Origin of the sequence: Riemerella anatipestifer (assembly GCF_035666175.1) — a bacterium.
Classification (GTDB): Bacteria; Bacteroidota; Bacteroidia; order Flavobacteriales; family Weeksellaceae; genus Riemerella; species Riemerella anatipestifer_D.
Genome location: NZ_CP142016.1, coordinates 2,178,476 through 2,293,818 on the forward strand (window position 1 = coordinate 2,178,476; position 115,343 = coordinate 2,293,818).

Annotated in this window: 110 protein-coding genes, 9 tRNA genes and 3 rRNA genes (2 of these 122 running past the window's edge); 66 read left to right on the forward strand and 56 right to left on the reverse strand. The window is 35.7% G+C overall.

Going from position 1 to position 115,343, the window contains the following annotated elements; all coding sequences use genetic code 11:
* The 5 genes from VIX88_RS10925 to rrf all read left to right on the forward strand — a co-directional run.
* Nucleotides 1-838 (forward strand): 16S ribosomal RNA (locus VIX88_RS10925) (it extends 679 nt beyond the left edge of the window).
* A 197-nt stretch (nt 839-1,035) separates the two neighbouring features.
* Nucleotides 1,036-1,109, forward strand: a tRNA-Ile gene (locus VIX88_RS10930).
* A gap of 16 nt (nt 1,110-1,125) precedes the next feature.
* Nucleotides 1,126-1,199: transfer RNA gene (locus VIX88_RS10935), tRNA-Ala, on the forward strand.
* A 161-nt stretch (nt 1,200-1,360) separates the two neighbouring features.
* Nucleotides 1,361-4,110 (forward strand): 23S ribosomal RNA (locus VIX88_RS10940).
* A 109-nt stretch (nt 4,111-4,219) separates the two neighbouring features.
* Nucleotides 4,220-4,327, forward strand: a 5S ribosomal RNA gene (gene rrf, locus VIX88_RS10945).
* The 16S, 23S and 5S rRNA genes sit together here with 2 tRNA genes alongside, the layout of an rRNA operon.
* 279 nt (nt 4,328-4,606) lie before the next feature.
* On the opposite strand, the gene VIX88_RS10950 is transcribed toward rrf, so the two are convergent.
* From VIX88_RS10950 to VIX88_RS10970, 5 genes are all read right to left on the reverse strand, one after another.
* A complete protein-coding gene (locus VIX88_RS10950) occupies nt 4,607-6,724 on the reverse strand; it encodes a TonB-dependent receptor (RefSeq protein ID WP_214193874.1) in 2,118 nt (705 codons plus the stop codon).
* Nucleotides 6,725-6,973: 249 nt separating this feature from the next.
* Nucleotides 6,974-8,443, reverse strand: coding sequence for an RNA polymerase factor sigma-54 (gene rpoN / locus VIX88_RS10955; RefSeq protein ID WP_064971138.1), 1,470 nt, complete (start codon nt 8,441-8,443; stop codon nt 6,974-6,976).
* Between the two features lie 2 nt (nt 8,444-8,445).
* Nucleotides 8,446-9,894, reverse strand: a complete 1,449-nt coding sequence (gene asnS / locus VIX88_RS10960) for an asparagine--tRNA ligase (protein WP_052910182.1) — start codon at nt 9,892-9,894, stop codon at nt 8,446-8,448.
* A 163-nt stretch (nt 9,895-10,057) separates the two neighbouring features.
* Nucleotides 10,058-11,338: an acetyl-CoA hydrolase/transferase family protein gene (locus VIX88_RS10965; protein ID WP_064971140.1), complete on the reverse strand. Its 1,281-nt coding sequence runs from the start codon at nt 11,336-11,338 to the stop codon at nt 10,058-10,060.
* A gap of 28 nt (nt 11,339-11,366) precedes the next feature.
* The gene (locus VIX88_RS10970) at nt 11,367-12,530 is read right to left on the reverse strand and encodes a homogentisate 1,2-dioxygenase (protein ID WP_109475480.1); all 1,164 of its coding nucleotides are present in this window, start codon (nt 12,528-12,530) and stop codon (nt 11,367-11,369) included.
* 611 nt (nt 12,531-13,141) lie between these two features.
* On the opposite strand from VIX88_RS10970, the gene VIX88_RS10975 reads away from it, so the two are divergent.
* The gene (locus VIX88_RS10975) at nt 13,142-14,020 is read left to right on the forward strand and encodes an IS982-like element ISRa1 family transposase (RefSeq protein ID WP_214193991.1); all 879 of its coding nucleotides are present in this window, start codon (nt 13,142-13,144) and stop codon (nt 14,018-14,020) included.
* 155 nt (nt 14,021-14,175) lie between these two features.
* Here the strand turns inward: VIX88_RS10975 and VIX88_RS10980 are convergent, their stop codons facing one another.
* The 7 genes from VIX88_RS10980 to VIX88_RS11010 form a co-directional block, all read right to left on the reverse strand.
* The gene (locus VIX88_RS10980; RefSeq protein ID WP_127919839.1) at nt 14,176-14,403 is read right to left on the reverse strand and encodes a hypothetical protein; all 228 of its coding nucleotides are present in this window, start codon (nt 14,401-14,403) and stop codon (nt 14,176-14,178) included.
* On the reverse strand, nt 14,334-14,924 hold the full coding sequence (locus tag VIX88_RS10985; RefSeq protein ID WP_127919840.1) for a DUF3575 domain-containing protein: 591 nt from the start codon (nt 14,922-14,924) through the stop codon (nt 14,334-14,336). The genes VIX88_RS10980 and VIX88_RS10985 overlap by 70 nt, the downstream gene beginning before the upstream one ends.
* Nucleotides 14,925-15,026: 102 nt before the next feature.
* Nucleotides 15,027-15,572 carry a hypothetical protein gene (locus VIX88_RS10990; RefSeq protein WP_064971279.1) on the reverse strand — a complete coding sequence of 182 codons (546 nt, stop codon included), beginning with the start codon at nt 15,570-15,572 and terminating at the stop codon, nt 15,027-15,029.
* A 10-nt stretch (nt 15,573-15,582) separates the two neighbouring features.
* A complete protein-coding gene (locus VIX88_RS10995; RefSeq protein WP_154212631.1) occupies nt 15,583-16,593 on the reverse strand; it encodes an NAD-dependent epimerase/dehydratase family protein in 1,011 nt (336 codons plus the stop codon).
* Nucleotides 16,594-16,604: 11 nt separating this feature from the next.
* Entirely contained in the window at nt 16,605-17,390 is a 786-nt protein-coding gene (locus VIX88_RS11000; protein ID WP_064971277.1) for an alpha/beta fold hydrolase, read from the reverse strand.
* Nucleotides 17,384-18,103: a pyridoxine 5'-phosphate synthase gene (locus tag VIX88_RS11005; RefSeq protein ID WP_064971276.1), complete on the reverse strand. Its 720-nt coding sequence runs from the start codon at nt 18,101-18,103 to the stop codon at nt 17,384-17,386. The genes VIX88_RS11000 and VIX88_RS11005 overlap by 7 nt, the downstream gene beginning before the upstream one ends.
* Before the next feature lie 25 nt (nt 18,104-18,128).
* The gene (locus VIX88_RS11010; RefSeq protein WP_064971275.1) at nt 18,129-19,391 is read right to left on the reverse strand and encodes a mechanosensitive ion channel family protein; all 1,263 of its coding nucleotides are present in this window, start codon (nt 19,389-19,391) and stop codon (nt 18,129-18,131) included.
* 133 nt (nt 19,392-19,524) lie between these two features.
* Here VIX88_RS11010 and VIX88_RS11015 point away from each other — a divergent pair, with 133 nt between their 5' ends.
* Together VIX88_RS11015 and VIX88_RS11020 are read left to right on the forward strand one after the other, a co-directional pair.
* Nucleotides 19,525-20,403: an IS982-like element ISRa1 family transposase gene (locus VIX88_RS11015; protein WP_127919822.1), complete on the forward strand. Its 879-nt coding sequence runs from the start codon at nt 19,525-19,527 to the stop codon at nt 20,401-20,403.
* Nucleotides 20,404-20,478: 75 nt separating this feature from the next.
* Nucleotides 20,479-21,222 carry a hypothetical protein gene (locus VIX88_RS11020; RefSeq protein WP_127919837.1) on the forward strand — a complete coding sequence of 248 codons (744 nt, stop codon included), beginning with the start codon at nt 20,479-20,481 and terminating at the stop codon, nt 21,220-21,222.
* Here VIX88_RS11020 and VIX88_RS11025 read toward each other — a convergent pair whose 3' ends face one another.
* The 6 genes from VIX88_RS11025 to VIX88_RS11050 form a co-directional block, all read right to left on the reverse strand.
* A complete protein-coding gene (locus VIX88_RS11025; RefSeq protein ID WP_064971309.1) occupies nt 21,223-21,819 on the reverse strand; it encodes a WYL domain-containing protein in 597 nt (198 codons plus the stop codon).
* A gap of 80 nt (nt 21,820-21,899) precedes the next feature.
* Nucleotides 21,900-22,778, reverse strand: coding sequence for an IS982-like element ISRa1 family transposase (locus VIX88_RS11030; protein ID WP_004918508.1), 879 nt, complete (start codon nt 22,776-22,778; stop codon nt 21,900-21,902).
* A gap of 64 nt (nt 22,779-22,842) precedes the next feature.
* The gene (locus VIX88_RS11035) at nt 22,843-23,094 is read right to left on the reverse strand and encodes a hypothetical protein (RefSeq protein WP_127919836.1); all 252 of its coding nucleotides are present in this window, start codon (nt 23,092-23,094) and stop codon (nt 22,843-22,845) included.
* 260 nt (nt 23,095-23,354) lie between these two features.
* Nucleotides 23,355-23,428: transfer RNA gene (locus tag VIX88_RS11040), tRNA-Arg, on the reverse strand.
* Nucleotides 23,429-23,465: 37 nt separating this feature from the next.
* Nucleotides 23,466-23,540 (reverse strand) — tRNA-Pro (locus tag VIX88_RS11045).
* 19 nt (nt 23,541-23,559) lie between these two features.
* Nucleotides 23,560-23,644, reverse strand: a tRNA-Ser gene (locus tag VIX88_RS11050).
* A gap of 146 nt (nt 23,645-23,790) precedes the next feature.
* Between VIX88_RS11050 and VIX88_RS11055 the strand changes: the two genes are divergently transcribed.
* Nucleotides 23,791-24,789: an N-acetylmuramoyl-L-alanine amidase gene (locus VIX88_RS11055; RefSeq protein ID WP_064971196.1), complete on the forward strand. Its 999-nt coding sequence runs from the start codon at nt 23,791-23,793 to the stop codon at nt 24,787-24,789.
* A 25-nt stretch (nt 24,790-24,814) separates the two neighbouring features.
* On the opposite strand, the gene VIX88_RS11060 is transcribed toward VIX88_RS11055, so the two are convergent.
* Complete coding sequence (locus VIX88_RS11060; RefSeq protein ID WP_064971197.1) at nt 24,815-25,630, reverse strand: aminotransferase class IV; 816 nt, start codon at nt 25,628-25,630, stop codon at nt 24,815-24,817.
* Nucleotides 25,631-25,700: 70 nt separating this feature from the next.
* Nucleotides 25,701-26,087: an START-like domain-containing protein gene (locus tag VIX88_RS11065; RefSeq protein ID WP_064971198.1), complete on the reverse strand. Its 387-nt coding sequence runs from the start codon at nt 26,085-26,087 to the stop codon at nt 25,701-25,703.
* 175 nt (nt 26,088-26,262) lie between these two features.
* Between VIX88_RS11065 and VIX88_RS11070 the strand changes: the two genes are divergently transcribed.
* Both VIX88_RS11070 and VIX88_RS11075 read left to right on the forward strand, forming a co-directional pair.
* Nucleotides 26,263-28,194: an LTA synthase family protein gene (locus tag VIX88_RS11070; RefSeq protein WP_064971199.1), complete on the forward strand. Its 1,932-nt coding sequence runs from the start codon at nt 26,263-26,265 to the stop codon at nt 28,192-28,194.
* Between the two features lie 120 nt (nt 28,195-28,314).
* On the forward strand, nt 28,315-28,734 hold the full coding sequence (locus VIX88_RS11075) for a DUF2147 domain-containing protein (RefSeq protein WP_038693982.1): 420 nt from the start codon (nt 28,315-28,317) through the stop codon (nt 28,732-28,734).
* A 91-nt stretch (nt 28,735-28,825) separates the two neighbouring features.
* Here the strand turns inward: VIX88_RS11075 and VIX88_RS11080 are convergent, their stop codons facing one another.
* Nucleotides 28,826-29,704, reverse strand: a complete 879-nt coding sequence (locus VIX88_RS11080) for an IS982-like element ISRa1 family transposase (RefSeq protein WP_004918508.1) — start codon at nt 29,702-29,704, stop codon at nt 28,826-28,828.
* A 229-nt stretch (nt 29,705-29,933) separates the two neighbouring features.
* Complete coding sequence (gene nadE / locus VIX88_RS11085; RefSeq protein WP_222535090.1) at nt 29,934-30,725, reverse strand: NAD(+) synthase; 792 nt, start codon at nt 30,723-30,725, stop codon at nt 29,934-29,936.
* 115 nt (nt 30,726-30,840) lie between these two features.
* On the opposite strand from nadE, the gene VIX88_RS11090 reads away from it, so the two are divergent.
* The 5 genes from VIX88_RS11090 (at nt 30,841) to cysK (ending at nt 35,190) form a co-directional block, all read left to right on the forward strand.
* Nucleotides 30,841-31,809, forward strand: coding sequence for a gliding motility protein GldB (locus VIX88_RS11090; protein ID WP_161399249.1), 969 nt, complete (start codon nt 30,841-30,843; stop codon nt 31,807-31,809).
* 30 nt (nt 31,810-31,839) lie between these two features.
* On the forward strand, nt 31,840-32,166 hold the full coding sequence (gene gldC, locus VIX88_RS11095; RefSeq protein WP_004919606.1) for a gliding motility protein GldC: 327 nt from the start codon (nt 31,840-31,842) through the stop codon (nt 32,164-32,166).
* A 20-nt stretch (nt 32,167-32,186) separates the two neighbouring features.
* Nucleotides 32,187-32,735, forward strand: a complete 549-nt coding sequence (locus tag VIX88_RS11100) for an L-threonylcarbamoyladenylate synthase (protein WP_154469429.1) — start codon at nt 32,187-32,189, stop codon at nt 32,733-32,735.
* 670 nt (nt 32,736-33,405) lie between these two features.
* Nucleotides 33,406-34,245, forward strand: a complete 840-nt coding sequence (locus VIX88_RS11105) for a serine O-acetyltransferase (RefSeq protein ID WP_004919602.1) — start codon at nt 33,406-33,408, stop codon at nt 34,243-34,245.
* A 33-nt stretch (nt 34,246-34,278) separates the two neighbouring features.
* A complete protein-coding gene (cysK, locus tag VIX88_RS11110; protein WP_214193878.1) occupies nt 34,279-35,190 on the forward strand; it encodes a cysteine synthase A in 912 nt (303 codons plus the stop codon).
* A gap of 150 nt (nt 35,191-35,340) precedes the next feature.
* Here cysK and VIX88_RS11115 read toward each other — a convergent pair whose 3' ends face one another.
* Genes VIX88_RS11115 through VIX88_RS11125 form a run of 3 tightly spaced genes read right to left on the reverse strand, consistent with a single transcriptional unit; the run spans nt 35,341 to nt 37,183 of the window.
* Complete coding sequence (locus VIX88_RS11115; RefSeq protein WP_214193879.1) at nt 35,341-36,162, reverse strand: flavin reductase family protein; 822 nt, start codon at nt 36,160-36,162, stop codon at nt 35,341-35,343.
* 32 nt (nt 36,163-36,194) lie between these two features.
* Nucleotides 36,195-36,692 (reverse strand): Smr/MutS family protein, encoded by a 498-nt coding sequence (locus VIX88_RS11120; protein WP_109475519.1) that lies wholly within the window; start codon nt 36,690-36,692, stop codon nt 36,195-36,197.
* Nucleotides 36,689-37,183, reverse strand: a complete 495-nt coding sequence (locus VIX88_RS11125) for a metallophosphoesterase family protein (protein WP_064970104.1) — start codon at nt 37,181-37,183, stop codon at nt 36,689-36,691. The genes VIX88_RS11120 and VIX88_RS11125 overlap by 4 nt, the downstream gene beginning before the upstream one ends.
* 86 nt (nt 37,184-37,269) lie before the next feature.
* On the opposite strand from VIX88_RS11125, the gene truA reads away from it, so the two are divergent.
* The gene (truA, locus tag VIX88_RS11130; RefSeq protein ID WP_064970105.1) at nt 37,270-38,010 is read left to right on the forward strand and encodes a tRNA pseudouridine(38-40) synthase TruA; all 741 of its coding nucleotides are present in this window, start codon (nt 37,270-37,272) and stop codon (nt 38,008-38,010) included.
* Nucleotides 38,011-38,031: 21 nt separating this feature from the next.
* Nucleotides 38,032-39,783, forward strand: a complete 1,752-nt coding sequence (locus VIX88_RS11135) for an ABC transporter ATP-binding protein (RefSeq protein ID WP_004919590.1) — start codon at nt 38,032-38,034, stop codon at nt 39,781-39,783.
* A 40-nt stretch (nt 39,784-39,823) separates the two neighbouring features.
* Here VIX88_RS11135 and VIX88_RS11140 read toward each other — a convergent pair whose 3' ends face one another.
* Entirely contained in the window at nt 39,824-40,702 is an 879-nt protein-coding gene (locus VIX88_RS11140; RefSeq protein WP_214193766.1) for an IS982-like element ISRa1 family transposase, read from the reverse strand.
* 105 nt (nt 40,703-40,807) lie between these two features.
* Here VIX88_RS11140 and VIX88_RS11145 point away from each other — a divergent pair, with 105 nt between their 5' ends.
* The gene (locus VIX88_RS11145; protein WP_004919589.1) at nt 40,808-41,503 is read left to right on the forward strand and encodes an ABC transporter ATP-binding protein; all 696 of its coding nucleotides are present in this window, start codon (nt 40,808-40,810) and stop codon (nt 41,501-41,503) included.
* A 45-nt stretch (nt 41,504-41,548) separates the two neighbouring features.
* Here the strand turns inward: VIX88_RS11145 and pheS are convergent, their stop codons facing one another.
* Nucleotides 41,549-42,559, reverse strand: a complete 1,011-nt coding sequence (gene pheS, locus VIX88_RS11150; protein ID WP_064970106.1) for a phenylalanine--tRNA ligase subunit alpha — start codon at nt 42,557-42,559, stop codon at nt 41,549-41,551.
* A gap of 254 nt (nt 42,560-42,813) precedes the next feature.
* On the opposite strand from pheS, the gene VIX88_RS11155 reads away from it, so the two are divergent.
* From VIX88_RS11155 to VIX88_RS11190, 8 genes are all read left to right on the forward strand, one after another.
* A complete protein-coding gene (locus tag VIX88_RS11155) occupies nt 42,814-43,356 on the forward strand; it encodes an IS1096 element passenger TnpR family protein (RefSeq protein ID WP_064970107.1) in 543 nt (180 codons plus the stop codon).
* Nucleotides 43,357-43,435: 79 nt separating this feature from the next.
* Nucleotides 43,436-43,714: a DUF2752 domain-containing protein gene (locus tag VIX88_RS11160; protein ID WP_064970108.1), complete on the forward strand. Its 279-nt coding sequence runs from the start codon at nt 43,436-43,438 to the stop codon at nt 43,712-43,714.
* Between the two features lie 20 nt (nt 43,715-43,734).
* Nucleotides 43,735-44,064, forward strand: coding sequence for a CCC motif membrane protein (locus VIX88_RS11165; RefSeq protein WP_064970109.1), 330 nt, complete (start codon nt 43,735-43,737; stop codon nt 44,062-44,064).
* 40 nt (nt 44,065-44,104) lie between these two features.
* A complete protein-coding gene (locus VIX88_RS11170; protein ID WP_064970110.1) occupies nt 44,105-44,680 on the forward strand; it encodes a hypothetical protein in 576 nt (191 codons plus the stop codon).
* A gap of 198 nt (nt 44,681-44,878) precedes the next feature.
* Nucleotides 44,879-46,945, forward strand: a complete 2,067-nt coding sequence (gene ppk1, locus VIX88_RS11175; protein WP_064970111.1) for a polyphosphate kinase 1 — start codon at nt 44,879-44,881, stop codon at nt 46,943-46,945.
* 6 nt (nt 46,946-46,951) lie between these two features.
* Nucleotides 46,952-47,836, forward strand: a complete 885-nt coding sequence (locus VIX88_RS11180) for an exopolyphosphatase (protein ID WP_038693990.1) — start codon at nt 46,952-46,954, stop codon at nt 47,834-47,836.
* A 301-nt stretch (nt 47,837-48,137) separates the two neighbouring features.
* Nucleotides 48,138-48,287 carry a hypothetical protein gene (locus tag VIX88_RS11185; RefSeq protein ID WP_260311076.1) on the forward strand — a complete coding sequence of 50 codons (150 nt, stop codon included), beginning with the start codon at nt 48,138-48,140 and terminating at the stop codon, nt 48,285-48,287.
* 34 nt (nt 48,288-48,321) lie between these two features.
* A complete protein-coding gene (locus tag VIX88_RS11190; RefSeq protein WP_014938344.1) occupies nt 48,322-48,975 on the forward strand; it encodes a hypothetical protein in 654 nt (217 codons plus the stop codon).
* Between the two features lie 303 nt (nt 48,976-49,278).
* Here VIX88_RS11190 and VIX88_RS11195 read toward each other — a convergent pair whose 3' ends face one another.
* The 6 genes from VIX88_RS11195 to VIX88_RS11220 form a co-directional block, all read right to left on the reverse strand.
* Complete coding sequence (locus VIX88_RS11195; RefSeq protein WP_004920337.1) at nt 49,279-49,722, reverse strand: universal stress protein; 444 nt, start codon at nt 49,720-49,722, stop codon at nt 49,279-49,281.
* A 62-nt stretch (nt 49,723-49,784) separates the two neighbouring features.
* Nucleotides 49,785-50,390 carry a fumarylacetoacetate hydrolase family protein gene (locus VIX88_RS11200; RefSeq protein ID WP_064970112.1) on the reverse strand — a complete coding sequence of 202 codons (606 nt, stop codon included), beginning with the start codon at nt 50,388-50,390 and terminating at the stop codon, nt 49,785-49,787.
* 25 nt (nt 50,391-50,415) lie between these two features.
* Nucleotides 50,416-51,180: a 3'-5' exonuclease gene (locus VIX88_RS11205; RefSeq protein WP_004920332.1), complete on the reverse strand. Its 765-nt coding sequence runs from the start codon at nt 51,178-51,180 to the stop codon at nt 50,416-50,418.
* A 9-nt stretch (nt 51,181-51,189) separates the two neighbouring features.
* Nucleotides 51,190-51,909 carry a CDP-alcohol phosphatidyltransferase family protein gene (locus VIX88_RS11210; RefSeq protein ID WP_013446836.1) on the reverse strand — a complete coding sequence of 240 codons (720 nt, stop codon included), beginning with the start codon at nt 51,907-51,909 and terminating at the stop codon, nt 51,190-51,192.
* 98 nt (nt 51,910-52,007) lie between these two features.
* The gene (locus VIX88_RS11215; RefSeq protein WP_064970113.1) at nt 52,008-54,080 is read right to left on the reverse strand and encodes a M13 family metallopeptidase; all 2,073 of its coding nucleotides are present in this window, start codon (nt 54,078-54,080) and stop codon (nt 52,008-52,010) included.
* A gap of 95 nt (nt 54,081-54,175) precedes the next feature.
* The gene (locus tag VIX88_RS11220; RefSeq protein ID WP_064970114.1) at nt 54,176-55,444 is read right to left on the reverse strand and encodes a CinA family nicotinamide mononucleotide deamidase-related protein; all 1,269 of its coding nucleotides are present in this window, start codon (nt 55,442-55,444) and stop codon (nt 54,176-54,178) included.
* Between the two features lie 145 nt (nt 55,445-55,589).
* On the opposite strand from VIX88_RS11220, the gene VIX88_RS11225 reads away from it, so the two are divergent.
* Nucleotides 55,590-57,002: an alkaline phosphatase gene (locus tag VIX88_RS11225; protein WP_064970115.1), complete on the forward strand. Its 1,413-nt coding sequence runs from the start codon at nt 55,590-55,592 to the stop codon at nt 57,000-57,002.
* Between the two features lie 207 nt (nt 57,003-57,209).
* Here VIX88_RS11225 and VIX88_RS11230 read toward each other — a convergent pair whose 3' ends face one another.
* The 4 genes from VIX88_RS11230 to VIX88_RS11245 all read right to left on the reverse strand — a co-directional run bounded on the left by VIX88_RS11230 (nt 57,210) and on the right by VIX88_RS11245 (nt 61,445).
* Nucleotides 57,210-57,929, reverse strand: a complete 720-nt coding sequence (locus VIX88_RS11230; protein ID WP_222535091.1) for a DNA-binding domain-containing protein — start codon at nt 57,927-57,929, stop codon at nt 57,210-57,212.
* Between the two features lie 28 nt (nt 57,930-57,957).
* On the reverse strand, nt 57,958-59,133 hold the full coding sequence (locus VIX88_RS11235) for a hypothetical protein (RefSeq protein WP_064970117.1): 1,176 nt from the start codon (nt 59,131-59,133) through the stop codon (nt 57,958-57,960).
* 16 nt (nt 59,134-59,149) lie between these two features.
* Entirely contained in the window at nt 59,150-59,800 is a 651-nt protein-coding gene (locus VIX88_RS11240; RefSeq protein WP_064970118.1) for a hypothetical protein, read from the reverse strand.
* A gap of 700 nt (nt 59,801-60,500) precedes the next feature.
* Nucleotides 60,501-61,445, reverse strand: coding sequence for a sulfate/molybdate ABC transporter ATP-binding protein (locus VIX88_RS11245; RefSeq protein WP_064970119.1), 945 nt, complete (start codon nt 61,443-61,445; stop codon nt 60,501-60,503).
* A 117-nt stretch (nt 61,446-61,562) separates the two neighbouring features.
* On the opposite strand from VIX88_RS11245, the gene recG reads away from it, so the two are divergent.
* Nucleotides 61,563-63,653: an ATP-dependent DNA helicase RecG gene (gene recG, locus VIX88_RS11250; RefSeq protein WP_064970120.1), complete on the forward strand. Its 2,091-nt coding sequence runs from the start codon at nt 61,563-61,565 to the stop codon at nt 63,651-63,653.
* Nucleotides 63,654-63,690: 37 nt separating this feature from the next.
* Here recG and VIX88_RS11255 read toward each other — a convergent pair whose 3' ends face one another.
* A complete protein-coding gene (locus VIX88_RS11255) occupies nt 63,691-64,410 on the reverse strand; it encodes a hypothetical protein (RefSeq protein WP_064970124.1) in 720 nt (239 codons plus the stop codon).
* An 80-nt stretch (nt 64,411-64,490) separates the two neighbouring features.
* Here VIX88_RS11255 and VIX88_RS11260 point away from each other — a divergent pair, with 80 nt between their 5' ends.
* Complete coding sequence (locus VIX88_RS11260) at nt 64,491-64,925, forward strand: RNA-binding S4 domain-containing protein (protein WP_064970121.1); 435 nt, start codon at nt 64,491-64,493, stop codon at nt 64,923-64,925.
* Here the strand turns inward: VIX88_RS11260 and VIX88_RS11265 are convergent.
* Nucleotides 64,897-65,424 carry a shikimate kinase gene (locus VIX88_RS11265; protein WP_064970122.1) on the reverse strand — a complete coding sequence of 176 codons (528 nt, stop codon included), beginning with the start codon at nt 65,422-65,424 and terminating at the stop codon, nt 64,897-64,899. The genes VIX88_RS11260 and VIX88_RS11265 overlap by 29 nt on opposite strands.
* Before the next feature lie 97 nt (nt 65,425-65,521).
* Here VIX88_RS11265 and VIX88_RS11270 point away from each other — a divergent pair.
* The 3 genes from VIX88_RS11270 (at nt 65,522) to VIX88_RS11280 (ending at nt 65,794) form a co-directional block, all read left to right on the forward strand.
* Nucleotides 65,522-65,594: transfer RNA gene (locus tag VIX88_RS11270), tRNA-Lys, on the forward strand.
* A gap of 29 nt (nt 65,595-65,623) precedes the next feature.
* A tRNA-Leu gene (locus VIX88_RS11275) sits at nt 65,624-65,707 on the forward strand.
* A gap of 14 nt (nt 65,708-65,721) precedes the next feature.
* Nucleotides 65,722-65,794, forward strand: a tRNA-Lys gene (locus VIX88_RS11280).
* A 270-nt stretch (nt 65,795-66,064) separates the two neighbouring features.
* On the opposite strand, the gene VIX88_RS11285 is transcribed toward VIX88_RS11280, so the two are convergent.
* Nucleotides 66,065-66,138: transfer RNA gene (locus VIX88_RS11285), tRNA-Ile, on the reverse strand.
* A gap of 267 nt (nt 66,139-66,405) precedes the next feature.
* Between VIX88_RS11285 and rbfA the strand changes: the two genes are divergently transcribed.
* The 8 genes from rbfA (at nt 66,406) to VIX88_RS11325 (ending at nt 76,195) form a co-directional block, all read left to right on the forward strand.
* A complete protein-coding gene (rbfA, locus tag VIX88_RS11290; RefSeq protein WP_004920310.1) occupies nt 66,406-66,765 on the forward strand; it encodes a 30S ribosome-binding factor RbfA in 360 nt (119 codons plus the stop codon).
* 12 nt (nt 66,766-66,777) lie between these two features.
* Entirely contained in the window at nt 66,778-67,998 is a 1,221-nt protein-coding gene (locus tag VIX88_RS11295; protein WP_214193880.1) for an ABC transporter permease, read from the forward strand.
* Between the two features lie 64 nt (nt 67,999-68,062).
* Entirely contained in the window at nt 68,063-68,941 is an 879-nt protein-coding gene (locus VIX88_RS11300; RefSeq protein WP_324711474.1) for an IS982-like element ISRa1 family transposase, read from the forward strand.
* A 70-nt stretch (nt 68,942-69,011) separates the two neighbouring features.
* The gene (locus VIX88_RS11305) at nt 69,012-70,061 is read left to right on the forward strand and encodes an endonuclease (RefSeq protein ID WP_064970656.1); all 1,050 of its coding nucleotides are present in this window, start codon (nt 69,012-69,014) and stop codon (nt 70,059-70,061) included.
* A gap of 140 nt (nt 70,062-70,201) precedes the next feature.
* Complete coding sequence (locus VIX88_RS11310) at nt 70,202-71,509, forward strand: TolC family protein (RefSeq protein WP_064970658.1); 1,308 nt, start codon at nt 70,202-70,204, stop codon at nt 71,507-71,509.
* A 2-nt stretch (nt 71,510-71,511) separates the two neighbouring features.
* The gene (locus tag VIX88_RS11315) at nt 71,512-72,597 is read left to right on the forward strand and encodes an efflux RND transporter periplasmic adaptor subunit (protein WP_064970660.1); all 1,086 of its coding nucleotides are present in this window, start codon (nt 71,512-71,514) and stop codon (nt 72,595-72,597) included.
* Between the two features lie 57 nt (nt 72,598-72,654).
* Nucleotides 72,655-75,879, forward strand: a complete 3,225-nt coding sequence (locus tag VIX88_RS11320; RefSeq protein ID WP_064970663.1) for an efflux RND transporter permease subunit — start codon at nt 72,655-72,657, stop codon at nt 75,877-75,879.
* A gap of 109 nt (nt 75,880-75,988) precedes the next feature.
* The gene (locus tag VIX88_RS11325; RefSeq protein ID WP_064970665.1) at nt 75,989-76,195 is read left to right on the forward strand and encodes a YgaP family membrane protein; all 207 of its coding nucleotides are present in this window, start codon (nt 75,989-75,991) and stop codon (nt 76,193-76,195) included.
* Nucleotides 76,196-76,262: 67 nt separating this feature from the next.
* Here VIX88_RS11325 and VIX88_RS11330 read toward each other — a convergent pair whose 3' ends face one another.
* Nucleotides 76,263-77,072 (reverse strand): hypothetical protein, encoded by an 810-nt coding sequence (locus tag VIX88_RS11330; RefSeq protein ID WP_154212755.1) that lies wholly within the window; start codon nt 77,070-77,072, stop codon nt 76,263-76,265.
* 52 nt (nt 77,073-77,124) lie between these two features.
* Complete coding sequence (locus VIX88_RS11335; protein WP_324711475.1) at nt 77,125-78,003, reverse strand: IS982-like element ISRa1 family transposase; 879 nt, start codon at nt 78,001-78,003, stop codon at nt 77,125-77,127.
* Nucleotides 78,004-78,710: 707 nt separating this feature from the next.
* Here VIX88_RS11335 and VIX88_RS11340 point away from each other — a divergent pair.
* The 3 genes from VIX88_RS11340 to VIX88_RS11350 all read left to right on the forward strand — a co-directional run bounded on the left by VIX88_RS11340 (nt 78,711) and on the right by VIX88_RS11350 (nt 81,382).
* The gene (locus VIX88_RS11340; protein ID WP_064970669.1) at nt 78,711-79,388 is read left to right on the forward strand and encodes a hypothetical protein; all 678 of its coding nucleotides are present in this window, start codon (nt 78,711-78,713) and stop codon (nt 79,386-79,388) included.
* Nucleotides 79,388-80,563, forward strand: coding sequence for a hypothetical protein (locus VIX88_RS11345; protein WP_064970671.1), 1,176 nt, complete (start codon nt 79,388-79,390; stop codon nt 80,561-80,563). Before VIX88_RS11340 ends, VIX88_RS11345 begins: the two co-directional genes overlap by 1 nt.
* 99 nt (nt 80,564-80,662) lie before the next feature.
* Nucleotides 80,663-81,382 carry a DNA-binding domain-containing protein gene (locus VIX88_RS11350; RefSeq protein WP_064970673.1) on the forward strand — a complete coding sequence of 240 codons (720 nt, stop codon included), beginning with the start codon at nt 80,663-80,665 and terminating at the stop codon, nt 81,380-81,382.
* Between the two features lie 197 nt (nt 81,383-81,579).
* On the opposite strand, the gene VIX88_RS11355 is transcribed toward VIX88_RS11350, so the two are convergent.
* From VIX88_RS11355 to VIX88_RS11385, 7 genes are all read right to left on the reverse strand, one after another.
* The gene (locus tag VIX88_RS11355) at nt 81,580-81,903 is read right to left on the reverse strand and encodes a YkvA family protein (RefSeq protein WP_064970675.1); all 324 of its coding nucleotides are present in this window, start codon (nt 81,901-81,903) and stop codon (nt 81,580-81,582) included.
* 55 nt (nt 81,904-81,958) lie between these two features.
* A complete protein-coding gene (locus VIX88_RS11360; protein ID WP_064970677.1) occupies nt 81,959-82,516 on the reverse strand; it encodes a TlpA family protein disulfide reductase in 558 nt (185 codons plus the stop codon).
* A gap of 20 nt (nt 82,517-82,536) precedes the next feature.
* Nucleotides 82,537-83,100, reverse strand: a complete 564-nt coding sequence (locus VIX88_RS11365) for a thioredoxin family protein (protein ID WP_064970680.1) — start codon at nt 83,098-83,100, stop codon at nt 82,537-82,539.
* Between the two features lie 2 nt (nt 83,101-83,102).
* Nucleotides 83,103-84,167 (reverse strand): chorismate synthase, encoded by a 1,065-nt coding sequence (gene aroC / locus VIX88_RS11370; protein ID WP_153937681.1) that lies wholly within the window; start codon nt 84,165-84,167, stop codon nt 83,103-83,105.
* Nucleotides 84,168-84,208: 41 nt separating this feature from the next.
* Nucleotides 84,209-85,135, reverse strand: coding sequence for an endonuclease/exonuclease/phosphatase family protein (locus VIX88_RS11375; protein ID WP_038694022.1), 927 nt, complete (start codon nt 85,133-85,135; stop codon nt 84,209-84,211).
* 81 nt (nt 85,136-85,216) lie between these two features.
* Complete coding sequence (locus VIX88_RS11380) at nt 85,217-86,659, reverse strand: aminoacyl-histidine dipeptidase (protein WP_064970684.1); 1,443 nt, start codon at nt 86,657-86,659, stop codon at nt 85,217-85,219.
* A 90-nt stretch (nt 86,660-86,749) separates the two neighbouring features.
* Nucleotides 86,750-87,298, reverse strand: a complete 549-nt coding sequence (locus VIX88_RS11385) for a YqgE/AlgH family protein (RefSeq protein ID WP_064970686.1) — start codon at nt 87,296-87,298, stop codon at nt 86,750-86,752.
* Between the two features lie 22 nt (nt 87,299-87,320).
* Between VIX88_RS11385 and pdxH the strand changes: the two genes are divergently transcribed.
* Together pdxH and VIX88_RS11395 are read left to right on the forward strand one after the other, a co-directional pair.
* A complete protein-coding gene (pdxH, locus tag VIX88_RS11390) occupies nt 87,321-87,965 on the forward strand; it encodes a pyridoxamine 5'-phosphate oxidase (protein WP_004920279.1) in 645 nt (214 codons plus the stop codon).
* 67 nt (nt 87,966-88,032) lie between these two features.
* Complete coding sequence (locus tag VIX88_RS11395; RefSeq protein ID WP_064970688.1) at nt 88,033-89,109, forward strand: DUF2891 domain-containing protein; 1,077 nt, start codon at nt 88,033-88,035, stop codon at nt 89,107-89,109.
* A gap of 136 nt (nt 89,110-89,245) precedes the next feature.
* Here the strand turns inward: VIX88_RS11395 and VIX88_RS11400 are convergent, their stop codons facing one another.
* Together VIX88_RS11400 and VIX88_RS11405 are read right to left on the reverse strand one after the other, a co-directional pair.
* A complete protein-coding gene (locus tag VIX88_RS11400) occupies nt 89,246-89,536 on the reverse strand; it encodes an HU family DNA-binding protein (RefSeq protein WP_013446831.1) in 291 nt (96 codons plus the stop codon).
* Nucleotides 89,537-89,644: 108 nt separating this feature from the next.
* Nucleotides 89,645-90,523: an IS982-like element ISRa1 family transposase gene (locus tag VIX88_RS11405; RefSeq protein WP_127919811.1), complete on the reverse strand. Its 879-nt coding sequence runs from the start codon at nt 90,521-90,523 to the stop codon at nt 89,645-89,647.
* Between the two features lie 297 nt (nt 90,524-90,820).
* On the opposite strand from VIX88_RS11405, the gene panD reads away from it, so the two are divergent.
* From panD to cmk, 4 genes are read left to right on the forward strand one after another with little or no spacing between them, the layout of a single operon-like run.
* Complete coding sequence (panD, locus tag VIX88_RS11410) at nt 90,821-91,171, forward strand: aspartate 1-decarboxylase (RefSeq protein ID WP_038694027.1); 351 nt, start codon at nt 90,821-90,823, stop codon at nt 91,169-91,171.
* Complete coding sequence (locus VIX88_RS11415) at nt 91,172-92,212, forward strand: lysylphosphatidylglycerol synthase transmembrane domain-containing protein (RefSeq protein WP_064970847.1); 1,041 nt, start codon at nt 91,172-91,174, stop codon at nt 92,210-92,212.
* Nucleotides 92,213-92,224: 12 nt separating this feature from the next.
* On the forward strand, nt 92,225-93,220 hold the full coding sequence (gene porQ, locus VIX88_RS11420) for a type IX secretion system protein PorQ (protein WP_214193883.1): 996 nt from the start codon (nt 92,225-92,227) through the stop codon (nt 93,218-93,220).
* A 21-nt stretch (nt 93,221-93,241) separates the two neighbouring features.
* Nucleotides 93,242-93,913: a (d)CMP kinase gene (gene cmk, locus VIX88_RS11425; protein WP_154212664.1), complete on the forward strand. Its 672-nt coding sequence runs from the start codon at nt 93,242-93,244 to the stop codon at nt 93,911-93,913.
* 29 nt (nt 93,914-93,942) lie between these two features.
* Here cmk and folP read toward each other — a convergent pair whose 3' ends face one another.
* The 3 genes from folP to VIX88_RS11440 are packed head-to-tail and all read right to left on the reverse strand — an operon-like array spanning nt 93,943 to nt 95,825.
* Entirely contained in the window at nt 93,943-94,767 is an 825-nt protein-coding gene (gene folP, locus VIX88_RS11430; RefSeq protein WP_154212662.1) for a dihydropteroate synthase, read from the reverse strand.
* Between the two features lie 15 nt (nt 94,768-94,782).
* Nucleotides 94,783-95,475, reverse strand: coding sequence for an LrgB family protein (locus VIX88_RS11435; RefSeq protein ID WP_154212661.1), 693 nt, complete (start codon nt 95,473-95,475; stop codon nt 94,783-94,785).
* Nucleotides 95,476-95,477: 2 nt separating this feature from the next.
* The gene (locus VIX88_RS11440; RefSeq protein WP_064970853.1) at nt 95,478-95,825 is read right to left on the reverse strand and encodes a CidA/LrgA family protein; all 348 of its coding nucleotides are present in this window, start codon (nt 95,823-95,825) and stop codon (nt 95,478-95,480) included.
* Nucleotides 95,826-95,938: 113 nt separating this feature from the next.
* Here VIX88_RS11440 and VIX88_RS11445 point away from each other — a divergent pair, with 113 nt between their 5' ends.
* The 9 genes from VIX88_RS11445 (at nt 95,939) to VIX88_RS11485 (ending at nt 102,905) form a co-directional block, all read left to right on the forward strand.
* Entirely contained in the window at nt 95,939-96,604 is a 666-nt protein-coding gene (locus VIX88_RS11445) for an ABC transporter ATP-binding protein (protein WP_064970855.1), read from the forward strand.
* A 6-nt stretch (nt 96,605-96,610) separates the two neighbouring features.
* A complete protein-coding gene (locus VIX88_RS11450; protein WP_222535092.1) occupies nt 96,611-97,222 on the forward strand; it encodes a murein L,D-transpeptidase catalytic domain-containing protein in 612 nt (203 codons plus the stop codon).
* An 18-nt stretch (nt 97,223-97,240) separates the two neighbouring features.
* Nucleotides 97,241-97,918, forward strand: coding sequence for a RadC family protein (radC, locus tag VIX88_RS11455; protein ID WP_064970859.1), 678 nt, complete (start codon nt 97,241-97,243; stop codon nt 97,916-97,918).
* A complete protein-coding gene (locus tag VIX88_RS11460; RefSeq protein ID WP_064970861.1) occupies nt 97,902-98,804 on the forward strand; it encodes a hypothetical protein in 903 nt (300 codons plus the stop codon). The genes radC and VIX88_RS11460 overlap by 17 nt, the downstream gene beginning before the upstream one ends.
* Nucleotides 98,805-98,862: 58 nt before the next feature.
* A complete protein-coding gene (locus tag VIX88_RS11465) occupies nt 98,863-99,369 on the forward strand; it encodes a hypothetical protein (protein WP_109475099.1) in 507 nt (168 codons plus the stop codon).
* A 16-nt stretch (nt 99,370-99,385) separates the two neighbouring features.
* Nucleotides 99,386-99,997: an inorganic pyrophosphatase gene (locus VIX88_RS11470; protein WP_064970865.1), complete on the forward strand. Its 612-nt coding sequence runs from the start codon at nt 99,386-99,388 to the stop codon at nt 99,995-99,997.
* A gap of 135 nt (nt 99,998-100,132) precedes the next feature.
* Complete coding sequence (gene dnaX / locus VIX88_RS11475) at nt 100,133-101,218, forward strand: DNA polymerase III subunit gamma/tau (RefSeq protein ID WP_064970867.1); 1,086 nt, start codon at nt 100,133-100,135, stop codon at nt 101,216-101,218.
* A 131-nt stretch (nt 101,219-101,349) separates the two neighbouring features.
* Nucleotides 101,350-101,811: a hypothetical protein gene (locus VIX88_RS11480; RefSeq protein ID WP_237190314.1), complete on the forward strand. Its 462-nt coding sequence runs from the start codon at nt 101,350-101,352 to the stop codon at nt 101,809-101,811.
* 11 nt (nt 101,812-101,822) lie between these two features.
* A complete protein-coding gene (locus VIX88_RS11485; RefSeq protein WP_222535093.1) occupies nt 101,823-102,905 on the forward strand; it encodes a chorismate mutase in 1,083 nt (360 codons plus the stop codon).
* Nucleotides 102,906-102,980: 75 nt separating this feature from the next.
* On the opposite strand, the gene VIX88_RS11490 is transcribed toward VIX88_RS11485, so the two are convergent.
* Nucleotides 102,981-105,560: a BamA/TamA family outer membrane protein gene (locus VIX88_RS11490; RefSeq protein WP_064970869.1), complete on the reverse strand. Its 2,580-nt coding sequence runs from the start codon at nt 105,558-105,560 to the stop codon at nt 102,981-102,983.
* On the opposite strand from VIX88_RS11490, the gene VIX88_RS11495 reads away from it, so the two are divergent.
* The 4 genes from VIX88_RS11495 to metE all read left to right on the forward strand — a co-directional run bounded on the left by VIX88_RS11495 (nt 105,546) and on the right by metE (nt 112,287).
* Nucleotides 105,546-106,274, forward strand: coding sequence for a TrmH family RNA methyltransferase (locus VIX88_RS11495; protein WP_064970871.1), 729 nt, complete (start codon nt 105,546-105,548; stop codon nt 106,272-106,274). The two genes, VIX88_RS11490 and VIX88_RS11495, sit on opposite strands and share 15 nt — an antisense overlap.
* Before the next feature lie 657 nt (nt 106,275-106,931).
* Nucleotides 106,932-108,815 carry a hypothetical protein gene (locus VIX88_RS11500; protein WP_310492836.1) on the forward strand — a complete coding sequence of 628 codons (1,884 nt, stop codon included), beginning with the start codon at nt 106,932-106,934 and terminating at the stop codon, nt 108,813-108,815.
* 98 nt (nt 108,816-108,913) lie between these two features.
* The gene (locus tag VIX88_RS11505) at nt 108,914-109,633 is read left to right on the forward strand and encodes a DNA-binding domain-containing protein (protein ID WP_079206451.1); all 720 of its coding nucleotides are present in this window, start codon (nt 108,914-108,916) and stop codon (nt 109,631-109,633) included.
* 341 nt (nt 109,634-109,974) lie between these two features.
* On the forward strand, nt 109,975-112,287 hold the full coding sequence (gene metE / locus VIX88_RS11510; RefSeq protein WP_064969998.1) for a 5-methyltetrahydropteroyltriglutamate--homocysteine S-methyltransferase: 2,313 nt from the start codon (nt 109,975-109,977) through the stop codon (nt 112,285-112,287).
* A gap of 101 nt (nt 112,288-112,388) precedes the next feature.
* Here the strand turns inward: metE and VIX88_RS11515 are convergent, their stop codons facing one another.
* Nucleotides 112,389-112,949, reverse strand: coding sequence for a hypothetical protein (locus VIX88_RS11515; protein WP_064969937.1), 561 nt, complete (start codon nt 112,947-112,949; stop codon nt 112,389-112,391).
* 290 nt (nt 112,950-113,239) lie between these two features.
* Between VIX88_RS11515 and VIX88_RS11520 the strand changes: the two genes are divergently transcribed.
* The 3 genes in view from VIX88_RS11520 to VIX88_RS11530 are tightly spaced (at most 34 nt apart) and all read left to right on the forward strand, a layout consistent with a single transcriptional unit that may run on beyond the window.
* A complete protein-coding gene (locus VIX88_RS11520) occupies nt 113,240-113,878 on the forward strand; it encodes a DUF47 domain-containing protein (protein ID WP_064969939.1) in 639 nt (212 codons plus the stop codon).
* Between the two features lie 34 nt (nt 113,879-113,912).
* Nucleotides 113,913-115,055, forward strand: a complete 1,143-nt coding sequence (locus VIX88_RS11525) for an inorganic phosphate transporter (RefSeq protein ID WP_064969941.1) — start codon at nt 113,913-113,915, stop codon at nt 115,053-115,055.
* 17 nt (nt 115,056-115,072) lie between these two features.
* Nucleotides 115,073-115,343, forward strand: the 5' end (the start) of a protein-coding gene (locus VIX88_RS11530) for a 4'-phosphopantetheinyl transferase family protein (protein WP_064969943.1). It continues 341 nt past the right edge of the window; 271 of the gene's 612 nt are visible here — the first part of the coding sequence; it begins with the start codon at nt 115,073-115,075; the stop codon falls past the right edge of the window.

A 115,343-nucleotide genomic window follows, 5' to 3' on the forward strand; every position in this document is an offset into this window, starting at 1 on the left:
GTGAAATGCATAGATATTACTCAGAACACCGATTGCGAAGGCAGGTTACCAAGTTATAACTGACGCTGAGGGACGAAAGCGTGGGGAGCGAACAGGATTAGATACCCTGGTAGTCCACGCCGTAAACGATGCTAACTCGTTTTTGGGCTTTAGGGTTCAGAGACTAAGCGAAAGTGATAAGTTAGCCACCTGGGGAGTACGACCGCAAGGTTGAAACTCAAAGGAATTGACGGGGGCCCGCACAAGCGGTGGATCATGTGGTTTAATTCGATGATACGCGAGGAACCTTACCAAGGCTTAAATGGGAATTGACAACTGTAGAAATACGGTTTTCTTCGGACAATTTTCAAGGTGCTGCATGGTTGTCGTCAGCTCGTGCCGTGAGGTGTTAGGTTAAGTCCTGCAACGAGCGCAACCCCTGTCACTAGTTGCCATCATTAAGTTGGGGACTCTAGTGAGACTGCCTACGCAAGTAGCGAGGAAGGTGGGGATGACGTCAAATCATCACGGCCCTTACGCCTTGGGCCACACACGTGATACAATGGCCGGTACAGAGGGCAGCTACACTGCGAAGTGATGCAAATCTCGAAAGCCGGTCTCAGTTCGGATTGGAGTCTGCAACTCGACTCTATGAAGCTGGAATCGCTAGTAATCGCGCATCAGCCATGGCGCGGTGAATACGTTCCCGGGCCTTGTACACACCGCCCGTCAAGCCATGGAAGCTGGGGGTACCTGAAGTCGGTGACCGTAACAGGAGCTGCCTAGGGTAAAACTAGTAACTAGGGCTAAGTCGTAACAAGGTAGCCGTACCGGAAGGTGCGGCTGGAACATCTCATTTTAGAGACTCATTTGGAGTATAAACAAAAATAAGAGAGCTTACTTAAAGTAGCTTTGGTTTTTTTACTGGTTGGTATATAAAGAAATAACCCCTAAGATTAGTATCAGGGATAAGAAAGAGATTAGAAACTAGAAGTTGGAAGTTAGAAAAAGGATGCAAGTCTAAATTCTAACAATCTAAACTCTGACATCTAAGACAGTCTCGTAGCTCAGCTGGTTAGAGCGCTACACTGATAATGTAGAGGTCGGCAGTTCGAGCCTGCCCGAGACTACTAATTATAAAAAGAGGGGGAATTAGCTCAGCTGGCTAGAGCGCCTGCCTTGCACGCAGGAGGTCAAGGGTTCGACTCCCTTATTCTCCACAAGGGTTAGATATTTAATTTAAAAGTGACGGATGGGGCCAAATACAACATCAGTTCATTAAATATTTAGCGAGCGTAAAGCACATTGACATTAACGGTAAAAGACATCACAAAGAGAAAACCGAGCACTTATAAGTGCTTGAGTAACCAAAAATATTAGGAAAGAAATCGTTAAGGGCGTATGGCGGATGCCTAGGCTTTCAGAGGCGACGAAGGACGTGGTAAGCTGCGAAAAGCTACGGGGATTGGCACACACGAATAGATCCGTAGATATCCGAATGGGGCAACCCAATACATTGAAGATGTATTACTGCGTAAGCAGAGCAAACCCGGAGAACTGAAACATCTAAGTACCCGGAGGAAAAGAAATCGAAGAGATTCCGTAAGTAGTGGCGAGCGAAAGCGGATTAGCCCAAAAGCTTTTATATGTTTAATAGAACACTTTGGAAAGAGTGGCCATAGAGGGTGATAGCCCCGTACATGAAAGGCATACATAAGTGATACAAGAGTAGGGCGGGACACGTGAAATCCTGTCTGAATATGGGGGGACCATCCTCCAAGGCTAAATACTCCTGAAAGACCGATAGTGAACAAGTACTGTGAAGGAAAGGTGAAAAGCACTTCGAATAGAAGGGTGAAAGAGAACCTGAAACCGTACGCCTACAAGCGGTCGGAGCAGCTTATTGCTGTGACGGCGTGCCTTTTGCATAATGAGCCTACGAGTTAATTTTACTAGCGAGGTTAAGTAATTAAGTTACGGAGCCGAAGCGAAAGCGAGTCTGAATAGGGCGAATAGTTAGTAGGATTAGACGCGAAACCTTGTGATCTACCCATGGGCAGGTTGAAGCTTTGGTAACACAAAGTGGAGGACCGAACCGGTTGACGTTGAAAAGTCTTCGGATGACCTGTGGGTAGGGGTGAAAGGCCAATCAAACTGGGAGATAGCTCGTACTCTCCGAAATGCATTTAGGTGCAGCGTTGATGTTAAGTTTATTAGAGGTAGAGCTACTGATTGGATGCGGGGGTTTCACCGCCTACCAATTCCTGACAAACTCCGAATGCTAATAAATGTTCATCAGCAGTGAGGGCATGGGTGCTAAGGTCCATGTCCGAGAGGGAAAGAACCCGGACCAACAGCTAAGGTCCCTAAATATATGCTAAGTTGAAATAACGCGGTTGGACTGCATTGACAGCTAGGATGTTGGCTTGGAAGCAGCCATTCATTTAAAGAGTGCGTAACAGCTCACTAGTCGAGCGGTCCGGCATGGATAATAATCGGGCATAAGCATATTACCGAAGCTATGGGATGTATTAATACATCGGTAGGAGAGCATTCTATCGGCGCAGAAGCAGTATCGCGAGGTATTGTGGAGCTTATAGAAAAGAAAATGTAGGCATAAGTAACGATAAAGGGGGCGAGAACCCCCCTCACCGAAAGACTAAGGTTTCCTCAGCCATGCTAATCAGCTGAGGGTTAGTCGGGACCTAACGCGTACCCGAAAGGGGAAGTGGATGGACAATGGGTTAATATTCCCATACTTGCTCACACTAAAAAGGGGACGGATTGCCGTACTTACTGAAGACTGACGGAATAGTTGAGACCTAGCCTACGGGCGAAGTTGTTGTAGGGAAAGCAGTTCCAAGAAAAGCCGAAGTGAAGCAACCCGTACCAAAACCGACACAGGTAGTCGAGGAGAGAATCCTAAGGTGCTCGAGTGAGTCGTGGCTAAGGAACTAGGCAAAATAGTCTCGTAACTTCGGAAGAAGAGACGCCAACAGAAATGTTGGCCGCAGTGAAGAGGCCCAGGCGACTGTTTATCAAAAACACAGGACTCTGCTAAATCGAAAGATGCTGTATAGGGTCTGACACCTGCCCGGTGCTGGAAGGTTAAGGAAGGTGCTTAGCGTAAGCGAAGGCATTAACTGAAGCCCCAGTAAACGGCGGCCGTAACTATAACGGTCCTAAGGTAGCGAAATTCCTTGTCGGGTAAGTTCCGACCTGCACGAATGGTGTAACGATCTGGGCACTGTCTCAGCCACGAGCTCGGTGAAATTGTAGTATCGGTGAAGATGCCGATTACCCGCAATGGGACGAAAAGACCCTGTGAACCTTTACTATAACTTCGTATTGACTTTGAGTAAACAATGTGTAGGATAGGTGGGAGGCTGTGAATCTGGCACGCTAGTGTTGGTGGAGCCGTTGTTGAAATACCACCCTTTGTTTACTTAGAGCCTAACTCGGAAACGAGGACATTGCGTGGTGGGTAGTTTGACTGGGGTGGTCGCCTCCAAAAGAGTAACGGAGGCTTTCAAAGGTACCCTCAGCACGCTTGGTAACCGTGCGTAGAGTGTAATGGCATAAGGGTGCTTGACTGTGAGACCTACAAGTCGATCAGGTGCGAAAGCAGGACATAGTGATCCGGTGGTTCCGTATGGAAGGGCCATCGCTCATAGGATAAAAGGTACTCCGGGGATAACAGGCTAGTCTCCCCCAAGAGCTCACATCGACGGGGAGGTTCGGCACCTCGATGTCGGCTCGTCACATCCTGGGGCTGGAGAAGGTCCCAAGGGTTGGGCTGTTCGCCCATTAAAGTGGCACGCGAGCTGGGTTCAGAACGTCGTGAGACAGTTCGGTCTCTATCTATTGCGGGCGTTAGATGTTTGAGAGGGCTTGAATCTAGTACGAGAGGACCGATTTGAACAAACCTCTGGTGTATCTGTTGTGCCGCCAGGCGCACCGCAGAGTAGCTAAGTTTGGTAAGGATAAGCACTGAAGGCATATAAGTGCGAAACCTGCCTCAAGATGAGACATCTTTTAAGGGTCGTGGGAGATGACCACGTTGATAGGCTACAGGTGTAAAGTTGGTAACAGCATAGCCGAGTAGTACTAATTACCCGTAGATTTATAGCCTAATGGGTTATGTTAAAAAAGCCTTATAAGTGCGAGCAAGGTTTTGTCTTTGTGATGAAAATTACCGATAAAAAGAATTAGGACACACTAATTTTTATATAAAGAACTTTAGGGTGGTTTTAGCGGTGGGGCTCACCTGTTCCCATTCCGAACACAGAAGTTAAGCCCACCAGCGCCGATGGTACTACGAAAGTGGGAGAGTAGGTCGCCGCCAGTTTTTATTTTTGAAAAGCCTCTAGCAACACTGCTAGAGGCTTTTTTTGTTTTAGGGTATTGATGATTATGTGTAGGATTTAGTTGCGTAAGGGCGAAGGGCATTGTTGAAGCTCATCTTACAAAAGAGTAAGGGATAGGCGTGGGCTTTTTAAGATAGCGACTGCCCGTAGACCGACCCTTGCTAGGGCTTTAGAATTGCTAAGGGATACGCCCAAAAAAAAACTCACTCCACATATAGAATGATAGAGTGAGTCGTTAGTTGTTAGCTGATTATGGAATCTTACTGAAATTTAATGCTCATTCCGAACATAAAGTTAGTGCCTGCTTGAGGGAAGAAGTAAGCATCTGGTGCCCAAACATAACCATTGTTAGCGTATTTTCTATTAAATAAGTTATTTACGAGTAAGCTAAAATCTATATTGGTTCTGTTGAGTTTTAAGTTATATTTAGCGTTTATATCAGCTAAGTAATAATCAGATAAACTATAATTTTTGTTTTGAGTATTATCTAGGTACTGTTTCCCTATATATTGCTGAGTAAGTCCTATTAAAAACTGTGGACTAAGTTGGTAATTTAAGCTGATATTTCCCATAATATTAGGAGAGAATGAAATATCTGTGTCTTTTAAAACTACTTTTTCTCCTTTTTCGTTTTGTGAGTCTAGTTCTTTAATTTTATTTCTACTTATAGTTGCATTAGCGGTTAAGTGGAGCTGTTCTGTAATTCGAGTGGAAGTGCCTATTTCTAAACCTAAACGATAGCTATCTTTTACATTCTGTGGAATAAATGCACCTACATCATTGATGAGCCCCGAAAGTACCAACTGGTTTTTATAAAGCATATAGTAGGCATTGGTGGTGAGGGAAAAACTACCCCATTGCTTCTCAATACCAAATTCCCAGTCATTGAGGCGTTCTGATACGGTTTGAGGATTATTTACAAGTGCCGCTCTGTTAGGCTCTCTATTGGCAACGGCATAGGAAAGAAATACTTTTCCTTTCGGAATACGATAGTTGATTCCTGCTTTTGGATTGAAGAACAACCAGTTTTTATTAAAGTTTAATCCTTCTTCTTCCCCTGTGAGGATTTTGGTATCATACTCAATATTTCTTAGTTGTAAATCTCCAAATATCTCCCACTGATTGAGTTTTAAAATGGCTTTAGCAAATCCTGAAACTTCGTTTTTCAAGGAACGATTGCGGTAATATTCGTGTTCGTGTATATTGGTAAATTGTATGCCTGTAACATTACCAAAGTGCCAACCGTAGTATTGATTTCCTACCAACCCGAAGTTTAAGTCTAGGTTATCTAATGAACCGTAAAGATTAGATACAATACCATAAAAATCGTTATCTAGCCATTTTTTTCTGATGAAATCGGTTCGGCTGATTTCATTGCCGTTGATGGAAATGTTAGGAAGGTTATACCTAGAGAATTTATTGTCTTGTCTATAATTTTCGTAATAGCCTGCTCCTTTAGTGTAGTGGAGTGTGGTTTCTAAATTCCAATTAGAATTAAGTTTCTGTTGCCAAAGTAATTGGTAGTGGTTTTGTTGGTAGTTGTCGGTTTCATTATCATAGTATCCTATTATTTGACTCCAATCTTTATTATATATGGCTCCAGAGGGATTATACTTTCGGTTTTCTTGCATCGTCTTCGCATTGATGCCATTCCATGCATGATAAGTTTGTTCTTTTCCACCAAACATCTTAAGCCTTAATCTAGTTTTTCCTTCTTCAAAAAGAGCTGTGAAATTATAAGAACTTAAGTCTGAAAATGCTCGGTCTATGTAACCGTCCGAATGTATCGTGGTATATCTCCCCATAACGGAAAGCCTGTTATTCCAAAATTTGCCAGAGCCTATTTCTGCTGAATATTTGTAGGTGTTAAATGAGCCATAGCTGTTGTCTGAACGAAGATAAAAATGCTCTTCTGGCTCTCTTGAAATAATATTAACACTAGCTCCAAATGCCGCCGCACCGTTCGAAGAAGTACCAACACCTCTTTGTATCACAATTTGTGAGGCTGAGCTGGTAAGGTCTGGAACATTAACGAAAAAAGTTCCTTGAGATTCAGAATCGTTGTATGGGACGCCGTTCATCATCACATTTACAGAAGTGCCTGCTGTACCTCTAATTCTAAAACCTGTATAGCCTACACCATTACCTGCATCGGAGGTAGAAACTACAGACATTTGATTCTTTAATAAAATAGGTAAATCTTGTCCCAAGTTTTTAGCACCTAGTTCTTTTTCTACATTGATGATGTCTTTGGAAATAGGAAGCCTTTTGGTAAAAGTTACTTCTGCCACTTCTGTGGTCTTTGTAGAGTCTTTTGGGGTTTGTTGTGCCCCAACTACGGAACTTGCTAAAAGTCCATAAAAAACAAATCCTTTCATTCTTAATTAAATTTTTTGAGTTTAAAATTTAGTTGGAATAAAAGAGGTTATAATAATTATACGATACTCCCAAATCGTGGGAGAAATTTCCCTAAACAGCATTACCTGTTCTAGGTTCATTGGGTATAATCTCAGCCTATTACAGCACCCCTTTATTTTCGGTTGCGAATATAAGCAAAAAAATATAAACTATTGGATACATAATAAAAATCCTCTTAGTGGTATGCTAAGAGGATGATTGTATGTGGTTTATAGTTCTTTTCTTAATCTTGCTACAGGGATATTTAGCTGGTCTCTGTATTTGGCTATGGTTCTTCTAGCAATGTTGTAGCCTTTGTCTTTAAGAATTTTAACTAAAGCATCATCAGTATAGGGTTTTCTTTTGTTCTCGTTATCTACTACTTCTTGTAAGAACGTTTTAATTTCTTTGGTAGAAACTTCCTCACCATCTTCGTTGGTTAGGCTGTCAGAGAACAAATCTTTAAGTAGTACAATGCCGTTTGGCGTATCTGCATATTTACTCTTGACTACTCTAGAAATGGTAGAAATGTCAAACCCTGTAATGTCTGCAACATCTTTTAAAATCATTGGTTTTAAGGATTTGTCATCACCCGTTAAGAAATACTCGTGTTGTAGTTTTACAATAGCAGAAATGGTTTGCATTAAAGTATTTTGTCTTTGGTTGATGGCATCTATGTACCACTTAGCTGCATCTAATTTTTGTTTGATGAATAGTGCCGCTTGTTTATGGTCTTTAGACTCTTTATCGTGAGAATAAGTATCTAAAATATCACGATACTCACTAGAAACCCTTAGTTGTGGTGCATTTTTGCTATTGAGCAGAGGCGTTACCTTATTATCTTTAACCTGAATGGTAAAATCAGGGATAATCTCTTGGTTGATGGTAATGGTTTGCGTATCAAAGTTACCACCCAAACGAGGCGAAAGATTACTTATTTCGTCTAAAGCCTCTTTTAACTCTTCCTCTGAGCAGTCTAGCCTCTGCATTATTTTTTTGTAATGCTTATTCGTAAGTGCTTCAAACTGAGTTTTAAGAATTTCCTCTGCGAGTTCTGTGTTTTTGTTAGGTGCTGTTTGCAGTTTAGAACGGATTTGTAATAGCAAACATTCTTGTAAATCTCTAGCACCTACCCCTGGAGGGTCAAGTTTTTGTACTCTGTTAAGGAGGATTTCTTCTACTCTTTCTTCCGTGGTATAGATTCCTTGCGAGAAGGCTAAATCATCTACGATAGCTTTAAGCTCTCTACGAATATATCCATCATTATCTAAGTTCCCAATAAGATATTCGGCTATTACCAACTCTTCTCCAGAGATATGTCTTAGCCTGATTTGTTCTATCAGATAGTCATAGATGGTTTGTCCTTCGGTGAGTACACTTTGTTGGTCAAACTCTTCATCGTCAGGAGAGTAGTTGCTAGACGCTGTTTTGTAAGACGGTTCATCATCAAACAAGTATTCATTTACATCAAAATCTGTTTCTATGCTATCAGAATCTTCATCGTTCAGTTTGTCTAACTCTGAGTATTCTTCACCATAATCGGCTTCTTCTTCTACCTTTTCCAAGGCAGGGTTTTCCTCTAGTTCTCTTTCTAACTCTTCTTCAAAATCAAGAGTGTGCAGCTGTATCAGTTTCATCAGCTGTATTTGTTGAGGCGCTAGTTTCTGCCCTAGTTTGAGTTGTAAATTTTGCTTTAGCATGATTAAAATTCAGCGTTTTTAGGTGTTCTAGGGAATGGGATTACATCACGAATGTTCGTCATTCCAGTTACAAATAGCACCAATCTTTCTAGTCCTAAACCAAACCCAGCGTGAGGTACAGAACCGAATTTTCTGGTATCTAGATACCACCATAATTCGTGTTCATCTACATTCATATCTGCCATTTTTTGCTTTAGAACTTCTAGACGCTCTTCTCTCTGTGACCCTCCAATGATTTCTCCAATACCAGGGAAAAGCACGTCCATTGCCGCCACTGTTTTTTGGTCTTCGTTAAGACGCATATAAAAGGCTTTGATTTCTTTAGGATAATCAAATAAGACTACAGGACATTCAAAATGTTTCTCTACGAGATAACGCTCGTGCTCCGACTGGAGGTCTGCTCCCCATTTTTCCACAGGGAACTGGAACTTCCCTTTTTTATTTTCTTTAGAGTTGAGTAGTATTTCTATTGCTTCTGTATAGCTTACACGCTTAAAGCGTTTTTTCACTACATTTTCTAGTTTTTCTATTAGACCTTCTTTCGCTCTATCCTTTTCAGGTTTTTGTTTTTGCTCTTCAGCAAAGCGTTTGTCTAGTAGCTCTAAATCATCTTTACAATGGTCTAGTACATACTGGATAACATACTTTAAGAAAGATTCTGCTAAATCTATGTTGTCTTCTAAATTATTGAAAGCCACTTCAGGCTCTACCATCCAGAATTCGGCTAAGTGTCTTGTAGTATTAGAGTTTTCTGCACGGAATGTAGGTCCAAAAGTATAGACTCTCCCAAGCCCCATTGCTGCAGTCTCGGCTTCTAGCTGTCCAGATACGGTAAGATTCGTTTTCTTACCAAAGAAATCTTGTGTATAATCTACCTCTCCGTCTTCGTTTTTAGGAACCTTATTAAGGTCAAAGTTGCTCACTCCAAACATTTCTCCAGCACCTTCGGCATCAGCCCCTGTAATGATAGGCGTATTGATGTAGAAAAACTGGTTTTGGTTAAAGAATTGGTGAATGGCAAAACTCACGGCACTTCTCACACGGAACACCGCACCAAACAGATTAGTTCTGAAACGAAGGTGTGCTTGTTCTCTTAGCTTTTCTAGAGTGTGTCTTTTAGGCTGAAGTATGGTAGATTGTAATTCTTCGGATAGGTTTTCTCCTAGTAATTCTATTTTTTTAGCAATAATCTCTACTGACTGCCCAGCCCCTTGGCTTTCCACCACTTCGCCTGTTACTTTAAGCGATGAAGCGGTGTGGATATTTTTAATAATCTCATCATCAAATTTCTCAAAATCTACTACGATTTGGAGGTTGTTAAGCGTAGAACCGTCATTAAGTGCAATAAACCTGTTTGAACGGAATGCTCTTACCCAACCTTCTATGGTAATGTCGTGATGAAGAATCGTTTTATAGTTTGATAAAATATCTTTTATAGTTTGTTTTTCCATTGTATAATATGCTGTTTAGGTGCAAAGATAAAAAAAAGGTTTCATTCTAGGAGGGTTTAAAAATGACAAATCTCCATTTAGAAAATTGGGGTAATGCTTTCATAACAAAAAGCCTTCCTTTGTCTTGTGAGGAAGGCTTTGGTATCGTTTTTAACGGAGTTTATTACAACTCTACTTTGAATCTTTCAAATGCCGCTTTATCTAGCATTTCTCTATCATCAGGGTGAGCTATTTCTATAAGCGCTTTAGCTCTTTCTCTAAGGCTCTTTCCGTAAAGGTACGCTGTGCCGTATTCTGTAATCACATAGTGGATATGCCCTCTTGTAGTTACCACACCAGCCCCTGGTTTTAGTAGAGGAACAATTCTCGGAACACCTTTTTTAGTACGAGAAGAAATGGCGATGATAGGCTTGCCACCCTCACTTAGAGCGGCTCCTCTCATAAAGTCCATCTGTCCACCAATACCACTGAACTGGTAAGTCCCGATAGAGTCAGCACAAACTTGTCCTGTTAAATCAACCTCTATGGCAGAGTTAATCGCCGTCATTTTTTGGTTCTTCATAATTTCGATAGGGTGGTTTACCTTTAATACATCTAAGAACGCAATAGACGGGTTGTCATTGATGAAGTCATACAATCTTTTAGTACCGAAACAGAAACTTGTAATGGTGCGGTTCTCGTGAGCTCCTTTGTATTTGTTATTGATGACATCATTCTTAATTAAATCTATCACCCCATCACTTAACATTTCTGTATGTATCCCTAAATCTTTATGGTTGGTAAGGCACTGTAATACCGCATCTGGGATAGTACCTATCCCCATTTGTAGGGTAGATCTGTCGTCTATAAGCTCGGCAACATTCTTTCCTATTTGGCGTTCTACATCGGTTACTTTAGAGCCATAGTCTATGGTTAAAAGCTCCTCTTCGTGCCAAATCATTTTGTCTATTCTTTGTACATGTATCATACCATCTCCGTGGGTTCTTGGCATTTTAGGGTTTACTACCGCAATAATGCTTTTCGCACTATCTACGGCACTTCTAGCCACATCTATAGAAGTTCCTAAAGTACAGTAGCCATGTACATCAGGAGGCGATACCGTAACGATAGCCACATCTAGCGGAAGCACTTTATTTTTGAATAACAATGGAATTTCACTCAAGAACACAGGAACGAAATCTCCTCTCCCGCAGTTTACTGCTTCTCTTACTGGCGTAGATACAAATAAAGACTTAATGTAGAAGCTGTCTTTGTACTGTGGCTTTGCAATCTCCATATTCCCTTGTTGGGTGATGGAAACCACCTCTACATTTCTAAGCCTATCGGCTTGTCTTGCCATTTCATCTATAAGTACATTAGGTGTACAGGCACTACCGTGCAAAAATACACGGTCGCCACTTTTAACGATAGATATTGCCTCTTCGGCTGATACATAATGATGCATTGTATATTATATTTTTTTAGTTTAAACTTTAGTTATTTTCATCTTCTAGCCAACTGGTTTTGTAGCTGGTGTCTTCTACTTTAATAGCTTCCTCTGTAATCTTTAGCGGACGGAATGGGTCTACCATCACAGCGTACTCTTCAGTGGATTTTTTACCGATGCTTCGCTCCATAGCTCCAGGGTGAGGCCCATGTACTATACCGCCTGGGTGTAGGGTGAAATCCATTAAATCAATATGGTTTCTACTCATAAAATCGCCTTCGGTGTAGAAGAGTACCTCATCGCTATCGATGTTAGAGTGGTTGTAAGGAGCAGGTATAGCGTCAGGGTGGTAGTCGTAAAGCCTTGCCACAAAAGAGCAAACCACAAAATTATGTCCCTCAAAATTCTGATGTACTGGTGGCGGTTGGTGGATACGCCCTGTGATAGGTTCAAAGTTTTTGATGTTGAACTTATACGGATAAAAATAGCCGTCCCAACCTACCACATCAAATGGGTGTGTGGCATAGATAAAATCGGTAATGTGATTTTCTTTCTTTACTTTAATAAGGAAGTCTCCCTTCTCATCTATAGGTGGCACAAAAGTAGGGGCAATGATGTCCCTCTCGCAGAACGGCGAATGCTCTAGCAACTGCCCAAATTCATTGCGGTAGCGTTTAGGCGTATAGATAGGGGAGTGGCTTTCTAAAAAGAAAAGTACCGTGTCTTCTGTTTCAAAAGAGATTTGGTAAATCGTCCCTCTAGGAATAATAAGGTAGTCGCCTACGGAAAAATCTAAATTCCCTACAAAGGTTTTAAGAACCCCTTTACCTTGATGCACAAACAACAGCTCATCGCACTCTGCATTTTTGTAGAAATAGTCCATAGACTGCAGGGGCTTGGCAAGTCCCATTTTAAGGTCGTTATTAAGGAGTAATACCTTTCTACTGTCTAGGAAATCTTTTTCGGGAGTTACATTCATACCCTTAAACATTCTAGGGGTAATGTTTTTCTCTACCGCTATTTTGGGCGATACATCTTTAGGAGCTCCTATAGATTTAATTTGAGTGGGTCTGTGGATATGGTATAATAAAGAAGCAATCCCATGAAATCCTTCTGTACCAAAAAGCTGTTCGTAATAGAACTGCCCTTCTTTAGATTTAAAGACGGTGTGTCTTTTTTGTGGAATGTCTCCTAGTTGGATGTATCTCATTTCTACTGTTTTCAGAATTTACTCCAAAAATACGCAAAAATACCGAAACCTAGTGGGTTTTTAAGTGGCAAAATAAGGGAAGGGGTTTAGGCTAAGACCAAAAACTTTTGTAAAAACTTGCACACTTCTGCAAAAGGTTATAAGTTTGCCCTAGTTTTATGACACGCAATATCAGTAACATACAGACAAGTGTAAAAAAGTACTCCAATTATTTGGTAGTTTCAGATAATTGTATAAACACACACACACACACACACACACACACACACACACACACACACACACACACACACACACACACACAGATAGTTTCGTGGGTATGCGTCCGACTATTTAACAAATTCTTTAGATTTTTATTACTGTCTAATAAATGTTATTCCACCAACTTTCGTTGGGGGCTTTTTGCGTTTAGTTTAGCACACTTTAAGTTTTGTTTTCATAAGCTCCTATTATCTCATAAGTTTAATTTGTTATTGGGAGCTTTTAATAATATAAACAGAGTAGTACGATAATTTAGTAATTAAACCCGTTGTGCATTATGAAATGAAAAAAACAAGAGTTGTTTATTAGACTGAAAATCAGTATATTGTTTTTGCTATAAAACGATATAAATGAACAACATAGAGCAAATATATGAAAGAATTTTGGAAGTTTTAGGACTTTTTTCAGAAAATCAACTGATTAGTTATCAGAGAAGAACACCTAAAATGAGCGATTTAGAAGTCATAAGTCTTAATATTACTGCTGAATACTTGAGTATTGATAGCGAATTACAGTTCTTTAGAAAATTGCCAAACTCTCTGATAAACAAAATTGAAAGAAGTGTTTACAATAAGCGAAAACGAAGACTATCCCTACAAACAGAGCAAATTAGACAGCGTATTTCGATGGAGTTCAATGAGTTTGAAGATATTTTTATCGTTGATAGCATGCCAATGAAAGTTTGTGAAAACGCTCGTTCTACTCGTTCAAAAATTTGTAAAGAGCAATCCTATTCTTCACCAACATATGGTTATTGTGCTTCACAGAAATTATATTTCTATGGCTATAAACTACACGCAGTATGTTCTTTAAATGGTGTGATTAAGAATTTTGATATAAGCCCTGCATCCGTTCACGACATCCACTATTTAAAAGATAGTGGTGAGCAAATGCGAAACTGTACTTTAATTGGAGATAGAGGCTATTTATCAGCAAAAGTTCAAATAGATTTATTTAACTATGCTAATATTAAATTAGATACACCAATGAGAAGTAATCAGAAAGATTATATTCCTCAATTTTCATTGTACAAGAAAAAGCGAAAACGAATTGAGACATTTTTCTCTCAACTTTGCGACCAATTTATGATTAAAAGAAACTATGCTAAAACTTTTGAAGGCTTTAAAACAAGGATAATCAGTAAAATAACCGCCGCAACGGTTATTCAATATATCAATAAATTTATCTTCCAAAGAAAATTAAATCATCTAAAAATCAGTATTATTTAAAATGCACAACGAGTTTACTAATGCAAAAGTAAACTTATAGACCGCCAAAAACAGGCAGCTTTAAAATAAATCTTAATAAAATTTTCTCCAGTATTTAACAATAAATGGTGCTGAATAGCACCATTTATAAATCTACAACTAAAAAATTCCAAACCTTAAAATCTATACCCTATTGATATTCCTCCTCTAACACCTGCCCATGGTCCATTTACTTTAACATTAGCCCCATTAGCATTGGTAGTTACACTATAATCAACTAAAGGTACATCTAAGCCACTCAACTCTTTCTTTAATTCTGCTTGCTCTTGCTCATTTAGCGTTCTATTAGTAAACCCTTGTAAATCTCCTCTAGAAGCTCCATAGTGTGAGCTCCAATAATCCACCAATCTAACACCCAATCTTTCTTTTTACCTAAGAACCACTGAGTTCCTATCATCAATCCAGCAGAATGAGCATTCATCTTCCCCTGAACATTTACAGGTATGTTTTGATTATTTTGATCTTCAATATTTACTGTAATATTACTTACATTAACATTAGTGTATCTATAATATGGTGCTAAGTAAACCCCTTTACCATAACCTTTACCTAGATAAAATCTCCCCTCTAAAGTAAACGCCGTAGTAGACATTTTAGCATCATTTATAGACTCATCTAGATTAAATTGTCTAGCGTAGGGCACACTTCCTTTTGGCACAAGATTAAGTCCTCCAGCAACCGAAAACCACTTGTTTATAGAACGCTCATAAGTAATATTAAAATTCCTAAACAATAAGCCCGTAACATTGGTTTTCAAAATATTCATTTTTTCTGTGGTAGGAGCTTCCTCCGTTTTAACCACATTTTCTTGTGAAAACATAACCGAACCCGCCACCAAAGTGGATAACATAAATAGTTTTTTCATAGTTATATAATAATTAAGTTATTGACTATCAAGTTAACCAAACTTGCAGAAACGAAAAATAAGAATCATCATAAAGTCTCCAATATGTTTAATTGTAACTTTTTATTCTACGTTTTGCTTATATAAAATTCTTCCTATTTTATTTTGAAAAATTACAAATACAAAACCAAGTAAAGTTTTGATAGACTCAACTATTATTTCAGAATTCATTCCTATTGTTGTTAAATCATCATTTATATTTCTATCCATATTTTTAAGTTTTAGAAAAATAAATAATTTATTTATCAATTCTGGAAGTGAGTTAAACAAAACCAGTATCCCAATTGAAAGAATTGCTATTTGTAAAAGATTTTCGGAGTTAAGATTGCCAAAATCTATTTTTTCATCAAGAAATTTTGAAGGCTTAAATCTTTTTATAATTAAATCTGGGTTGATAATTAAAAAATAGAATACTAAAACAGTAAAAACTAAAGTGATAAACAAATAAATCCAAGTTTGTATAATTCCATTTTCTACATCAAAAGGAAAGAAAATATCAGCATTTATCAGATAATTGATTGACTGAGGAAAGAAATTAAACGATAAGTTCACAACAGAGTACAATCCAAATACTCTAAAAATAACTCTTAATAAATTTCTGATTTCCATAGTGATATTATTATTTCCTACTCTTAATCCAATTTTTTAAATGAAAATTTATACTATCCTCAACAGAAATAAATTCATATTGAAGAAGATTTTTTATCTTTTCGTTAGAAATAAGCGTTTTTGAGTTTAAGGCATCAGTATTAGCTTTATTAAACAATTTCAATACTGGCAAAGCCCATCCTATAATTTTAGATAGAAAGCACCCTAAACGCCACAAATAAGATGGGAATATTTTAGCCGAAGACAAACCTAACCTTTTACGAACTAAATTAGCAACTTCAATGTAAGTTTTATTTTCGGAAATAAGTATAAATCTCTGCCCTAATGCTTTAGTTTCTTCCGCAAGAAGTTTTATGGCAACATCGGCAACATCTCTTACATCTACATAGCCAGTATTCCCCTTAAAGCTAAAGGGTAATTTTTTAATATTATCAAACAAAACGCCACTACTCTGCTCCCAATTTCCAGAACCTATGATAACTCCTGGATTTATAACCACCACATTCATACCTTCTGCAGAAACACGCCAAACTTCCATCTCCGAAAAATGCTTAGAAATAGCATAGCTAGAATGAGCCAATTTAGGATTAAAATTAGACTCTTCATCAATGGCTTCAAACTCATTGGCAGCGTCTAGAACAGCGATGGAACTCACATATAAAAATTGCTCTACTGTTTTTTCTTCAGCAATGTAAAGAAGATTTTTAGTCCCCTGTATATTAGTCTTATACATAAACTTTTTATCTCTAGGATGAAAACTTACCTTTGCAGCGGCATGATAGACTTGCTTAACACCTTCTAAAGCCACTCTTAAAGAATCTAAATCCTCAAAATCTACCTCTACCCACTCTATTTTTTGATAATAATAATCTGCTTTATCCGTATAAAAAGAAAAAATATCTTTCAGTTTTTCTATTTGAGAACCACAACGTTTAGTAGCACGAACCTCTTGCCCTTGCTGAAGAAGTTTTAGAACAATAAGACTTCCCAAAATCCCCGTCGCTCCTGTAACTAATACCATAATTTCCTATATTAAACTAAAAATTCCTTAACCACAGCGGCAAAGTCTTTAGGATTTTCGGCTTGTACCCAATGTCCTGCATTAGAAATTTTAATAATCTTAGCCTTTGGAAATTGTTGTTTTATCAAGAATTCATCTTGAGGCAAAATATAATTAGACAAAGCCCCTCCAATGAAAAGCGTTTCTCCCTCAAATACACCAAATTTAATAGCATTCCCCACAAAATCACCATATTTTTCTGCTAAAGTAGCCAAATTAAACCTCCAATTAAGTTTTTTAGCCTCCGTCCAATAGAGGTTTTTAGCTAAGAACTGTATTACTGGTTTTTCTTTGATGTATTGAGCCAAATGTTCCTCCACCTCTTGGCGTGTACTCACGGTATCAAAATCTACTGTTTGTAATGCCTTAATAATTCCTTGATGATGTGGCGGATAAGATTTAGGAGCTATATCTACCACAATAAGTCGCTCCACTTTTTCGGGATATTTTACGGCAAACTGCATCACCGCTTTCCCTCCGAGAGAATGCCCTAAGAGATTTACTTTCTGTAAATTATGAGCAGACATATAATTAAGGATATCCTCTGCCAAATCATCATGAGACATATTTTCGGAATGAAAACTCTTGCCATGATTTCTTAAATCTATCAAATGGGTTGGCATTACCTCCCCAAAATCTCTCCCAAAGCCACCCCAATTATCTAACATTCCAAATAAACCATGAAATACTAAAAGAGGTGTTGCTGATAACTCTCCGCCATATATTTTAGAATGTAATATTTCTGTTTGATTTACCATTTTGCTAATCTTTTAAGGTAACTTTGAATTGTATTTTCTAGTCCCAAATAAAGAGCTTCCGAGATGAGTGCATGCCCAATAGAAACCTCTAACAAGTTAGGTATTTTATCTGAAAAATATTTTAAGTTTTCTAAACTCAAATCGTGCCCCGCATTGATTCCCAAACCGTTATTTATCGCTTCTTCTGCTGTTTTGATATAAGGTAATATGGCTTGTTCTCTATTTTTAGTATAACCTTTGGCATAAGCCTCTGTGTAGAGTTCTATCCTATCCGCACCTGTCTCCGCTGCATATTTTACCATCTCTGGATTAGGGTCTAAAAAGATAGAAGTTCTTATCCCTTCTGCTTTAAATTCGGCTATAATATTTTTTAGAAAATCTAAATGCATTTTACAATCCCACCCCGCATTAGAAGTAATGGCATCATCTGCATCTGGTACCAATGTTACCTGCTCTGGCCTTACCTCTAATACCATATCTATAAACGGACGATGAGGATTCCCTTCAATATTAAACTCAGTGGTTACCAGTGGTTTTAAATCGTACACATCTTTTCTAGTAATATGTCTTTCATCTGGTCTTGGGTGTATAGTAATCCCTTGTGCCCCAAATTTTTGAGCATCTATCGCCACCTGAGTTACACTCGGCACATCGCCACCTCTAGCATTTCTAAGAGTGGCTATTTTATTTATATTTACGCTTAGTTTTGTCATTATTTTATATTATTGATATTTAACATTATACCTTGATACTGACTTGCATTACCTCCAAATCAAACACCTGTGCCGCCACGAGAAGATGGTCAAAAATATCTGCTTGTATCTGCTCGTAATTTTCCCACTTAGAATTATTGGTAAAACAATAAATTTCCAAAGGAAGTCCTTGGGCTGTAATTTCTAACTGTCTTACCATCAGCGGACTTTCTTGTTCTATATTATCATTATTTTTTAAATAATTAAGAGCGTACACTCTAAATGTACCAATATTGGTAAGTTGTGGCCCATTGATAATCTCAGAAGAGTTAGCAATTCTCTTTTTTGCTTCTGAAATTTTAGCATTTTTTTCTTCTAAATAGTCTTTAACTAGGTTAATTTTAGACAACTTCGCCATCATTTCATCATCTATAAACTTAAATGATTTAATATTGAAAATAATAGCTTTTTTTATTCTCCTAGTATTGGTTTCTGACATTATCTGAAGATTCTTAATCTCTGTAGAAAGCAAATCGTAAGTAGGTATGGTAGATACTGTTTTGTCAAAATTCTGAATCTTTGTCGTCAATAGGTTAATGTCTTCTATTGTACCTTCAATGTTATACTTCGGAATTCCTATCCAATCACCTACTTTTAGATTTCTAGAGGTAGACACATGAATACCTGTAACAAAACCCAAAATAGTATCTCTAAAGACAAGAAGTATCACCGCCGTCATTGCCCCTAAACTACCTAAAATAGTAGACGCTTTGATATGAAATAGCACCGAAACTCCTACAAAAATAAATATAATATAACCTAATATTTTGAGGGATTGTGTAACGGCTCTAATACCTGTAATTCGATAAAAGTCACCTTTAAAAACATAATATTTTTCGGTGGTTTTAAGCAACCTAAAATACAGTATAGCAAACGCTAGTACAAACATTAACGAAAAGAATGTTTCTAAAATACTATGACTTTTAGGGTGTCTATAGAAAATAGAATAAATCATTTCCTGAGTAATTCTAATAGCAAAAAAATGAGCTACCGAATTTAAAATTTTACTCTCATAAAAAGCTCTAAGAATTGGTTTTTGTGTGTACTTTCTAAAAACTAAAAATAAGGCGTTAAATGAAATTTTAAATAAAAAATCCAAGGCAACCAAAATCACTAAAAGTAAGAATAGTTTTGCCGCTATTTGACACAACAAAATAATTCCATCAGGCATCTCTGCCTTTATCCAAAAATGAATTTGATCACTTATTTTTTGTAAAAAATCTTTGGTGTCTTTTATTTCCTCATTCATATTGGCAAAAATAAGAAAATAGGTTTGTTTAGATGGTACTAAATATACCCGTTGTGCATTATGAAATGAAAAAAACAAGAGTTGTTTATTAGACTGAAAATCAGTATATTGTTTTTGCTATAAAACGATATAAATGAACAACATAGAGCAAATATATGAAAGAATTTTGGAAGTTTTAGGACTTTTTTCAGAAAATCAACTGATTAGTTATCAGAGAAGAACACCTAAAATGAGCGATTTAGAAGTCATAAGTCTTAATATTACTGCTGAATACTTGAGTATTGATAGCGAATTACAGTTATTTAGAAAATTGCCAAACTCTCTGATAAACAAAATTGAAAGAAGTGTTTACAATAAGCGAAAACGAAGACTATCCCTACAAACAGAGCAAATTAGACAACGTATTTCGATGGAGTTCAATGAGTTTGAAGATATTTTTATCGTTGATAGCATGCCAATGAAAGTTTGTGAAAACGCTCGTTCTACTCGTTCAAAAATTTGTAAAGAGCAATCCTATTCTTCACCAACATATGGTTATTGTGCTTCACAGAAATTATATTTCTATGGCTATAAACTACACGCAGTATGTTCTTTAAATGGTGTGATTAAGAATTTTGATATAAGCCCTGCATCCGTTCACGACATCCACTATTTAAAAGATATTGGTGAGCAAATGCGAAACTGTACTTTAATTGGAGATAGAGGCTATTTATCAGCAAAAGTTCAAATAGATTTATTTAACTATGCTAATATTAAATTAGATACACCAATGAGAAGTAATCAGAAAGATTATATTCCTCAATTTTCATTGTACAAGAAAAAGCGAAAACGAATTGAGACATTTTTCTCTCAACTTTGCGACCAATTTATGATTAAAAGAAACTATGCTAAAACTTTTGAAGGCTTTAAAACAAGGATAATCAGTAAAATAACCGCCGCAACGGTTATTCAATATATCAATAAATTTATCTTCCAAAGAAAATTAAATCATCTAAAAATCAGTATTATTTAAAATGCACAACGAGTTAGAGAAAATTATTTATTTGTATTTTTAAATAGGAAAATGTAAACTTGAAAAAAAATGCTTATGGCTACTTACGAAGGAACAATAGAAGATTTTAAAAAATTTATTGATGGCTACACAAGAAATTTGGTTCAAAAATTAACTAGGAAAGTTAAAAAGAATAGAACTTGTTCTTCACCTAAGTGTAAAAATCGTTCAAGATTACAAGCAGCTCATATAAAAGGAAGTGAAAGACCAGTAATTATAAAAAGTATTTTAGATGATATGAGTTGTAGTCTAGGTGATAACTATATAAAGGTTGATTTAAACGATTTTGAAAAAAGATTTATTGAAGCACATACACCATATGATAAAGTTATAAAAATTTTATGTTTTGATTGCCATAGAAAATATGACAATAATGAGTTTCAAGAAATAGTTCCATTAATTGATGAAGAAATAGAAATTGATGCAGATGTAATCACTGAAGAGGATATTCTAAAACCGTTTGAGGAAATTAAACCAGGAAAACTCGCTCAAAAAATTTTTTCTAATAAGATAAATACAATCTCTGACGAGGTGTTGTTAAAATTATTAGATGAGACCTATTGTAAATTATGCTTTGGAATTGGTTACAGTGTACTTAAGGAATTTCGTACAGAAAAGGATATTTATGATGATAAAGGGAAGCAGAGATATTATTCTCCTGAGAATTTACTTTTAGAAAGAATAGGCAAACAAGATGAAATTAGTAAAAAATTTATACTTTCCAATCATTGGTTTAAGAATCAAATTCCATTTTTAACTAAATGGAATACTGAAAACTAGCTAACTTAAATTCCGATTCAAAGCATCTTTCCATAGAGAAATCATTTTACATTTTAAGGAAGTTGGTTCAATAATCTTTACGGACCAACTTCTTTTCATTAGCTCCATTAGTAAATCTTCGTTAGGTTTAACAAAAAATTCAAAAGTAATGGTTTTATCATCTTCTGAAACTACTTTTTGAGAATTATGTAATGGGTTAGCTTTTAGGTAATGCCCATCTCTGTGGTCATATTGAAGAATAATTCTTTCCGCTTCGCCATTGGTAAACATTCCTAGTGCATCTCTGTAGGGTGTTTGAAAATCTATCACCTGAGATTTGAACTTTTTCCCTGTAGTTATTTCTCCTATTCGTTCTAATGCATAACTTTTAAATTGAATTTCGGGGGTTGAGTTATCTACAGCTAGTACATACCATTTAAAATCTTTCTGTTTTAATAAATAAGGCTGAATGGTTTTTATTTTTATTTTCTCTGTACTATAGTCAAAATAGGAAATATTGACTTCTAAATGTTTCTCTATTGCTTGTGAAATAGAATGAAAATGCTCTAATCCTGTGTTTTTCCGAGTTTCTGGTAATACAAATCTGGGCAAAAGCATATCGGTATTAAGAGAGGATAAGAAAATAGCAGAATTGAGCAAATCATTTTGAAAAACACTTTCTAAACTCGTTGTGCATTTTAAATAATACTGATTTTTAGATGATTTAATTTTCTTTGGAAGATAAATTTATTGATATATTGAATAACCGTTGCGGCGGTTATTTTACTGATTATCCTTGTTTTAAAGCCTTCAAAAGTTTTAGCATAGTTTCTTTTAATCATAAATTGGTCGCAAAGTTGAGAGAAAAATGTCTCAATTCGTTTTCGCTTTTTCTTGTACAATGAAAATTGAGGAATATAATCTTTCTGATTACTTCTCATTGGTGTATCTAATTTAATATTAGCATAGTTAAATAAATCTATTTGAACTTTTGCTGATAAATAGCCTCTATCTCCAATTAAAGTACAGTTTCGCATTTGCTCACCAATATCTTTTAAATAGTGGATGTCGTGAACGGATGCAGGGCTTATATCAAAATTCTTAATCACACCATTTAAAGAACATACTGCGTGTAGTTTATAGCCATAGAAATATAATTTCTGTGAAGCACAATAACCATATGTTGGTGAAGAATAGGATTGCTCTTTACAAATTTTTGAACGAGTAGAACGAGCATTTTCACAAACTTTCATTGGCATGCTATCAACGATAAAAATATCTTCAAACTCATTGAACTCCATCGAAATACGCTGTCTAATTTGCTCTGTTTGTAGGGATAGTCTTCGTTTTCGCTTATTGTAAACACTTCTTTCAATTTTGTTTATCAGAGAGTTTGGCAATTTTCTAAATAACTGTAATTCGCTATCAATACTCAAGTATTCAGCAGTAATATTAAGACTTATGACTTCTAAATCGCTCATTTTAGGTGTTCTTCTCTGATAACTAATCAGTTGATTTTCTGAAAAAAGTCCTAAAACTTCCAAAATTCTTTCATATATTTGCTCTAAGTTGTTCATTTATATCGTTTTATAGCAAAAACAATATACTGATTTTCAGTCTAATAAACAACTCTTGTTTTTTTCATTTCATAATGCACAACGGGTTTTCTAAATCAATATCTATAGTGTATTTCCTTTTGTTACAAACTAAATCTATCTTCCACGCATCTCTAATAGCTCTTTTATCTTTTTCAAAAGTATCAATAGGATAAGTATCTAGATACAAATGTTCACAATCTTTATAAGCTTTAAAAGAATTTTCTATCTTTTTACGAATTTCAGAGGAAGTAAGTTTTCCATTTTCTCGGAGTACCGTTCTTACTAAAAAAATCATTCTTAAAAATTTTCTATCCATAATTAAATTTCAAAAAGATAAATATGATAAGTTTCTATTAACAAAAATACATTTTTTACAAAAGTAATTTTCCTATTATAAAGTTCTTGTTATATGATTCTACTTTCTTACACCTAAAAAAATAGCAATTTCGTCATAAACAGATAACAATAAATAAGATTCTAATCAAAAAAACAAATTTATGAGTTTGTTTAATGAATAAAAAACAAAAAACCTCACTTGAAAAAGTGAGGTTTCTGTGAGCGCGCCAGGATTCGAACCTGGGACCGTCTGCTTAGAAGGCAGATGCTCTATCCAGCTGAGCTACGCACCCATTTAGAATTTTTAGTGTAAAATTCCGAAAAACATTGTCGGGGCGGCAGGATTCGAACCTACGACCTCCTGGTCCCAAACCAGGCGCGATGACCGGACTACGCTACGCCCCGAATATTATTCTCTGAGTTGCGGAGGGTATGGGATTCGAACCCATGCGACCCTTGCGAGTCGACAGTTTAGCAAACTGCTCCGTTAACCACTCCGGCAACCCTCCTTTTCGTTGTTATTTTAAGTGCTTCTGTTCTGTAATTGCGAGTGCAAATATAGAGCGTTTTTTTGAAACCTCCAAATAAAATGCAAAAAAAATCTAAAATTTTTATCACTATCTTTGGCAGTCAATTTTAAAAATAAAAGTGAATAATGCGTAATATTTTGTTTATTATAAGTTTAGGTGCTGTGGTGACTTCTTGTAGCACTCAGCAAAAAATAGTTGCACCTCAACCAAAATTAGATTCAAAAGTAGTAAGTACACCTCAAAAACCTAAAGTGGAGCAATCTACTAAGGGAGATTTTTATTATAAAACTAATATTAGTGATATTACAAAAAACGATAATACTATTAGTTATGGTTCTGTAGTTACGGCTAAACCTAAAGGCTATAAGGTGAATTATGAGAATTTCCCATCTGTAGCTCAGAATTTTAGGCAGCGTTTTCTTATTCTTCATTATACAGCTCTTGATAACGAAACATCAGTACGAGTGCTTACCCAAAGAGGTGTGAGTGCTCACTATCTTGTAAGTGATTTGCCTGACGATGACATTTGGCAACTTGTTGATGAGAATAAAAGAGCCTACCATGCAGGTATTAGCTTTTGGAGAAATATCACCGAGATGAATGATAATTCCATAGGGATAGAAATTGTTAATAAAGGTTATACTGTTGGTACAGCAGGGGAAAAAGTATTTTATCCATTTCCTGAACATCAGTTTAAGAAAGTAGCCGCTTTGGCAAAAGATATTGTAGAGCGTTATAATATTCCTCCAACCCAAATTTTAGCTCACTCTGATATTGCTCCAACTAGAAAGCAAGACCCAGGTCCATTTTTCCCTTGGAAACGCCTCTATGATGAGTATAATCTAGGAATGTGGTATGATGCAACTACCAAGCAAAATTTTTATGAAACTGCTTTAAGCGATTTAGATTTTAATTATAACAACTCTACTTTTATTTCAAAAGTGCAAAATACTTTAAGAAGTTTTGGGTATGACATTACTCCTACTGGAACTTGGGATAAACCTTCTCAAAAGGTTATAGAAGCTTTCCAGTACCACTTTCGTCCAGAGAAATGCGATGGTGTTTTAGATGCAGAAACTTGGGCTATATTACAAGCTCTTATAGTGAAGTACTCTGGTAAGTAAGACTATAATGGAATTTGACTTTGATTTAAACCAAAGTCAAATTCCATTTTTCTATCATTTCTGAAAAACGAGAGTTAGGAAATTCTTTATTTCTGATTTTATTTACTGAGAAAATACCCTTTTCGTCAGAAATCATTAAAATTTCATCAGCTTTTTGACTTTCAAAAGCAATCATTTCCACTTGCTCTATTTCCGCTAAACGATTTTTATGAACATAGGTAATAAAGCTTTCCATCAATGGGGAAATATATGCCCCTTCCGTTTGCTTAGGAACTTTAATAGTATTGCCTTCTAAAAACAAAAGATTGCCATAAATACTTCTAGCAATACGCTTACTAGGATTGAGCAGAATAACATCGTCCAAATCATTCTCTTGGGCGTAAATTTCAGCATAAATATTTTCTGGACAATGGGTGTGTATATTGCTTAAAATATGTGTATTAACACTTATTTCCTTAATAATGTCCAGCTCTATATTTTTATTTATTTGAAATAAGCTGTCCTCTCTAACCATTTCGTAAACAAAATGAACTGGAGTTTTAGCGGAAAAAGTATCTTCTATTTTTCTAAATGCTAACACTTTAATATAACCATTATCGAATGGAAGATTTTGGATAGCTTGAGAAAAAATGTCTGTGAAAAATTCTAAAGTAAAACTTAATGGAATGTTCATTCTCATTTTTCTCATAGAAGACATCAGAAAGAAATAAACATCTTCTGCTAAAATCACTTTTTTATTTTTGAAAAAAAAGTAAACTTTTACAGCGTCTCCGTTCATAAAAGCTCTATTAGCGTAGGCTAATGATTGTTCCTGAGAAAGTAAGTTGCCATCTAAATACATGTTGTTCTATTTTAATAAAGAAAAAATGAACGATAAAAATCACTCATTGTAATTTGTTAAGTATCAAAAACTAAGCTGCACCTAGTTTTATTTTTAGGTTTTCTACAAGGTTTTCCCAATAAAGACGGTTTTCTTCCTCATCTCCTTTTTCGCAAAAGTCTGTAATGTTAAGAGATAGGTCTTCCGTTATTTCATCTATCACAATAGACATTTCGAAGAAACTCTTAGTACCTTCATCTTCTTCCCATCTAAAACGAACAAAACTTTCAGGCTTATATCTTATAAGCGTCGCCTTTTCAGCAGGACCACCGCCCCAACTGAAATAAAAATCATCTCCTCTCTCTTCTACCTCATCAGCAAACCACTCCGCTAAACCTTCCGCAGTCGCTAGATATTCATACAAAATCTCTGATAAGCAATGCATTGCAAACTCGTAAGTTACCTTATGTTTCGCCATAATATATCGTCTTATTATAAAGTCTCGCAATATAGAAATTATTTTTGGACAAAAACGATTTTTAGGGACGGAATTTTTGGATTTATGATTTTTTTTAGGTTATTACTGAGGACTATATGATGCAGTACTTTCGTTTTTCATAAATTTGCAAACATTATTCAATTCGTAAATAAACATGAAACATCTCCGCATAAGAGAAATATTGGTTTTATTATATAGAGTTTTACTGGTATTTATTTTCTTTCAAATTGCTAGATTTCTATTCTGGATTTTCAATAAAGATTTAATAAAAATCGATAGCTTGTCCCAATACTTTAAATTGGCATATTACGGTACCGCGTTTGATACTACGGCAATATTGTATGTTAATTCGTTATTTATACTATTAAGTCTTATTCCACTCACTATCAATACTAGAAGAGGATATCAAAAATTACTCTTTTGGGTATATTTTGTTACCAATGGTATTGCTTATTCTATGAATTTTGGCGACTTTATCTATTACCGGTTTAGTCAATCTAGACTAACCTCTGCTGTGCTAGATGTGGTAGAACACGAGTCTAATATTTTAAAAGTATTTGGTGTTTCATTAATAGAAAATCCTTTAATTCCTTTATTGTTTGTTACTCTATTAACGGAGTGGGTTTGGCTTTACAAAAAGGTAAGTATATCTTACCAAAAACCTCGAAAGTTACTACCTTATTTTATAGGCTCTGTGGTAATTTTGTGTATAGTGGCTACACTTACGGTAGGTGGTATAAGAGGCGATTTTAAACATAGTACCCGACCTATCAACTTGGTAGATGCTAATAGACATACAGAGAATCCAATTCATGCTAATGTTGTGCTTAATAGTACCTTTTCGTTTTTGAGAACTTTAGGTTCTAACAATTTTAAAGAGGTTCATTTCGTGGAGGAAAAATTTATTAAAGAGCACATAAAACCTTATAAATTATACCAAAGAGATGTGCCTAAAGAAAGACCAAATATTGTGATTTTTATTGTAGAAAGTTTTGGTAAAGAATATTCTGGTGCATTTAATAGTTCTAGTAAAATCAAAGACTATGTTTCGTACACTCCTTTTATAGATAGCTTAGCTAAAGGAAGTCTTATTTTTACTAATGCTTTCGCTAACGGAAGGCAATCTATACACGGTATGAGTAGTATTTTGGCAGGTATCCCAAGTTTGAAAGATGCTTTTACAAGCTCTCCATATTCTAATCAAAAAATACAATCTATTGTATCTGTGTGTAATGAATTGGGATATGATACTTCCTTCTATCATGGAGCTCCTAATGGTTCCATGGGCTTTTTGGGATTTGGGAATATTCTTGGGTTTCAAAAATATTATGGCAAAACCGAATATAATAATGATGATGACTTTGATGGTATGTGGGCAATTTGGGACGAACCTTTTTTACAGTATTTCGCTAAAAATGTGTGTCAAAAAAGTCTAGAAAAACCTTTTATGGCAACCGTATTCACGGCATCGTCTCATCACCCTTTTAAAATCCCTGAAAAATACAACGGAAAATTTAAAAAAGGGCATATCCCAATGCACGAACCTATACAATACACCGATTATGCTATAAAAAAATACTTTGAAACGTCTAAAAAACAGCCTTGGTTTCAAAATACCATTTTTGTAATTACGGGAGACCATACCAATCAGCCTTTTTATCCAGAGTACGAAAAGGCAATGAACCGCTTTGCACTTCCTCTCATTTTCTATTCTCCTAACCCTAAATATAATCTCAGAGGAATAGATGAAAGGTTGGCACAACAGTCTGATATCTACCCTACATTAGCCGATATAATAGCTTATAACAAGCCTATAAGAAGTTGGGGAAGGAGTTTAGTTTCTCCTAAAAATGAAGAAGCTATTATTATAAATTCGGACGGAATACAAGAACAATTTATCATTGGTAATTATATTTACCTTTTTAATGGTAAAGACATTATAGGTGTTTATAATAAAACTGATTTAGGTTTAGGGAATAACCTTATAAAAAGCATCAATAAACCCGAGGTGGATTATGGCAAAAAACTCTGTATGGCGTGGTATCAAGACTATATGTATAGGGTTATCAACAGAAAGTTAAATTAAACAGCGTTTAATTTTTTTTAATAATCTAAAACATTGTTTTATAAATGTAAAAATGGTGTGGTATATTGTTTGTTTAATTAAATTTTATATCTTTAACCCATATTTAAATTTAATAAAGCTATGAAAAAATTAATGTTTGCCACTATGGCTCTAATGTTTAGTGTGATGTCTTATGCTCAAATAGAAGGAAAATGGAAAACTATTGATGATGAAACAGGGCAAGCTAAATCTATTGTAGAAATTTTCAAGAAGTCTGACGGAAAATACTATGGCAAAGTAGTACAGCTACTTATTAAGCCTGCTGACCCTAACTGCTCTTTGTGTAAAGACGATAGAAAAGGAAAACCTATTTTGGGAATGGAAGTGATTAGAGGCATCAAAAAAGATGGTAATACCTTTGATGGAGGAACTATTACTAACCCTAAAAACGGTAAGGTTTACAAATGTTCTATCGAAAGGGAAGGTAATAAGTTAAATGTAAGAGGTTATATAGGTATCTCTATAGCTGGACGTACCCAAGTTTGGCATAAAGTAGATTAAAAAAGATAAATAGATGTAAAATAAAAACAGAGAGGATTCCTCTCTGTTTTATTTTTTATATGATTGTAATTTGAAAAACTCGTTGTGCATTTTAAATAATACTGATTTTTAGATGATTTAATTTTCTTTGGAAGATAAATTTATTGATATATTGAATAACCGTTGCGGCGGTTATTTTACTGATTATCCTTGTTTTAAAGCCTTCAAAAGTTTTAGCATAGTTTCTTTTAATCATAAATTGGTCGCAAAGTTGAGAGAAAAATGTCTCAATTCGTTTTCGCTTTTTCTTGTACAATGAAAATTGAGGAATATAATCTTTCTGATTACTTCTCATTGGTGTATCTAATTTAATATTAGCATAGTTAAATAAATCTATTTGAACTTTTGCTGATAAATAGCCTCTATCTCCAATTAAAGTACAGTTTCGCATTTGCTCACCAATATCTTTTAAATAGTGGATGTCGTGAACGGATGCAGGGCTTATATCAAAATTCTTAATCACACCATTTAAAGAACATACTGCGTGTAGTTTATAGCCATAGAAATATAATTTCTGTGAAGCACAATAACCATATGTTGGTGAAGAATAGGATTGCTCTTTACAAATTTTTGAACGAGTAGAACGAGCATTTTCACAAACTTTCATTGGCATGCTATCAACGATAAAAATATCTTCAAACTCATTGAACTCCATCGAAATACGCTGTCTAATTTGCTCTGTTTGTAGGGATAGTCTTCGTTTTCGCTTATTGTAAACACTTCTTTCAATTTTGTTTATCAGAGAGTTTGGCAATTTTCTAAATAACTGTAATTCGCTATCAATACTCAAGTATTCAGCAGTAATATTAAGACTTATGACTTCTAAATCGCTCATTTTAGGTGTTCTTCTCTGATAACTAATCAGTTGATTTTCTGAAAAAAGTCCTAAAACTTCCAAAATTCTTTCATATATTTGCTCTAAGTTGTTCATTTATATCGTTTTATAGCAAAAACAATATACTTATTTTCAGTCTAATAAACAACTCTTGTTTTTTTCATTTCATAATGCACAACGGGTAAATAATAATACTTACATAAACGGAAGTGGTGATGTTACATCATTATTTCTGATAGGTAAAGGATATAATAAAATCGGAATCAAAAACTCTAAGTTTTTGATTCCGATTTGTTTTAATTGGTTATCTTTAGTTATTACTTTATTACCTCCACTCTTCAGGAATATCACATATAGGGATTGGGTTCATTTTGTGTTGAGCTGCTTTGTGCATTCGGTCAAATATGGTATAGACTTCTCGGTCTCTTCCTGTGTAATCTTCTAGGGTTTTGGTAGGGTATTCTTTCTGTATTTTTTCAAGTTCTGGGTAGGTAGCTCCTATTTGTTGCTCATCGGTTCTGTCTGTATCCCAAAGCCCATCGGTAGGAATTGCCTCTTGGATACTTTTCACGAGATTCAAGGCTTTAGAAAGGTGGTAAACCTCCGTTTTGTAAAGGTCAGCGATTGGAGAAACATCTACGCCACCATCGCCATATTTGGTGTAGAAACCAATCCCAAAATCTTCCACCTTGTTGCCTGTACCACACACGAGGAGTCCGTTAATTTGTCCGTAATAGTAGAGCGTAAGCATTCTTAATCTACTTCTGGTATTAGCAAAAGCCAATTTTTCGTTAGGGTAGAGGTCATCTTGGACATTAAAGGTCTTATAAAGCTCCTCAAAAGCAGGAGTGAGGTTTACGCTCATTGTTTCCACATTATCAGGAAAGCGTTTTTTGAGGTCTTCTATATGTTCCCACGCACGGCTCACTTGGTCTTGCTGTTGTCTAATGGGCATTTCTAGTAGTAGGGTTTTAAGTCCCGTCATCGCACATAGTGTAGAAACTACTCCAGAATCTACACCGCCAGAAACTCCCACCACATAGCCTTTTGCATTAGCTTTTTGGGCGTAATCTTTTAACCAATTTACAATGTGCTGAATTACTTTATCTGTTTGCATAGCTTTTTGTGGTATTTAAAATTAGAAGCGTAAAAATACAGAAGTTTTTGGATTATGGACTAAAATAAGCGTTTAAAAATGATTACTTTTGCGACTTAGAAAAATCTTTAGAACAATGATGAAACACATTAGTTGGTTAATCCTATTACTTGGAGTGTTAGTTTCTTGCCAAAAGGAAGACAAAGGCTGGAATATAGACCTCAAGGCACCTTTACCTAAGGTAAAAACCGTAGATATTTCTCATCAGTTTTACGATGAAAATTACTCTTTGGAAGATTTTAAGAAGGAATACCCTTGGTTTCAAGGGACGGTTTCCGATGAAGATTTTATGCTAAGAAGAAAAGACACCTTGGAGATAAACATCTACAAAGAAGCCCTCAAAAAAGTGAATGTGCCAGAGTTAGAAAAAGGTTTGAGCGAACTCTTTGCACGCGTGCAGCACTATTTTCCTCAATTCAAAACGCCTGTGGTTTACCTTTATTCTTCTGCTGTGCAAGACGTGGAAGTTCCCGTCTTTTATCACGCCGAAAAAAATTGGCTCTTTATAGATATTGCCGCCTTTATGGGGGAGGGCAACCGCTATTATATAGGGGTTAATCAGTATTTACAAGTTTCTATGAACCCTCAAAACTTATTACCTAAAGCTGCTTTAGCGTTGTCGGAACACATCGTGCCGATGGATAGGAGCGAACAAAAATTCATAGACAAAATGATGTACGAAGGAAAACTAATGCTTTTACAAGACGCTCTGTTACCCAACACAGCCGATTATTTAAAGATAGGCTACACACCTAAACAATACGAGTGGGCGACTCAAAACAAAAGTAACATTTGGAACTTTTTTGTAGAAAACGATTTGTTGTTTAGCGACGATATGCAGCTTTCGGGGAGATTTTTAGCACCCGCACCATTCTCTAAGTTTTATACAGAAGTAGATAACGAGTCTTCGCCTAGAGTGGGCGTTTATACAGGGTGGGAGATTGGCAGAAAGTTCTTTAAAGAAAAGCCAGAAACACCACTTCCTCAATTCTTGAATATGAAGGGCGAGGAGATTTTTAACCAATCCAAATATCAAGGTAAGTAGCATACAATTAAAAAAAATTAAAGATAGATTATGAGAAAAACACAGATAACAGTAAATGTAGAGCTAGACGAAAACCATATTCCAGAGAAAATGACTTGGCACGCCCAAGATGGCGGGATAGAAGCTCAAGAAACCAAAGCCACAATGATTTCTGTTTGGGACGACAAAACGATGGAAGCACTTAGAATAGACCTCTGGACTAAAGATATGCCCGTGGATCATATGAAACGTTTTTTCCACCAGATATTAGTTTCTTTGGGGCACACTTACCAGAGAGCTACAGGGGAAGACGATGTTGCCCAATGGCTAGAAGAGAAAGCGGAAGAATTTGCCGTAAAATCAGCCATTAAAATGTAGCGTTTTAAAAAATTAACCCAATGCAAGAGATAGTAGAAGTTTTAAAGTCTGGGGGAACAGTGCTTTACCCTACGGACACCATTTGGGGGCTAGGTTGCGACGCCACAAACCCAGAAGCCATACAAAAGATTTACAAAATCAAAAAAAGAGAGCCACATAAATCCCTCATTATTTTGGTGGATACCGAAAAAAGACTGCAAGATTTGGTAGAAGTACCAGAAATGGCGTGGGAAATTATAGACCTTAGCGAAAAACCCGTTACGATAATCTACGATGCTCCCAAAGGCTTACCCAAAGAACTCTTGGCAGAGGACGGCAGCATAGGAATTAGGCTCGTAAAAGACGCTTTTTGTCAAAAACTCATTGGTAAGCTCAACGCCCCTTTGGTTTCCACATCGGCGAACTTTAGTGGAGATAAAAGTCCGATGCAATTTTCGGATATTAGCCCCGAACTCATAAACGCCGTAGATATTGTGGTAGAAGAACAAAAGGATAAAGTGTCTCAATGGGCGGGGTCTTCGGTCATTAGAATATGGAAAGACAACAGAATAAAAGTCTTGAGAGAGTAAGCCATTTACACAATAATTAAAAAAATCCCGTCGCTTCTAAAAAAGCATAAAAAAACTTATAAGAGCCCTTTTTCAATCCCAAAACGCCAACCTTTAGGGGTTAATAAAAAATAATGCTTCAGTTTTTAACCTAAAAGTACCTTAGGCGTTAGAAAAAAGTCGTGTAGGAACACAAAAATGGACTGTAAGAATATAAAAACGACGGTGAGGAATAGAAGAATGGCAGTGAGGAACACAAAAACGGCTTTGAGGAATAGAAGAATGAACAGTTTTTGTCTATAAAATTGATAATAATTCAAAAAAATAATTTGTAGGAAGATAAAAACCACTCATATAAGTAGAAAAAACAGAAAATAAAAAGGGCTATCGTCGTTCCAAAAAAGTTTTAAAACATAAGATTCTATATCAATTTTAGCTTTTTCTCACTATAATATTCAAAAAAATACACTCCAAAATTTTTTTTACGAAATTAAAATTCTATATTTGTCCCATCATTAGAGAAAGTATGATTTTAACAAACCAAATAGCGAAAAGTATGTGCTACACTGCAAGTTTAGATAGGCAGTGTGTGCGTTTCGTTGTATAGTTGAGTAAGATATAACATAGAATTATTAGAAAGTCACTGCCAAAATAGGTAGTGGCTTTTTTTTTTAATGGAAAAATAAAAATTATGGATACTAGCAATAGTCGGTTGGTGGAGATACTCTACTCACAAAGTAGGCAGATAAAACATTACGTAAACAAACAGCGTATCGAAGATTTTGCCGAGCGTATATTTCGCTTTTTATTTCTTACGGAAGAAGATATATGCTTCTCAAGGCTTAGCCTTGAAGCCCATTATGGGCAATTAAAAAACGAATTTGAAGCCATTATTACAGCCTTTTGTGGAGAAAAAGAAAGGAATATAGAGGTAGAACATTTTTTTGAAGAAATATTACCAGAGGTTTACCAAAAATTGATGAAAGATGCCCATTATTTTGCTTCTAACGACCCTGCAGCGACTTCCGTTAGAGAAGTACAGGTTACCTATCCTGGTTTTTTTGCCATAGCAATATACCGTTTGGCTCGTGAGCTGTGGCTGCAAGGAGTCCCATTACTACCTCGTATCTTAACCGAATATGCGCACAGCCGTACGGGGATAGACATTCACCCTGGAGCCCAAATAGGAGAGAATTTTATGATTGACCACGGCACAGGAATCGTAATAGGAGAAACCACCATCATAGGGAACAGGGTTAAGATATACCAAGGCGTAACATTGGGGGCGCTTTCCGTTTCCCTTGATAAGGCGAACACCAAAAGGCACCCCACGATTGAAGATGAAGTAGTCATCTATTCGGGAGCTACCATACTCGGTGGCGATACTGTTGTGGGGCATCATAGTATCGTGGGAGGCAACGTATGGCTTACCCACAGTATTGAACCCTACACCAAAGTCTTTCATAAAAGCCAAATTATCGTAAAAGGCATTGAGGTAGTAGAAACCCCTATCATTAACTATGTAATATAAATACTAATAAATCACCTTAAAATAAATACAATTATGGCGTACACAAACATTCTTCAGACGATTGGGAATACACCCGAAGTCAAAATCAACCGTTTATTCGGGGAACACTCAAGTGTCTACATCAAACTGGAGCGAAATAACCCTGGAGGAAGCATCAAAGACCGTATCGCTCTAGCGATGATTGAAGATGCAGAGAGTAAAGGTATCATTACCAAAGACACCATTATCGTAGAACCAACCTCTGGGAATACAGGGGTAGGGCTGGCGTTGGTAGCTGCAGTAAAAGGCTATAAACTGATATTAGTAATGCCTGAATCTATGAGTATTGAGCGTCGTCGTCTAATGGCGGCATACGGGGCAGAGCTAGTGCTAACCCCTAAAGAAAAAGGAATGTCTGGAGCTATTGCAAAGGCGAAAGAATTGGCAGACGAGAATCCCAATTATTGGATACCACAGCAATTCCAAAACCCAGCAAATCCATTAGTTCATACCAAAACAACAGCTCAAGAGATACTAAAATCTTTTCCAGAGGGACTAGATTTCTTGGTTACGGGAGTGGGGACTGGAGGGCATATATCAGGTGTGTCAAAGATATTAAAAGAGCATTTTCCTAACCTAAAAGTATATGCAGTAGAACCTGAAGCATCTCCTGTACTTAGTGGAGGTGAGCCAGGACCGCACCCTATACAAGGTATCGGGGCAGGATTTGTGCCAGATACTTATCAAGGGCAATATGTAGATGGGGTTCTAAAGGTTTCTAAAGAAGAAGCATTTCATTATGCCCAGCAGTTAGCAAAATTAGAAGGAATATTAGGAGGTATATCTACAGGAGCGTCTTTGGCAGCTGTTGCACAACTACTTAAGTCAGTTCCTAAAGAAAGTAGAATATTAACCTTTAATTATGATACAGGAGAGCGTTATTGGTCTGTTGAAGGCTTATTTTAGCTGATGTTGTAATACGAAGTTAAAAAAATAAACAGAACAATTAGGATTGAGTAATCAGTTTAATTGTATTAAAAAGCCACTTTAATAGATAAGTGGCTTTTTATTTTCTCAAAATACAATGATTTTATTAAGTATTATAGCTTTTTTACCTTAATAGACTAAACACTGCCACGCTTCTTCTATTTTTGCTTCGGTAAGTAGGCGTTGAGCCTTTAGATGAGTGGCTTCATCATCGGTATAGCTGCCTTTGGGCAGTCGTTCCACATTAGCGAGCATTCCCAAATCATTCCCTGTAAATACTTTACTGTTTTTTATTTCACAAGGCAGTTGGTCTATGCCAATCCCTTTAGTTACTAGGGGTTTTGGCACTTCAAACAGGTTGTCCGTATTGTTTCTAGAATACCAGTTGCCTCCTAATCTCGCCACTAGGTCTAGTTTGGCTTGGTCTAGTGTGCCGTTTTCGTTTAGATATTCCTCTCGGATATGTATTTTAACCACTTCCGAAATCACCAAATTTCCTGCACCACCTTCTGTGCCTAGAGGTTTTACTTCTAAGACCTTACATTCTAGGTTTACGGGGCATTCTTCTATGAGTTTGGGGGCAATTAGGTCGGCATCTTTCATTGTAAACCCCGCTTTCACAAATTCATTGATGCTTTTATCGTATTCCGTAGAAGAAAGAGACATTTGTTGCACGATGGGGTAGTTTACGATACCGATATTAACTTCAGGAACTTGTAATACATTCTCTAAAGTATCTTTAGTGCTGTTATCCCTTACTCTTCTAGAGGGAGAAAAAATCACAATAGGCGGATTAGAACTAAAAAGATTAAAGAAACTGAAAGGCGAAAGATTGATGTTGCCGTTTTGGTCTATGGTAGAAGCCAAAGCAATGGGTCTAGGAGCAATGGCGTATTGCAGTAGCATCTGAACCTCGAACGGAGGAAGTTCTTTTGGATTGATGGATTTCATTTACTTTGATTTAAAGCGTAAAAATACAAACTCTAAATGAAATTAACCATAACCGAGCCCGATTGATGATAGAAAAAATCACTTTCTTCAAATTCAATATTAGTTTTACCTTTGAGGGTATCAAAGACTAACTTTTGCAAAACGCCATCTCCAATGCCGTGAACTATTTCCAATTTTTTTATCTTATTGAGTTTACAAAAGTCTAGGGTTTCCTCTAGTTTTTGTTTTTGGATAAATAGTCGTTCAAAACTATCGTAATGGTCAGGGTTGTTTACCAATTGGTCAAAATGAAGGTCTAATATCAAATGCTGATTTTTCTTTCTAGGAGGTCTAGAGGTTTGATTGGCTTCTTGTTTTCGTACAATAGGCGTTTGTTCATACAGAGAGGCATCTCTTAAAGTGAGCAAATGTTTAGGATAGCGATGGGTAAAATGGTATTCGTCTCGGAAAACTACCTCGTTGCCGTGTATAGAAGTAACGATGCCCCACAAGTCATCATCAATTACAGAAACATTATCTCCTATTTTCATCTTTTACCGAGTTCTATCACTTCCAAATCTTTGATTTCTGCTCCATCAATCTTAAAACGTATCATAGTTCGCACTTGGTGCCACCCTTGAGTACCTGCGGCTCCAGGGTTGAGGTGTAGGAGCTGGTGTTTTTGGTCGTACATCGCTTTTAGAATATGCGAATGCCCACTAATGAATAGTTGAGGTGTTTTTTCTAGAATTTCTTTTCTCGCTAGAGGGCTATATCTGTTAGGGTAACCACCAATGTGAATCATCAGAACTTCTACTTCTTCACATTTAAACCTTAATACTTCAGGGAAAATCTTTCTTATTTCGGTACCATCTATGTTGCCATAAACTCCCTTTAGAGGTTTTGTTTTTTCTAGAGTTTCCACCACCTCCATATTTCCAAAATCGCCACAATGCCAAATTTCGTCTGCATTTTTAGCATAGTCTAAAATACGCTGGTCAAGGTAAGAATGTGTATCCGAAAGAAGTAATATCTGTTTCACGGGGCTAATTTATAAGATTTCTTTTAATTATAGGGATTATAAGTCAATATATTTTCCGATTTTTGTGGTCTAAAAATAAGATACAAGTGTCAAGATATTGCATAGAATTTTCTTACAACGGCGAAAAATATTTTGGTTATCAGATACAACCTAAGCAGATTTCTGTGCAAGAAACCTTGGAGCAGGCACTTTCTACCATTTTAAGAGAAGAAATAAAAACCACAGGAGCAGGGCGTACCGATACGGGCGTACACGCAAAGAAAATGTTTGCTCATTTTGATACAGATTTAATTTTAGAAGAAGAGCTATTGCCTAAAAGGCTCAATAGTTTTTTGCCACTAGATATTTCGGTGAAACGATTGTTTAGAGTATCTGATGATTTTCACGCAAGGTTTGATGCTACTTACAGAACTTACGAATATTATATTTCGTTAGAGAAAAATCCGTTTACGCAAAATTCGGCGTGGGGCTATTGGAGGCGTCCGCTAAACTTAGAAGCGATGAACGAGGCTTGCAAAATTCTTTTTGAATATACCGATTTTACAAGTTTCTCTAAACTAAATACTGATACTAAAACCAACCTCTGCGAAATTTATAAAGCTTTTTGGGTGCAAGAGGGTACGGAGCTTAAGTTTACCATTTCTGCCAATAGATTTTTGCGAAATATGGTGAGGGCTATCGTAGGGACGATGGTGGATATAGGGAGTGGCAAAATAGCACCACAAGATTTAAGAAAGGTAATCGAAACCAAAGAGAGAAATGCTGCAGGGACTTCGGCTCCTGCACAAGGTTTATTTTTGGTAGATGTAGGGTATAATTGGGAGTAGATTTTTAGAAATTAAAACGGTATGAAGAAACAAACTACAGGAATGCTTATTAAACGCTTATTTTTCATCGGAATGAATTTTAGGCGATGGTTTCTGTTGGCGTTATTGGTATCTATTATCTTGGCGGTGGTTTCTACCTATCGTCCTATTCTCACCAAAAACATTGTTGACCACGATATTATGCAGCTGAAAAGCACTACGCTTTTGATGCAGAGTATCTATTGGTTAGTTGGTTTGGTGATTGCGGAGACTATTCTTAATTTTTTGTTGGTGTTTTTATCCAATTATATTTCTCAAAATGTGATGAGAGATATAAGAGAAAAACTCTACCATAAACTGATTTATTTCAAGACTTCATTTTTTGATAAAACGGCTATTGGGCAATTAGTTACTCGTGCAGTGGGAGATGTAGAAACCATAGCAACGGTCTATACAGATGGCTTTCTAATGGTCTTTGGAGATGTGTTAAGAATAGTGATGGTGCTGGTAGCGATGTTTAATGTGAATGTTCAGTTGAGTTTTGTGGCGTTAGCGATATTGCCAATTATGGTACTCATCACTCGCTTTTTTCAAAAGAAACTCAAACAATCGTTTGGTGATGAAAGACAATGGACGGCTACGCAAAATTCATTTGTACAAGAAAGGCTTTCGGGTATGTCTATTATTCAAGTATTTAATAGGCAAGATGCCGAGTTTGAAAAGTTTGAATCCATCAATGCAAGTCTTAAAAAAGCATTACTAAAGACAGTATTTTATTTTTCCTTGTTCTTCCCTGTGGTAGAACTTATTACTTCATTGTTCATTGGGCTTATTTTGTTCTATGCGGGTTATAATGCTTTGTATAATCAAAATGCTACGCCTGGGGAAGTGATAGCGTTTATACAGTTTGTAAATATGCTGATAAGACCGCTACGCCAAATTGCCGACCGTTTTAACAATATCCAAAGAGGGTTGGTAGGAGCAGAGAGGGTTTTGGGTATTATGGATCAAGACGAAGCAATGCCTAATGAAGGGAAAGAAATCATTACAGATATTAAAGGAGAGATAGACTTTAAGGCGGTGCGTTTCTCTTATGATGATAAACAGGAAGTGCTTAAAGGGATTGATTTTAAAGTAAATCAAGGAGAAACTGTGGCGATTGTAGGAGCTACAGGGGCAGGGAAATCTACTATCATCAATCTTATTACTCGTTTTTATGATGTAAGTTCTGGGCAAATTTTACTAGATGGCAAAGACCTTAGAGATTATGATTTGTATAGTTTAAGACAACATATAGGAGTAGTATTGCAAGATGTTTTCTTGTTTCACGGAAGCATTTACGAAAATTTAACCTTCGGAGACGAAACCATTACTCTGGAGCAGATTAAAACCATAGCAAAAGAAATAGAGGTGGACGATTTTATAGAAAGTTTGCCTAATGGCTATCATTATGTGGTAAATGAGCGAGGAGCGTCTATTTCTTTGGGGCAACGCCAACTACTTTCTTTTTTAAGGGCGTATCTTTCTAATCCTAAAATTCTTATTCTTGATGAAGCCACTTCTTCCATAGACCACGAAAGTGAAAAATTGATTCAAAAAGCTACGGAGAAAATTACTAAAAATAGAACTTCTATTATCATTGCTCACAGGCTTTCTACCATAGAGAAGGCGGACAAAATTCTAGTAATGGATAAAGGTAAAATAGTAGAAGAAGGGACACATCAGGAATTGTTGGCTCTCAATGGTTATTATGCTTTGTTGTACCAATCTCAACTTGGGACGAAGAAAGAATAGTTATTTTTGTACATTTGTTACTGATAACTCGTTGTGCATTTTAAATAATACTGATTTTTAGATGATTTAATTTTCTTTGGAAGATAAATTTATTGATATATTGAATAACCGTTGCGGCGGTTATTTTACTGATTATCCTTGTTTTAAAGCCTTCAAAAGTTTTAGCATAGTTTCTTTTAATCATAAATTGGTCGCAAAGTTGAGAGAAAAATATCTCAATTCGTTTTCGCTTTTTCTTGTACAATGAAAATTGAGGAATATAATCTTTCTGATTACTTCTCATTGGTGTATCTAATTTAATATTAGCATAGTTAAATAAATCTATTTGAACTTTTGCTGATAAATAGCCTCTATCTCCAATTAAAGTACAGTTTCGCATTTGCTCACCAATATCTTTTAAATAGTGGATGTCGTGAACGGATGCAGGGCTTATATCAAAATTCTTAATCACACCATTTAAAGAACATACTGCGTGTAGTTTATAGCCATAGAAATATAATTTCTGTGAAGCACAATAACCATATGTTGGTGAAGAATAGGATTGCTCTTTACAAATTTTTGAACGAGTAGAACGAGCGTTTTCACAAACTTTCATTGGCATGCTATCAACGATAAAAATATCTTCAAACTCATTGAACTCCATCGAAATACGCTGTCTAATTTGCTCTGTTTGTAGGGATAGTCTTCGTTTTCGCTTATTGTAAACACTTCTTTCAATTTTGTTTATCAGAGAGTTTGGCAATTTTCTAAATAACTGTAATTCGCTATCAATACTCAAGTATTCAGCAGTAATATTAAGACTTATGACTTCTAAATCGCTCATTTTAGGTGTTCTTCTCTGATAACTAATCAGTTGATTTTCTGAAAAAAGTCCTAAAACTTCCAAAATTCTTTCATATATTTGCTCTATGTTGTTCATTTATATCGTTTTATAGCAAAAACAATATACTGATTTTCAGTCTAATAAACAACTCTTGTTTTTTTCATTTCATAATGCACAACGGGTTACTGATATTGTTTATATATGATTTTGGATATTGTAAATCTTACTAAAAAGTTTGGGGAGCAGGTCGCATTAAACCAAATTAACCTTACCATACAAAAAAATGAAATTATAGGTTTGTTAGGACCTAATGGGGCAGGCAAATCTACTTTAATGAAAACCATTTCTGGTGTTTTGGATATAGAGGAAGGGGAAATTTCTTTCAATGGAACTTCTTTGTCAGTAGGAACATTAGATGCTAAGAAAAAGATAGGCTTTTTACCAGAAAATAACCCGCTTTATACGGAAATGTATGTACGAGAATATTTGGAATTGGTGGCAGATATTCATCACATATCTAAACAAAGGATAGATGAAGTGATAGATTTAGTAGGAATAACACCAGAAAAGTCTAAGAAAATAGGGCAATTATCCAAAGGATATAAGCAGAGGGTAGGTTTAGCTCAAGCTATTATCCACCAGCCAGATTTGCTAATTTTAGACGAGCCAACAAACGGACTAGACCCTAACCAAATTTTAGAGATACGAGAAGTGATTAAAGAAATAGGGCGTAAAAAAACGGTTATTCTATCTACACATATTATGCAGGAGGTGGAGGCGTTGTGCAGTAGAGTGATACTGATACACAAGGGCAACATTATGCAAGATTCTCCAATAGAAGAGTTCAAAGGCAAGTATGCTTCCTTAGAAGAAGCCTTTGCAGCATATACCCATTAAAAATAAAAAAGGAAACTTAAAATTTTAAGTTTCCTTTTTTGCTACTTATAGCGTTTTAAACTGTTCTAGCATTCTTACATCGTTCTCAAAGAACATACGAATGTCGCTCATTTGGTAGAGAAGCATTACAATTCGCTCTATTCCCATACCAAAAGCATAGCCACTGTATTTGTCAGGGTCTATATTTACATTTTTAAGTACGGCAGGGTCTACCATACCACAGCCCATAATTTCTAACCAACCTGTACCTTTAGTAATTCGGTAGTCTGTTTCGGAGTTAAGCCCCCAATAAACATCAACCTCCGCACTTGGCTCGGTGAATGGGAAATAAGACGGTCTCATTCTAATTTTAGACTTTCCAAAAAGCTCCGTAGTGAAAAACTGTATGGTTTGCTTTAAATCCGCAAAACTCACCTTTTCATCAATATAAAGACCTTCTATCTGGTGGAAAATACAATGCGAACGAGAAGAAATAGCTTCATTTCTAAATACTCTACCTGGTGATAGAATACGCATAGGAGGTTCATTTTGCTCCATATGTCTTATCTGCACAGATGAGGTATGTGTTCTAAGGAGAATATCAGGATTTTGCTCTATGAAAAAGGTGTCCTGCATATCTCTAGCAGGGTGGTACTCAGGCAGATTAAGGGCAGTAAAGTTGTGCCAGTCGTCCTCTATTTCAGGACCGTCTGATACCGCAAACCCGATGGACTTAAATATCTCAATAATCCTATTTTTTACTAAATTGATAGGGTGTCTGCTCCCCAGTTCCAAAGGATACCCAGGGCGAGTTAAATCTTTTTTTTCTACTACAATATTAGAGGCAGTTGTATTTTTAAGCTCTTCTAGTTTTTCGGCAACAGCTTGTTTTAGAACATTTATTTTTTGTCCAAAAGCTTTTTTTTGTTCGTTCGGAACTTGTTTAAACTCATCAAAGATGGCGTTTAAAATTCCTTTTTTACCGTTAAATTTTATCCTGAACTGTTCTATTTCATCTTTATTTGAAGACTGAAATTGTTTTACCTCTTGTAGATATGTTTCGATGTGTTCTAACATTCTTTGTTTTCTATTTGGGTGCAAAAATAAGGTTTTCCTACTAAACTTAAAAGATTAGCTGTTAGATAATCTCTAGCCCATAAAATGGACGGATAATTTAAAAATATGAAATTTTTAACTTGCTGTAAAATAGTTGTTTATGGTGTTTTTCTTATTAAGAAAAAAAAACTAATAAAAAAATTTACTTCGAATATCATTTGTTTTATATTTGCGGCAAATTTCTAAAGAAACGAATTTAAGCAGAATTTAAGGTTATGGTTTATAAAATCAGAGTTATTTTAGACACGAAGGATAATGTTTTTAGAGACATTGAGGTGAGAGGAAAGCAAACCTTGTGGAATTTGCATAATGGTATCAAAAGTGCGTTCAGTCTTCAGGGAGACGAGTTGTCTTCATTTTACTTTTCTGATGACGAATGGACGGAGCTCAATGCGATACCACTAGAGGATATGTCTGATGATGGAGATGGAGAAATCATGTCCGATGTATACATCACAGAGGCTTTTCCAGAGAAGGGTAGCAAAATGCTATTCAAATACGGTTTTATAGACCTGTGGGAATTCTATTGTGAACTTTTAGAAGTGATAAAAGAAAAACCTGCAGTAAACTACCCTATAACTGTATTTAGATACGGTAATATGCCACTAAAGGCTCCTAGCAAAAATACTTCATCAAAACCATCACCTACTATGATGAGTGATGATTTTGACGACTTCGATAGTTTTGAAAACGATTTTGATGATGATGAAGGCTTTGCTGATGATTTTAGTGATGAGTATTATGACGATGAAGATTAAATAATAATATGACTAAGAATAGACTACTTTTTTGTAGTCTATTTTTTTATTTTTGCAGTTATAAATAACTGATGATTAAATGGCTATAGAAGATTATATGCTTTCTTGTCCTAACAAGAAAATATTTGGTATGGAATGTTTTGGTTGTGGTTCACAGAGGGCTTTGCTGCTTATTTCCGAAGGTAAATTTGTGGAGGCGTTTTATATGTTTCCTGCCATTTATCCTTTGATATTATTTGTGTTAGTGAGTGCTATTAACTTTATAGATAAAAAGAGACATTATGGTAAAGTAATGATTTTTTTGGCTCTTGTTAGTGTAATCACTATGATTATTTCTTATTTTTGTAAAAATTTCTAAACTTAAAAATTCAAATTACTATGAAACAAAATTTACCAAACGCTACACTAGTGCTTGTACTTGGGATTTTATCTATTCTAGGTTGTTGTTGTTATGGAGTTCCTGGAATTATCTTAGGTGTAGTTGCTTTAGTGATGTACAAAAAAGATAACCAGCTTTATTGGGCTAACCCAGAATTGTATGCTAATTATAGCAATCTAACTACAGGGCGTATATTGGCTATTATCGGTATTGTATTGAGTGCCTTAAATGTTTTAGCTTATGTAGTATTGATAGTATTGTTTGGCTTTGAAGCTTTAACAGACCAAGAACTTTTACAAGAAAGAATTCAAGAGATGATACAACACTAAACTGTTATCTACTATTTTGTAAAACAATGATTAGTAAGATATGAAAAATTTGATTTTAACATTATTAGTATTTACGACATTGCTTTCTTGTGCAACAATACCTTCCAAAAGTCTAAGTGCAGAAAATTTTAGAATTAATGAGGATGAAGGAGCAATTGCTGGAGTTATAGGAATTTTGAAAAGAACTTACTCTTCGGGATCGAATATTTATTACACAAACAAAGATATTGAGCAATTAATTTCGCAAGACAAGAATAATAAACAGAAGTTTACCCTCTATATTGGAACTGGTGCTATCGATCCAAAAACGATTGCTGATTTTCAAAAAGATAAGGAAGATAAATATGTATATTTCTTTTTCGTTCTAAAAGAAAAGCCTGGTAATTATAGATTTAATGAATACACCTATTTTTTTAATTCAGGTTATATTCAAGAATTGTTGACGTATCCAATCGAAAAAAATCTTGAATTCAATATTGAAAAAGGGAAAATCAAATATTTTGGAACAATATTTTTGGATTCAAAAAATCGTAAATTACTTTATACAAGTGAGTTTGAGGAGTCGGATTTGCAAAAGTTTAAGGAGAAATTACCACATATAAATATTACCAACTAATAAAACGGCAGATAACATAGTATTTTCAAAAGGAGGGGGTTGGGTAATGATAGAAAAATTAGTAATATTTCATCGCAAAAGGCTTTTTCCGATATAACTATAACTTAGTTTTTAATAATTTAAACTCTTTGGGAAAGTCCAAAGAGTTTTTTTTGTGCTTTGTTTTTCTTACTTTTGGAATTACTAAAATGTTTCGCTATGCCACAATTTAATCCTAGAGATATTACTTGGCTTGCCTTTAACGAAAGGGTAATGCAAGAGGCTATGGATAAGACTGTTCCGCTCCATTTACGAATTAAATTTTTAGGAATTTTCTCTAATAATTTAGATGAGTTTTTCCGCGTTCGTGTGGCGGGACTGAAAAGAGCAATGAGTTTTAAACCTAAATATAGAGAAAACTCTTTTTTTGATGAACCACAAAAGATTTTAGATAAAATCAATAAAGTGGTGATTAAGCAACAAAATGATTTTAATACCACTTGGGAAGAAATCCAAAAAGAAATGGCTTCCGAAAAGGTTTTTATCAGAACTTCGAAGGATTTATCCGAAGCTCAAAAGCAGTTTGTAAAAGATTATTTTGATGAAGAGGTGGAAGCTAACGTAATTCCAATCCTTCTTCGGGAGGAAATACCGATGCCCTATCTAAGGGACAAAAGTCTTTATTTAGGAGTGGCGATGCGTAAAAAAGAATGGCAATATGAGAGTAATTATGCCATTATAGAAGTGCCTTCTAGAGTAACGGGGCGTTTTGTTATTTTGCCATCTGAAGGAGAGGAAACTAGCGTGATGTTGCTAGAAGACGTGATTAGTTTTAATCTTCCTCATATTTTTTCTTATTTCGGATATGATGTTTTTGAAGCTCATTCCTTTAAAGTAACTAAAGATGCCGAGTTTGACCTTGATAATGACATTAACACCACTTTAGCGGAGAAAATTAAAAAAGGCGTTAAAAGTAGAAGAAAGGGCAAACCTACTCGTTTTGTGTTTGATAAGGATATGGATAAAGCCTTGCTAGAACTTTTAATCCGAAAGCTAGGACTTACGAAGAAAGATAGCATTATACCAGGGCATAAAATTCATAATTTCAAACATTTTATGGATTTTCCTAATGTCTTTAAAACGTATAAAACCCCAGAGGAAAGAACCTCGTTTAATCACCCTTATTTTGAATGGCAGCAGAGGGTTACCGATGTGATTACCCAAAGAGAGGTCTTGCTTACTTTTCCTTATCATAGCTATATGCCTGTGATAGATTTGCTTAGAGAGGCAGCTATGGACCCAGATGTTAAATCTATTCAAATCACGGCTTATCGTTTGGCGTCCAATTCTAAAATAGCCAATGCCCTCATCAATGCCGCTAGAAACGGAAAAGAGGTTACGGTAATGATAGAGCTTAGAGCAAGGTTTGATGAAGAAGCTAACCTCAAATGGAAAGAACGCCTAGAGGTGGAAGGTATCAAAATTTTGGTGGGTATTCCAGATAAAAAAGTCCACGCAAAACTCTGCGTGATTAAAAAAAGGGTAGGAGGTAAGACTATTCAATATGGTTTTGTGAGTACAGGCAACTTTAACGAAAAAACAGCCAAAGTCTATGGAGACCATCTTTTAATGACTAGCAATAGAGCGATAATGGCGGACATCAATAAAGTGTTTAATTACTTTAGGAAACCAACGGAAGACCCTATTCTAGCCCTTAAAAATTGCAAAACTCTGCTGGTGTGTCCTCACTATATGAGAGCAAAGATAGAAGAACTAATAGATAGGGAAATAGCAGAAGCTAAGGCGGGAAGAAAAGCCAAAATTATACTTAAAGTCAATTCGTTAAGTGATAAAGGGTTGATAAAAAAACTCTACCAAGCTGCCGAAGCTGGAGTGAAAATACAAGCCATAGTAAGAGGGATTTTCTGTGTGGTGCAACAGAAAAAATTTAAAACTAAAATAGAAGCCATCAGTATTGTAGATGAGTATCTAGAACACGCTAGGGTAATGTATTTTTACAATAAAGGCAACGAGGATATTTACATATCTTCTGCGGATTGGATGACGCGTAATTTGGATTATAGAGTGGAAGCCGCCGTTAAAATTAACCAACCAGAACTAAAAGAAGAACTGAAAGATTTACTCCAAATTCAGTTAAGTGATAATGTTAAAGCACGAGTTTTAGATAATGCTCTCAATAACGATTATGTGAAAAAAGGAGCTAAGAAGAACAAAATTCGTTCACAGATAGAGATTTATCATTATCTTAAAAACAAAAAATATTAAAATCGTATGAAATTAGCAGCTATAGATATAGGCAGTAATGCCGCCAGACTTCTCATCAACGAAGTGGTTTTGAACGCCAATCATCAACCTGAATTTACCAAACTCAATTTGTTGAGAATTCCGTTGAGGTTGGGTATGGATGTCTTTGTTAAAGGAGAAATAGGAGAGGAGCGGTCTAAAATGGTGGTAGATACGATGAAAGTTTTTAGCGATTTAATGAAAATCTACAAGGTAGAACATTACCGTGCTTGTGCCACAAGTGCAATGCGTGATGCTAAAAACGGACAAGAAATAATAGGACAAGTGGCAAAAACTTCTGGGATTGAGATAGAAATTATTTCAGGAACTGAAGAAGCTAATTTGGTTTACGAAAATCACATTGCCGAAGGCTTAGACGAAGATTACGACTATCTTTATATAGATGTGGGTGGAGGTTCTACGGAGGTTACTTTTTATGAAAACGGAAAGGCTAAATTCTCTCATTCGTTTAATATAGGGACAATTAGGCTTCTAAATCATTTGGTAACCGATGCCCATTGGGCGGAGATGAAGGATTTAATCAAGAGTCATATTACGGGCAAGAAACCGATTGTAGCGATAGGTTCTGGAGGGAATATCAATAAGGTATTTTCTATGAATAAAACCAAAGATGGGAAGGCTTTGGCGGCTTCTAAACTGAAGAAATATTACAAAGAATTTTCTCAACTAAGCGTAGAGGAAAGAATGGTAAAGTACAAAATCCGTGAAGACCGAGCTGATGTAATAGTACCCGCACTTAAAATTTTCAATAATATTTTAAACTGGGCAGATATTTCTAAAATATTTGTCCCTAAAATATCTGTTGCTGATGGGCTTATACACCACATCTATGAAACGGTAAAGAAAGAATAAGTTTTTCAATCACATTTTATTTTGCTCGTTTTCTTATCACTTAAGAAAGCGAGTTTTTATTTTGTGTCTTGTCTTCTTTTTTATCTTGGTCTAAAGCTAATACATCGGTGTAACGAGAAAAAATAGCAAAGCTGTAAGGAAAAATCCCATAGTAACAGAGACACGTATAATTGTAAAGGGTAGAAATTTAATTGTAACGGTGTAAAACTGAATTGTAATGAGTATAAATAGAAATGTAAAGGGTAAAAACTGAATTGTAACAAGGGAAAATAAAATTGTAATAAGTAAAAATAGAATTGCAGTGGGGGAAAACCAAATTGTAACGGGGGAAAATAGAAATGTAATAAGAGAAAATACAACTGTAAAGGATAAAAACAAAAATATGGCAGGGGGAAACAAAAAAGCAACGATAAAACGTTGGGAAGTTGAGCAGATATATGACAAAAATTAGTATATTTACACATCAATCCTAAAAAATAAATTCTATGAAAAAGTATTTTTCTAACCAGCAAACCCTGCAAGACTACGGTATTTTATTTGAAAATATCAAGACCCAAACCGAACTAAAATCTCAACTTGCCGAGTATGGCTACGATGATGCCGAAGTGCAAAAAGGCAAAGCTCTTTACGATAAAGCACAGGAAGTGTATCAGAAAAACATCAAAGAAGGGCAAGAAGAAACTACTGCTTATGCACAATTCACCACCGAGTTTGAACAACTGCTCAAAACCTATAAAACTGACCGAAAAAAAGCCAAAATCATCTACAAAGACCAGCCCGAAACGCTCAAAAACCTTCGTCTAAAGGGGCAAAGTTCTCGCCAGATGGCAAATTTGCTAGATGAAGTAAATATTTTTTACCATAGTTTAAAAGAAGACAGTGCCCTGCTAAGCCCTCTTAACCGACTGAAGATTACGGAAGAAAGCGTAGAGGCGCAACTCACCCAATTGCAAAAGACTCAAAAAGCCTATGCGACTTATACCCAAGAAAAAGGGGAAAGCCAAGACGCTACTAAGCAAAAAAATGCTGCTTTTTCCGATTTAGAAAAATGGGTGAAAGAGTTTTATAGTATTGCTAAAATTGCTTTGGAAGACCGTCCGCAGTTGTTGGAGAGTATTGCCAAATTTGTAAGGAGTTAGTAAGAACTTAAAAAAATCATTCCCCCAAATTATTATTAAAATAGTTTTGGGGAATTTTATTTTTGGGAATATCACACAAGGATATTGCATTTGCGTGAGGGCGGAGGGCATTGTTGGAGCTCCTTTTTTTGGCAAGGGGAGAAGGCTTTGGCAAAAAAGAGCGACTGCCCGAAGACCGACCCAGCAGCCTAGGGAATAGCGGTGGCTTGGGGCACGCCCTAATAAACAAATATGCTTTAAAGAGAAATAAAAAAAAGGAGTTTTTAAATTTCTAAAAACTCCTTTTGTGGTATTATGTAATAGCTATTTATGCTGGTGGCAAGGAATTACCAAAACAGGCACTGGGGCACTTTTGGTAAGTTCTTTAGTCAGGCTGCCTACAAAAACATCATAGATGCCGCTTCTACCGTGAGAGCCCATCACAATATAATCTGCCTTTTTCTCTTGCACATAGTCCAAAATAACCTCTTTGGCGATGCCTTGCTTTAGGATATGCTCGCAGTCTACATCTTGGGCAATGATTCTCTGTTGTAGCTCGTTGAGTTGTAGAGCTTCTTGCTGTATTTCGTTTTTCTCAATTTCAGGGAAATACTGGAAGCCCATATCGCCAATCGCAAAGCCTATATCCGAAGGTGCTACATGAATGAGGAATATTTTACCATTGGTCTTTTTTGCAAACTTTACAGTCTCATCAAGAAGGAAATCTGTGCTTTCGCCGAAATCAACGGGAAGAATAATATTAGTCATAACTACTGATTTTTAGTTCTCTAAAGTTACAAAAAAATGTTGAATTATTAAAGCCTAAAAGCCTACAATATCCTAATATCTAAAACTTTTTGGTCTTCTAGATAGCCTTCCAAAAGGTCGTTTTCTTGCACCTTGCCTACACCTTCGGGCGTTCCTGTAAATATTAAGTCGCCCACTCTTAGAGTAAAATATTTTGACACAAAGGCAATAATATCCTCAAAGCCGAACATCATATGTTGAGTGGCTCCGTTTTGCTTCTGGATTTTATTTTGAAAAAGAGAAAAGTTAATGTTGTTTAAATCAAAGTTTTCCTTTTTATGAAATGAGCTTACCACCGCCGAGCCATCAAACCCTTTGGAAAGCTCCCAAGGGAGTCCTTTGGACTTAAGATTAGATTGTAAATCTCTCGCTGTAAAATCTATCCCTAAACCTATTTCCTCAAAATGTTTGTGGGCGTTTTCCTTTTGGATATACTTTCCACCTTTAGATATTTTTAGGACGACTTCCAGCTCGTAGTGTATTTCGTTAGAAAATTCGGGGATATAAAAATCGTTTCCTTTAAGCAGTGCTGTGTCGGGTTTTATAAAAATGACAGGCTCTTCGGGTATCGCATTGCCGAGTTCTTTGGCGTGTTCGGTATAGTTTCTTCCGATGCAAAGGATTTTCATAAATCAATTATTTTAGATTGAACGATTAAAATTTTCGTCTTAGCTGTATGCTGGTAAGCACCTTCTTGGTGTAGAGCGGGAAGTCAGCATTTTGTACCCAACCGAAATAACCTGCGTCTTTGGCTAAAACCTCTTCTACCAGTTGTCCTTTATATTTACCAAAGGTGAAAATCTCTTGTCCTTTGTCATCAAAAGCAATAAAACCTGCTAAGTCTGCAAATTTTTGATGGTAAGAAAACTCGCTTAGACCATTGATGTCTTTAGGTAGCTCCTCATATTTGCCTACTTGGGCATCTAGTACTTCAAAAGTAGCGAGGGTGTCTGCCTCTGCGGAATGGGCGTCTTCTAGGGTTTTGTTGCAATAGAACTGATAAGCGGCACTTAAATTTCTAGGTTCCATTTTATGGAAAATCACTTGGGCATCCACCAGTTTCATTTTACTAAGGTCAAAATCTACGCCTGCTCTTAGCATTTCTTCGGCAAGAAGTGGGACATCAAATCGGTTAGAGTTAAATCCGCCTAAGTCTGCTCCTGAAATCATTTCCATAATTTTTGGAGCAATTTCTTTAAGGGTAGGGGCGTCCTTTACATCTTCATCGGAAATACCGTGTACCGCAGTTGCAAACGCCGGAATGTGCATTTCTGGGTTTACAAGCCAAGTTTTGGTTTCTCTAGAAGCGTCTGGATTTACTTTTAAAATACAAATCTCTACGATTCGGTCTTTAGAAATATTAGTACCTGTGGTTTCCAAATCAAATATGCACAGGGGTTTATGTAGTTTTAAATTCATTATTGAAAATTAGTTGAGTTGTTTTTGAAATATTAAAGAAACTAAAATATAATACACCACGATTAAAGGAATGGCGTATATTTTAAAGAATGCTAGAATGAGTAACCCGCCTACTAATAAGGCTATTTTAGGGTAATTATCACTTAGTTTTTTAGATTTAAACTTCATTGCTATCATTTTGATAGGGCTAACTAGTAGCCACGAGCTAAGTGCAGTTAAAGCTAAAAGTCCCCAACCGTAGTGAGGTGGCTCTAATATTTTTAACGAAAATACATTAGCTACGATATAGTAAATACCGAAAATTAAAACGGTATTACTAGGTGTATTTAGTCCTTTGAAATAGTATTTCTGTTCTTCATCAATGTTGAAAATAGCCAGTCTTAGACAAGAGAATAGGGTAATGAAAAGCCCCAAGTATTTTATTTCAAATGGAAAGGCAAAACTGCCAATGTTTACGCCATAAGGTTCTAGGAGTTTATACATTGCCAACCCTGGTATTAGCCCAAAACTTACCATATCTGCCAAAGAATCTAGCTGAACCCCCAAAGGCGAGTTGGCGTGTAAGGCACGGGCTATAAATCCGTCAAAAAAATCTAATACTAAAGAAATAATAATGCATATAGCGGTAATTTCGTAAGCTCCGTTAACTAAATGGATAGCTCCTACACACCCCGAAAACAGATTGCCTAAAGTAAAGGCATTAGCGAGATTATTTTTAATAAAATTCATAGAGCAAAGATAAGGATTTCTTTTGAAGGTGTCTTTGAAGAAATAAAAGTGAGGCTATCCTATTAAAGATAGCCTCACTCATCGTTTTGTAAACTTTATTACCAGATTTTAATTCTATCCTCTGGTTTTTTGTAGTGTTTGTCTTTTGCTTCTACTTTAAAGGCATCATACCAAGCATCTACATTTACCAACGGTCCAAAACTACGGAAGTAGCCTGGAGAGTGTGGGTCAGTTTTTACTTGGTTAATCATATATTGCTCGGTAGATTTAGTTCTCCATACGGTTGCCCAGCTCAAAAAGAATCTTTGGTCTTGGTTATAACCGCTGATTTCTCCTGGGTTACCTTTATCTTTAAGATACATTTTTAACGCGTCGTAAGCAATGGCTACACCACCTAAGTCTGCAATGTTTTCGCCACTAGTGAAGACTCCATTTACGAAACTTCCTTTTACAGGCTCGTACTTGCTGTATTGGTCTGCCAGCTGTTTTACTTTGATATCAAAGTTTTTACGGTCTGCATCTGTCCACCAATTGCTAAGGTTTCCATCACCGTCAAAACGAGAACCACCATCATCAAATCCGTGAGAAATTTCGTGACCGATTACTGCACCAATACCTCCAAAATTAACCGCAGGGTCTGCTTTAAAGTTGAAGAATGGCGGCTGTAATATCGCTGCTGGGAATACAATCTCGTTGTTGGTTGGGTTGTAATAAGCGTTTACGGTTTGTGGTGTCATTCCCCATTTAGATTTGTCCACAGGTTTATTCACTTTTTCGGCTAAAGTTTTTTCGTAAGCCCAAAGAGAAACCTGCTTTAAGTTGTCATAAAGAGAAGAGCCGTTATTGAAGTTAAGTTTAGAATAATCTTCCCATTTGTCAGGATAAGCTACTTTTACAGTAAATTTGTTTAGTTTGTCTAATGCTTTAACTTTAGTTTCAGCAGACATCCAATCTAAGTTTTCTATATGATGTTTGTAAGACTTTTTAAGGTAGCTGATAAGCGTTTCCATTTCTGTTTTAGCTTCGGCAGGGAAATACTTGTCTACATATAGTTTACCGAAGGCTTCGCCAAGAACTCCATTGATGAGGCTAAGTCCTCTCTTTTCCATAGCTCTTTGCTCTTTTTGCCCTTGAAGGTATTTGCTATAAAAATTGAAGCTGATGTCGTCTAATCTCTTATCTAAATTATCTGCATTGCCAGAAATTAATCTCAATTTAAGATAATCTTTAATTAGAGGCAGATTAGCACTGTTGATAAATTTATCTAAGTTTTGATAATAGCCTAGCTCCCCTAAAATGACTCTATCTGTGTTTACACCAGCCTCTTTAAGATAAGTAGAAAGGTTTATATTTTTCACTAAACTTGGCAATTCAGAAGTGTTTTTAGGATTGTAGCGTTTGTTGGCATCTCTACCTTCCTCGTTGGTAAGTAGCGTTTTTGCCATTGTTTTCTCTAGGTCTACTATTTTTTTAGCGGTATCGTTAGAGTTCTTATATCCTAAAACATCTAATAGAGAAGCCACATACTTTTGGTATTCGTTGAGTGTTTTTGTGTTCTCTGCGTTCTCTTTTTGATAGTAATCTCTTCCTAAACCTAGACGAGGTCCACCTAGATAGATGGTATTCATCTTAGAGTTTTTAAGGTCGGTGTAGGCGTACCAACTGTAAAGAGGGTTGTCCCCTGTACGAACTGCTGCAGTAAGATAAGTTTGTAGGTCTGCTAAGTTTTTGATAGCCTCAATTTTAGCTAAATCATTTTTGATAGGGTTGATGCCTTCTGCATTTCTTTTATCCATGTTCATAAAAGAAGCGTAGAGGGTTTGTATTTTTTTACCTTCAGTACCTTCAGCATAGGTTTCAGAAAGGATATTTTTAAGAATGGTAAGAGACGCTTCGTCTGTTTTTTCACGCAACTCGTTGAAACTTCCCCAAGAAGCTTTATCTGAAGGAATAACAGCGGTACGCATCCAACCACCGTTTACGAAATTGTAAAAATCGTCTTGAGGGCGAACATTGGTATCCATATATTCTAGGCTAATCCCGTGTTCTTCGTGGTGGTGATGTCCAGCGTGAGAGGTATGCTCTGTGTGAGCAACTTTCTTATTTACAGAACAAGACTGAAAAGCTAATGCTCCAGAAAGTGCCAATAGGCTTAATGTAATTTTCTTCATTTGAATAGATATTTTTGTCGTTTATTTTTAACTTTAGTATAGTAACAGTTTTTAAGCTGACTCTACAAAGCTACAATTTTTTTTGTTAAAAGTGTTTAAGGCTCATTGGGATTAAAAATAAGAACTTCCACAACAGACTGTAAAACTCTTTGAGAAACGAAGTTCATAAAGTCCTCTCTATCCAAATGAGGTAGGTGCAAATGATAGTTGTAGCTTTTGTTTTTTACTCTTACGGAATAATAGACAGAGCCTATTTCGTTTTGATATTGGTCGGTTTGTGGACCTGCAACGCCTGTGGTAGAGACAGAAATGTCCGTTTTAAATAATTCTTGACAACCTATCGCCATCGCTTCGGCTACTTGCTCCGAAACTACCGTGTGTTGGTTTATCAGTTGTTCAGGAACTTTTAAAATATTGATTTTTTGATTGACCGCATAGGCAGTAATGCCTCCTTGAAAATAGGCGGAACTTCCCGATATAGAGGTGATTAGCCTTGAAATGCCGCCGCCAGTACAGCTTTCGGCAGTGGAAATACTAAGTCCTCTTTGGGTAAGAATGAATTTAAGGATAGACGCTATATCATCATTATCCCAAGAAATGACTTTGTCTTGGATTAAAGGTTTTAGCGGTTCTATAATTTGGTTGAGTTGGTCTTCTAAATCTGTTTTGTTATTCTCAATAGCGGTAAGTTTTAGTTTTACTCTGTTTCCTATGGGGAGGTAGGCTAGTTTTATGTTTTCGGGCAGATGATTTTCCCAATCTTCTATGGTTTGGGCTAAAAGGCTTTCGGGAAAATCAACTACAGAGATGATTTTTACCACTATATGTGATAAAGAAAACCTTTCAGCTAGTAGCGGAATGATTTGGTCTTTAATCAAGGGCTTTACTTCATAAGGTACACCAGGGAGAACAAAGGCAATTTTTTCGTTTTCTTCCATCATTAGGCAAGGAGCGGTACCATTATGATTTTGTATGACTTTGGCTTTTGAAGGGATTTCTGCCTGTGGGCGGTTAATATCAAAGAGGTGAGCTCTGTTTCGTTTGATTAAAATTTGCTCCAGATGAGCCAAAGTTTCAGGGTCTATGATGAGATTGTCATCAAAAAAGTGAGCAATGGCTTTTTTAGTTTTGTCGTCTTTGGTAGGTCCTAGACCGCCTGTAGTTATCACGAGGTTGGTGATTTTGAAGGCGTCGTTTAAAGCCTGTTTAATGCAGTCGGTATCATCTGAAATGGTGAAGATTTCGGCGACTTTAATCCCTATATTATGAAGTTCTTTGGCTATAAAGTTAGAATTGGTATCAATGGTGTTTCCAGCTAAAACTTCATCACCTATTATAATGATTGCAGCGTTTGTTATGCTCATGATTTAACATTTTAATAATAGAAACAAATTTAGCAAAATATGAAACCAAAAATTAAAAATATAAGCTATGCTATTTTTTTAACTTTAAGTTTACAATGGTATTAAGATATAAATCCTATATTTGCTTTCCATAAGGTTTTAAGAAATGAAAAGAAGAGATTTTTTAAAGAGCGGGTCTATAGCGGCTTTAGGAAGTATGCTTATCAGTCCGTTTGGTTTAAAAGCCAATACTATAAAAGAAGAATTTGGAGGGAAAAAAGCTAAGAATATCATCTTTATGGTGAGTGATGGTATGAGCGTGGGGACACTACATATGGCGGATATTTACTCTAGGAGAAAACTAGGTAGAGCTTCTCACTGGCTAGGTTTGTACGAAAATAATTTAGTACAAAGAGCAATGATGGATATGGCATCTGCTAACTCCATTGTTACCGATTCTGCGGCGGCAAGCTCTTCGTGGGGTGGGGGAGTTCGTGTAAATAACGGAAGCCTTAACATTAGCCCAGATGGAAAAGAAAATATGCCAATACTCCAAAAATTTAAAAAAGCAGGTAAAAAGGTAGGATGTGTAACTACAGTTCCTATCAACCACGCTACACCAGCAGGGTTTAGCGTAACTTCTAAAAAGAGAAGTGCAATGGAGGATATTGCGGTAGATTATTTAGATTTAGGCTTTGATGTAATGATGGGAGGCGGGACTAAATATTTTGAAGCAGATAAGAGGAAAGACGCTGTAGATTTAGATGCTAAGTTTCGTTCTAAAGGTTATACAGTAGTAAAAAACAAAACAGAAATGTTATCAGCTCCTAAAAATAAGCCTATTTTGGGTACTTTTGATGAGGAGGCATTGCCGTATACTGTAGACCACAATAGTTGTGATAAAATGAAAGCCAATATCCCTACTTTGGCAGAGATGACGGAGAAGGCTATATCGCAGATGAAAGACCACCCTAAAGGCTTTGTAATGCAAGTAGAAGGCGGTAAGGTAGACTGGGCGGCACACGGTAATGATATTGCGGCTCTGCTTTATGACCAATTGGCTTTTGATGAAGCGGTGAAGGTAGCTATAGATTTTGCAAAGAAAGATGGTAATACTTTGGTGGTAATTACTTCTGACCACGGGAACGCCAATCCAGGACTTATCTACGGTAAAACTTGTAATGATAATTTTGACCATATACAAAACTTTAAAAACTCTAACGAGTGGGTACTACAAGGCATAAAGCCTGATAGCTCTATTTCTTTTGTTAAAGAACGAGTAGCGAAGGCTTGTGGTAATATGGTTTTAACTGATGACCAAGTGAAACAGCTATTGTCTTACTATTCTACGGCAAAGCAAGAAGATGGTTTGTATAATCCTCGCCACTTGCCGTTTAAGCTCCTTTCCGAGATGCAAAAAGACTATACTTCTGTAGGTTGGATAAGTATGGACCACTCTTCAGACTACACAGAACTTGCGATGTTTGGACCAGGAAGCGAACGCCTAAAACCGCTGATGAGAAATACAGATATACACACATTCTTATTAGACGCTGCTGAAGTAGAAAATAAGTTTTAGTGGTGTTTTGATTTAATAATATACAAAAGCCTCCAAAATTATTTGGAGGCTTTTGTATAGAATATCACTTATGGTGTGCCTATATTGTCAGAAGTGTTCTGCTTTACCGAGCAGAACACCTCTGCTAGATAAGACAGTTCGCCTCTGCTCGTACGAGCAGAGGCGAACTGCTAAAAAAAGGAACACAAATTTGTGTTCCTTTTTTAATTAACCAATCACTATAGGAGTAGATAATATCTCCGTTCTTGGCTCTTTAAGTACTGTTTTACCATTGCTGTATTGCGTGGTAATGCTGAGTTCATAATTACCTGCATCTAAATCTGTAGGAATGAGAATGAGTAACCTTGACGGCTTGTTAAGAACAATATGTTCTGCTAAGAGTTTCACTTCGTTTTGGTTGTCTAGGTTTTTAAAGACGATGCCGTTTTTAGGATCATTGCCGTCTATTTTAATGAATGTGCCTTTGATTTCGGCGTTTTTGCCTTTGGTTAGGGTGCCGTCTGCTTTGCCTGTGGCTTTGTCGGTAATGCTGAACACGCTCATTGGGCTGGATTGCTCACCGAGGATTTCCACTTTGGTGTCGGCTACCGCTTTTCTAAGGTCTAACCTTTGGTTTACATTCACATAAACGGAATGCTTCTCCTTATCCCAAGTTTTGTCGTAAAACACGCCCTTAATTGCAGGACGCATATACACCAGCCCTGTATTTACACTGTACCCGTTAAGCACCAGCTCTGAGGCTTTACGGTTAAAACGAGTGATAATATCCACCGCCGTTTCGGTTTGTATCTCCATACCCTCTTTTTTGAGGGCATTTACGATTTCTGTAATGCCAAGGCTACCGCCTAAGAGAGGCACGGCTACAAAATCGTTAGGATCATCTTTCGTGAGTAGGTTGGGACGCAACCACGCTTTTAAGGTATTCATAATATTGATATTTTTTTAGATAGTTAAACTAGTTTCTTTTTAAAGCAAAAATGTAATCTTCCATCCATCTAGACATATTAACTAAGCTATGAGCATCAGTGTCTTTAAACAAACCATTAGGTTCTAAAGAAATTTTCACATAATAGGTCTTTTCTGCATTGGTGTTATTGTCCACTAACCAAACACCAGTGGCAACTTGAAATAAGTCTCCAGAATTAAAAGAACATGAAATTAACGAGGGAGACCCAGCTATAGTTACTGTTCTGTAAGCACTTTCTTGCATGGTATCATCTATAATTCCCCTAAGCCAAACAGAACTTCCTGTGGGTAAAAGAGCTCTTCTAGATTGATTAGGTGTTTGAGCAGTAACTAAATAAGCACAATAAATTGCCCATTTCCCCGGAGGCAAGGTAATAGATTGTCCTGAATATCGATATAAATCCCAACTACGCACACCAGCACTTTGTTGTACAGAGTAAAAAGTTTCATTAGGCATAATATCCGTTTCAATAGGTGTGTTACCATAAACTATTTCTACATTACTAGGTATTGTAGGGTTGGTTCTATTTACCACTCCTAAAGTACCATCGGGTTTTGCAACTACGGCTTTAGTATATTCGTTTTCTAGCGGTGTAGCATCAGTCATTTGGTTGATTTTGGCATTGCCGTTGACCTCTAGTTTTTGTGATGGGCTTTGGGTGCCTATCCCTACATTACCACCTCCCATAAATGAGAGGTTATTAGTCCCTAGAGTTACCGTTCTGTTACCTGCTAGAGTGCCGTCTGTAGTATAGATGTTGGCAGTTACTGGAGAGGCACCTCCTAGAGGCTTCCAAGTACCCCCACTAAGCGTGTTGCTTTTATTTTCATAATAGTAAAACCCAGAGGTAACATCTACATTACCAATAGCAGATTTACCTGTTGCCGTATTATATACTACCATACCGTCTAAACGGTTAGGGTAAGCTAAAGAAACTCCATTTGGAGTTGCGATTAAGGTATTGAGTTGGGTTAAATCTGTTCTCGGAAAAACTAACCCTTTTCCTATGTTGGTGGAGGTATTCCATTGAGGGGTGGACGAAGCGTCTAAAAAGGCAGTCTGATTAGGAATGACATTTTGAGATACTGTTTTGTTCGTTTTAATTTGAGCATGATATAAAATATTGATACTTAATGCTCCTAATATGAATATTTGTTTTTTCATAATCAGTAATATTAAATTAAAGACCTGTTGTATTAAGCCATTTTGTTCCTGTGGATATATAACAAGAAGAGTAACCTGCTGTTAAAGATTGTTGTTGCCCTATAGGTTGTGGGGAAATAGAAACATCATTTTCAGGGCTAAAGAAACATAACATTCTTCCTTTATTATCTGTAGTAGGAGTAGGTAAAGTTAAACTGCTAGGATTAGTTAAATAGACAAAATAATCGTCATCTTTTATAGTTGGAATAGGGTTATCATCTTCCCTGTAATTTCGTGTGAAAGATTTTGTTTCTGTGGCAATGGCTGGTCTAACCCATTTAGTCCCATTATAAAAGTAATACCCCTTTTCTGTAATATCTGTTACTCTAGCATCGGTACCAGTGTAAGACGCTATTGTGCCACCTCCATCTTCTGCATTGGCATCATCTACTACATAGACTAATGTTCCCTCTTGAGGAGAAGGCATTTTAGCGACTCTTGTTTTAGACAGTTTAGGCACAATAATACCCTCGTTAGTTGCGCCTAACAAGTTAGTTGTATTGGGTTTTATCTCTAAAGTAGCATTGGGAGATGAGGTGTTAATCCCCACTTTACCATCGGTTTGTCCGTAAGCTATTAGACTTAGACCTAAAAAGACACCTACACTTAGTTTGGTTGTTTTTTTCATAATGTTTAATTTTAAAAGTTGATATTTAATTGTTTAAGATTATAGAAGTTAGATATTGGATTTTAGATGTTAGAGGTTGGAGGTTCAGCTTAAGGGTTGATGGGGCTATACTAAGTTCTAAATTCTCATATCTCACCTCTAACCTAAAAAAACGCCTTTCCCCTCTAAACACACACAAAACGAGAGGAAAGGCTAAGGCAGAAAGAAAGTAAAAACTTCCTCTCTGAACGCTAAAAGCACCTAACAAAAACGACCATGTTATGAGACAAAACAATGGTGCTTTTAGCATGTATTTATGAAAGCTAAATTTAGAATGGTGTAAATACGAAAATCCGCCAACGAAAGTTGGTGGATTTATATTTATAATTAACGATAAAAGTTGAAGTAATTTTCTAGATAATACGACGCATACCCACGAAACTATTTGTGTGTGTGTGTGTGTGTGTGTGTGTGTGTGTGTGTGTGTGTGTGTGTTTACGAAATTATTTGAGATAGCCAAATAATTTGAATACTTTTTTATACTTGTTTGTATGTAATTGGTATCGTGTGTCATAAAACTGAAGCAAACTTATTACCTTTTGCGGAAGTATGCAAATTTTTAAGAGAAATTTTAATGATACCCACTTCTAATTGATTATTGAAAGAGGAGCTAAAAGGGGACAGATTTGGCTACACTATTTACCTGTCTACTCTAACTAAACTAAAAATCTAGATTCATACTGATTTTTTTTGCAGTTAATTCCGCTTCAGAATACATAATGAGTTCTACATTCATAGTATCAATTTTGTTCCAATAGAATCCTCCAGAAAATCTGCTTTCTAGCACAGTGGCAGTGTATGTTCCATTTGGAGATTCTTTGATTTCGTTAGGATAATAGAAGTTTTTAGAACATTGTAGGAGTTCTTTCTGTTGTTCGGTTAGGATATTTACCTCTCCAAATAATTTGGCAACATAACTGTTGCTAGGCTTTTTATATAACTCTTGTGGTGTGCCATTTTGAACAATTTGCCCATCTTTTAAAATTAAAATTTCATCTAGCCAAGGCATTACTTCCTGTAAATCGTGGGTAGAGATTAGAAGCGTGATGTTTTGTTCTTTAACATAATCAAACAGTTTTTTTCTAATATCTATCGTTCTAGAAACATCTAGATTACTGAAAGGCTCGTCTAGTAGTAAGAGTTTTGGTAATAGAGAAAGGGCTCTTGCAATGGCAACTCTCTGTTGTTGTCCACCGCTGAGGAATTTGGGCTTCTTATCTATTTCATTACTAAGACCCACAATGTCCAAAAGTTGATTGACTTTGCTCTTTTTCTCTTCAAGATTGATGTTAGAAATAAATTTACCCACATTATCATACACCGTTCCGTAAGGCATCAAATCGTAGTTTTGAGCCACCAATTTCATTTCTTTTTCACCAGGGACGATGTTGGCTTTTGGACCAAATAAGGGTTTGCCTTCAAAATAGATATGCCCTTCTTGCCAATCCATAAGACCATAGATAAGGCTTAGGAGGGTTGATTTTCCACAACCGCTTTCTCCAGCTATGGCAATAATTTTCCCTTTCTCAAAACTCCAATTGAAATTAGTGAAAATAGAGCGTTCCGAATGATACGAAAAAGATAGATTTTTTATTTCTAAAAACATAAGGGCAAAAGTAAGGATTTTTACCTTCGGAGATGAGGTTATTGTAGGTTTTTGAGTGTTGAAATTTCATATTAGTTTCAAAACCCCTATTTTAGCGGTCTAATAGTTTTCTTGTAATTGACTTTAGAAACTTCCATAGAATACCTTAAAGGAGTAGGTCCAGAGCGGGCAAAACTCATCAAAAATCTGCTGGGAATAAGTACAGTGGAAGACTTGCTTACATTCTATCCAATAAGATATTTAGATAAAAGCCGATTGTATAGAGTAGCAGATTTGCAGAAAAATGCAGATGTAGAGGTGCAATTAAAGGGTAAGATAAGAGAATTGCAGGAGGTGGTTTATGGTAAGGGACAAAAGCGATTGTCTGCAAAATTCTACGATGAAACAGGCGTGATAGAACTGGTTTGGTTTAGATATACCAAATGGATGGTGGAACAGATGCCTATCAATAAAGAAGTATTTATTTTTGGTAAGGTCAATTGGTTTAATGGAGTTTTTTCTATGCCTCATCCAGAGATAGAGCTGGACGAGAAAAAAGCCTTGTCAGAAACTTTATTACCCATCTATTCAGGGAGTGAAAAGCTCATTAAAAGAGGGGTTAATAATAAATTTTTCCAAACCATTATTAGGGAAGTTATTAAACAGACTTCTTTCTTTTTAGAAGAAAATTTACCGAGTAATATTCTTAGTTCGCTTAAACTGATTGGTAGAAGAGAGGCTTACCAAAATATCCATTTTCCTCAAAATATAAACTGGATAGATGAGGCTAATAAACGATTGAAATTTGAGGAAGCTTTTTTCTTTCAGCTAGGGTATGGTCTTAAAAAACAATATCAAAAAGTATCTAATGTAGGGATTCCCTTTCCGCTAGTAGGAGATTATTTTAATAATTTTTATCAAAATAAATTACCTTTTGAACTCACTAATGCCCAAAAGAGAGTTCTAAAAGAAATCAGGAATGATATGAAAAAGCCTATCCAAATGAACAGGCTTTTGCAGGGCGATGTAGGTTCGGGTAAAACTATGGTGGCGTTGCTTTCAATGCTATTAGCGTTGGATAATGGGACACAGGCGTGCCTTATGGCTCCTACGGAAATTTTGGCTCAACAACATTATAACAGCATCGCTCAACTTTTAGAAGGAACGAACATTGAAGTAAGGCTCTTAACAGGTTCTACAAAAAAATCGGAACGGAAAGAAATTCACGAAGGATTGGAGTCTGGGAGGTTATCTATCTTGGTAGGAACTCATGCGATATTGGAAGATGCGGTTAAGTTTAAAAATTTGGGCTTGGGCATTATAGACGAGCAACATCGTTTTGGGGTGGCACAAAGAGCGAAACTTTGGTCTAAAAATAAAATTCCACCACATATTTTAATTATGACGGCAACGCCTATCCCTAGAACTTTAGCAATGAGTTTTTATTCAGATTTAGATGTTTCGGTAATAGATGAGTTGCCGATGGGGAGAAAGCCTATCATTACAGCTCATAGGAGAGAAAAGGACAGGCTTTCGGTTTATCAGTTCGCAAAGGAAGAAATCCAAAAGGGAAGACAAATTTATTTTGTGTATCCATTAATAGAAGAGTCGGAGACTTTAGACTATAAAAACTTGATGGAAGGCTTTGGAATAGTGCTAGACTATTTTAAGGATTACGAAGTTACCATGCTACACGGCAAAATGAAACCTCACGAAAAAGATGAAGCGATGAATTATTTTGCTTCAGGTAAGGCTCAAATTATGGTAGCTACTACGGTTATAGAAGTGGGGGTAAATGTACCCAATGCTTCGGTAATGGTAATAGAAAGTGCCGAAAGGTTTGGACTTTCACAGTTGCACCAACTTAGAGGTAGAGTGGGACGAGGGGCAGAGCAGAGCTATTGTATTTTGATGACCTCGGATAAACTATCTACGGAAGGACGGAAACGAATTAAAACGATGTGCGAAACCAATGATGGATTTAAAATCTCGGAGGTAGATATGCAACTTAGAGGTCCTGGGGATATATTGGGAACTCAGCAAAGTGGTATTGTAGATTTTAAAAAGTTGGATTTAACTAAAGATGCTTCGGTAATTAAGGTAGCACAGAAAATAGTAACCCTATTGGTGCAAAGCGATCCTAATTTGACTCATCCTGCACACACTCAATTAAGAAATTACTACATAAAGCAATATAAAGGTAAAAACAAATGGGGAAAAATCAGTTGATTTTTCCCCAGTATTAAATGTTTTATTTCTTTTAAAATTAGTCGCTAGTTCTAGCAGAAGTTTTATAAACTTGGAAGTTGAATACAAAAGTTCTGTCGTTTAAAGAGTAACCAGCATAATTAAAATGAGCATCTCTAGCAAAAGCTGCTTTTGATGGCACTATAATTACTCCTTGTAAGTTGTAATGTGTTTCAGCTCCTTGATTAAAACTTTTAAAATATTTCAAAGCCTCCTGGAAACCTTCTATTTCGTAGTAGCTTCTAGTCTTTCCGCTACTTGTTAGTACCGAGTTTTTAACATAATAGAAAGAAGGATCTTCCTGTGGCGTCCCTGTACCGCTAATAGTGTTGTAGAAAGTATAAGGGCTTCTGAGTTTTACACTTTCATTTTCTTTAGTAGCAACATAGGTCATTGTCTTATGCATTAGGCTTATGTTGTCCGTAGCACCTATAGTGGTGCCATTGTCAGGTTGTGCGTTTGGTCTTATAATGTATACCACTCCAGATTCTAAAGTTTGAGGATTATAATCAGACAAAGGCTTCTCATTATCATCAGTTGTACTACTAGAGTCGAAAGCCACAATATTTCCTCTAGAATCAAAATAATTGTCCTTTAAAAATTGCTGAATGGCTTGTGCATCATAATCGTTTTGTGCACTAATATCTACTGTTGTAGTGGTAGTAGTGGTAGTATCTCTTTTGCAAGAGGTAGCGGTAAGTCCTATAGCCAAAAGGCTGAGTGCAATGCTTTTTTTCATTAGAATATCTTTTTGCTTAATAAGCAATTTTGTTAAATTGCGATTTTATTTTTTAGTAACGACAAAAATATAAATAAAATATGAGAATAGATAAATTTTTGTGGAGTGTGAGGTTTTTTAAGACAAGAAGTATTGCGGCAGAAGAAATAAAAAAGAATAGAGTTTCGGTGGGAGAGCAAGTTGCAAAGCCTTCTAGAGAAGTGATAGAGGGCGATATAATTAAAATTAGAAAAAATCAAATTGATTATAAAATAAAGGTAATTCAAATCCCTAAAAGTAGGATAGGAGCTAAGTTAGTTCCACTTCATATCAAAGATATGACAGATAAAGAGCAATACGAAATCCTAAAAATGCGAAAATTATCACAGGACTACTATCGCCAAAAAGGAGAGGGAAGACCTACAAAGAAAGACCGTAGAGATATGACCGAATTTATTAACACAGACGATGAGACTTTCTTTGATGAAGACGATTGGGATTCGTTTTTTAATGATGCTGAAGATTTAGAAGACTAATAATTTCATCTGCGATTTCGTCGGGATATTTATCATCAGTATCTACAATATATTTTGCTTTGGAGTAGTAGGCTTGTCTTTCAAACAAGTGTTTTGCAATAAATTCTAGCAGTTGGTCATTGTCTTTTATATGAGCGATAAGTGGTCGGCTGCTTTTTTCTTTTATTAACCTTTTATGAAGGTTTTTTACAGAAGTTCTTAGATAAATACTTTCAGAAAGGGTGTTAATGGTATCTATGTTATTATAATAAACAGGTGTGCCACCTCCCAAACTAAGGACGGTGGATTTTTGAGTGTTGAGTAGGTGTTCTAAGATTTCTTTTTCTCTTTTTCTGAAATAAATTTCACCCTTTTCTTTAAAAATTTGAGGGATTTCTCTCATTTCTTGCTCAGAAATTACCTTATCTAGGTCTAATAAATTAAAATTTATTTTTTTTGATAATTTTTTGGAAATTAGTGATTTACCACTTCCCATGTAGCCTATTAGAGAAATAATCATGATTTATTTTTAAACAAAATTGCAGAAAAATTTTGAGAAAACAAAAAAAGCCGTATCTTTGCACCACTTTTGAGGACGGAATTATCCTAACTCAAATGACTCGGTAGCTCAGCTGGTAGAGCAATACACTTTTAATGTATGGGTCCTGGGTTCGAATCCCAGCCGAGTCACAAGATAAAAATCTTAGTAAAAGATTTTTGCCTGTGTGGTGAAATTGGTAGACACGCCATCTTGAGGGGGTGGTATCCTTAAGGATGTGCTGGTTCGAGTCCAGTCGCAGGCACACAGAAAAACTTAGACTCGGTAGCTCAGCTGGTAGAGCAATACACTTTTAATGTATGGGTCCTGGGTTCGAATCCCAGCCGAGTCACAATTTGCTGAAAAGTAAATTTTTTTCATATTAATATTTTGTGATTTGGTGTTCAGAAGTCTCCTTGTTTATTATAAGGAGACTTTTGGTTTTTATATATGTTCGTATAAAAAGTGGGGAACCTAAAATTAATAATGAGTAGCCTAATTGTAGGCCTTTTTAGGTGAAGTTTGATAATAGACGAAAGGCGAAAATATTAGAAGGTAATATGTAAAAAACTTGATTCTCAAATATGAAAAAAGCACCAACTAATTATTGGTGCTTTATATGTGGTCCCACCTGGGCTCGAACCAGGGACCACCTGATTATGAGTCAGGTGCTCTAACCAACTGAGCTATAGGACCTATAAAATTCAGTGGTTGAATTTTGTGTTTGCAAAAATACGCTTTTTTATTTAATCTCCAAATTTTTTATTACTTTATTTAATGTGTTTTGTACTGAAAATCTATAGGTATAGTAAGTAATAAATATATAATTATTTTATTATCAGTTTTTTATTTACTGCTGTGGCTAAAATAAAAATTATATATTAAACAATCGTTTTGTTATTGTAGGTTCATTTTGGCAATTTTCCGTATATTTAAAACAAATATGCTAACTTTGCACTAGTTATGGAAAGTAATAGACAAAGAAAGATAGCTCAAATTATACAAGAAGATTTTTCTGAGCTTTTTAGAAAACAAGCAGCTGACAGTAAAGCACAATTTTTAATATCTGTTTCTGATGTAAAGGTAACAGCCGATTTAGGAATTGCTAAGATTTATCTAAGCATTTTTCCTCAGAATTATCGTGAAGCAATAATGAAAGAGATTGAGGCAAATAAATCTCAATATCGTCATTTTATAGGTAATAAAATGGCAAAGCAGGTTCGTGTAATTCCTCAGTTAAGTTTTTATTTAGACACTAGTTTAGACGAAGTTGAAAGGATAGAAAAAGAATTAAAGGGCGAAGGCGATAATCCTGTACTCTAAAAAGGTAAAACATTGAAGAACACTCCTTTTTATATAGCAAAACGTTATCTATTGGCAAAAAAAGGTAGTCAAGCAGTAAGTTTTATTACTGGTTTGGCGGCTATAGCTATGATGGTAGCGGTAGCGGCTATGTTTATTATTGTGTCTGTTTTTTCAGGTTTAGAAGAGCTCAATAAGGATTTAGTAGAAGATTTACATGCCGATTTAACCATTACTAGTACTCGTGGAAAAACTTTAGAGAATATAGATAAAATCACTGATGTACTAAGACAGAATAAATCCATATTATATTTTTCTAAAGTTATAGAAGAAAAGGTCTATCTAGACTATAATAATAATGGAGAAATAGTCTATATAAGAGGCGTAGATTCGGTTTATACTAAAGTTAATCCTATACAGAATAGTATTTTTTTCGGAAGTTATCTCTCTTTTGATTATACCAATGACATTATCATGGAGAATGGGCTTAACTCTAGACTTTCTATTCCTGTAGGATCTGATAGAGATTATGCACAACTTTTTATGCCTAAGCCAGGGAAGGGGATTATAAACAAAGAATCTGATATATTTAACAAAAAAGAAGTTTTTGTAACAGGGGTTTTTAATGGTAAAGACCAACTTAATAGTTATATCATAGCTCCTATAGAGCTGACTCAGGAACTCCTAAACTTGCCCAAAGGTACGGCTTATAGCATTGTGATTAAACTAAAAGATAGTGCTAGTGCTAATGCTGTTAAAAAAGATTTAGAGGGTAAGCTTACACATGTTAAGATAAGCACCAAAGAGGAAGAAAATGCAGCTTTTTGGAAGATGATAAACACCGAAAAATTGATGATTTATCTCATTTTCGGGCTGGTGATTTTCATTACAACATTCAATTTGGCTGGAGCAATTATTATTCTTCAGTTAGATAAAAAAGAACAATCTAGAACTTTAGTTTCTTTGGGAATGACCAAGCAGGAACTTAGAAGAATCTACTTTTATACAGGAAGTCTTGTGGTTATTTTTGGTGTTATTATGGGGCTTGTTATAGGAAGTTTAATTTGCTTATTTCAAATCCAAACGGGGCTATTTAAGGCAGGGGAATTATTGCCTTTCCCTGTAAAAATAGAATTAAGAAACTATTTGATAGTTACGGGAACAGCCTTATTTTTTGGATTGATAATCTCTTTTATATTTTCAAAAATAAATAAGAGTTACTTAAATTTCAACCCGTTGTGCATTATGAAATGAAAAAAACAAGAGTTGTTTATTAGACTGAAAATCAGTATATTGTTTTTGCTATAAAACGGTATAAATGAACAACATAGAGCAAATATATGAAAGAATTTTGGAAGTTTTAGGACTTTTTTCAGAAAATCAACTGATTAGTTATCAGAGAAGAACACCTAAAATGAGCGATTTAGAAGTCATAAGTCTTAATATTACTGCTGAATACTTGAGTATTGATAGCGAATTACAGTTATTTAGAAAATTGCCAAACTCTCTGATAAACAAAATTGAAAGAAGTGTTTACAATAAGCGAAAACGAAGACTATCCCTACAAACAGAGCAAATTAGACAGCGTATTTCGATGGAGTTCAATGAGTTTGAAGATATTTTTATCGTTGATAGCATGCCAATGAAAGTTTGTGAAAACGTTCGTTCTACTCGTTCAAAAATTTGTAAAGAGCAATCCTATTCTTCACCAACATATGGTTATTGTGCTTCACAGAAATTATATTTCTATGGCTATAAACTACACGCAGTATGTTCTTTAAATGGTGTGATTAAGAATTTTGATATAAGCCCTGCATCCGTTCACGACATCCACTATTTAAAAGATATTGGTGAGCAAATGCGAAACTGTACTTTAATTGGAGATAGAGGCTATTTATCAGCAAAAGTTCAAATAGATTTATTTAACTATGCTAATATTAAATTAGATACACCAATGAGAAGTAATCAGAAAGATTATATTCCTCAATTTTCATTGTACAAGAAAAAGCGAAAACGAATTGAGACATTTTTCTCTCAACTTTGCGACCAATTTATGATTAAAAGAAACAATGCTAAAACTTTTGAAGGCTTTAAAACAAGGATAATCAGTAAAATAACCGCCGCAACGGTTATTCAATATATCAATAAATTTATCTTCCAAAGAAAATTAAATCATCTAAAAATCAGTATTATTTAAAATGCACAACGAGTTAAATTTCAAGTAATTTATAATCACTAAATTTGTACAAGATTAAATTCAATAGGTTATGAAGAATATTTATTTAATAGCAGCTTTTCTGATAGGAGGGTTTGGATTGGCTCAAATCCCAAATGGTCATTATGACAGTGCAGAAGGACTGTCGGGGTACACTCTTAAAAGTAAATTGAGCGAAATTCTCAATAACGAACACAAAGACAAAGGATACGATGCACTTTGGACGGCTTATGCTACGGCAGATATAGATAAATATTATGAAAACGACAATACCATCTTAGATATTTACTCTGAAAATCCTAGTGGGAAAGACCCTTATTCGTATAGGTATAGAACTAACCAATGTGGCAATTATTCTGGAGAAGGGAGTTGCTATAATAGAGAGCATATTATACCTCAAAGCTTATTTAATAGAGCATCTCCTATGAGAAATGATGCTCATTTTGTAATCCCCACAGATGGTTATGTTAATAGTAAAAGAAGTAATTATCCATTTGGTATAGTAAAGACCGCTACTTGGACTTCTAGGAACGGTTCTAAACTTGGGACTAATAATACTATAGGTTATAGTGGGGTAGTTTTTGAACCGATAGATGAGTTTAAAGGAGATGTGGCAAGAATGATATTTTATTTTGTAACAATGTACGAAAAACGAATTCCTAACTTCAACTCAGGTGATATGCTTAATGGGACTACAACACAAAGTTTAGAAGATTGGCAACTAGATATTTTACTCACTTGGCACAACCAAGACCCTGTAAGCCAAAGAGAAATAGATAGAAATAATGCTGTTTACAATTATCAAGGTAATAGAAACCCTTTTATAGACCACCCAGAATGGGTTAATCTAATTTGGAAGACAGAGCTTTCCACTCAAGAAGTATCTAGGGCTAAAGATTTAAAAATTTATCCCAATCCAGTTACTGGAGGCAAGTTGTATCTTTCTAACTGGAACGATTTTGATAAAATAGATATTTTCAGTATGGAAGGGAAGAAAGTAAAATCAGTTAAGTCTTCTCATGAAATGGATGTTTCAAATCTTTCCAGAGGAGTTTATTTATTAAAAGCAGACTCAAAGACTATAAAATTCATAATTAAGTAATATATTTTTTATAGCTAATCTAACCGCATAACCACAGTGTTGTGCGGTTTTTCTTTTACTCATATTATACAAAATCTATGTAACTAAAGTTACGCTCTAGACCAATTAATAAGGATAGTTTTGTCCTAAAATAAAATAATATGAGACGATTCTTTTTTACAGGAATAACATTACTAGCTTCAGCACTTATGTATTCTCAAGAAGTGGTTAGTGTTTCCCAAGAGGATTTAGAAAGAAAAATAAGACAGCAGAATCTACAGCTAAAACTAGCAGAAGCAGAAGTTAATTCTGCCAAGGCAGATTTACTTATGTTTAGAGCGATGTATTTGCCTAATGTCAACCTTTCTTATACGGGTATTTCAACCAATAACCCCCTAATGGCATTTGGTTCAAGGCTTAATCAGGAGCGTGTAACTATGATGGATTTTGACCCAAAAAAACTCAACAATCCTGATAATATTTTCAATTTTGCTACCAAACTAGAGGTGCAACAACCCATCTTTAATCAAGATGCCATTTATCAAAAAAAAGCTGGAGAAGTACGGGTAGAGGCATTAACTCTAAAGCAAGAACGAACTAAAGACTATCTTCTCTTTGAAATTAAAAAAGCCTATATGCAACTACAAATGGCCTATAAAGTAGTTGCGGTGCTAGAAGGAGCTAGAGAAACCGTTTTATCAAATAAGAAAGTTATTGATAATTATTATAAAAACGGAATGCTACAAAAATCTGATGTTTTGGATATGAATGTGAGAGTTGCTGAAATAGAGAATCAAATTCAGTTTTCAAAATCCAATGTTAAAAATGCTTCAGATTATCTTTATTTTTTATTAAATGAAAATTCCCAAGGCAAAGTATTAAAACCAACAGAAAGTTTAAACTATAAAGGCGAAGCTCTTGTAAATACTCCAGAGCTTAAAAAAGATAGAAAAGATTTACAAGCCTATCAAAAATCTTTAGATGCTTATGATTATATGATAAAATCGTCTAAATCTAAACTATTACCTAGATTAAATGCCTTTGGAAGTTTTGAAATGTATGACAATAAACCTTATCAGTTTGATGCCAATGGCTATCTAGTAGGCGTTCAGTTATCGTGGAATGTATTTGATGGTATGAAATCTAATAGCGAAATCGCTAAGCAAAAAGCCGAAATACTAAAAACTCAAACCGAAATCCAACAATACCAAAAACAAGCAGAATTAGAATTAGCGAAAGCTTACAGGCAAGTGCAAGATACTGATAATAAAGTAAGTCTAACCAAACTCGCATGGGAGCAAAGTGCAGAAGCTTACAGAATCAGAAAAAATAGATATGAACAAGGTCTAGAAAAATCCTCCGACCTCTTGAATACCGAAACTGCAATGTCTAAAAAAGAATTAGAATACCAACAAGCTATTTTTGAATATAACATCGCATTAGAATACTTTAATTTTTTAAATAAATAATTATGAATAAAATAAAAACAGGCATCTTAGTGGTGGCAGTAGCCGTTTTGGGCAGTTGCTCTTCCGATTCAAAAACAATTACAGATAACAGCCAACCTATTAAGGTACAACTCAGCAACTCTTCAGTTACAAACAATTTGGGTTACGCTATGGCAAGTGGCAAGCTGGTTGCCAAAAAATCAGTAAATATTTCTACAAGAATGATGGGCTATATTACTGGTCTAACGGTAGAAGTAGGCGATTTCGTAAAAGCAGGACAAGGTCTCGTAAGCATTAACAATACTGATATCCAAGCTAAAGGTGGACAAGTAAACGCCCAAATTGCACAAGCTAAAGCCAATTTTGAAATCGCTCAAAAAGACTATCAGCGTTTTCAAAATCTATACAAAAACCAGAGTGCTTCTCAGAAAGAATTAGACGATATGAAAGGCAGATACGATATGGCAAAAGCAGGGCTAGACGCAGCCCAAATGATGAAGTCTGAAGTAAACTCACAATACAAATATACCAATATTACCGCCCCTATTTCTGGAGTGGTAACTGCTAAATATGCTAACCAAGGAGATATGGCAAGCCCAGGAATGCCTATTTTAACTATTGAAAACTCAGGCGATTTACAAGCTCAGGTTTTAGTTTCGGAGCAAGATATTACTTTAGTTAAAAGTGGTATGCCTGTTAAAGTTTTAATGAAATCTACTAACCAAGAAGTAGCTGGCACCGTGGCAGATGTGAGCCTTTCCGCTACAAATACAGGTGGACAATATTTAATAAAAATCAACCTTCCACAAAGTAGCAGCTATTTACCAGGTATGTTTGTGAATGTTCAGTTTCCATTCAAAAGGAACGGAAAACTTAACCAAGATTTACCAGAGTCTGTAAGTATCCCAAAATCAGCTCTAGTAGAACAAGGACAGCTTACTGGAGTTTACACCGTAAGTGCCAATAATACCGCAATGCTCCGTTGGATAAAGGTAGGTAAAGTAATGGGAGATCAGGTAGAAGTTCTTTCAGGGTTATCCTCTCAAGAGCCTTATATTATTTCTTCTCAAGGAAAACTCTACAACGGTGCTAAAGTAAGTGTAAAATAAAGCGTTTAACAGCGGAATAAATTTAATATTTAAACCGCTAAAAAATTAATTAAAAATATGGAAAAAGGATTTGCAGGACGCATTGCCGAATTTTTCATCAATTCCAAACTCACCATTTTATTGATGATTGCATTGATGATAATAGGCGTATATAGCTCTACCCTAATACCTAGGGAAGAAGAACCACAGATTATAGTTCCGATGGCAGATGTTATGGTAGGCTATCCTGGAGCTAACCCTACAGAAGTAGAAAATAGAGTGGTAAAACCGCTTGAAAAGATAATATCCAACATCAAAGGAGTTGAGCATGTACATTCTATGGCAATGAATGGGAAAGCCATGCTTATTGTACAATTTTATGTAGGTGAAGATACAGAACGCTCCTATGTAAAACTCTATGACGAGCTTATGAAACATAAAATGATGTTTCCTAAAGGAGTTTACGAGCCTATAGTTAAAACAAGGTCTATAGACGATGTCCCAATGCTAGGGCTTACACTTTGGAGCGAAAACTACAATGATTATCAGTTAAGACAAATAACAGAGGAATTAGCTTCAGAAATAAAAAAAGTAAAAGATGTTTCTCTAACTAATGTTATTGGAGGAAGAGCCCGCCAGCTAAAAGTAATTTTAGACAAAGCTAAAATGGCAGAATCTAGTGTAGATGCCCTTTCTGTAATGCAAATGATACAAGCGAGTAATGGGAGCTCTCAAACAGGAAGTTTCGTTAATAATAATCAGGAATATTTACTGACTACAGGACAATTTTTAACCTCTAAAGAAGATGTAGAAAATCTTGTAGTGGGGACTTCCCAAAATATGCCTGTGTATCTAAAGCAAATTGCTAAGGTAGAAGATGGTGCATCTTCTCCTGCCAATTATGTAAGTATGGGTTTTGGTCAGCATACTGAAAAAGGACAGAAAAACCCTTCGGAATATCCAGCCATCACGCTATCTGTTTCTAAAGTAAAGGGTGCTGATGCTATGAAAATATCAGAGCAAATTCTAGAGAAAGTAGAACATTTAAAGAAAAATCTCATCCCTGCAGATGTACATGTAGAAGTAACTAGAAACTATGGCGAAACAGCCTCCCATAAAGTATCCGAGCTACTCATGCACTTAGGCGTTGCTATTTTAGCCGTTACTATTTTGGTAATGCTTGCTATGGGTTTGAGAGGCGGTTTAGTGGTCTTCCTTTCGGTACCTCTTACATTTGCACTTACACTGTTTAGTTATTATGTTTTAGGGTACACTCTTAATAGGATTACATTATTTGCATTAGTATTTGTAGTGGGTATCGTGGTAGATGATAGTATTATTATCGCAGAAAATATGCACCGCCATTTCCACATGAGAAAACTCCCATTTAAAGAAGCAGCCATCTATGCTATCAACGAGGTAGGAAACCCTACTATCTTAGCTACCTTTACCGTAATTGCTGCTATTCTACCAATGGCATTTGTTTCTGGAATGATGGGACCTTACATGAGCCCAATGCCGATAGGAGCTTCTATAGCAATGTTACTCTCACTTTTTGTAGCACTTACAATCACTCCCTATTTAGGTTATCATCTACTTAAAGTAAAAGATGATGAGGAACATAAAGAAGAACAAGGTCTAGAAACGAGCTTAATTTATAAATGGTACAAAAAAATAGAACAACCACTATTAGATAGTTCTAAGAAACGATGGACAATATTAGGGATTACTGCAGTATTATTGCTGATTTCTGTATTGGCATTTTTCACCAAATGGGTGGCGGTTAAGATGCTTCCTTTTGATAATAAAAATGAAATTCAAGTTGTGATAGATATGCCTGAAGGTACACCTTTAGAAAAAACAGCTGCTGTTACCAAAGATGTTGCACAGTATTTAAGAACCGTTCCTGAAGTAGTAAACTATCAGAACTATATTGGAGCTTCCTCACCCATTACCTTTAATGGTTTAGTAAGACACTACGATATGAGAGGGCAAAGCAATACCGCGGATATTCAAGTAAATCTTTTGGATAAATCGGCTCGTTCTAAACAAAGTCATGATGTTGCTAAAACCATTAGACCAGAAATACAAAAGATAGCGAAAAAGTACGGTGCTAATATTAAAATTGTAGAAGTACCACCAGGCCCACCTGTGCTTTCTACCATAGTAGCTGAAGTCTATGGTCCTAATTATGAGGAACAGGTAAAAGTTGCCGACCAAGTACAACAAATTTTAAAACAAACAGATGATGTAGTAGATGTAGATTGGATGGTAGAAGCTCCACAAACAGAGTTTAAAATAATCCCTGATAATGAGAAAAGTATGCTAAATGGTATCGCGCCTCAGCAGTTGGTGGGTAACCTTACTTATCTTATGGGAGAGTATCCTATCTCTACATTGTACGATGAAAAGTCCAATCAGCCTGTTAATATGGTTATGAAGCTAGATGATGCTGAAAAAGCCACGCTACAAGACATCACTGCTCTTAAAGTAAAAGGACAAATGGGTAATATGCTTCCTATAAGCGATATTGCTAAAGTGGAAAAACACACCCTAGAGAAGAGTATTTATAGAAAAGATCAAAAGCGAGTAGTTTATGTTTTAGCTGATATGGCAGGTGTCTTAGAAAGTCCAGCCTACGCTATATTGGGTATGGAAGAAAAACTCAAAAAAATGAATCTGCCTGAAGGATATAGCATTAACGAGTTGTATATGGCACAACCTTCTGATGAAAGCGATTTTACTGTAAAATGGGACGGAGAGTGGCAAATCACTTTAGAAGTATTTAGAGACTTAGGAGCTGCTTTTTTAGTAGTTGTTATCATTATTTATATGTTGATTGTAGGCTGGTTTCAGAATTTTAAAACACCTATTGTTATGATGATTGCTATACCGCTTTCTTTAGTGGGTATCGTACTAGGGCATTGGTTGTTAGGAGCATTCTTTACCGCCACTTCATTTATCGGCATGATAGCCTTAGCTGGTGTAATGGTAAGAAACTCAGTATTGTTAATAGATTTTATAGAAATCAGATTGAATGAAGGCGTACCTATGAAACAAGCCATTATAGAAGCTGGAGCGGTAAGAACAACGCCTATCTTATTAACTACTGGAGCGGTTGTGATAGGAGCAGTAATTATTCTCTTTGACCCTATTTTCCAAGGCTTAGCAATATCATTGGTTTTTGGAGCTATAGTTTCTACGGTTCTTACCCTTCTTGTAGTACCTTTGGTATATTATATGACAGAGAAAAAGAAATGGGATAAAATCCAATCGGAACAATCTGCAGAAATACCAGAGTAACTTTAAAACAAATTTTCACATAAACATTGCTAGGTATTTTTTTTAATAACTTAGCAATGTTTTATAATTTAAGAGATAAATAACAACAGAAATACATTAGTTAAAAAAAATGAAAACAAGAATAATACACGCCGTAGCAGGAACTATGGTTTTAACCAGCTTACTATTGGGACTTTATGTGCATGAAAATTGGTTTTTCCTTACAGGTTTTGTGGGGCTTAACCTATTACAATCCTCTGTAACTAACAGGTGCTTACTCAAAACCATTTTAGAAAAAATAGGTGTTAAAGATGATAGCAACAGTTGCGGCTATTAGATGCTGATAGAACCTAAATAAAAAAATAGGCTACCTTCTAGGGTAGCCTATGCTTATTAGAAACAATCTATTTATTGTAAGTGATAGTATAGGTACTACTGTGACTACCGCTTTTGTTTGAGGAAGTAATAGTTGTAATCATCTTAATAGGGTAGTTATTTGTATTATAGGTGTTTTGATATATCCCTTTATAGAAATTACCATTATTATCTGTTATATGGGTAGTATAGTTATTTTGTGTAAAAGATAACTCGTTACCCATAAAATTTATTAGACCTAATAGAGCTTCTTTAAATCCAACTATATTCCTAAAAACTCCATTTTTATCATCGTAAGAAACTGTATTGATAAAAATGTTAGCAGTGTAATTAGGGTCATACACTATTGTATATTTATAAATTTGTCCATTTGAAAGTGTATAGATGTAAGAAGTATTACTAGTATAGTATATACCACCGTTTGGATAAGTTGAAACTTTTGCCCTATCAACTGTAACTGTATCATCATTATTATAGGTATAATTAGTTACTTCTTTTAAATTGTATTGTTTATTATCTTCAGTCCCTGTTGATACGGTTTTGATAAGTCTACCATTGAGGTATTCAAAGGTAGTAGTAGTAATATCTACATTTTTTTTTTCAACAATTTTAGAAATAAGGTTGTTAGAGTACTCAAAATTGATAGTGTTAGTATCTGAGCCATAAGCTCCAACTATTTCTAATAGTTTATTTCCGTTATAGATAAAAGTGATGGTGGAATCGTCGCCGTCTTCTGATGTAGAATGAATTTTAGTAGGAAGGACAGGGATACTTTCTGTTACAGTTTCATCATTTTCACTTCTGTTGCAGGACATTAGATTTACTGCTATCGCAGTCATTAGGACATATTTTTTCGTAGATAAAATATTTTCTACAAACTCGTTGTGCATTTTAAATAATACTGATTTTTAGATGATTTAATTTTCTTTGGAAGATAAATTTATTGATATATTGAATAACCGTTGCGGCGGTTATTTTACTGATTATCCTTGTTTTAAAGCCTTCAAAAGTTTTAGCATAGTTTCTTTTAATCATAAATTGGTCGCAAAGTTGAGAGAAAAATGTCTCAATTCGTTTTCGCTTTTTCTTGTACAATGAAAATTGAGGAATATAATCTTTCTGATTACTTCTCATTGGTGTATCTAATTTAATATTAGCATAGTTAAATAAATCTATTTGAACTTTTGCTGATAAATAGCCTCTATCTCCAATTAAAGTACAGTTTCGCATTTGCTCACCACTATCTTTTAAATAGTGGATGTCGTGAACGGATGCAGGGCTTATATCAAAATTCTTAATCACACCATTTAAAGAACATACTGCGTGTAGTTTATAGCCATAGAAATATAATTTCTGTGAAGCACAATAACCATATGTTGGTGAAGAATAGGATTGCTCTTTACAAATTTTTGAACGAGTAGAACGAACGTTTTCACAAACTTTCATTGGCATGCTATCAACGATAAAAATATCTTCAAACTCATTGAACTCCATCGAAATACGCTGTCTAATTTGCTCTGTTTGTAGGGATAGTCTTCGTTTTCGCTTATTGTAAACACTTCTTTCAATTTTGTTTATCAGAGAGTTTGGCAATTTTCTAAATAACTGTAATTCGCTATCAATACTCAAGTATTCAGCAGTAATATTAAGACTTATGACTTCTAAATCGCTCATTTTAGGTGTTCTTCTCTGATAACTAATCAGTTGATTTTCTGAAAAAAGTCCTAAAACTTCCAAAATTCTTTCATATATTTGCTCTAAGTTGTTCATTTATACCGTTTTATAGCAAAAACAATATACTGATTTTCAGTCTAATAAACAACTCTTGTTTTTTTCATTTCATAATGCACAACGGGTTTTTCTACAAATTTAAGAATAATATAGACCTTATAAAACCTACCTAACAGAAAAATTAAGAGAGTTTTGCATAAAATATTTTCTAAACACTTGCATACTTCCTTAAAAGGTTATAAGTTTGCTTCAGTTTTATGACACACGATACCAATTACATACAAACAAGTGTAAAAAAGTGCCCGAATTATTTGGCTGTTTCAAATAATTTCGTAAACACACACACACACACACACACACACACAAATAGTTTCGTGGGTATGCGTCGTATTATCTAGAAAATCACTTCAACTTTTATCGTTAATTATAAATACAAATCCACCAACTTTCGTTGGAGGCTTTTTGCGCTTATACCATTCTAATTTTAGCTTTCATAAATATAGGCTAGAAGCACCATTGTTTTGTCTTAAAACATGGTCGTTCTTGTTGGGTGCTTTTAGTGTTCAGGGGGAGCGTTATGCTCTTTCTATTTTAGCCTTTCCTCTCGTTTTGTGTGTGTTTAGAGGGGGAAGGCGTTTTTTAAGGATAGAACTTAGAGGTAAGATATTAGAGCCTACAGCCCTTAAGTCTAAAATCCAACATCTAAAATCTATAATCTAAATATTAACAATTTTAAATTAAATGTTATGAAAACAAAGACTACAAAATTAAGTGTGTTAGCCTTTTTAGGTTTAGGGCTAGTGGTTTATGGACAAAGTGGTAAAGTAGGGGTTAATGTTTCCTCGCCTAGAGCTACTTTAGATGTTCAACCTAATGCAACTAATAGCCAAGGTGACGCCAAAACTAATGAGGGAATCTTAGCTCCTCAATTAAGTAAAACCCGTGTAGCAAACATTGAGGCTCCCGTAGAGGGAACTTTAGTCTATGTAATAGATGATGCTACTAAAACCAATGGAGCTATAAGTAATTATACAGGTAATGATACCAAAGTAGCCAAAATAACAGAGAAAGGTTACTATTACTACAATGGCATAGAGTGGGTAAAATCTAGTGCGGAAACATCAGGGCAACTATGGAATAAAACAACAAGTTCTGCTGATACTTATACATATCTAATACCTGCTAACGAAACAAATGTGGATTTTGGATATAAAAAAACGAACCCAAATGTGAGGGCTTTACTTTTAAATATGAAAAACAATAATGGTACCGCAGTGGGAGGAGGTCTATGGTTGCCTAATCCTAATGGAGTAACTCCAGAGATGGTTTTAAAAAGAATTTTTCATCAGATATTCTTCCGCTCTCTTTACCAGCGTCTAATACTATTTGGGCTCCAGCATATACCTTTGAGGAAACAGGAATAATGATTAACGGGAGTCATACCAATACTATAGCCTCAAATATCAGAAATTATAGAGGGGTTAACTCATCAATTACAACAAACCCTGATGTTGTTGATTTAGGAGATGTTATGGGAGTGAGGGCAAGTGTGGATTTAGGTATGGAAACGAGTTCTCAGTCAAACAGCTCTAATGTTTCAACCGTTACAACTACAACAGCTAAGAGTATAATGGGAGGTGCCTTTGGAGCAACCTCATTTTCTGTAGGAAAAGTAAATACCATAAGAGGATCTGCTATTTATTCGAATAGCTACCAAGGTGGGGAAGTAGGAAGAATGAACGCTTTAAACACATCCACTAAAATGAAGCGAGGAGGAAAAGCTGATGTTATGGAAGGGATAATTAATGAGGTGTACACTCAGCTAGCTGACAGCGGAAGTTATGCATCGTCATCAGTAAGAGCAGTAGCTGGATTAAGAAATATGGTATTTATTAATGATAATATAACTGTAACAGACGGAGGTGCCTCTGCTAGATTTGATGTTACTTTTGGCAATAATACAACTGCCCCCTCTTTTGCAGGGCTTTTTTATATGCTAAAGATGGATGGTAACGCAGAGGTTGGTAGATTGTATGGAAGCAGATTAAATACTGAGATTGCTACAACAGCTAAAGTAACAGATATGTACGGTATCTATTTGGATAATGTAAAGGTAGGAGCCGATAAGAATTATGCTATTTATACCAATGCAGGAAAAGTTCGTTTTGGGGATAATGTAGGTATAGGGGTAGATGCTCCAGCAGAAAAATTAGAGGTTGCGGGTAATGTTAAAGCAACAGGCTTTATTGGCTCTAATGCTTCTATCTTCCCAGACTATGTGTTCCAAAAATATTATACAGGTACTTCTAGTATCAAAGCAGATTATAACTTTAAAACCCTAAGCCAAGTAGAAGATTTTGTAAAAACTAATGGGCATTTACCAGGGTATCAATCTGCAGAAGCTATCAAAAAACAAGGTTATATAGACCTTATGGCAACTCAACTCACCAATGTGGAGAAGATAGAGGAACTTTATCTGCATAGCATAGAGCAAGACAAAGCCCTAAAAGCTAAAGATACTATTATTAAAGAACTGAAATCAGAAGTTTCTAACTTAGAAGCTCGTTTGCAGAAGCTAGAAGCTTTATTAGTAAAATAGTTTAATCTTTCCCCATTGTGATAGGTGTCGCAATGGGGCTTTTTTATACTTCACAAAGTATTATAAACATCTAACACTAACATCAAAAATTTATACATTATGAATACACTAAAAGCGTGGTTGCGTCCTAACCTACTCACGAAAGACGACCCTAACGATTTTGTAGCCGTGCCACTTCTAGGTGGTAGCCTTGGCATTACAGAAATCGTAGAAGCCCTTAAAAAAGAGGGTATGGAGATACAAACCGAAACCGCAGTAGATATTATTACTCGTTTTAATCGTAAAGCCTCAGAGTTGGTACTCAATGGGTATAGTGTAAATACAGGGCTGGTGTATATGCGTCCTGCCATTAAGGGGGTGTTTTACGACAAGACTTGGGATAAAGAGAAGCATTCCGTTTATGTAAATGTAAACCAAGGTCTAGACCTTGGAAAAGCGGTAGCAGACACCAAGGTAGAAATCCTAGGCGAACAGTCTAGCCCAATGAGTGTGTTCAGCATCACCGATAAAGCCACTGGTAAAGCAGACGGCACTCTTACCAAAGGTAAGAATGCCGAAATCAAAGGCACTTACATTAAAATAGACGGCGATAATCCTAAAAATGGTATCGTCTTCAAAAACCTAGACAACCAAAATGAGGTTAAGTTGGCTAAAGATAATATTGTGCTTAACGAGCCATCAAGGTTACTCATTCTTGTGCCTTCGGATTTAGAAGCGGGTAATTATGAGCTAAGCCTCACCACGCAGTACAGCAATGGTAAAACAGTACTTAAAGAACCAAGAACAGAGGTATTATCTACCCCTATAGTAATTGGTTAATTAAAGGTCATAAAAAAAACGGAACTCAAATTTGAGTTCCGTTTTTTAGCAGTTCGCCTCTGCTCGTACGAGCAGAGGCGAACTGCCTTATCTAGCAGAGGTGTTCTGCTCGGTAAAGCAGAACACCTCTGACAGTAGGGATAATTCTATAAGAAATACTTCTACAAAATAAGGCTACCCCAAAGGTAGCCTTTATTTTAGTTTATCTCAATGGTTTTTACCATTTTTCTATTGGTTTCCCATTCGGAGAATTGGTTGAGCTCTTTCATTAGGAGCGGAAGCACTAAAGCCAAAATACCCAAGTCGTCCACAACACCAATAGCAGGTATAAAATCTGGTAAAATGTCTATAGGCGAAATAATATAAACTAAGGCTATGGCAGGAAGTAAAACATTCTTAACCGAAGGTTTATACTGTTTGCTAATGATGGCTTTTATCATTCGTAAAAGTTCGGGCATTCTTCTTAAAAGCCCTTTATGCTGAAACAAAGCCAATCCTAAAAACTTTAATTTAGATTTCATTTTTTATATGATTAAATAATTCGGGAGCAGAGTACTCAAAATCCGTTCCAAAATATTATTTGGCTATTGTTTCCACTAGCTGGTGTACATTGGTAGAATTCCAATCGTTGGCGGTATCGTCTTTTTCCACAATTCTCCCCGTTTTATCTATAATAAAAGTGGTAGGGAAGGATTTGGGCAGGAGCTTGTCCAAAATCGGACTTTGGGCAATATAGACAGGAGCGGTATAGTGGTTATCTGCTAGAAATTGCTTCACTTTTTCCTCGTCGTCTTGCATAGCGATAAGTACAAAACTCATTTTGTCGTTTTGTTTATCGTAGAGTTTTTGGATAGAGCCCCATTCTGCACGGCAAGGTGGGCACCAGCTTCCCCAAAAGTTAAGAAACAGCGTTTTACCTTTAAAATTTTTTAGATTGGTATCAGGTACATTCACGCCTTTTAGACTAATGTCAAACTCTTCATCAGTAATGAGTAAAGCATTGTCTAGCTTTTCTATGGCTGGTTTCATAAGAAGCTGACTCCTCACAAAATCTCCGAATTTAGGAAATAAAAATACCGACAATAGCAAGGCGGTAAGTAGTAAGAAAATGAAATTCTTTTTTAGAAAATTCATAGCAGGTATATTTAATTAAATTATAGCAGTTCTAAAATTTCGTTTAGGGCATCTTTACCTTTGTTTTTGGCGTAATAGACTTGCAAATCGTTGTAGAATTCCTCTTTAGAATAAGTTTCAGGAGAGGCTTTAAACTTTTCAAACAGCTCTACACCGTATTTAGGTCGAGGTCCCCAAGTTTTAATCACATTAAAGTTTTCATCTAAAATTAAGACTTTTGGTATAGATCTGCCTCCGTTGGTTAAAAATTGGTCGATAAGGGAAGTGTCAGAATCTCTATAAAATAGTCTCACATCATTTCTACCTTCAAAAAAACGAGCCAATACAGGCACGAGCTGACTGGCATCTCCACACCAAGGCTCTGAAATAATGAGTATTTTACCATTGAATTTTTTGGTTTCCAAAGTTTTGGAATCTTCGTCTGTAGGTTTAAATGCCTTTAGCATACGGTTCATTCTTTGGAGTCCCAGTTCGTAGTAAGGCTTTTTCTCTGCCTCTTCTTCTGTTTTTGGGTGACCTATTCTGTGGTGAGTTTCTTCTAAATAAGCCTCAAAAGAAACGGCTTTGTCCCAATAGTTTTTCATAACTACCGTCTTCTTATTTGGTTAATTAAAAATAAATCGGCAAGTACAAAAGCGGTAAGATTTTCTACCACAGGTACTGCACGAGGAAGCACACAAGGGTCGTGTCTGCCTTTGCCTTCCACCGTTACTTTATTGCCTAGTTTATCCACGCTTTTTTGCGGTCTTAAAATGGTTGCTACAGGCTTAAAAGCCACACGGAAATAAATATCCATTCCGTTGGAAATACCGCCTTGTATGCCGCCTGATAGATTGGTTTTGGTAGAAAAATCAGTATTGAATAAATCGTTGTGTTCTTTACCCGTCATAGCAGCTCCGCAAAACCCACTGCCATACTCGAAGCCTTTAGCTGCATTGATGTTGAGCATCGCCTTAGCAAGTTCTGCCTGAAGTTTGCCAAATACAGGTTCGCCTATGCCTACAGGTAGATTTTTAACCACACAAGTGATGGTGCCTCCTATAGTATTGCCTTCTTTTTTAATCTCTTTAATTCGGTCAATCATTTCCTTTGCAACATTCTCGTCTGGGCAACGAATTTCGTTGCTTTCTGTTTTAGAAAAATCCAAATCTTGGTAAGGTTTTTCACAAAATATATTTCCTACGGAAGACACATAGGCGTGTATTTCAACCTCTTTAGGGAGAATGTTTTTTGCTAAAGCTCCAGCGGCTACCCAATTGATGGTTTCTCTAGCCGAGGATTTGCCTCCGCCACGGTGGTCTCTATGTCCGAATTTTTGGTCGTAAGTAAAATCGGCGTGGCTAGGGCGATAGGCAGATGCTAAGTGATCGTAATCTTTACTTTTTTGATTTTCATTTTCTATAATAAAGCCTATTGGAGTGCCTGTGGTTTTGCCTTCAAAAATACCAGACAGAAATTTCACCGTGTCGCTTTCCTTTCTTTGGGTTACAATGGCAGACTGCCCAGGTTTTCTTCTGTCTAATTCTTTCTGTACGGCGTCTAAATCTACTTCTATCCCCGCAGGAAAATTGGTGATGATGCCTCCGTAAGCTAAACCGTGACTTTCTCCAAAGGTATTCAAAGAAAGAAAATTACCTAATTGATTATGCATATTGCAAAGTTAATATTTTATGAGGTTATAATTAAGGATATTTATCCTTTGGCTAAAGATTCAAACTCTACTAATACAGGAAAATGGTCGCTATAACCACCCAAATACCTCGTTCCAGAGTAGGTTCTGAAAGGTCTGTTTTTCATTTTATCCCAGTTTTTTATCTCGGTTGGGTTAAATACTTCCGCTTTTTTATAGGTTAGTCCGAAGGAAGTTTGAAAAAAATCTCTTGAAAACATAATTTGGTCAAATAGCAATCCTTCTTTTTTGTGGTAAGTGGAGTAGTCCCCTAAATAATACAATGCCGAAAACGGATTGTGTAATAGCTCTAAAATACCCTCGTGGTAAGTAAACTGAATGAGGTTGTCTTCGTTAGGGTTTTCATTAAAATCTCCCAATACGAGTACCGCTTCTTTATCTTTGATGATGATGTTTTCTATCAAAGCGTTGATGTTTTCTAAAATTTCATTTCGTTTAGGGAGGTTAATGTCTTGCTCTCTTTTGGAAGGTAGATGCATTACAAAACAATGGAATGTTTCTCCGTTATATTCTAATACAGAATGTAGAACATCTCTGGTGGTGTCTTCATAAAGTTCTCCTTGTTCGTTTTTCATTTCAAACTTAAACCTGATGGGTTCAGAGTGCTTCACCGTGATTTTGTTTTTATCGTAAAGAAGAGCGACATCTATGCCTCTTTCGTCAGGAGATTCGTAGTGCAGATAGTGATAGTTTCCACCAAAAACAGGTTTCGCTAATAAGTCTTCTAGCACTGTTTTATTTCCTATTTCGGCTAGTCCCACTAATATAGGAAGTGTGTTGTGGTATTGATTTATAAGTTCAAAAATGTGTGCTGTTTTATGGAGTTTGTTGTGGTATTTGTAATTATCCCAATGAGGTAAATATGGTGTGTGTGGTGGAAAAAAAATTTCCACATTATAAAAAGCAACAATTTCTTTTTTTGTGTTCATTATTTAAAGACTTTAGTGGTCTTATGACTAAGTGAAAAGTTTAAAAAAGCCCTCAAATCATCGAGAGCTTTTTTAGTTTGATTATTTCTTTTCTGGGATATTGGCTAAAATTTCTTTCAGAAACTTCCAAAACTTCTGTGTTGAAGAAATACTTGCTCTTTCATCAGGAGAGTGAGCTCCTTTGATGGTCGGTCCAAAGCTTACCATTTCCATTTTAGGGTAATTAGCACCAATAATTCCGCACTCTAGACCAGCGTGGCAAGCCACTACATTAGGTTTAGAATTAAATTCTCTTTGGTAGATTTCTTCCATTACTTTAATGATTTCAGCTCCTGGCTTTGGCTTCCATCCAGGATATGAACCACTGAATTTTACTTCCATTCCTACCAGTTCAAAACTTGCTCGGAGTTGGTTAGCTACTGCTAATTTGCTAGATTCCACAGATGAGCGAGAAAGGTTGAGGATTTGTAAAGCTCCATCTTTGAGTTCTACTCTAGCGATATTATTAGAAGCTTCCACCAAATCTTCTACGTCTGGAGACATACGATAAACGCCATTGTGAGCAGCATTAAGGGCTAAAATGACATTAGTGCTATCTTCTACGCTTAGAGCGTTACCTTCTATATCACAAGATTCTATACTGATGTTTAAATCTTTTTCTAGTGTAGCAAATTCCTCTAATATTTCAGACTTTAAAGTTTCAAATTCGGTAGAAAATACCTCTTTATTAGCGACTAAAACAGACACGCTGCCTTCTCTTGGGATAGCATTTCTAAGGCTTCCTGCGTCTATACTTACTAATCTAGGTTCGTTATTAACGGCTAACATTAAGAATCTTGCCAAAATCTTGTTGGCGTTACCTAAACCTTTGTGTATATCCATTCCAGAGTGTCCACCTTTCAGCCCTTTTACGGTAATTCTGAAGCCATTTTCTGTTACTTTTTGAGTATTGTATTTTTGAGTGGCGGTAACATCTATTCCTCCAGCGCAACCTATGTCAATCTCATCGTCTTCCTCTGTATCTAGGTTGAGGAGAATCTCTCCATTCAGAGTGTTAGGCTCTAGCCCAAACGCTCCAGTCATACCTGTTTCTTCATCTATTGTAAATAGGGCTTCTAATGCAGGGTGAGCAATATCTGTACTTTCTAGGATACTCATCATTGCAGCAACGCCTAGTCCATTATCTGCTCCTAGAGTCGTGCCTTTGGCTCTTACCCAATCACCATCTACATACATTTCAATCCCTTGGTTGTCAAAATCAAAATTAACATCGTTGTTTTTTTGACAAACCATATCTAAGTGAGATTGGAGTACAATAGGTTGTCTGTGCTCCATACCTTGTGTGGCAGGCTTTCTAATAATAACATTTCCTGTTTTATCTACAGAAGTTTCTAAGCCTAAGTTTTCTCCAAAATTTTTGATGAAATTTATAACTCTTTCCTCCTTTTTTGAAGGTCTAGGGACTGCATTAAGAGCAGAGAAGTTTTTCCAAATTATTTGTGGTTCTATTTGTGATAAACTCATAATTGATATATCTTTTTTTTATTTTTCCAAAGTTACAAAAAATCCGCTGATGTCTAGATGTTCTAGTTGAAAAGAGAAGATACCAAGCGATTAATTCATAGAAACATCTTCGGGCGTGTTTGCCCAAATTAGGTGAAGCCCACCCAAATTTTCCATAATATTCTTCCAAAGAGTGTGGCTGAAACTTGCAGTTAAATCTACCTCATAGTTTTCTACAGGAATCCAATATTTATTCTCTATTTCTGTGTCCAATTGCATGGCTCCCCAACCAGAATAACCGTAAAATATTTTTATGTCCTCAGGGGCGATGGTTCCCATCATGATTGCACCGATGACTTTAGAGGCATTTTCTGTAAAGGTGTAACCTTCTGTAATCTTTTCGGTGTCTAGGGTAGGTTCGTTTCCTTTAATAATAAAAAACATTTGAGTAGTATCCACAGGACCACCTGAATAAACTTCTAAATTTGGTGATAAGGATTTTTGAAAATGATGACTTAACACGGGGTTTTTCTTGTTGAGGATAAGTCCAAACGCTCCTTCCTCGTCGTGATTGATGATTAAAACGACCGAACGAGAAAATATATCCCCAGAAACATCAGGAGTAGAAATTAAAATTTTACCTTTGTAAGACCGATTCATAACCCAAAAGTAAATAAAATTTATGGAAAATCTGCACGATAAAAGAAAAGTTTATGATAAAGGTGCTTTGTTAGAAGAGCAAGTGAAATCTAACCCAATAGAGCAGTTTAGAGATTGGTTTTCTGATGCTGAGGAACACCCTGCCATTGCTGAGGCTAATGCTATGAGTATTTCTACCATAGATAAAGACGGTTGTCCTAGAACGAGAATGGTACTGTTAAAGGCGTACACTTGGGAAGGTTTTATTTTTTACACCAACTATGATAGCCAAAAAGGGAAAGCCATAGAGGAGCATCATAAGGCGTGTTTACACTTCTTTTATCCACCGCTGGAGCGTCAGATTATAATTAAAGCCAATATAGAACGCTTGGCGAAAAATTTAAGTGATGGTTACTTCCATTCTCGTCCTAGAGGGAGCCAGTTGGGAGCGGTAGTATCGCCACAAAGTCAAGTGATACCTGATAGAAATTTTCTAGAAAATAAACTTCAATTACTAGAAAAAGAACTAGAAGGAAAGGAAATCCCAAGACCCGAAAACTGGGGTGGCTACTTGGCAAAGCCTTACGAAATAGAGTTTTGGCAAGGAAGACCCAACAGGTTACACGATAGAATAGTCTATAAATTAACTGATGATTTTGATTGGCAAATAGTTAGATTAGCACCTTAAAAATTTTGAGAATCCAATCAAAATAGTGTAGATTTGGCATTGTTAAGTATAATCAAAACTCAATTTTATGAAATATAAATTGTTTTCTTTAGCACTAGCTTTCGGTCTTTTTGGAAATGCGTTAGCACAGGAAACTAAAAAAAACTCGGACGAAATATTGGTTAAGCTATCTAATTTACCATTGCATTGTATTCGTTGTGAGTATCCTAATAAAACAGGACATATGATAAATGGAGAGCAAGATGTTGCTTTAACGCCTCGCCAATTACACCCTGTATTTTATGGTTGTTTAGATTGGCATAGTAGTGTTCACGGGCATTGGATGTTAGTGAAACTCATTAAAACAAGATCTAATGTTTCTAATTATCAGGAAATTGTGAAAATATTAGATGAATCTTTCAATTTAGAAAAGATAGAAGCAGAGGCGAATTATTTTAATAAATATAAAGGCTCTAATGTATTTGAAAGGACTTATGGTTGGGCGTGGCTACTTAAATTAGACCAAGAATTAGCCACGTGGGATAGCCCTCTAGGGAAACAATGGCACGAGAAATTACAACCATTAACACGAAAAATAGTCTCTCTTTGGAAAGATTATCTCCCGAAACAAACTTATCCTAATAGAGTAGGGACGCACCCTAACACGGCGTTTGCTCTAGGTTTTGCGATTGATTGGGCTAGAGCAACAAACAATAGCATTTTTGAACAAGAATTGATACAAAAGTCCAAGCAATTTTTTTTGGAAGACCGTTTAATTCCAGCTCATTTAGAACCTAATGGCTCGGATTTTTTCTCTCCAAGTTTAGAAACAGCAGCATTGATGTCTAGAATTTTACCTCAAAAGGAATATGTAAAGTGGCTTGGTCAATTTTTTGATAGAAGAGGGGTAGATAACATTATAAAAGCTCCTATTATTAGTGATGTTAAAGATTACCAAATTGTACATTTAGTAGGGCTTTCGTTTTCTAAATCATGGTGTATGAAGCGTATTTCTAAAGCACTTCCGAAGAACCACCCTTTAAAAGAGAAATTTAAAGTAGCTTCTAAAGAATTGTTATCTAACGGATTGCCCCTGATTTTTGAAAGTGATTACGGTGGTGACCACTGGCTAGCGTCTTTTGCTTTAATGGCTATGGAGGAATAGAAACTAGATTTATATAATATCTCAAAAAGCCTTTTCATATTTTGAGAGGCTTTTTTTATGTGGTGAAAATTTTGTTACAAAATAAAAGTCGCTTCTGTAAAACAAAAGCGACTTATTATTTCGTTGATGAAATAAATTATTTTTTCTTAGCACCTGCTACAGCATCAGCAAGCTCAGAACCAGCTTTAAATTTAGCTACTTTTTTAGCAGGGATTTTAATAGCTTTCTTAGTTGCAGGGTTGATACCTTGTCTAGCAGCTCTTTCAGCTACAGAAAAAGTTCCAAAACCAACTAGAGAAACCTTGCCATCTTTTTTCTTAAGAGTTTCAGTTACAGCGTTAACAAAAGATTCTAGAGCTTTCTTTGCAGCAGCTTTTGTAATTTCGGCATCTTTTGCCATTACGTCGATTAATTCAGACTTGTTCATAATGTTATAATTAAAAGTTAAGTTCTTATTGATAGCAAATATAAAAGTTTTTTTGAAGTTTACAAATTTTTTACAGAAAAATAATTTTAAATTGACTCGTTGTGCATTTTAAATAATACTGATTTTTAGATGATTTAATTTTCTTTGGAAGATAAATTTATTGATATATTGAATAACCGTTGCGGCGGTTATTTTACTGATTATCCTTGTTTTAAAGCCTTCAAAAGTTTTAGCATAGTTTCTTTTAATCATAAATTGGTCGCAAAGTTGAGAGAAAAATGTCTCAATTCGTTTTCGCTTTTTCTTGTACAATGAAAATTGAGGAATATAATCTTTCTGATTACTTCTCATTGGTGTATCTAATTTAATATTAGCATAGTTAAATAAATCTATTTGAACTTTTGCTGATAAATAGCCTCTATCTCCAATTAAAGTACAGTTTCGCATTTGCTCACCACTATCTTTTAAATAGTGGATGTCGTGAACGGATGCAGGGCTTATATCAAAATTCTTAATCACACCATTTAAAGAACATACTGCGTGTAGTTTATAGCCATAGAAATATAATTTCTGTGAAGCACAATAACCATATGTTGGTGAAGAATAGGATTGCTCTTTACAAATTTTTGAACGAGTAGAACGAGCATTTTCACAAACTTTCATTGGCATGCTATCAACGATAAAAATATCTTCAAACTCATTGAACTCCATCGAAATACGCTGTCTAATTTGCTCTGTTTGTAGGGATAGTCTTCGTTTTCGCTTATTGTAAACACTTCTTTCAATTTTGTTTATCAGAGAGTTTGGCAATTTTCTAAATAACTGTAATTCGCTATCAATACTCAAGTATTCAGCAGTAATATTAAGACTTATGACTTCTAAATCGCTCATTTTAGGTGTTCTTCTCTGATAACTAATCAGTTGATTTTCTGAAAAAAGTCCTAAAACTTCCAAAATTCTTTCATATATTTGCTCTATGTTGTTCATTTATATCGTTTTATAGCAAAAACAATATACTGATTTTCAGTCTAATAAACAACTCTTGTTTTTTTCATTTCATAATGCACAACGGGTTTAAATTGATAAAATATACCTTTTTTCTTCTAAATATTTTAAATTCATTTTTTGTTTTATATAGGCTTTATAAGCTATGTTTTATTTTTAAGTATTTGTTTTGTAGTGGTTTAATTATATTTAATTTAATTGTTGTTAAATTGAATAATACAAAAAAATACCACATCTAAAAATAGAGACTGTTTTGATAATTTGGTTTAAATTTGCAGCATGTTAATAGAAGTATTTAAATCAAAGATTCATAGAGTAAAGGTAACAGAGTCTGATCTTAACTATATGGGTAGCATTACAATAGATGAGGAGCTTATAGAAGCGGCAGGTATTGTAGTTGGTGAAAGAGTTTATATCGTAAATGTGAACAATGGGGAGCGTTTTGATACCTACGTGATTAAAGGTAAGAGAAAATCTGGAGAGGTTTGCCTCAACGGTCCTGCGGCGAGAAAGGTGCAGAAGGGAGATATCATTATCATTATTTCTTATGCACAGATGACTCCAGAAGAAGCACAGAATTTCCAACCTAAAATTGTTTTCCCTAACGAAGAAACGAACCTACTTACTTAGATGACGGCTAAAAGTAATCATAATCCGCTTAAGACATTACTTACCATAGTTGTATCTATTGGTTTTGCAGGATTGTTTATGTGGTTAGCGGTAAAGGGACTAGATTTGGAAAGTATCAAGCAATCTCTTGCCAAAGCAAATTATTTTTGGGTAGCCGTGGCCGCTTTTTTTGGAGTGCTGGCGTATTGGGTGAGAGCGATACGCTGGAATTTACTACTAGAACCTATGGGATATACTATTTCTAATGCTAATGCCCTTTGGACTTTATCCTTTGGTTATTTAATGAATCTTACCATTCCTAGAAGTGGCGAAGTAGCAAGAGCGACTGCCCTCTATGGTGTTGAAAAAGTGCCTGTGGATAAATCGTTTGGGACGATTATTTTAGAGAGAGTAGTAGATTTAGTGTGTATGGGGCTTTTTTTAGCATTGACTCTATTGTTTAAATACGATGCTATACTTTCTTTCTACAAAATGGCGTCGGAACAAAAACAAGAACAGCAATCACTACAAGAAGGGAATTCATATAGTATGGTTCTTTCTTTAGTTTTATTGGTATTGGGTGCTTTGACTTTAATTCTTTTTAGAAAAAAAATACAGCAGACTACAATATATCAGAAAGTAATCAGTTTTATTAAAGGAATTATAGATGGATTAAAGACCATCTTTCAAATCAGGCAAAGGTTGAAGTTTATCCTTTTATCTTTGGGGATTTGGGTGTGCTACTATCTGGCGGCGTATTTGGTTTGTTTTGCTTTGCCCGAAACTTCTAACTTGGGTATAGCAGATGGTTTCTTTATTATTGTGGTAGGAACATTAGGAATGATGGTTCCCGCAAGTGGTGGGATAGGAGCTTTCCATTTCGCACTTAAGATAGGATTTATGGCATTGTTTCTATCGTTTGGGTTGTCGCCAGAAAAAGGTGGCGAGGTAGGTTTATCTTATGCGTTTATATCTCATACAATGCAGTTGGTAATTATGCTAGTAATGGGGCTTATCGCAATTCCTATGTTAGCGAAGGCTAAGAAAATAGCATTCAAATAATGATTTAATATTTTGAAAAAGGTATTCTTATTTTTAGGACTAATTATAAGTGTGTTGGTATCGGCTCAAGACGGTACTACGGTTTATAGCTTCCTTAATATGCCTTTTTCTGCAAGACAAGCCGTTTTAGGTGAGGCGGTTTCGGTAAGAGATTACGACCAAAACTTAGCGGCAGTTAATCCAGCGTTGCTTAATGTGGAGATGGATTCTAGACTATCCGTAAACTATGCTAGCTATTTAACAGGGGCTCATTATGGTACAGTGAGCTATGCTAAAGACTTGGAGTATGGACATTTAGTTTCTGCCAATGTAAGGTATTTGGATTATGGCAATATGCCTAGAACAGATGAGTTTGGGAATATCAATGGCGATTTTTCTGCGATGGACGCTTCTTTAGGTTTGGGCTATGCCTATCAGTTTGAAGATAATTGGACGATAGGCTCTAACCTTAACTTAGTAACTTCCAAAATAGATAATTATAATTCTATGGCGGTAGTTGGGAGTCTAGGAATGGCTTATCATAATGATAAATCTAAAGAAACCGTAGGTCTAGTAATAAGAAATTTTGGCTATCAATTCAAGACTTATAATGGTGTTAGGGAAAAGTTGCCATTAAGGATAGATTTAGGCTATACCAAACAACTAGACGAATTTCCTTTAGCATTTACCATTACCGCACAAAATCTCCAAAAATGGAATGTTTCTCAAGATTACAACAGAAATGGACAAGAAACTAAATGGACGAGGAAATTGTTTGATCACTTTTCGTTTGGAGCAGAGCTGTTTCCTGAACAAAGTTTTAACCTTCGCTTGGGGTATAATGTGAAACGAGGTAATGAGCTAAGTATAGAGGAACAAAGAAATTTCACAGGATTATCTTTCGGATTTGGTTTAAAGGTGTCTTACTTTCGTTTTGATTATACTCACAGTCGTTATCACAATGCGTCTAACTTTAATTTGTTGGGCGTTTCGTTGGATTTAGTAGAATTAAGTGGCTACAGAAGATAATAAAAATTAAAAACAACTATGATGACAAAATTACCCGTAATCGCTATAGATGGCTATTCTTCCACAGGAAAAAGTTCTATTTCTAAAGAGATAGCCAAAAGATTGGAGATAATCCATTTAGATACAGGAGCTTTGTATAGAGCCATTACTTATTTTGCCCTTCAGAACTGCCCTTCTACTGATGGGTTTGATTCTGTTGCTTTGGTGGAGCAACTGCCCAATATTCATTTAGAATTTAAAGAAGAACAGTATCAGTTATCTCTTTTCCTTAATGGGGAGAATGTGGCAGAGAAAATCCGTTCTATGGAGGTGAATCAAAAAGTGAGTGATGTTGCTAAAATGCCCGAAGTAAGAAGCTTTCTGTTACAAACTCAAAGGGATATTGCGGCTAACGGAGGCGTGGTAATGGACGGTAGGGACATAGGCAGTGTGGTACTTCCGAATGCTGATTATAAGTTTTTCCTCACGGCGAGTGTTGAAGAAAGAACTAAACGAAGATTTCTAGAACTAAAGGCTTCTGGTACAGAAACTACGATGGACGAAGTGAGAACCAACCTTATTGAACGAGATAAAAAAGACTCGGAGAGGGCGGTGGCTCCTTTAATCCAAACGGAAGATGCTATTTGTATAGACAATACCAATTTAGACAAGGAGCAAACGATAGAAGCTATCTTAAGCTATATTAAAAAATAAAAAAGAGAGGTTCTTCCTCTCTTTTGTGTTTATGATAAGTATTGGTCTAGTGTTCTTTTAGCCGAAGCAACATCGTGTACTCGCAGAATACTAGCCCCTTGTTGGAGCACTTTTAGATGCAGTTGTTGCGTTTCTTTGTCTATTTCCATTGGCGATTTTCCCAAAGGTTTATAAATAAACGATTTTCTAGAGATGCCAATTAGTATGGGATATTTTCCAAATCCGATGTGTTCTACCTCGTCTATCATTGTCATTTGGTCTTCTATGGTTTTGCCGAACCCAAATCCAGGGTCTAGTATCACATCGTGAATGCCTAGTGCTTTCAACTGATTTATTTTTTCAGAAAAATAGAAATTGATGTTTTTAGTGATATCATCGTAGGCTATTTTTTCATGCATAGTTCGATATTCTAGGTTAATGTGCATCAGTACATAAGGGAGTTTTAGTTGGGCTACGGTCTCCCATACTTTAGGGTCAAACTGTCCACCAGAAATATCATTGATGAGGTCTATACCTTCCTCGTAACCAAAACGCATTACTTCACTATAAAAGGTATCTAAAGAAATGAGTGCTTCGGGGAACTCTTTTCTTATGAGACTGACGAGGTTTCCTATGCGTTTAATTTCCTCTTGTGCCGAAATTAGTTGGGCATTAGGGCGTGTAGATTGAGCCCCTAAATCAATAAACGAAGCCCCTTCTTTAAGCATTTTTTCAGTTTGAATTAAAGCGGAGGTTTCTGTATTAAATTTTCCGCCGTCAGAAAAAGAATCTGGGGTAAGGTTAAGGATTCCCATAATTTTGGGAGTAGAAAAATCTACAAGTCTTCCCCGACAGTTGATAGAGTGAGTTTTCATCAATAATAATTTATTTTAGAATAGCCAATTTACAATAATAGGAGCTAATAATGCCGTGAAAATCCCATTAAGTATCAGTCCTACACTTGCAAAACCAGCGTGTTTTTCGCTCATTTCTATTGCCATCATTACGCCTAATCCGTGCGAAGAGGCTCCTAGCGAAATACTTTGCCCCATTGGGCTATTGATTTTGGTGTATTTTAGAACTTGTAATCCTATAATGCCACCTATCAACCCTGTAATAATAACGGTAGAAACCGTAAGCGGAACAATACCACCAACAGTGTTGGAAACTTCTATGGCAAGTGGTGTAGTAATGGATTTAGGAGCTAATGAAATTACAACCTCTCTGCTGGCTCCGAGTAATTTAGCTACAGAACAAACACTAATTACTCCCACCACGCTTCCAAACAAATGAGAGATAAGGATAGAGAGGAGTTGTTTCTTAATTCTTTCTAGTTGTAAATATAGTGGCACTGCAAGAGCAACTACAGAAGGTTTAAGCCAAAAATCTATATAGTTACCTGCCACAGCATAGGTATTGTAAGGGATATTAAATACCATTAGATAGCCGATAATGACAGCGGAGGCAATAAGTACTGGATTGAGAAAAGGTGATTGTATTTTTTGGTTGAGCATAATGGTGCCGTAGTATATAACAAACGTAAGCCCTAACAACCAAATTGGATTCTCTAAAAAAGCCATCATACTTATTTTAATTTTTTACGAATGAACTGATAAACCTTGCCCGTTACTAAAATTACCAAAGCACTACTGATAACAATGGATACCATAATAGGAATAATATTATCCCATAACAAATCAAAATAGAGCATTATTGCCACACATACAGGGATAAAGAATAGCCCTAGATTGCCTAAAAGAAAGTCCGAAATACCTTTGACCCATTCCAACTTTATCCATTTTTTGTGAAGAGCAAAAGTCAGTAGAAACATACCGATAAGGCTTGAGGGGAATTTAATTCCAGTAAGAAAAACTATCAGTTCTCCCAATGCTAAAAACCCTAAAATAATGGCACAATATCTAGCTAAAATCATAATATTTGTTTATAGATTTTACAAGTAGGGCAAATATACAATATAATATTGGGTATTGATAAGTAGCATTATGAAGCCTTGTAAGTTGCTAAATATTATGTAAATTTGGGGCTATGATAAAGGCAAAAAAGATACATAAATACTACGGTGATTTAGAAGTGCTAAAAGGAGTAGATATTGAGATAAAACCAGCAGAAGTGGTATCTATAGTTGGGGAGTCTGGTGCAGGTAAATCTACACTATTACATATTTTAGGAACGTTGGATATGCCATCTGATGTGGGTATATATGGTACAGAAATAAGCATCGCTGGGCAATCTTTTCTTACGATGAACGACAAAGATTTGTCTAAATTTAGAAACGAAAATATAGGTTTTGTGTTCCAAAGTCACCAGTTGTTGCCAGAATTTACCGCTTTGGAAAATGTTCTATTACCCATTAAAATAGCAGGGAAGGCTGACAAAGACTATATAGAAAAGGCACACGCATTATTTGAAGAACTTAAAATAGCAGAGAGAATTAATCATAAACCTAAACAACTTTCTGGGGGAGAAGCCCAAAGAGTAGCAGTGATTAGAGCGCTGATAGGCAGCCCTAAAGCTATTTTTGCTGATGAACCTACAGGGAATTTAGACTCTAAAAACGCCGATGCTCTGCATCAATTGTTTTTTGACCTTAGAGACAAATATCAGCAGACATTCATCATTGTAACACATAACAACACACTAGCCGATAGTACAGATAGAAAGCTAGTTATGAAAGACGGGTTGATACTATAATTGAGTATGAGAACGCTTTGTCTCTTTTTGTTTTTAAGTATTTGGCACTCTTGTGATAAAGAGAATGTTCCGTTAGATTCAGAAAAATCAACGATTCTAGATGATTCTTTTCAACAAAAAAGACTTAAAGAGAAAATTCTAATTGCAAAGAAATATATCCAAAATAAAAATTATAATCAGGATATTGTGATGCTGATAGATTATAAAATTCCATCAGGTAAGTATCGCTTCTTTGTTTATAGTTTTAAAGCGGATAAAGTTATAGATAGAGGTTTGGTAGCTCACGGTTCGGGGTCGGTAAATAAAGCAGATAATACTCTTGTATTTTCTAATACAGAAAACTCATATCAATCTTCTTTGGGTAAATTTAAAATAGGCAATAGTTATAGAGGTCAGTTTGGCAAATCTTATAGGCTGGTAGGGTTAGATAAATCTAATAGTAATGCCCTTCGTAGAGCTATTGTTCTACATAGTTATCATAGTATTCCGAATCAAGAAATAGATGGAGATATTTCGTTGAGTTTAGGTTGTCCTATGGTTTCTCATTTGTTTTTTAATCGATTAGAAAACTATATAGATACTTCGGAAAAACCTATTTTGCTTTATTCTTATTATTAAATTAAATATCAAGTCATCATGTCCATAAAAAATCTATCGGAAGACGACCGCCCTAGAGAGAAATTTTTAACCAAAGGTAGAGATGCTTTATCTGATGCAGAACTATTAGCGATTATTATGGGAAGTGGCAATAGGGAAGAGTCGGCGGTAGATTTGGCGAGAAGAATTTTGCAAACTTATGGGCATAATTGGAATGCGTTGAGCGAGGTAGGTGTTGCGGATTTGATGAAGTTTAGAGGCGTAGGAGAAGCTAAAGCCATTAGTATTGCGACGGCTCTCGAAATCGGCAGACGGAGAGCGATGCAGGAACAACCTAAAAGGTTACAGATTACGCAAAGTTCGGATATATTTGAAATGATGGCACCGCTTTTAAGCGATTTACCCAATGAAGAATTTTGGGTGATATTTCTTAATCAAAGTAATAAAGTTTTGCAGAAGAAACCTTTATCCAAAGGTGGAATATCGGGTACGGTGGTAGATGTAAGATTGATGTTCAAAATGGCGTTAGAGCATTACGCTACGGCTATTATAGTGGTGCATAATCACCCATCGGGGAGCATTTCACCTAGTGAGCAAGATTTGGAAATCACTAAGAAAATAAAAGAAGCGGGATTCTTATTGGATATCAGATTGTTAGATCATATCATTATTGCTAAAAATAAATATTTTAGTTTCGCAGATGAAGGCGTGTTATAAGCTGCGGTTGCTTAAAAATCATCAGATTGATATTGAGAAATACACTCAATGTTTAAGAGCTTCTGAGCAGTATCATTTTCAAGCCGAAGCGGTTTACCTTAATGCTTTAAATAGAGGAAGTTGGGAAGTTATAGTTTTAGGAGATTATGAAGCCGTAATGCCTGTACCAATTATCAAAAAGTTTGGAGTTAAATGGGTGTTATTTCCTCCGTTTTTACAGCAGTTGGGTATTTTTTCAAAAAAAGACAATTTGGAGATTAACGAGTTGTTTTTTAGCTTTTTGAAAAATAATTATAAGGTAGTTTATTATGCATTTAATACTAGAAATAAATTGAATTTAGAGCTGTGGAGGAAGAACTATAGACTTCATAAATCCTCTTACTCAGAAGTGTTTAGTAACTATTCCACCAGTCGAAAGAGAAATCTTAAGTCTCCGAAAAACAATGAAATTAAAATTTCCTCACTAGAAAATTTATCTGAAATAAAACCTTTCTTTTTTCAGTTTGTAGAGTGGTTATCGTCAGATAGATTGAAAGAAAAATATTTCAAACACTTGGAATATCTAGAACAAAAAAAACTACTAGAAATTTATGCAGCTAGAGGTTTGCAAGGAGCTTTGCTTTCCGTAGCGGTAATTTCTAATTTGGGGGGCGAGAAGGCTTTGCTCTGCTTTATAAATAATAAAAATCAAAAGACTAATGCGCCTTCGGTAATTTTAGATGAAATCATCAAACAATCTATTGAGACTCATCAGTTTAATTTCTTTGGGAGTAATATTCCTTCTGTGGAGCAGTTTAATCAGCGGTTTGGAGCGGTTTTAGAGAGATATCCAGTCTATCATCAATCCAAAAAACAACTTCTTTTACAATTTATAGGGTTGCGTTAGAAAGACTGTTTTTAAAATCAGTTTAAATCACTAACTTTGCCCTTATTTTTTCTGAAAAATGAGTTATAAAGAATTTTTGCCGTATGCATTTGCTTTGGTGTTGGCGTTTCCCTTTTTAGTTTTTATTAGACAGGGGCTTCATTACTATATGAAAGCGAAAGCAAAGGAATTGGAACTTTTAACTTTAAAAAAAGGAAAAGAAATAAATACACAAGCTCACGAGAGAATGGCGATTTTTTTGGAGCGTATAAAACCTGCTCATCTTATCCAAAATTTTGATAAAAACTTAGCTACTCACGAGTTTTTGTATTTAACAGAGAAAAATATCAACCAAGAGTTTGAATATAATATTTCTCAGCAAATCTATATAGACAAAGTGATTTGGGAAAATATAACCGATGCTAAAAATAGTATAATTAAGTTGCTCAAAGATACTTATCAAGGGCTTAATGAAGCTAGTTTAGAGGAGTTTAAAACCGTTTTTCTGATGAGCTATATCAACGGCGAAGATTACATTGGTCTTTGTCTAGACGAGTTGAGGAAAGAAATATTAAAAGCAAAATAAAATTAAATATAATCAAATGATTCCAAGTTTTAAAGCACACCCGTGGCACGGTATTTCTGCGGGAGAAAAAGCACCAGAAGTGGTAACGGTATATGTAGAGATTGTACCTTCGGATACCATTAAATACGAAGTGGATAAGGAAAGTGGTTACTTAAAAGTAGATAGACCACAGAAGTTTTCTAACATTATTCCAGCTTTGTATGGTTTTATCCCAAGAACTTATTGCGATGAAGAAGTAAAGAAATTGGCAGTAGAAAGCGGTGCTAAAGATGTTACTATGGGAGACCACGATCCACTTGATATTTGTGTGTTGAGTTCGCACAATATACAGTCAGGTAATTTATTGATGGACGCTATTCCAATCGGTGGGTTTAAGATGATAGACAAAGGTGAAGCTGACGATAAAATCATAGCAGTAATGGTGGGCGACCAGTCTTATGGGCACATCAGAGATATATCTGAACTTCCAGAGGCGGAAATTAAAAGACTAAAACACTACTTTTTGACTTACAAAAATCTACCTTACGAAGAAGCATCTTGCAGAATAGATGAAACTTACGGAGCAGAATACGCTAAAAAGGTAGTAGAGGCATCTCTTAAAGATTATCAAACAAACTACGGAGAATAATTTTTAAGACTTATAGTGAAAACTAAGGAAGAAGAACCTAAAAACTGAATAATATTCGGTGGAGGTTCTTTTTCTATTTTTAAATAAACGAGTAAATATTTGTTTTATAAATTCATTTTTACTTATTTTTGACCAATGGAAAATTTCATAGTATCTGCGAGAAAATATCGTCCACAAGAGTTTGACACAGTTGTGGGGCAGTCGCATATTACAGATACTTTGGAGCACGCCATTGCCGAAAATCAGTTGGCTCAGGCATTATTATTCTGTGGACCTCGTGGCGTAGGTAAAACAACTTGTGCAAGGATTTTAGCAAGGAAGATTAACGAAAAAGATGGCGCTACGAGCGAAGATGGTTTTTCTTATAACATCTTTGAACTAGATGCCGCGTCTAACAACTCTGTAGATGATATACGAGAACTTACCGACCAAGTGCGTTATGCACCACAAGTAGGTAAATATAAGGTATATATTATAGATGAGGTGCATATGTTGTCTTCACAGGCTTTTAATGCATTTCTTAAAACTTTAGAAGAGCCACCTGCACACGCTATTTTTATTTTAGCAACTACGGAGAAACATAAGATTATCCCTACCATTTTGTCTAGATGTCAAATTTATGATTTCAAGAGAATTACCATAGAGGACATACAAGGACATCTTAGGAAAATAGCAGATAAAGAAGGTATTAGCTACGAAGATGACGCACTTTTCCTTATCGCTCAAAAGGCAGATGGAGCTCTTAGAGATGCTTTGTCTATTTTTGATAGATTGGTAACATTTACCCAAAAGAATATTACCCTTGCAAAAGCAGCGGAGGTACTTAACATTTTGGACTATGACCAATACATCAAAATAGTAGATTTAATCCATGCTAATGATATTCCCAATGTTTTGGTAGCGTTTAACGAAATTGTGAAAAAGGGTTTTGACCCTCATATTTTCATTGCAGGGTTGGGGAATCACTACCGAGATTTAATGATGGCTCAAAATTCATCTACTTTAAACTTGATAGAAGTAGGCGAGAAAACTAAAGCCAAATATGCGGAACAAAGCCAAAAATGGACAGCTCAGCAGTTGGTAGATGCAATAGAAATTTGCAACTATGCGGACATCAATTACAAGAGTTCCAAAAATCCTCGTCTTACGGTGGAGATAGCCCTAATGCAACTGGCTAGTCTTACCCACGGGACAGAAGGAGCTAAAAAAAAAAGTTTCTGATTTTAGCATCTCTCGTTAAAGAAGGGGCGACTCAGAAAGCTAGTGAAGAGCCTTCCACGGTTCATAAAGAAAGCTCCAAAAACATTTCCGAAACACCAGAGATAGAAGTCAAAAAGGCTAAAGAACCTATTTTGAAAGAATCTGTAAAGTCATCATTTAGCATTAAAGAGGCTATAAATAAAACAGAAGAGCTACAGGTAGAAGAGGAAATAAAAGAAGAGGAACTTCCAGACGGACATTTTAGTGAAACCGATTTACAAAAAGAATGGAAACATTTTTTGAAAAAATTAGCTCATGAGGATATGGTAACCTTTAATGCCGTACAAAATTTTACCATAGAAAAAGCAGAAGAAAATAGAGTTTGTATCAGATATACGTCTAAATCTGCAAGGGTAGAGTTTGAAAAGGTTAGCCCTCAGTTTTTTAATGATTTTAAGCATAAGTTTAACAATTATCGTGTGAAGTTTGATTTTGAAGAAGCAGAGCGAGTAATCATTAAAAAAGATACAAAACGAGATTTATTTAATAAGATGGTGGAGGTAAATCCGCTATTGAAAGACTTGCAGGAACTGATGCAGTTTGATTTTAATTAAGTGTAAATACAATGAATTTAAGAGATTTAAAAAACGATTGGTTGCAAAACTATCCGCAGCCAATGGTGATAGCAGGACCTTGCAGTGCAGAAAGTGAGGAGCAGATGCTAGAAACAGCAAGAGGAATTAAAGAAGCTAATGCAAAGATAGATGTTTTCCGTGCAGGTATTTGGAAGCCAAGAACTAAACCAGGCTCATTTGAAGGAGTAGGGGTAATAGGGCTTAGCTGGCTTAAAAAAGTTAAAGAAGAATTTGGCTTTAAAACCGCTACCGAAGTGGCTAATGCTCACCATGTATATGCGGCTTTGGAGGCAGATGTAGATATTCTTTGGATAGGAGCTCGTTCTACGGTAAATCCTTTTACGGTGCAAGAAATTGCGGTGGCTCTCAAAGGTACAGATAAACCTGTGTTGGTTAAGAACCCTGTTAATCCAGATTTAGCTTTATGGGTAGGAGCTTTAGAGAGGCTTTTGGCACAAGATGTTAAAAATTTAGGTGCAATTCATAGAGGGTTTTCTACTTATCAGAAAACGCAATATCGTAATATACCTAACTGGCATATCGCATTAGATTTTAAAAATCAGTTTCCTAATATACCAATGTTTGTGGATCCTTCACACATTTGTGGGAATAGAGAAGGTTTGTTTGATATTACTCAAGAAGCACTTAATGTAGGCTATGAAGGAGCGATGATAGAAACTCATTGCACTCCAGATAAGGCTTGGAGCGATGCTTCGCAACAAATTACGCCATCGGTTTTAGATGAAATGATAAGTCGCCTAAAGGTAAGAACTTCGGATATTTCTGGCTACGAAGATGATATGGGGAAACATCGGGCTTTAATTTCTGATATAGACTTTCAGTTAATGGAACTTCTTTCTAACCGAATGAGAATATCGGAAAAGATAGGGGCTTTAAAGAAAGAAAATAATATTGCTATCTTCCAACCCGAAAGGTGGAAAGAAATTACAGAGTATGCTAGAAAAAAAGCTGATGAAACGGGTATGAGTCAGGATTTTATAGAAAAAATATTTAAAGCTATTCACGAAGAGTCTATCGAAGTACAAAATAAAGTAATGATAGGTTCTAAATAAATTTTAAAACATAAATAAAAAATCGGTTGTGTAATAATGACAACCGATTTTTTTTATTAAATATTATTATAGTCTTTAGAACGGATACCCAAAGGCAAAGTTAAGTGTAGGTTTAAGTGGTTTTATATGGCTGATTCTCCAGCGTTCTCCTTCTGGTTGGTTAGGGTCGTACATTTTGTAGGCAAAATCTACTCTGAGGGTAACATAGGCAACATTTATTCTTACCCCAAAGCCACTACCAACGCCTAGCTGTTTATAAAATTTATTGAACTTAAAGGCATCTCCTAATCCTGTATCTTTAAGCGACCAAATATTTCCTGCATCTGTAAACAAAGCCCCTTCAAACATATTATTGATAGGGAATCTGTATTCTATATTAGAAGTTAGTTTTACATTTCCCATAATAAAAGACCTTACTTTTTCATTTAATTGAGAATCGGCAGGACCAAGCCCCCCAAAGGCAATCCACGCACGAATATCATTAGAACCTCCATTAAAATAAGATCTCACAAATGGCATATTGGTTGAGTTTCCATAAGGAATACCTACTCCAATAAACTGCCTAAAAACAAGTGTAGATTTTGAATTGATGTTAAGGTATTTTCTCACATCGGCATCAAACTTTGCAAACTGTGAATAAGGAATATCGAATATTGTTTTTTCGTTGTTGGTTAAAATACTTTTGGAATCTTTGGTTTTTCCGAGTAAACTAATGAGGTTACCAGCTAATTCCATTTTTCCACTGAAGTAGAATGGGTGTCTGAAATATTTTTTACCAATCTCGTTATACAAAAATTGATAGTTTAACGAAGAAATAAGTACATTCTGTGTTTGCCTATCTCTATTGAGTAGAGATTGTAAGAAAGTGTTGTAAATGTCTCTATTTTCAGTAGTTAAAGAGTTTAAAAAATCCCCGTCAGAAACTATTGTCCTAGAAACATCATCATAGGAGTAAGCTTTAACATCGTAAGAAGGATTAAAGGCTTGGTAAAGATTAAATATATTTTGCCTTACTTCATTATCTCCACGGAATAGGTCGTAATAGCTGTCTTTATTTCTAGTTAAACTCAGCTGTGTATTGAATAGGGAAAGCCTGTGAGAAACTACATCGTTTACATTGGCAGTATAGTTGAGGCTTCCATTAAAGTTAATTCTATCCATACCAATATTATTCTGTACAGAAGTTCCTAAAACAATAGAAGTTGTGGGAGAATAGCGTTTAGGAATTAATTTGTAATGTTTAAAAGGGAGTAAAAGCCTAGGAACATTAAGAGCTACCTGTGCAGAGAGCTCATAGGCGTTGAATATTTTACCAGGGTCTTTGGCATTTTTAGTGGTACCTATGATACCTGAAAAACTCGTAGATAGGTTTTCTGCACCACCAAAAACATTTCTCGAAGTTAACTCAACAGATGGAGAAAAACCAAAGTTTAATATTTGAGAATAATGAGCATCAAAAGCAGTTTTGAATTCGTATTTAGAAAGTGGTTTCAGAATATATCTTACATCTAAAATACTATCACTGTTTTTTCTTAGTCCCTCTTTGTAATCTATAATGCTAAAATTATTCATTGCATTAACATTCCTTTTGGTGAGGTCTAAAAACTTTTGATTGTAGACCTCTCTATTTTTAAGAATGATAGGGAGCCATAGAGAGCGGGTGGAGTATTGCTTATCAAGTTTGTGTATTCTTACACTATCGTCTTGGGGTACCCTATCAAAACGATAAGGTTTAGTGCTTAGTGTGTCACTAATATGGTTTACAACAAATACATCTACCTTGCCTATAGTTGTTTTTTTATAGGGACTGTCTTTGTCATTTCTATGTATATCCATAGTGAGAGGCACATTTTTGTTACTCTCTAGTGTGTCAGCTGTAAAATAAATTTCCTCATTAGTTCTGTTGAAGCTATAATAACCGACCTCACGCATACGCTCGGTAATTCTTTTTACTTCCTCTTCTAGGTTCTTTTGGTCAAGAATATCACCAGTTTTTATTTTACTTTTATCAAATTCGCTTTCATATATACTTCTGATATTGCTGTCAGGGATAGAATAATAATAGTTTTTTATTCTAGTAGGTTCGTTAAATGTAAGTTTATAAGTTACTTGAGCTTTCTGTTTTGCGGTATCAATATCTTGTTTGTAAGTTACTTTAGCATCCCAATAACCTCTGTAACGCATAAACTGTCTCATGTTTTTTGCACTAGCTATGGTTTTTCCTTGTTCTAATATTTTAGGAGCTTCGCCTACAGTGTGTAGAAAACGGTCTTTAGTTAAAGATTTTCCTACATATTCAGGGTGACCATACTTAATAAATAGAGAATCTCTTAAACTTTGATTTCTCATTTGGTTAGGGTAGGTCACATATTCTGTAAGAATAGTGTCATATTTAGGGTTAGCAGCATTATATAACCATAATCCTAGAGGAACTACGAAAAGAACTTTTTTATTGGGTCTCTGTTGTATGTAATTAGATATTTCGCTAGCAAATAGCTTTTTATCTTCGTAAATTATAGTATTTTTCGTAAGTAAGGCTTCACCGTGAGGTACTTTTTTGGTGCTACTACAAGCGTACAAAAAAGCAAGTAGAATTGTGAGTGCGGAAAATAAATAATACTTTTGAAAATATTTTCTGATATGCTTACGAGTCATAAAGTTAAAATTTTACAATCTTTGGATAAGAAAAAATTCAGACAAAAATACAATTTGTTTTTGGTTGAAGGTAACAAAATTATCAAAGAATTAAAAAACACTAATATAGAAATAGAGTCTGTTTATTCTGTAGATAGTGATGGAATAGAGTTTTTATCTGATGTTTTAATTCCTATTACAGAAAAAGAGCTAAAGAAGATAAGTTTTCTTAAAACACCTAAAGATAGTGTAGCCGTTTGTTATTTGCCTACTCCAAAAATCACAGAAGATAGCAATATTAATTTGGTCTTAGATGGGCTTCAAGACCCAGGTAATTTAGGGACTATTATCCGCTTAGCAGATTGGTTTGGTATAGAACAGATAGTATGCAGTACAGATACCGTAGATGTTTACAATCCTAAAGTGATACAAGCTACCAAGGGCTCTTTTACTAGAGTAAATGTGGTGTATAGTGATATAGAGCAGTTTTTATTGAGTTCTCCTGCGGAAAATATAGGTACAGATATGGAGGGCGAAAATCTATATAAAACTAACTTTCCCCAAAGGTTTAATCTTGTATTAGGAAATGAAGGCAACGGAATGCGACCTAGCGTAGAACGATTGATGAAACGAAATATCACTATTCCTCGTTTTGGCAATCATAAAGCTACAGAAAGCCTTAATGTGTCTATGGCGGCTGGGGTTATTTTGGGACAGGTGTTTTCTGATAAATAATTTAGTATTATAAAGCTCTTTTGAGGTATAAAAAAGCAGAATGATATAGAGAGGTATGTTGTATTTTTCTTTCAAAAAACTTGCATACTTGCTTAAAAGGTTATAAGTTTGCCTTAGTTTTATGACACGTAATATCAGTAATATACAAACAAGTGTAAAAAAGTACCCCAATTATTTGGTAGTTTCAGATAATTGTGTAAACACACACACACACACACACACACACACACACACACACACACACAGATAGTTTCGTGTATATGCGTCCTATTATCTAGAAAATTCTTTAGACTTTTATCGTTAATTATAAATACAAATCCACCAACTTTCGTTGGCGGATTTTTGCGTTTACACCATTCTAAATTTAGCTTTCATAAATACATGCTAAAAGCACCATTGTTTTGTCTCATAACATGGTCGTTCTTGTTGGGTGCTTTTAGTGTTCAGAGAGGGAGTTTTTACTTTCTTTCTACCTTAGCCTTTCCTCTCGTTTTGTGTGTGTTTAGAGGGGAAAGGCGTTTTTTTAGGTTAGAACTTAGAGATGAGATATTAGAGCTCAGTATAGTCTCATCAACCCTTAAGTCCAACACCCAACTTCTACAATCCAATATCTATAACCTTAAATAATCAAATATGAACAATTTTAAATTAAATGTTATGAAAACAAAGACTACAAAATTAAGTGTATTCGCCTTTTTAGGCTTAGGCTTAGTAGTTTACGGACAAAGTGGGAAAGTGGGGGTTAATACATCATCACCTCAAGCTACTTTGGATATTCAGCCTACAGCAAAGAATGGAGATGTTACAGCAACCACTAATGAAGGTATTTTAGCACCTAAGTTAAGTAAAACTCGTGTGGCAAGCATTGCAACACCTGTGGAGGGAACTTTGGTCTATGTAATAGATGATACTAGTAAAACTAAAGGTGCTATAAGTGACTATATAGGTAATGATATCAAAGTAGCTAAAATCACAGAGAAAGGCTATTACTACTATAATGGTACAGAATGGGTAAGAAGAGCAGGAAATAATGATGATATTTGGCAAAAACAGAGCAATAATGATATTAAATTGATAGATGGTAATATTGAAAGTAATATTTCTTATTCATCTGTAGGGGCTTTTAAGAATGTGCCGAAGGTTTTGAGAAATTATAGTAAACACAATCCTTCAACTCAGCAAATAGAAACAGGAAGTATAGATTTGTCATCAATGAACTTAGGTAATTCATTAAATATAAATTTAGGCTATGCAGATAAAATTCCTGTATCTTATGTAGATCCTCTTTATAAGGAAAAACAGTTAATACACAATTATTTATTGGTAGATGAAAAAAATGATGCAGGTGTATATAACCGAATTTTTGGGCAAAGAAATACCATTGCTACTACAGCTACTACAGCGAGTAATTATAGTGCTTTATACGCTAATGTTAACGCCTCTGAACATTATGGTAAAGGGAAGATAAATCTAATGATAGGAGATTATTCTATTGCTACACTATATGATGGTAGTGCTGATAGGGTAGTAGGTGCTTATAGTCAAGCCTCTTCTTATACGGCTAATCAGACTCCTTATATGACAGCTGCTTTTAACTATTTGACACCGAGAGGAACGGGAGAAGTTAATCAGTTATTTGGTACTGAAAATAGAATTCATCTAAATAAATATTCAAAAGGGACATTAAATGCAGTGGCTCTTAACTATAATCAAGCAATTATAACCGATACTTGGACTGGTAAGATAGGTAGATTAGTAGGTAATAGCACTTACTTTAATATTCCAACTACTATAAATAGTATTGATGAAATGTATGGTTTGGTAGTCGCAAATGTAGATAGAGGGGTTAATAAAAACTATGCTATCTATACTAATGCTGGAGAGAATTCATTTGGAGATAAAGTAACAATAAGAAATCATAATTGGACTTCAAATCAAGAGACTATATTTCAATTTATAAATGGAACATCTGTTGATGGAACTAAGAAAGTAAATGCAACCACTCAGATTGTAGATCAAATGAATGGACGAGGAGATGGTGGCTCTAACTTGATATTTAGAACACAAAGTCCTACGCTTGGTACTAATCCTAACTTAACTTTACCTACAGAAAAAATGAGAATATCTGCTGATGGTGCGGTAGGTATTGGCGTTGAATCTCCAGCAGAAAAATTAGAGGTTGCGGGTAATGTAAAAGCCACGGGTTTTATAGGTACTAATGCCGCTATCTTCCCAGACTATGTGTTCCAAAAGTATTATACAGGTACTTCTAGCATTAAATCAGATTATAGCTTTAAAACCCTTAGCCAAGTAGAAGATTTTGTAAAAACTAATGGGCATTTACCAGGTTACCAATCTGCGGAAGCTATCAAAAAACAAGGTTATATAGACCTTATGGCTACTCAACTGACCAATGTGGAAAAGATAGAGGAACTTTATCTACACAGCATAGAGCAAGACAAGGCTCTAAAAGCTAAAGATGCTAAAATAGCAGAATTAGAAGCTCGTTTACAGAAGCTAGAAGCCTTATTAGTAAAATAGTTTAACCTTTCCCCATTGCGATAGTATCACAATGGGGATTTTTATATTTCAAATCAGAACAAAGTATACAAAAGCTTAACCTTAAAAATTTATACATTATGAATACACTAAAAGCGTGGTTGCGTCCCAACCTACTCACGAAAGATGACCCTAACGATTTTGTAGCCGTGCCACTTCTAGGTGGTAGCCTTGGCATTACAGAAATCATAGAAGCCCTTAAAAAAGAGGGTATGGAGATACAGACTGAAACTGCGGTAGATATTATCACTCGTTTTAATCGCAAAGCCTCAGAGTTGGTACTTAATGGTTATAGCGTAAATACAGGGCTGGTGTATATGCGTCCTGCCATTAAGGGCGTGTTTTACGACAAAACTTGGGATAAGGAGAAACATTCCGTATATGTCAATGTCAATCAAGGCACCGACCTAAGAAAAGCTGCTAATGATACCAAAGTAGAAATCCTAGGCGAGCAGTCTAGCCCAATGAGTGTGTTCAGCATTACGGATAAAGCCACAGGCAAAGCAGATGGCACGCTTACCAAAGGCAAGAATGCCGAAATCAAAGGCACTTACATTAAAATAGACGGAGATAACCCTAAAAATGGCATCGTCTTTAAAAACCTAGACACTCAAAACGAAGTGAAGCTAACCAAAGACGATATTGTGCTTAACGAGCCGTCAAGGTTACTTATACTGGTTCCTACAGATTTAGAAGCGGGTAACTATGAGCTAAGCATTACCACGCAAAGCAGTAAAGGCACTACCTTACTGAAAGAACCCCGCACCGAAGCACTAAGCACACCTATTACTATTGTGTAGCGTGTTTTTCGCACATCTAAATAACGACCGCCCTTCCTTAGTGATAAGAAAGGGCGGTCGCTTTATAAGAGGAAGCTACTTCACTGCCTAAGGCGAAGGCTCTTCTCCTTACCGAGAGAAGAACCTTCCCTCGTACGAGGGAACCGAATTCGGATTTACTAAATAAGTAAGGTTAGATATTTTACTATCATTTTGGATATATGTGTGTATTTTTATCTGTGTATTATAGTAAATGTTGTGTTAAAATAGTGTGATTTTAAAATTTTACAGTAAAAAATTTTTTCATTCTATTTTTTTTACAGAACTTTGTTCGCATAATAATGGAAATAAATACTGATAACATGGTAAAATCAAACATTTTAGGGTATCCTCGTATTGGGGAGAAAAGAGAACTCAAAAAGGCTAATGAGCAATTTTGGGCAGGTAAGATAACCGAAGACGAGCTACAGAAGGTAGCGAAGGAAATTCGTACTCACAACTGGAAACTGCAACAAGAGGCGGGAGTAGATTTGATTCCGTCCAACGATTTTTCGTTGTACGACCAAGTGTTAGATGCTACTTTCAGCTTTAATGCTATCCCTACGCGTTATTTGGAGTTAGAAAAAGCTAAAAAAACAGATTTGGAGCTGTATTTTGCTTTGGCTAGGGGGTATCAAAAGGAGGGGATAGATATTACTGCAATGGAAATGACCAAGTGGCTTGATACTAACTACCACTACATTGTTCCTGAATTTACTAAAGACCAATCGTTCTCGTTGCGTAAGAACTTTGCACTAGAGTATTACAAAGAGGCAAAAGATTTAGGGATTGAAACTAAACCAGTTTTGATAGGGGCTGTAACTTATCTTTTATTAGGTAAAGAGAAGGAGGAAGGTTTCCACCGTCTAGAGTTGTTACCTTCTCTACTGGAGGTTTATCGTAAGATTTTAGCCGAGCTGCAAGAGGCAGGGGTAGAGTGGGTGCAGATAGATGAGCCTCTATTGGTATTAGATTTAGATGAGAAGGCACAGGAAGCCTATAGAGAAGTTTATCAGAAGTTTCAAGAAGAGTTTCCTAAGCTTAAGATTATTTTAACTACTTATTTTGAAGCCTTGGGAGATAATTTAGAGTTAGCACTTTCTCTTCCTACAAAGGCACTCCATATCGACTTGGTGAGAGCACCGCAGCAATTAGAGCTTGTTTTAGACAAGTTTCCAGAGGATAAGATTTTATCGGTAGGGGTGGTAAACGGACGAAATGTATGGAAAAATGATTTTGAAGATTCGCTTACGCTTATCAATAAAGCTAAAGAAAAGTTAGGAGCAGAGCGTGTATTTGTGGCAAGTTCGTCGTCATTATTACATTCGCCTTGTAATTTGGAGCTGGAGGATAACGAAGCTGTCTTGACTCCAGAAATTAAACAGTGGCTAGCGTTTGCAAAGCAGAAAGTTACCGAGGTGGCTACACTTACTTCTATCGTTAATGGGGTAGTTTCGGAATCTGCACAAAAACTTATAGCAGAAAACAAAAAAGCAGCGGAAAGTAGAAAGGTATCAGAGCTTATTCATAACAAAGGGGTTAAGGAGCGTCTTTCTAAGATTACAGATAAAGAGGCACAGCGTAATAGTACTTTTGCTCATCGTAGAGAGCTACAACATCAGTCATTAAATTTACCATTGTTCCCTACAACTACTATAGGCTCGTTCCCGCAGACTCCAGAAGTTCGTAGCTGGAGAGCACAGTTTAAAAAAGGACAGCTAACCCAAGCAGAGTATGATGGGCTTTTGGAGAAGGAGATAGAAGAGTCTATCCGTTTTCAAGAGGATGCAGGTATAGATGTGCTAGTTCACGGGGAGTTTGAGCGTAATGATATGGTGGAATACTTTGGAGAGCAGCTAGAAGGCTTTGTATTTACTAAGTTTGGTTGGGTGCAGAGCTATGGGTCTCGTTGTGTAAAGCCGCCTATTATCTTTGGAGATGTTTCTCGCCCAGTACCAATGACAGTGCGTTGGTCTAAGTTTGCACAGTCTTTAACGGAAGTCCCTGTAAAGGGTATGCTTACAGGTCCTGTTACCATTTTGCAATGGTCTTTCGTAAGGGATGACCAGCCTCGTTCCGCTACTTGTACCCAAATCGCTTTAGCAATTAGAGACGAAGTGGTAGATTTAGAAAAGGCAGGGATTAAAGTGATTCAGATAGATGAACCTGCAATTAGAGAAGGTTTGCCATTAAGAAAAAAAGATTGGCAAGATTATCTAGAATGGGCAATTAGAGCCTTTCGTATATCGGCTTCGGGAGTTCAAGATGCTACTCAGATACACACGCATATGTGCTACTCGGAGTTCAATGATATTATTTCTAATATCGCTGATATGGACGCAGATGTGATTACGATAGAGTGTTCTCGTTCGCAAATGGAACTTTTAGATGTATTTGCAGACTTTAAGTATCCTAATGAGATAGGTCCTGGTGTGTACGATATTCATTCGCCTCGTGTACCTTCGGTTGAGGAAATGTCTGAACTGATGGATAAAGCAGTGGCTGTAGTTGCCAAAGAACAACTTTGGGTAAACCCAGACTGTGGACTTAAAACACGCCATTGGGAAGAAACCAAAGCCGCCCTTATAGCGATGGTGGAAACAGCGAAAAAATTAAGAGCTAAGTATTCTAGCTAATCGTTATATAATGCAGATGTGAGTATTATATCTGTTTAAAAAGATATTGCCGCCTTTCTAGGGATATTCCCTATTGAGGCGGCAATGTTTTGTTTTATATTCTATTTTTTATATCCTATGTATTGGATTCCTGCCATTACCTCTTTAGGATTTACTTTTATGTTGCCTCTTTTTATATCAACGCTTCCAGTGGATATCGTTCCGTTGCTTCCTACCGTTACGCCACCAGCTTTTATACCTCCTTTTCCTATACTCACAGGTGCATCGTAATCTTTTTGGTTTAGTCCGAAACAATTATTTTTGTTGTTCAGAGATATAATAAGTTTGCCCTCTTCTCCATCATCATCGTCATCGTGTTCTTTAAAAGTTACACACCCCATATTTACCCGATAGTTCCCTGCTAATTGTTTAGGAACAGAATAAATGATATTTCCATTTCCTTTAGTATGGAGTATTGCAAAAATTCTCTGATTAGGTATAAGGTTGGCAATCCATATCTTCTTTGATGATTTAGCGTCTTTAGTTATCACTACATCATTTTCGCTGTCCCGATATTCGTTAGGAGCAACTAAAGTGGATTGTTCATATTTCCCCAAAATTGATTGGGCTTTACTTACGGTAATTGCTGCTATAAAAAATAGAGCCAAAAGGATTTTTTTCATAATCTGTTAGTATTTAATGTTCCTTGCCAAAGTTAGCATTATATGGTTATAAGTATGTTAAGTTTTTATTAAGCATTTGTAATAGTTTCCATTTATCAATTCAAAAAAATACTTGCTGGGGAGTGTTATCAAAATAATTTTTTTAACGGAAGTCTATCATAGACTGCATTGTAACTGAAAGAGAAGTATTATAATGATGATTTTTATCAAATGTTAAGAAAAATTAACATTAGAATTTCTCTAGTTCCGAGTTTATACAGATATTTGCCGTCTGAAAAAATAAAAATAAAATGGGAATAGGTAATATATTCAAGGTTTTTCAGCCGAAAGATAAAGTGTTTTTCGTGCTGTTTGAAAAAGTAGCTAATAATTTAGTGGAAATGTCTAAACTGTTTCACGAAGGCATCAAAGATTTTGATATCAATGACGATTCTTTACTAAAAAAAATGAGTGACCTTGAGCATCAGAATGATGATATTACTCACGAAATTTATGTAGAATTGGGTAAAAACTTTATTACTCCTTTTGATAGGGAAGATATTCACTACTTAGCTAGTGCCTTAGATGATATAGCGGATTATATTTATGCTTCTACTAAGTATATATTTCTATATAAAAGCCCTGAAACTAACGAGTTTCAAGAACTTTCGTTGCTTATACACAAGTCTTGTTTACAGATAAAAGTAGCGATAGAAAACCTTAAAGAATTTAAAAATCCTGCGGCGGTTAAAGAGGCTACTATCAAAATCAATAGCATTGAAAACATTGCTGATGATGTGCATAGCCAAGCGATGATAAAACTATTTGAGTCTGGAGATCCTATAAATGTTATTAAGGTAAGCCAAGTGCTTAACTACTTAGAGGAGGTAACAGATAAGGCAGAAGATGTAGCTAATATCTTGGATAATATTATCATCAAATACGCTTAGAGGTTTTTTAAATTTAACTTAAAACAAAAAAAGTATGGAATTTCCTATACTGCTCATTGTCATTATTGCGTTAGCACTTATTTTTGACTATATCAATGGCTTTCACGATGCCGCTAACTCTATAGCGACTATTGTTTCTACTAAAGTTTTAACCCCTTTTCAAGCAGTACTTTGGGCTGCTGTGTGGAATTTTGCCGCTTTCTTTATAGCCTTCTACATTGTAGGAGAGTTTAAGATAGGTAATACTATTGCCAAGACGGTGAACGAAGACTTCATCAATCTAGAAGTTATTTTTTCAGGATTGATGGCGGCTATCGCTTGGAATCTTCTAACTTGGTGGTTTGGGATACCATCATCTTCTTCACATACGCTTATAGGTGGGTTTTTAGGAGCCGCTCTTATGCACGCTTTGGTTTTGGATTATCACGAGATTGTATCGGCACAACCAGAGTTGTCTACCTTCGAAACAATGAAACTGGCTTTTAAACAGTTGTTTTCTCAAGATGTAGTAAAGTATAGTAAGGTAATACCAATATTCTTATTCATTTTTATGGCTCCTTTTATTGGTATGGTAGTATCTATTATTATTACACTCATTATCATCAATATTTGTAAAAAGTCTAATCCTCACAAGGCGGAAAAAGCATTTAAACAACTTCAGTTGGTTTCTTCAGCTTTGTTCAGTTTAGGGCATGGGCTTAATGATGCTCAAAAGGTGATGGGGATTATCGGAGCAGCAGTGATTTTCTACCATGTAGATATGGTAGGTGGTACAGATATATACGCACAAATGCTTCCTACTGATAGGTTCAACTATTTTGCGAAAGATTATGTATGGGTTCCGTTAGCATCATTTGTGGCTATTGCGTTAGGAACTATGAGTGGTGGTTGGAAAATCGTGAAAACAATGGGAACTCGTATCACTAAAGTAACACCATTAGAAGGTGTAAGTGCAGAGACAGCGGGTGCGGTTACTCTATTTTTAACCGACCACTTTGGTATTCCTGTATCTACTACCCATACGATTACGGGTTCTATTATCGGAGTTGGGCTTACAAAGAGGGTTTCTGCAGTGCGTTGGGGTATTACAGTGAGTTTGCTTTGGGCATGGATACTTACAATCCCAATTAGTGCGATAGTAGCAGGGATTACGTACCTTATTGTGATAATGTTTTAAAAATACAAAATTGATAAATGCCTCTTTACAAAGAGTTTTCTACGAAAGGAATAGCTGTTCTTGTTTGGAAACACGATGAACAAAAGGAGGTATGGCATGAGGAAATAGATACTCAATCTAAAATTTCAATAAAAAAACAATACGAACGACTGATGGTAAGGAGAATGCTCAATTCGGCATTGCCTCTCCATCAGTTGTTTTATTTGGAAGACGGAACACCCTACTTGGAGCCTTCTTCTGCGTTTATTTCAATCAGTCATTCATATCCTTATGCAGTTTTGGCAATCG

Bases quoted from the DNA above. Each gene is read 5' to 3' on its own strand.
- VIX88_RS10950 (WP_214193874.1), bottom strand. From the start codon at position 6,724: ATGAAAGGATTTGTTTTTTATGGACTTTTAGCAAGTTCCGTAGTTGGG.
- rpoN (WP_064971138.1), bottom strand. From the start codon at position 8,443: ATGCTAAAGCAAAATTTACAACTCAAACTAGGGCAGAAACTAGCGCCT.
- asnS (WP_052910182.1), bottom strand. From the start codon at position 9,894: ATGGAAAAACAAACTATAAAAGATATTTTATCAAACTATAAAACGATT.
- VIX88_RS10965 (WP_064971140.1), bottom strand. From the start codon at position 11,338: ATGCATCATTATGTATCAGCCGAAGAGGCAATATCTATCGTTAAAAGT.
- VIX88_RS10970 (WP_109475480.1), bottom strand. From the start codon at position 12,530: ATGAGATACATCCAACTAGGAGACATTCCACAAAAAAGACACACCGTC.
- VIX88_RS10975 (WP_214193991.1), top strand. From the start codon at position 13,142: ATGAACAACATAGAGCAAATATATGAAAGAATTTTGGAAGTTTTAGGA.
- VIX88_RS10985 (WP_127919840.1), bottom strand. From the start codon at position 14,924: ATGAAAAAACTATTTATGTTATCCACTTTGGTGGCGGGTTCGGTTATG.
- VIX88_RS10990 (WP_064971279.1), bottom strand. From the start codon at position 15,572: ATGGAAATCAGAAATTTATTAAGAGTTATTTTTAGAGTATTTGGATTG.
- VIX88_RS10995 (WP_154212631.1), bottom strand. From the start codon at position 16,593: ATGGTATTAGTTACAGGAGCGACGGGGATTTTGGGAAGTCTTATTGTT.
- VIX88_RS11000 (WP_064971277.1), bottom strand. From the start codon at position 17,390: ATGGTAAATCAAACAGAAATATTACATTCTAAAATATATGGCGGAGAG.
- VIX88_RS11005 (WP_064971276.1), bottom strand. From the start codon at position 18,103: ATGACAAAACTAAGCGTAAATATAAATAAAATAGCCACTCTTAGAAAT.
- VIX88_RS11010 (WP_064971275.1), bottom strand. From the start codon at position 19,391: ATGAATGAGGAAATAAAAGACACCAAAGATTTTTTACAAAAAATAAGT.
- VIX88_RS11015 (WP_127919822.1), top strand. From the start codon at position 19,525: ATGAACAACATAGAGCAAATATATGAAAGAATTTTGGAAGTTTTAGGA.
- VIX88_RS11020 (WP_127919837.1), top strand. From the start codon at position 20,479: ATGGCTACTTACGAAGGAACAATAGAAGATTTTAAAAAATTTATTGAT.
- VIX88_RS11025 (WP_064971309.1), bottom strand. From the start codon at position 21,819: ATGCTTTTGCCCAGATTTGTATTACCAGAAACTCGGAAAAACACAGGA.
- VIX88_RS11030 (WP_004918508.1), bottom strand. From the start codon at position 22,778: ATGAACAACTTAGAGCAAATATATGAAAGAATTTTGGAAGTTTTAGGA.
- VIX88_RS11035 (WP_127919836.1), bottom strand. From the start codon at position 23,094: ATGATTTTTTTAGTAAGAACGGTACTCCGAGAAAATGGAAAACTTACT.
- VIX88_RS11055 (WP_064971196.1), top strand. From the start codon at position 23,791: ATGCGTAATATTTTGTTTATTATAAGTTTAGGTGCTGTGGTGACTTCT.
- VIX88_RS11060 (WP_064971197.1), bottom strand. From the start codon at position 25,630: ATGTATTTAGATGGCAACTTACTTTCTCAGGAACAATCATTAGCCTAC.
- VIX88_RS11065 (WP_064971198.1), bottom strand. From the start codon at position 26,087: ATGGCGAAACATAAGGTAACTTACGAGTTTGCAATGCATTGCTTATCA.
- VIX88_RS11070 (WP_064971199.1), top strand. From the start codon at position 26,263: ATGAAACATCTCCGCATAAGAGAAATATTGGTTTTATTATATAGAGTT.
- VIX88_RS11075 (WP_038693982.1), top strand. From the start codon at position 28,315: ATGAAAAAATTAATGTTTGCCACTATGGCTCTAATGTTTAGTGTGATG.
- VIX88_RS11080 (WP_004918508.1), bottom strand. From the start codon at position 29,704: ATGAACAACTTAGAGCAAATATATGAAAGAATTTTGGAAGTTTTAGGA.
- nadE (WP_222535090.1), bottom strand. From the start codon at position 30,725: ATGCAAACAGATAAAGTAATTCAGCACATTGTAAATTGGTTAAAAGAT.
- VIX88_RS11090 (WP_161399249.1), top strand. From the start codon at position 30,841: ATGATGAAACACATTAGTTGGTTAATCCTATTACTTGGAGTGTTAGTT.
- gldC (WP_004919606.1), top strand. From the start codon at position 31,840: ATGAGAAAAACACAGATAACAGTAAATGTAGAGCTAGACGAAAACCAT.
- VIX88_RS11100 (WP_154469429.1), top strand. From the start codon at position 32,187: ATGCAAGAGATAGTAGAAGTTTTAAAGTCTGGGGGAACAGTGCTTTAC.
- VIX88_RS11105 (WP_004919602.1), top strand. From the start codon at position 33,406: ATGGATACTAGCAATAGTCGGTTGGTGGAGATACTCTACTCACAAAGT.
- cysK (WP_214193878.1), top strand. From the start codon at position 34,279: ATGGCGTACACAAACATTCTTCAGACGATTGGGAATACACCCGAAGTC.
- VIX88_RS11115 (WP_214193879.1), bottom strand. From the start codon at position 36,162: ATGAAATCCATCAATCCAAAAGAACTTCCTCCGTTCGAGGTTCAGATG.
- VIX88_RS11120 (WP_109475519.1), bottom strand. From the start codon at position 36,692: ATGAAAATAGGAGATAATGTTTCTGTAATTGATGATGACTTGTGGGGC.
- VIX88_RS11135 (WP_004919590.1), top strand. From the start codon at position 38,032: ATGAAGAAACAAACTACAGGAATGCTTATTAAACGCTTATTTTTCATC.
- VIX88_RS11140 (WP_214193766.1), bottom strand. From the start codon at position 40,702: ATGAACAACATAGAGCAAATATATGAAAGAATTTTGGAAGTTTTAGGA.
- VIX88_RS11145 (WP_004919589.1), top strand. From the start codon at position 40,808: ATGATTTTGGATATTGTAAATCTTACTAAAAAGTTTGGGGAGCAGGTC.
- pheS (WP_064970106.1), bottom strand. From the start codon at position 42,559: ATGTTAGAACACATCGAAACATATCTACAAGAGGTAAAACAATTTCAG.
- VIX88_RS11155 (WP_064970107.1), top strand. From the start codon at position 42,814: ATGGTTTATAAAATCAGAGTTATTTTAGACACGAAGGATAATGTTTTT.
- VIX88_RS11160 (WP_064970108.1), top strand. From the start codon at position 43,436: ATGGCTATAGAAGATTATATGCTTTCTTGTCCTAACAAGAAAATATTT.
- VIX88_RS11165 (WP_064970109.1), top strand. From the start codon at position 43,735: ATGAAACAAAATTTACCAAACGCTACACTAGTGCTTGTACTTGGGATT.
- VIX88_RS11170 (WP_064970110.1), top strand. From the start codon at position 44,105: ATGAAAAATTTGATTTTAACATTATTAGTATTTACGACATTGCTTTCT.
- ppk1 (WP_064970111.1), top strand. From the start codon at position 44,879: ATGCCACAATTTAATCCTAGAGATATTACTTGGCTTGCCTTTAACGAA.
- VIX88_RS11180 (WP_038693990.1), top strand. From the start codon at position 46,952: ATGAAATTAGCAGCTATAGATATAGGCAGTAATGCCGCCAGACTTCTC.
- VIX88_RS11190 (WP_014938344.1), top strand. From the start codon at position 48,322: ATGAAAAAGTATTTTTCTAACCAGCAAACCCTGCAAGACTACGGTATT.
- VIX88_RS11195 (WP_004920337.1), bottom strand. From the start codon at position 49,722: ATGACTAATATTATTCTTCCCGTTGATTTCGGCGAAAGCACAGATTTC.
- VIX88_RS11200 (WP_064970112.1), bottom strand. From the start codon at position 50,390: ATGAAAATCCTTTGCATCGGAAGAAACTATACCGAACACGCCAAAGAA.
- VIX88_RS11205 (WP_004920332.1), bottom strand. From the start codon at position 51,180: ATGAATTTAAAACTACATAAACCCCTGTGCATATTTGATTTGGAAACC.
- VIX88_RS11210 (WP_013446836.1), bottom strand. From the start codon at position 51,909: ATGAATTTTATTAAAAATAATCTCGCTAATGCCTTTACTTTAGGCAAT.
- VIX88_RS11215 (WP_064970113.1), bottom strand. From the start codon at position 54,080: ATGAAGAAAATTACATTAAGCCTATTGGCACTTTCTGGAGCATTAGCT.
- VIX88_RS11220 (WP_064970114.1), bottom strand. From the start codon at position 55,444: ATGAGCATAACAAACGCTGCAATCATTATAATAGGTGATGAAGTTTTA.
- VIX88_RS11225 (WP_064970115.1), top strand. From the start codon at position 55,590: ATGAAAAGAAGAGATTTTTTAAAGAGCGGGTCTATAGCGGCTTTAGGA.
- VIX88_RS11230 (WP_222535091.1), bottom strand. From the start codon at position 57,929: ATGAATACCTTAAAAGCGTGGTTGCGTCCCAACCTACTCACGAAAGAT.
- VIX88_RS11235 (WP_064970117.1), bottom strand. From the start codon at position 59,133: ATGAAAAAACAAATATTCATATTAGGAGCATTAAGTATCAATATTTTA.
- VIX88_RS11240 (WP_064970118.1), bottom strand. From the start codon at position 59,800: ATGAAAAAAACAACCAAACTAAGTGTAGGTGTCTTTTTAGGTCTAAGT.
- VIX88_RS11245 (WP_064970119.1), bottom strand. From the start codon at position 61,445: ATGTTTTTAGAAATAAAAAATCTATCTTTTTCGTATCATTCGGAACGC.
- VIX88_RS11255 (WP_064970124.1), bottom strand. From the start codon at position 64,410: ATGAAAAAAAGCATTGCACTCAGCCTTTTGGCTATAGGACTTACCGCT.
- VIX88_RS11260 (WP_064970121.1), top strand. From the start codon at position 64,491: ATGAGAATAGATAAATTTTTGTGGAGTGTGAGGTTTTTTAAGACAAGA.
- VIX88_RS11265 (WP_064970122.1), bottom strand. From the start codon at position 65,424: ATGATTATTTCTCTAATAGGCTACATGGGAAGTGGTAAATCACTAATT.
- rbfA (WP_004920310.1), top strand. From the start codon at position 66,406: ATGGAAAGTAATAGACAAAGAAAGATAGCTCAAATTATACAAGAAGAT.
- VIX88_RS11300 (WP_324711474.1), top strand. From the start codon at position 68,063: ATGAACAACATAGAGCAAATATATGAAAGAATTTTGGAAGTTTTAGGA.
- VIX88_RS11305 (WP_064970656.1), top strand. From the start codon at position 69,012: ATGAAGAATATTTATTTAATAGCAGCTTTTCTGATAGGAGGGTTTGGA.
- VIX88_RS11310 (WP_064970658.1), top strand. From the start codon at position 70,202: ATGAGACGATTCTTTTTTACAGGAATAACATTACTAGCTTCAGCACTT.
- VIX88_RS11315 (WP_064970660.1), top strand. From the start codon at position 71,512: ATGAATAAAATAAAAACAGGCATCTTAGTGGTGGCAGTAGCCGTTTTG.
- VIX88_RS11320 (WP_064970663.1), top strand. From the start codon at position 72,655: ATGGAAAAAGGATTTGCAGGACGCATTGCCGAATTTTTCATCAATTCC.
- VIX88_RS11325 (WP_064970665.1), top strand. From the start codon at position 75,989: ATGAAAACAAGAATAATACACGCCGTAGCAGGAACTATGGTTTTAACC.
- VIX88_RS11330 (WP_154212755.1), bottom strand. From the start codon at position 77,072: ATGACTGCGATAGCAGTAAATCTAATGTCCTGCAACAGAAGTGAAAAT.
- VIX88_RS11335 (WP_324711475.1), bottom strand. From the start codon at position 78,003: ATGAACAACTTAGAGCAAATATATGAAAGAATTTTGGAAGTTTTAGGA.
- VIX88_RS11340 (WP_064970669.1), top strand. From the start codon at position 78,711: ATGAAAACAAAGACTACAAAATTAAGTGTGTTAGCCTTTTTAGGTTTA.
- VIX88_RS11345 (WP_064970671.1), top strand. From the start codon at position 79,388: ATGATTAACGGGAGTCATACCAATACTATAGCCTCAAATATCAGAAAT.
- VIX88_RS11350 (WP_064970673.1), top strand. From the start codon at position 80,663: ATGAATACACTAAAAGCGTGGTTGCGTCCTAACCTACTCACGAAAGAC.
- VIX88_RS11355 (WP_064970675.1), bottom strand. From the start codon at position 81,903: ATGAAATCTAAATTAAAGTTTTTAGGATTGGCTTTGTTTCAGCATAAA.
- VIX88_RS11360 (WP_064970677.1), bottom strand. From the start codon at position 82,516: ATGAATTTTCTAAAAAAGAATTTCATTTTCTTACTACTTACCGCCTTG.
- VIX88_RS11365 (WP_064970680.1), bottom strand. From the start codon at position 83,100: ATGAAAAACTATTGGGACAAAGCCGTTTCTTTTGAGGCTTATTTAGAA.
- aroC (WP_153937681.1), bottom strand. From the start codon at position 84,167: ATGCATAATCAATTAGGTAATTTTCTTTCTTTGAATACCTTTGGAGAA.
- VIX88_RS11375 (WP_038694022.1), bottom strand. From the start codon at position 85,135: ATGAACACAAAAAAAGAAATTGTTGCTTTTTATAATGTGGAAATTTTT.
- VIX88_RS11380 (WP_064970684.1), bottom strand. From the start codon at position 86,659: ATGAGTTTATCACAAATAGAACCACAAATAATTTGGAAAAACTTCTCT.
- VIX88_RS11385 (WP_064970686.1), bottom strand. From the start codon at position 87,298: ATGAATCGGTCTTACAAAGGTAAAATTTTAATTTCTACTCCTGATGTT.
- pdxH (WP_004920279.1), top strand. From the start codon at position 87,321: ATGGAAAATCTGCACGATAAAAGAAAAGTTTATGATAAAGGTGCTTTG.
- VIX88_RS11395 (WP_064970688.1), top strand. From the start codon at position 88,033: ATGAAATATAAATTGTTTTCTTTAGCACTAGCTTTCGGTCTTTTTGGA.
- VIX88_RS11400 (WP_013446831.1), bottom strand. From the start codon at position 89,536: ATGAACAAGTCTGAATTAATCGACGTAATGGCAAAAGATGCCGAAATT.
- VIX88_RS11405 (WP_127919811.1), bottom strand. From the start codon at position 90,523: ATGAACAACATAGAGCAAATATATGAAAGAATTTTGGAAGTTTTAGGA.
- panD (WP_038694027.1), top strand. From the start codon at position 90,821: ATGTTAATAGAAGTATTTAAATCAAAGATTCATAGAGTAAAGGTAACA.
- VIX88_RS11415 (WP_064970847.1), top strand. From the start codon at position 91,172: ATGACGGCTAAAAGTAATCATAATCCGCTTAAGACATTACTTACCATA.
- cmk (WP_154212664.1), top strand. From the start codon at position 93,242: ATGACAAAATTACCCGTAATCGCTATAGATGGCTATTCTTCCACAGGA.
- folP (WP_154212662.1), bottom strand. From the start codon at position 94,767: ATGAAAACTCACTCTATCAACTGTCGGGGAAGACTTGTAGATTTTTCT.
- VIX88_RS11435 (WP_154212661.1), bottom strand. From the start codon at position 95,475: ATGATGGCTTTTTTAGAGAATCCAATTTGGTTGTTAGGGCTTACGTTT.
- VIX88_RS11440 (WP_064970853.1), bottom strand. From the start codon at position 95,825: ATGATTTTAGCTAGATATTGTGCCATTATTTTAGGGTTTTTAGCATTG.
- VIX88_RS11445 (WP_064970855.1), top strand. From the start codon at position 95,939: ATGATAAAGGCAAAAAAGATACATAAATACTACGGTGATTTAGAAGTG.
- VIX88_RS11450 (WP_222535092.1), top strand. From the start codon at position 96,611: ATGAGAACGCTTTGTCTCTTTTTGTTTTTAAGTATTTGGCACTCTTGT.
- radC (WP_064970859.1), top strand. From the start codon at position 97,241: ATGTCCATAAAAAATCTATCGGAAGACGACCGCCCTAGAGAGAAATTT.
- VIX88_RS11460 (WP_064970861.1), top strand. From the start codon at position 97,902: ATGAAGGCGTGTTATAAGCTGCGGTTGCTTAAAAATCATCAGATTGAT.
- VIX88_RS11465 (WP_109475099.1), top strand. From the start codon at position 98,863: ATGAGTTATAAAGAATTTTTGCCGTATGCATTTGCTTTGGTGTTGGCG.
- VIX88_RS11470 (WP_064970865.1), top strand. From the start codon at position 99,386: ATGATTCCAAGTTTTAAAGCACACCCGTGGCACGGTATTTCTGCGGGA.
- dnaX (WP_064970867.1), top strand. From the start codon at position 100,133: ATGGAAAATTTCATAGTATCTGCGAGAAAATATCGTCCACAAGAGTTT.
- VIX88_RS11485 (WP_222535093.1), top strand. From the start codon at position 101,823: ATGAATTTAAGAGATTTAAAAAACGATTGGTTGCAAAACTATCCGCAG.
- VIX88_RS11495 (WP_064970871.1), top strand. From the start codon at position 105,546: ATGCTTACGAGTCATAAAGTTAAAATTTTACAATCTTTGGATAAGAAA.
- VIX88_RS11490 (WP_064970869.1), bottom strand. From the start codon at position 105,560: ATGACTCGTAAGCATATCAGAAAATATTTTCAAAAGTATTATTTATTT.
- VIX88_RS11500 (WP_310492836.1), top strand. From the start codon at position 106,932: ATGAAAACAAAGACTACAAAATTAAGTGTATTCGCCTTTTTAGGCTTA.
- VIX88_RS11505 (WP_079206451.1), top strand. From the start codon at position 108,914: ATGAATACACTAAAAGCGTGGTTGCGTCCCAACCTACTCACGAAAGAT.
- metE (WP_064969998.1), top strand. From the start codon at position 109,975: ATGGTAAAATCAAACATTTTAGGGTATCCTCGTATTGGGGAGAAAAGA.
- VIX88_RS11515 (WP_064969937.1), bottom strand. From the start codon at position 112,949: ATGAAAAAAATCCTTTTGGCTCTATTTTTTATAGCAGCAATTACCGTA.
- VIX88_RS11520 (WP_064969939.1), top strand. From the start codon at position 113,240: ATGGGAATAGGTAATATATTCAAGGTTTTTCAGCCGAAAGATAAAGTG.
- VIX88_RS11525 (WP_064969941.1), top strand. From the start codon at position 113,913: ATGGAATTTCCTATACTGCTCATTGTCATTATTGCGTTAGCACTTATT.